This is a genomic window from Rhodoferax sp., from assembly GCF_013297935.1.
Lineage (GTDB): Bacteria > Pseudomonadota > Gammaproteobacteria > Burkholderiales > Burkholderiaceae_C > Allorhodoferax.
In genome coordinates, this window is the sequence record NZ_JAAFIX010000002.1 from 1 (window position 1) to 115,343 (window position 115,343).

Consider the following 115,343-nt stretch of genomic DNA (forward strand, 5'->3'; position numbering starts at 1 on the left):
CACGCGTGGAGTTTCCAGCGGGTGCAGCAGGTTCCAGCGGTCAGCGTCCTGGCCGTCGCGGGTCAGTTCGTTGAAGCTTGGGCAGCTCCAAACGTCGGCGCCAATGCCCCAGTCTTTTTCCAGCAGCTCTTGCGCCGCAATGCTTTCGCGCAGGATGGTGCCGGAGCCCAGCAACTGCACGCGGGGTGCCTTGGCAGTGAGTGCAGGGCCCGCCTTGCACTGGTACATGCCCTTGATGATCTGCTCTTCCGTGCCGGGCTGCAGGCCGGGCATGGGGTAGTTTTCGTTCAACAGAGTCAGGTAGTAGAAGACGTTGTCTTGCTTCTCGACCATGCGCTTCAAACCGTGGTGAAGGATCACGCCGACTTCGTGTGCGAAGGTCGGGTCGTAGCTCACGCAGTTAGGAATGGTGCCCGCCATGATGTGGCTGTGGCCGTCTTCGTGCTGCAAGCCTTCGCCGTTCAGCGTGGTGCGGCCCGATGTACCGCCCAACAAGAAGCCACGGGCTTGCATGTCGCCAGCCGCCCAGGCCAAGTCGCCAATGCGCTGGAAGCCGAACATCGAGTAGTACACGTAGAACGGCACCATGATGCGGTTGCTGGTGGAGTAGCTCGTGGCCGCTGCAATCCAGCTGCTCATGCCGCCGGCTTCGTTAATGCCTTCTTGCAGGATCTGACCCTTGGTGTCTTCCTTGTAGTACATGACCTGGTCTTTGTCGACCGGGGTGTACTGCTGGCCTGCGGGGTTGTAGATACCCACTTGGCGGAACAAGCCTTCCATACCGAAGGTACGGGCCTCGTCCACCAGAATCGGCACCACGCGTGGGCCCAAAGCCTGGTCGCGCAGCAACTGGGTCAAGAAACGCACATAGGCCTGGGTGGTGGAGATTTCACGACCTTCGGCGGTGGGCTCCATCACGGACTTGAACACTTCCAACGAGGGCACGGTAAAGCTCTCGTCCGCCTTGGTGCGGCGGTGCGGCAAGTAGCCGCCCAAGGCCTTGCGGCGCTCGTGCAGGTACTTCATTTCAGGGGTGTCGTCAGCCGGCTTGTAGAACGGAATGTCGGCCAACTGGCTGTCGGGCACCGGAATATTGAAGCGGTCGCGGAAGGCCTTGATGTCTTCGTCGGTGAGCTTTTTGGTCTGATGAACGTTGTTCTTACCTTCGCCGGCCTTGCCCATCCCGAAGCCCTTGACGGTCTTGATCAGCAACACGGTAGGCTCGCCCTTGTGGTTCACGGCCTTGTGGAAGGCGGCATACACCTTCTTGGAGTCGTGGCCGCCACGGCGCAGGTCAAAAATCTCCTCGTCGCTCATCTTGGAGACCATCTCCAGTGTGCGCGGGTCTTTGCCGAAGAAGTGCTTGCGCACATAAGCGCCGTCGTTGGCCTTCATGGCCTGGTAGTCGCCGTCCAGCGTTTCCATCATGATCTTTTTGAGGGCGCCGTCCTTATCGCGGGCCAGCAGTGGGTCCCAACCGGAGCCCCACAGCAGCTTGATCACGTTCCAGCCCGCACCGCGGAACTCGCCTTCGAGTTCTTGCACGATCTTGCCGTTGCCGCGCACCGGGCCGTCCAAGCGTTGCAGGTTGCAGTTGATGACGAACACCAGGTTATCCAGCTTCTCACGCGCGGCCAAGCCGATCGCGCCCAAGCTTTCTACCTCGTCCATTTCGCCGTCGCCGCAGAACACCCACACCTTGCGGTTTTCGGTGTTGGCAATGCCACGGGCGTGCAGGTATTTCAGGAAACGCGCTTGATAGATCGCCATCAAGGGGCCCAAGCCCATGGACACCGTGGGGAACTGCCAGAACTCAGGCATCAACTTGGGGTGCGGGTAGCTGGACAAGCCCTTGCCGTCAACTTCCTGCCGGAAGTTGAGCAACTGCTCTTCGGTCAAGCGGCCTTCCAGGTAGGCGCGGGCGTACACACCAGGAGACACGTGGCCCTGGATGTAGAGGCAGTCGCCACCGTGGTTTTCAGATTCGGCGTGCCAAAAATGGTTAAAGCCGGCACCAAACAGGCTGGCCAGCGAGGCAAAAGAACCGATGTGACCACCCAAGTCCCCACCATCTGCGGGGTTGTGGCGGTTGGCCTTCACGACCATGGCCATGGCGTTCCAGCGCATGTAAGCGCGCAGGCGCTCTTCAATTTCCAGATTTCCGGGAGCGCGCTCTTCGTCTTGCGGCTCAATGGTGTTCACATACCCGGTGGTGGCAGAGAAAGGCATGTCGATGCTCTTCTGGCGAGCGTGTTCGAGCAGCTGCTCCAGCAAAAAGTGCGCGCGTTCAGGGCCTTCGGCCTCAATGACCGCGCTGAGCGCGTCCATCCATTCGCGGGTTTCCTGGCTGTCCATATCGGACACGCCCAAGGGATTCTGGGGAACTGATGCCATCGATGTCTCCTGTTACTTTGGCGTAATTTAGTGCGGTCCGCCTAGTTTCGCATATTTCTTTCTAGATTTCAAATCATGCCTACTCGTTTCATATATTGAAATTTCTATGCTGCTTTGCAGCAGACTGTTACCTTTCTCCCGAGTGCCCCTCCCCTACACTCGGTGGATGCCTTTTTACAAAGTGATTTCATTGCCGAAACCCTTGGCGATTCCTACCGTGGACGGAGCCAAACGCTGGTGGCACCGGCTGACGCCCCATCGCCAGGACCGGGTGGCCATGCTGGCCCCGCTGGCGGCGGTGTTGCTGTTTTTTGCAGCCATCGTGGCAGCGCTCGGATACCTGCGCCTGGAAGAAATGGACCGCGAGCAGGAGGCCGTGCAACGCGATGTCGAATACACCCAACAGCGCCTGCGCTTGCGCCTGCTGGAGCGGCAGGAGCAAATTGCCCGCATTGCCCGCGAGGTCAGCAACCGCGAACTCGACACCACCGAGTTCAAACTACGCGCCGCGAACCTGCTGGACCAATATCCCGAAGTGCAAGGCATGGCCTGGGTGGACGACAAAAAGCGCACCCGTGCCAGCCAAGGCATGGGCGCTAACTCCATCGGCCCTTATCAATTGCCGGGCGACGTCCTTCTCAAAGAAGACCGCGATACCGGTTACACCCTCGCGCGCCAACTCAACCAGTTGCTTTACATCCAGCCGCCTCAAGCCAAAGACGAGGGCCCGCTGCTGCAGATGTTTGTGCCGCTGAATGCGAAAAATCGCTTCTCCGGTGTGCTCATCACGGAATATTCGATCGACGGCTTGTACCGCTATGGCGTGCCCTCCGAGGTGTCGGCCCGCTATGCCATCTCACTGCAGGATGCGGGAGGCCGTTTGTTGGCCGGCACCAGCATTCTGGGGCGCAAATTAGTGAGCCGGTTTCTGCCATGGGCCAGCCCGGGCAATGAGTACTCGATGCCGGTGTCCCCCGTGGGGTCGGGCCTGGTCATTCGGGCGCAGGCTTATCGCGCCTCGCTCGGGGTCATCGGCAGCGGGCTGTTCTGGTTAGTCAGTGCCTTGAGCGTGCTGACGGCTTGGATGTTGATTGCCAATTGGCGCCACACCCGACGCCGCTTGCAAGCGCAGCAGGCGCTGATGTCCGAAACCAATTTCCGCCGCGCTATGGAAAACTCGATGCTCACCGGCATGCGGGCCATGGACTTGCAGGGGCGTATCACCTATGTGAACGCCGCTTTTTGCCAGATGACCGGCTGGACCGAGTCCGATCTGGTCGGCCGCACCGCCCCCTTTCCCTACTGGCCAGATAGCGAACGTGAGCACGTGGCTGCACGCCTGGAAGAAGAGCTCACCGGCAATGCCACGCCAGGGGGCATACAGGTGCGGGTCAAGCGCAAAGACGGTAGTTTGTTTGACGCGCGGCTGTACGTCTCGCCCCTGATTGACGCAATGGGAACCCAGACCGGATGGGTTACCTCCATGACCGACATCACCGAGCCCAACCGGGTGCGCGAACAGCTCACCGCATCGCACCAACGCTTCACCACCGTGCTGGAGGCGCTGGACGCCTCGATCTCTGTCGCCCCGCTGGGCAGCGATGAGCTGTTGTTTGCGAACAAGCTATACCGCCAGTGGTTTGGCGTTCAGGCCGGTGGGCATTTGCAGCTGGTGGCAGAGGCCGGCATGCCAAGCAGCCCGACCAACGATGAATCAGACGACAGCGTGGATTCCTTTGCCGGCTTGCCCACTTCCACCCTGCCGGACAGCGACTCTGAAAGCGCCGAGATCTTCATTACTGCGCTGGGCAAGTGGCTGGAGGTGCGAACGCGCTACCTGAGCTGGGTAGACGGTCGCCTGGCCCAGATGGTGATTGCCACCGACATCACGACCCGGCGTCTGGCCGAGGAACAAGCCGCCACCCAAGCCGAGCGCGCCCAAAATGCCAGCCGACTCATCACCATGGGCGAGATGGCCTCCAGCGTGGCCCACGAGCTGAACCAGCCGCTGACCGCGATCAATAACTATTGCAACGGCATGGTGTCGCGCATCAAGGACAAGCAGATTTCCGAGCCTGACTTGCTCATCGCGCTGGAAAAAACAGCCAAGCAGGCCCAGCGCGCCGGTCAGATCATTCAGCGCATCCGCAGTTTTGTGAAACGCAGTGAACCCAACCGCACCCTGTCCGAAGTGCCGACCATGGTGGCTGAGGCCGTGGAGTTGGCGGAAATCGAACTGCGGCGCTTCAACGTCCGGCTGAACCACTACGTGGCAGCCCGTATGCCACTGGTCATGGTGGACCCGATTCTGATTGAGCAGGTGCTGGTCAACCTGTTGCGCAATGCGGCGGAGTCTATTGACTCCGCTCGCCGGCCCACAGCCGACCGAATTGTCGAGCTGCGGGTCGGGCCCAAACGGATCGACGGCAAACCGGTCATGGAGTTTTCGGTGCAAGACACCGGCAAAGGTTTGTCCCCGGAAGTCATGGCCCGTTTGTATGAAGCCTTCTACTCCACGAAGGCCGACGGCATGGGAATCGGCCTGTCTTTGTGCCGCTCGATTGTCGAGTCCCACCTCGGCCGGATGATCGCGGAGAACATCTACAATGGCGACGACGTTGCGGGCTGCCGGTTCTCTTTCTGGGTGCCCTTGAACGACACCGGCACACTGACCTTTTCAGAGCCGCCGCCTCTCCAACCCAACCTCGGATAACTGAATGAGCTTGATCCCCAAAAAAGGAACGGTTTACGTAGTCGATGACGACGAAGCAGTGCGCGATTCGCTGCAATGGTTGCTGGAGGGCAAGGGTTACCGGGTACGGTGTTTTGATTCCGCAGAATCTTTTCTAAGCCGCTACGACGCGCGAGAAGTGGCCTGCCTGATCGTGGACATCCGCATGGGCGGCATGACCGGCCTGGAGCTGCAAACCCGCTTGATCGAAGCCAAGTCGCCACTGCCCATCGTGTTCATCACCGGCCACGGCGACGTGCCCATGGCGGTGGACAGCATGAAAAAAGGCGCCATGGACTTTATCCAGAAGCCCTTCAAAGAAGACCAGTTGGTCAGCCTGGTGGAACGCATGCTGGACCATGCCAAAGACACCTTTGCCGACTACCAGTTGGCTGTCAACCGGGATGCCCTGTTGGCCAAACTCACCCTGCGTGAAAGCCAAGTGTTGGAGCGGATTGTGGCCGGGAGGCTCAACAAGCAGATCGCGGATGATCTTGGCATCAGCATCAAAACGGTGGAGGCCCATCGAGCCAACATCATGGAAAAACTCAGTGCCAACACCGTGGCCGACCTGCTGAAGATCGCACTCGGCCAAAACGCCCCCAAGACCTGACGCTACATTTTTTATAGCTACCTGCGCCCGCTCTGCCTACGCTGCGGGCGTTTTTACTTGAAGATCAAGAATGACAACCTCCTCCACCGCTCAGATCATCGATGGCAACGCCCTCGCAGCTCAACTCCGCTCAGACGTAGCCCGCCGCACAGAAGCGCTGAAAGCAAAAGGGCTCACACCCGGCCTGGCGGTGGTGTTGGTGGGGGACAACCCCGCGTCTCAGGTCTATGTGCGCAACAAGGTAAAGGCTTGCTCAGACGCAGGTTTGCACTCGGTGCTGGAGAAATACGAGGCCGACATGAGCGAGGCCGCATTGCTGGCACGGGTCGAGGCGCTGAACAACGACCCCAGCATCCACGGCATTCTGGTGCAGCTGCCCTTGCCTGCGCACATTGACGCCAACAAGGTCATTGAGTCCATCGCCCCGGATAAAGATGTGGACGGCTTCCACATTGCCAGCGCCGGAGCACTCATGGTGGGCCAGCCGGGTTTTTGGCCCTGCACGCCTTATGGCTGCATGAAGATGCTGGAGAGCATTGGCTATGACCTGCGTGGCAAGCATGCGGTGGTCATCGGCCGCTCTAACATTGTCGGCAAACCCATGGCCATGATGCTGCTGCAGAAAAATGCCACGATCACCATCTGCCACAGCGCCACGCCCGACCTCAAGGCCATGACCCTGCAGGCCGATGTCGTGGTGGCCGCCGTGGGCAAACAAAATGTTTTGACGGCTGACATGGTGAAGCCGGGCGCGGTGGTCATCGATGTGGGCATGAACCGCAACGCCGAAGGCAAACTCTGCGGCGATGTGGACTTTGCCGGGGTGAGCACCGTGGCCAGCCACATTACCCCGGTACCCGGCGGGGTGGGCCCGATGACCATCACCATGCTGCTGGTCAACACCATGGAGTCCGCCGAGCGGGATGCGGCTGCACGGGGGCTTGTTTAATCCGCCCTCGCCCGTATCTGACCCGTATTCACCTCACACACTCCGGCATCATGAATTCACTGCTCCAAAATGCTCCCCTGCCCCTTTTTGACCGTATCGCGCCGGCGGAAGTCGGCCCTGCGGTGGATGCGCTGCTGGCACAAGCCGATGCAGCGTTGCAGCAGGTGACTGCAGACGACTTTCCTGCCGAGTGGAAAGGCATTGCGTCGGTACTCGATGTCGCTACCGAGCGCCTGGGTTTGTCTTGGGGCGCGGTGAGCCACCTCAACAGCGTCGCTGATAGCCCTGAGCTGCGCGCAGCCTACAACGAGGCGCTGCCCAAAGTGACCGAGTTCTGGACGCGCTTGGGTGCAGACGAGCGCCTGTTTGCCAAGTACAAGGCCATTGACAAAGCCACCTTGAACCCGGAGCAACTGCAGGCCCACAAAAACGCAGTGCGCAACTTTGTACTGGGTGGTGCGGACCTGCAAGGCGCAGCGCGCGAACGTTTTGCAGAAATCCAGGAAAAGCAAGCTGAACTGGGCCAGAAGTTCAGCGAAAACACTCTCGATGCGACCGACGCCTTCAGCTACTACGCCACACTGGCCGAGCTCGAAGGAGTTCCGGCCGATGTCGTGCAAGCTGCGCGAAGCGCTGCAGAGGCAGACGGTAAAGAGGGCTACAAACTCACCCTCAAAATGCCCTGCTACTTGCCGGTCATGCAATTCGCCACCAGCAGCGCTCTGCGCGGCATGCTGTACCGCGCTTACGCCACCCGGGCATCGCAGGAGGCCGCCGAGGAGTTCCGCAAATTCGACAACACCGAGGTGATTCAGGGCATCCTGGCCTTGCGCCAAGAAGAGGCTCAGCTGTTGGGCTACCCCGACTTCGCCAGCCTGTCTGTCGTCCCCAAGATGGCAGACTCGCCCGAGACTGTGATCCGCTTTTTGCGTGACCTTGCCCGCAAAGCCCGACCATTCGCTGAGAAAGATGTAGCCGACCTCCGCACCTTTGCTGCCGAATCGCTCGGCCTGAAAGACCCTCAGCCTTGGGACTGGCCTTACATCTCCGAGAAACTCAAAGAAGCCCGATACGCTTTCAGCGAACAAGAGGTAAAGCAGTACTTCACGGCGCCTAAAGTGCTGGCGGGTCTGTTCAAAATCATTGAAACCTTGTTTGACGTCGAGATCAGCCCCGACACCGCGCCTGTCTGGAACCCGGGCGTGGCTTTTTACCGTATGGAACGGGTTTCATCGCAAGGCCGGGCCTTGATTGGCCAGTTCTACCTCGACCCGACGGCTCGCAGCGGAAAGCGCGGCGGCGCATGGATGGACGATGTGCGAACCCGCTGGTTGCGGCCGGACACGGGCGCCCTCCAGACGCCGGTCGCCCATTTGGTCTGCAATTTCGCCGATGGTGTCGAGATCAATGGCGTGAAGAAGCCGGCACTTTTGTCACACGACGATGTCACCACGCTTTTCCATGAGTTCGGCCATGGGCTGCACCATATGCTGACGCAGGTGAATGAGCGCGACGTCTCAGGTATCAGCGGCGTCGAATGGGATGCTGTGGAGCTGCCCAGTCAGTTCATGGAGAATTTCTGCTGGGAATGGAGTGTGCTGCAGCACATGACAGCGCACGTGGAGTCCGAGGAACCCCTGCCACGCGCCCTGTTCGACAAAATGCTGGCCGCCAAAAACTTCCAGAGTGGCATGCAAACCCTGCGGCAGATCGAATTCGCGCTCTTCGACATGCTGCTGCACTCGCAGCACAATCCTGGCGACGACATCATGCCTCTGTTGCAGCAGGTGCGAAACGAGGTTGCGGTGTTGCAATCTCCAGCCTGGAGCCGCTCTGCGCATACATTCAGTCACATCTTCGCGGGTGGTTACGCCGCCGGGTATTACAGTTACAAGTGGGCAGAGGTTTTGAGTGCGGATGCCTATGCAGCATTCGAAGAAACCGCCGCCGCTGACGGCACGGCCAACCGGGAAACCGGTGAACGGTACCGGAAGGCTATTTTGGAAGCCGGCGGAAGCCGCCCTGCCATGGAGTCCTTCAAGGAGTTCAGAGGCCGGGAGCCATCGATGGATGCATTGTTGCGCCACCAAGGAATGTCGCTACAGTAAACCCCGCACCAGCCTTGTTAACGCCTTACTTTTTTGAAACCACTTATGACACTGCAAACCCGTATTTCATTGGTATCCGGATTGCTGCTTGTCGCCCTCACAGGGCTGACCCATGCACAAGGCGTGTACAAAATTGTGGGGCCAGACGGCAAGGTAACTTTCTCCGACAAGCCCCCGACCGGAGCCCAGGCAGCGGGTAGCGCTAACGTGCAATCCGGAGCTGTGGGCGCAGGCGTTGGCGGCGCGGATTTGCCGTTCGAACTACGGCAAGTGAGCAACCGTTTTCCGGTGACGCTATACACCTCTGCCCAATGTGCTCCGTGTGATTCGGGGCGCAGCCTGCTGAAGTCCAGAGGCGTACCCTTCAGTGAAAAAACGATATCGACCCAGGAAGACAATGAGGCCTTGCAACGTCTTTCAGGCGAGACATCACTCCCGTTTGCCACTATTGGCGGGCAAAAACTAAAGGGCTATTCGGATACAGAATGGACCCAGTACCTGGACGCGGCAGGCTACCCGAAAAGTCCTATGCTGCCCAAGACCTATCGTTATCCGGCGCCTTCTGCGCTGGTCGCCATCCAGAAGCCAGCAGCCCCCAAAGCTGCTGAGCCCGCCAAGCCTGCAGCGGTAGAGCCTGCAGCGAGACCAAGCCCTTCAGCACCATCACCGTCCAACCCTGCCGGCATCACCTTCTGAAAAGTCAGGCTCCGCCTGATTGAGAGCTAATCCTGCCGCGTGGGGCATGCGCTTCGAAGCTGACTGCTCGAGGCTGGAATCTGCAAGGATGGCCTTCAGGAACTGAAAATAAAAAAAGCCCATGGATTCCATGGGCTTTTTCATTTTTTGGCGGAAACGGAGGGATTCGAACCCTCGATGAGGCTCTACACCCCATACTCCCTTAGCAGGGGAGCACCTTCGGCCACTCGGTCACGTTTCCTGACAGCAGGCATTATCGCATGAGTCTGGGGGCTTTTTCTCAAAGTCAGGCTGCTTCGCGATAAAAGCTTTTTCGATGACTCGTTTTCCATCGCAGTGAGCTGATGTCACTGTGGCGCGTTCGTCCACACCAAAGCCGAACCCATACGCTGGACATACCCTGACCCCACTTTTAAATGAATGCGATGGCCGCGGGTCGTGCAAGCCTGGATTTGTCGCAACAATTCAGAGAGTTGTGCGGCCTGAGGGATTTCACCGAACTGAGACTTCAACCAGTATCGGATGAGGTTACCCTGACGCGCGGCAGAAAGCCGCTGCAAAGACCGGATCATGGGCTGGCTGGTATCGTTTTGCACCACAGACGCCCAGTCCTCGGTGGCCAATTCCTCCAGGAGCGCCTGCGCCTGCCCTGCATGTTGTGCGCTGCGGCCGAAGGTATCGCGAAACTGCGGAAACACGGCGTCCAGCGCCGGCATGACGCGGGCCCTGATGTGATTGCGCGTGTATCCGATGTCGGCGTTGGTGGGGTCCTCCACATAGGACTCACCACGCTCTGCCAACCATGTCCGCAGGGACTTGCCCGATACCTGAAGCAGTGGCCGATGAAAAGTCAGGCCTGCCCTTTGCCATTGGCGAGGCATGCCGCTCAATCCGGCCATGCCTGCCCCACGGCTGAGGGCGAGCAACATAGTTTCTACTTGGTCATCCGCATGCTGGGCCAGTGCTATAGATTGAATAGCACCTTGCGCATAGGTTATGTGGCCTAGAGCATCAAATGCCTTATATCTGGCTATCCGGGCAGCATCTTCCGGACTTTGACCGGGAGCGGGTTGGGCATTGACCCGCTCGACATGCAGCGGGACATTCCAACGGGCACAGGTGTCGCGACAATGTTGCTCAAACGCCGGTGCCGCAGCTTGCAAACCATGATTGACATGCACAGCCAGCACACCACCGGGCCATCGCTCGGCACATGCTAAAAGCAACGCCGTGGAGTCAGCACCTCCGCTATAGGCCACCCCCAAAGGCAAAGCGGGCTCGAAGGCCCGCATCGCTTGGTCTAGAGACTGTGTCATCCAACACGGTCCGGCATTTACTTCCCGTTGGCTTTGGTGTCGGTAAACCGACCATAGCTTTGCAAGCGCTCGTAGCGGCGATCCAGCAGCTCTTTGACTTTCAAGTCACTGATTTGGCGATACGCATCGGCCAAGGCCCGCTTCAAAAAGGCTGCCGCCTGTTTGGTATCGCGATGCGCTCCACCGACAGGCTCGTTCACGATTTTGTCGACCAATCCCAATGCTTTGAGTCGGTGGGCGGTAATACCCAACGCATCTGCAGCTTCCTGCGCCTTGTCCGAGGTTTTCCAGAGGATAGAAGCACAACCTTCAGGGCTGATCACCGAGTACACCGAGTACTGCAACATGATCACCTGGTCTGCCACCGAAATCGCCAAAGCGCCGCCGGAGCCGCCCTCTCCGATGATGGTGGTGATGATGGGCACCTCAAGCTGTGCCATCTCGAAAATGTTGCGCCCAATCGCCTCAGACTGACCACGCTCTTCCGCATCGATGCCCGGGTAAGCACCGGGAGTGTCAACAAAGGTGAACACCGGCAGCTTGAATTTTTCGGCCAGCTTCATGAGGCGCAGCGCCTTGCGGTAGCCCTCGGGCTTGCTCATGCCGAAGTTACGCAGGCCCCGCTCTTTGGTATCCCGACCCTTTTGCTGCCCGACCACCATGCAAGGCGTGCCGTTGAACCGCGCCAAGCCACCCACGATACTGAGATCGTCAGCAAAATGGCGGTCACCATGGAGCTCCACGAAGTGAGTGAAGATTTCGCCCACATAGTCCAAGGTGTAGGGGCGCTCGGCATGGCGAGCGATTTTGGTGATCTGCCAAGGGGTCAGATCACTGTAGATGTCTTTGGTGAGCTGCTGGCTTTTCTTGCTCAGCTGGTCGATTTCCGCAGAAATATCGACCGCAGATTCGTTTTGCACGTAGCGCAACTCTTCAATCTTGCCTTCGAGCTCCGCGATGGGCTGCTCAAAATCGAGGAAAGTTTTTTTAGCCAACGTTTTTCTCCTTCTTTCGGTGCAGACGCCCACGCGCCTCACCCGTTAGTACGCGACCGGTAGAGGGTCGAGAGATCGCCAAATATACCAAGTTGCAACGCTGCAATAGGGTGCCCAAGCGGCAGCGACTTCGCGCGCATCGCTTCGGCTCACCACATCGCCCGAAAAATAGTTCTGACTGATACCGGTGATGAGACCTGGATCATCCAGAGGCAGCACGTTCGGGCGCATGAGATGAAAGATCATGAACATCTCCGCTGTCCAGCGACCGATCCCACGGATCGACACCAGTTCAGCGATGATTTCTTCGTCTTCCATGCTGTCCCAGTCTTTGACATGCAAGGCCCCGTTGTCAAAGTGCAAAGCTAAGTCGACCAGATACTCGACCTTGCGGGCACTCAAGCCTGCAGCACGCATGTCATCGACTTTGAGCTTCAAGACATTGGCGGGAGTCAGCTTTTTTGGCAACACCGCAAAACGATCCCAGACCGTTTGGGCGGCTTTCACCGAGATCTGTTGCCCGATGATGCTGCGCGCCAGCGTGACAAAAGCATCCCCCCGGGTTTGCAGGCATGCATCGCCGAATTGAGGAATCAGGCGCTTCATCACCCGATCCTTTTTCATCAGGTGTATACAGGCCTCTTCCCAGAAATACGGCGTGGTGGCTGTCTCGACAGGCGCTTTAGCAACGACGACCATCAAACTGCCGCTTCCCAAGTGGTGCCGGACGCGGAGTCCTTCAACACGATACCTTGCGCAAGAAGGTCCTTGCGAATGGCATCGGCACGTCCGAAGTCTTTGGCAGCTTTTGCCGCTGCGCGCTCAGCAATCAGGCCGGCAATCGTCGCCTCATCCAACCCTGCGCCGGATTGCAGATACGCATTGGCATCCGCCTGCAGCAAGCCAAGGCATCCGCCCAGCGCTTTGAGCAGTGATGCGTTCTGAATAGAGCGGCTGCGATTGACCTCTCCCGCCAGTTCAAAAAGCACCGCAATCGCCTCGGGGGTGCCAAAGTCCTCGTCCATAGCTTCTTTGAATCGGGCCGCAAATGGATTCGCCCAATCGATCTCCACATCCAACGGTGTCGCCACCGTAAGCGCTGTGTAGAGCCGCTTGAGTGCCTGACGGGCATCATCCAGATGGGCGTCGCTGTAATTCAGGGCGCTTCGGTAGTGCGCGCGCACGATAAAAAAGCGCACGGTTTCGGCGTCGTATTGCTTGAGCACATCGCGGATCGTGAAAAAATTGCCGAGCGACTTGCTCATTTTTTCGTTGTCTACGCGCACAAAGCCGTTATGCATCCAGAAATGCGCCAGCGCCTGACCATGCGCACCTTCACTCTGAGCGATTTCGTTTTCGTGGTGGGGAAACTGAAGATCAGCGCCACCGCCATGAATGTCGAAGGTCGTCCCCAGCGTCGCACAACTCATGGCGGAGCATTCAATATGCCAACCGGGTCGACCAGCGCCAAACGGGCTGTCCCATTTCGCTTCCGGCGGTTCATCTGGCTTGGCAGACTTCCAGAGCACAAAGTCCAAGGGGTCTTCTTTTCCATCTTGGACTGCCACCCGTTCGCCTGCCCGAAGCTCGTCCAGCGACTTGCCGGATAACTTTCCGTAGCCCTCGAACTTCCGCACGGAATAGTTCACGTCTCCATTTCCGGAGCGATAAGCCAAGCCCTTCCCCTCCAGCGCGCCGATCAGGGCAAGCATTTGCGGCACATACTCGGTCGCACGGGGTTCAACCGTGGGAGCCTCGATCCGCAAGGCACCGATGTCTGCGTGCATAGCCGCAATCATTTCATCAGTGAGTTGGCGGATGGTGATGCCCCGCTCCAAGGCACGCTTGATGATTTTGTCGTCGATGTCGGTGATGTTGCGCACATAGGTCACCTGCAGACCGCTAGCCTTGAGCCAGCGCTGAACCACATCAAAAGCCATCATCATGCGTGCATGACCGATATGACACAGGTCATAAATCGTCATTCCGCAGACGTACATGCGCACATGACCGGGCTCAATAGGGGTAAAGGGCTGCAACGAGCGCGTGAGCGTGTTGAAAATGCGCAAACTCATGGGTATCAAAAACCTGAACACAAAAACAACGAGCCCACCACATCACCAAAGGACGAAAAGGGGGCTCGCAAACAATCAAAACGGGGGGATATCCTCGGGGTGGCACGCAAACCCCTCGGCTACAATCCAACGCAGTATAAAGCCCCGCGCCGAGGGCTACACACAGAGCAAGTTTTCAAAGGCACTATGAAGCAAGCCCACTCCCCGCTTTTCTCCGCAATCCGTTGGATCGCCTTGGCTGCCACCTTGTCGTTTGGCACTGCCTACGCCGACGACTATTCCGACGTTGCACAACTGGTTCGCAATGGAAAGCTTGCAGAAGCCATGACGAAAGTCGACCAATATCTGGTTGGCAAGCCCAAAGATCCTCAAATGCGCTTTTTGAAGGGCGTCATTCAGCGGGACTCCGGCAAGAGTTCTGAAGCAATTGCGACGTTCACACGACTGACCGAAGACTATCCGGAGCTTCCTGAGCCCTACAACAACCTCGCAGTGCTTTATGCCGGCCAGAGCCAGTACGACAAGGCCCGTACCGCCCTTGAAATGGCCATTCGCACCAACCCAAGTTACACCACCGCCCATGAAAACCTGGGGGATGTGTATGCCAAGTTGGCGAGCCAGGCCTACGGCAAAGCTCTGCAACTGGACTCCGGCAATGCAGCGGTCGGCCCCAAGTTGGCGCTGATTCGAGAGTTGTTTAACCCGGCGGCGGGCAAAGGGACTCGCCCTGCAGCGACACTGAGTACGCCCACCCCAAGCACAGCCGTTGCGCCGACCACTCCCGCGACAAACGCAACCGCAAAAGCGGCACCTTCATTGCCGGCAACTACTGCAACAAAAGCACCGCCGACGCTGGGCGCAGCAGCAACCAGCACTAAGCCGGCTGCATCTGCACAAACCCCGGCTACAACTCCGGCAGCCGCACCGGAACCCGCACCTGCTGTAGCCGCTGCTCCTGCGCAAGCGCCCAAGACTGAGGCCGTAGCTGCGAACAGTAGCTCAAAAGATGTCGAGGCAGCCGTTCGCAACTGGGCCAAGGCCTGGGCCTCGCGTGACATGAAGGGCTACCTGGGTGCCTACAGTCGGGACTTTGCGACACCCGGTGGTGCCAAACGCTCGGAATGGGAAGAAGAACGACGCCAGCGCATTACCAGCAAGTCCAAAATTAGCGTCAAGTTGGAAAACCTGAACGTGAGCGTGAATGGCAACAAAGCAACCGCCAAGTTCCGCCAAGACTACAAGGCCGATGAGCTAGCCGTATCCAGCAGAAAAGTCTTGGAGTTGGTCAAAACTGGCGACCGATGGGTAATCGTCCGGGAAACTGTCGCTAAGTAATACGCACTTGCACAGTCAGAACGTGTTCAACAGCGCACAGAAGGCACTACTCAGAAGTGCCCTAAGAACTTTGCTCTCAGCGCCCCGGCATCTCTTCGTGGCCTGTGGTCTTTTGCTGGCGCAAGGGGACGTGTTTTCAAAAACCCAAGAGCCGGTCCGCATCCTTAAGGCTCAGTCCAATAAGGCGCCGCAGCCCAACACCCTCGAAGCTGGAGGCGTTGCCGAAGCGCGCTTGATAGAGATCTACACGCTCATAGGCCGCGGGGATGGTCGAGCAGCGTTCGAAAAAGCTGAACAACTGGTCTCCGACTTGCCGAATTTCCAATTGGCACAGTTGGTCTATGGCGACTTGCTAGTAGCGCGCACGCGCCCTGTGAGCACGCTAGGCGATGTGCCACCTGCCATGGCTAAGGAAGCTAGCGCTCCACTCAAGGATCTCAGAGAGGAATCTTTGCGACGCGTGAAGGCCCTGAGAGAGCGCCCCCAAAAGGGCACCATACCTTCGCAGTTTCTACAGCTATCCCCTACGACCCGGCACGCGATAGCGGTGGATGCATCGCGCTCCCGCCTATATCTCTTTGAAAACACCCCCAGTGGCCTAGAGCTCGTGGCGGACTACTATATTTCTGTGGGCAAGGCCGGCATTTCAAAGAATGTGGAAGGTGACCAACGCACCCCTTTGGGCGTGTACTACATCACCAGCAACTTAGACCCTAAGTCACTCAAAGACTTTTATGGTTCAGGCGCCCTCCCCATCAGCTACCCCAACGTTTTGGATTCCAAGCGTGGAAAAACAGGCAGTGGAATCTGGCTGCATGGAACCCCTCCGGCTCAATTCTCCAGAGCTCCGTTGGCGACCGATGGCTGTGTGGTGCTCGCCAACCCGGACTTAGAGCACATTATCCGGACGGTAGCGATACGAGCTACGCCAGTAGTTATTGCGCAGCAACTGCAATGGGTTTCGGCAAACACCGTGAAAAACACGGCCAAGGGCTTTGAGAGCGCCCTGCTGGCTTGGCGCAATGCAAAAACGGCAGGAAATGCTCAGCAGGTTTTAGACTTTTACACATCAGACTTCAATAGCAATGGCAAGTCTTTGTCGCAGTGGACGCCGGTTCTCCGCGGTGAGCTCGAAAAGACCAAGGGCAGAACGATTCAACTCAAAGATGTGTCATTCCTCCAATGGATCGATCACAACGAGACGATGGTCGCCACCTTCGGTGAAGTGGCAGAGGGATCGCGCATCGGGTGGACCAAGCGTCAATACTGGACGCATGTGAACGGTCAATGGAAGATTTTTTATGAAGGGCTACTGTGATGTTGCTTGATTCACTGCGAGGTCTAAAGACCCTGGCTATATGGGCCTCCATGGTGGTGGCGGTGCCTGCCGGTGCGCAAGCCGTTGCACCCAAGGTTCAGTTCCAGACCACACAAGGAAACTTCACTGTGGAGGTGTACCCGGACAAAGCTCCGAAAACGGTTGAAAACTTTCTGCAGTACGTGAAAGACAAACATTACAACGGCACCGTATTCCATCGGGTGATCCCAAGCTTCATGATCCAAGGCGGCGGCTTCACCCCTTCGATGCAGCAAAAGCCTACGCGTAGCCCCATTCCTCTGGAGGCGAGAAACGGCCTCAAAAACGGCAGGGGTACGATTGCCATGGCACGCACAGCGGATCCGCAGAGTGCCACGGCTCAGTTCTTCGTCAATGTGGTGGACAATCAGAATCTTGACGCGCCTCGCCCTGATGGGCACGGCTATGCCGTCTTCGGCAAAGTCACCCAGGGAATGGACGTCATCGACAAGATCCGTGGTGTCCCCACCACCAACGCTGGCATGTACCAAGACGTGCCGCAAACCCCTGTTGTTATTAACTCGGCCACTTTGGTCCCATAAATCATGAGCAATCCTCAAGTCGAACTCCACATCACTGGCTACGGTGTCATCACCATTGAGCTTGATCAGGAAAAAGCACCTAAATCCAGCGCCAACTTCTTGGCCTATGTGAACAAAGGGCACTACAACAACACGATTTTTCATCGTGTTATTCCGGGTTTCATGATCCAAGGCGGAGGCATGGAGCCTGGCATGGCACAAAAATCTACGGATGCCCCCATCGAAAATGAAGCCAACAACGGTCTGAAAAATGGCGTTTACACCTTGGCCATGGCGCGCACTGGTGACCCACACTCCGCGACAGCTCAGTTCTTCATCAACGTTGCAGACAACGGTTTTCTGAACCACACCGCACCTAGCATGCAAGGTTGGGGTTACGCAGTGTTCGGCAAAGTGGTTGCCGGCACAGACGTGGTAGATAAGATCAAGGCTGTGAAAACCGGTAAAAAAGGCTTTCATGACGACGTGCCGAAAGAAGACGTCGTGATCGAGAAGGCTGTAGCGCTGTAACCAGGCATCTGCCAGTGGAAGTCATTGCGCAGGGCCACTGGCGGCGGGTGGATTTCATTTCTGACCTTCACCTGCACCCCGGCGAGCCCGACACCCACACAGCGTGGGCTCGCTATATGCAAAAAACAAATACCGATGCGCTGTTCATCCTTGGCGACTTGTTTGAAGTCTGGGTGGGCGATGACCTACTGGACAACCCTTTAGGTTTTGAGTCTGAATGCGTGCGCATCATCCGGGAAACCGCAATGCGCCTGCCGGTGTATTACATGGTGGGCAATCGCGACTTCTTGATGGGTATGCGGTTTGCAGATGAAAGCCACTCCATTCCGCTCGCTGACCCTGCAACCCTCGACTTTTTCGGTAATCGCATAGTACTTAGCCACGGTGATGCGTGGTGTCTCGACGACGTGGCATATCAGTCGTTCAGAACGACCGTGCGCTCCCAGGAATGGCAGTCCGCTTTCTTAGCCAAGCCTCTGCCCGAGCGTCTCGACATTGCACGACACATACGCTCACAAAGTGAGGCAAAGAAACCACTGGGTAGCTACGCGGATGTCGACATCGCAAGCGCTGAAGCTGCACTCTCAGCCGCTAAAGCCCGCACGCTCATTCATGGCCACACGCATCTACCTGCAACTCATGGCCTCCCCTCCGGTGCAGAGCGATGGGTGCTCAGCGACTGGCATATCAAGCCCCCGCATACGCCGAGACTTGAAGTGCTGAGGCTGCAGAATCAGGCGGCAAAGGGGGATTTCTCCCTTTCACGACTTCACCCGGAGCTCTGCGATACCGGCTTGAATTAAGCCAATCCTCCAACCTCGTCGATTTGCCAAGGGTCGAGAAACTGCTCGGCATAGCGCAAATAGACTTGTTCAGAGACAAACACATCGAACAAGTCGGGGTCGATATGCCCGCTGCTGCGAAGTTTGGACATGATTTCCATGGCCTGTGAGAGCTTCATGCCGGGCTTGTAAGGCCGGTCTTTAGCAGTCAAAGCCTCAAAAATGTCAGCGATGCCCATGATCCGCGCCTGAACTGACATCTGATCCCTCGTCAGCCCTTTGGGATACCCCTTGCCATCCATCCGCTCATGGTGACCGCCTGCAAACTCCGGAACATTTTTGAGATGCTTTGGCCAAGGCAGTTGCTCCAGCATCTTGATGGTTGCAACGATGTGGTAGTTGATGATGTCCCGCTCGGCTCCTGTCAGGGTGCCCCCACGGATTGACAAATTCTCCATCTCGTCGGCCGTCAGGAAATCCGTTTCAACACCATCTGCATTCCGCCAAGAGTTAGTGGTTCCGATATCACGCACTCGGCGGACCGCCTCATCACTCAGAAACTCAGCACCGCGATTCGTGTTGCGCAAAAACTCCCTATCCTCATCCCAGGTGACCATATCGGAGCGGGCGCGTGCCATGACCGCCGCCTCCCCGGCTGGGTCCACCACAGGGCGCAACGCGAGTTGGGATCGCAAGGCTTCAAGCTCACGATCGCGCTTCAAAACCTCAAAGCGAGTGTCCACTAGCGCCATCCGATCGAACAAGGTTTGCAACTTGGTAGCCTTGTCTACAACGTGAACTGGCGTGGTCACTTTGCCGCAGTCATGCAGCAGACCGGCAATTTTCAGCTCATAGTGATCTCGCTCCGACATTGCGAAGGACGCCAGTGGCCCGGTCGACGCTGCACTTGCTGCTGCAGCCAACATCATGGTCAGCGCAGGGACCCGCGCACAATGTCCTCCCGTGTAGTGGGACTTCTCGTCAATGGCCACGTTGATCAGGCTGATAAAGGACTCAAACAAGGCCTCCAGTTGGGACATGAGTCCGCGGTTGGTAATGGCAATCGCCGCTTGCGAGGCCAATGACTCCGCCAAACTTTGGTCAGAGCTACTGAAGCTGCGCACGAGGCCGCTCACTGGGTCGGTGGCATTGATCAATTGCAAGACACCGATGACATCGCCCTCGTGGTCTTTCATGGGTACGGTCAAAAATGACTGGGAACGATAGCCCGTGCGGGCATCGAATTGCCGGGTGCCTGAAAAATCGAATGCCTCTGCCGTGTAGGCATCGGCAATATTCACGGTTTGATTGTGGAGCGCCGAATATGCGGCAACCAAAGAGTCATTGGGCTGCCCTTGCGCGTCCTTGAGGGGTAAGTCAGGAAAATCAATCGACTTCCCTGAGACTCCGCCCATGGCAATTCCGAGGGAGGCGGTGCGTATGATTTCAAAACGCAGCGCGGAGCCGTCGTCCGTCACCCTGTAGAGGGTGCCGGCATCAGCATGGGTAATGCTTTTTGCCGCGAGAAGAATGCTGTCCAGCAGTCGGGCAATGTCCCGCTCACGGGACAAGGCAGTGCCTATGTCGTTAAGCTGCTCCAAACGGCGCAGCAAGTCATCCACAGAGTCCACAAAGCCCCCCCAGATTGAGCGCCCCTCATTAAGGCAAGCCGATTGTTTCAACAACCGGCCTGTTTGTCCAACCCGCTTTTCTAGCGCTTGAGCAATGCCTTGAGTACGTTCTGCAAACGTCGCGCCTGACCTGCCTCGTAGGCGGCGGCCAACACCTGCGCCGTGTCCTCGGCCCAGGTCTGCGCGGGGGCGGGGTCATTGCGTCGAGTCAAGAGTTGCAACTGCATGGCGCGCCGCGCATTGAGATGCTCAACGGGTGTCGGCAACTCGGCTGCCATTTCCAAGCGCAAAAGATGTTGCGCAGCAACATCAGGCTGCACGGCTACGGAGGCACTCACCACCTTCACCCAAGCGCTTCGTGCTTGGCAGGCAGTGCGCCCGCCGAGCTCTTGGGCCGTGGGCAGCAGCGCTGCGTCCCGCTTCTCCCAAGCGGAGAGCAGCTGAACCAGCGCCTCTCCATGGGCCTGTGCAGCCAGCTTTTTAAGTGCTTGCTGCGCATTTTCAAGCGCTTCGCGCTGAGCACGGAAGGCAGTGTCGCCCAGTCGCGGCGCATTGAAAGCGGGGGCGCGATCACCCGACCCAGCTCGCTCATCCCGACGGGGGCCACGATCACCAAACCCTGGCTTGCCGCCATCGCGTCCACCGCGGCCGGCATCCTTGCGGTCGCCGAATTTGGAAGCTCGCGGATCCACCGGAGTTTCTTTTTTCATCCCCGGACGGTCATCGCCACGAACCGCAACCACAGGCTTTGGCTGGGCCTTTGGCACCACCACAGGAGCCGACTCCGCCGGAGCAGCCTCTTCGCCGGAGGTCGACTCAGATGCTACAGTTTCTATAGCACCTTGCGCAGCATCCACCTGGGCTAGAGGCACATTTTCTTGTTGAACCAGCCCTTGGGCGGCCTGCTCACCGGCACCCGCCGCAGCGACTTCGGCCTGAGCTTGGGCTTGTCCGTTCAATGCCGCGTCCAGCGCTGTCATGGCCGCACGAATGGCTTGCGCATCGCCAGAGGCGTTGGCAGCTTCCAGGGCTTTGGCAGCTTCCAGCACGGTTCGGTCACGCGCACCCAGTGCGGCTTCCGCCTTCTCGCGCTCGGCACTCTTACGATTGAATGCGTCATCAATAGGCTTGCGGAACGCGTCCCAGAGCTTCTGCTCCTGACGGCGATCCACAGGAATCGCATGCGCCTGCGCTTGCCAACGTTGCTGCAGGGCTTTCACAGCATCAATCCGCAGCATGGGCATGGCGCCCAGCTGCTTGGCTTCTTCAATCATGGCGTGGCGAGCTGCCAAGCTCGCCGCCTGGATAGCCTCTAAGGGCGCAGCGGCTTCAGCAAACACAGTTTTCCAAATGGGTTGGAGCTCGGCAAACATCTTTTCACCCACATGCCCCGCCTCGCGCCAGCGATCGGAGAACTGGTGCAGGATCCGGTTGAATCCTTTCCAGTCATCATCCAATGCGGTGCGATTGGCAGCGGCCCAAGCCTTGAGTTCTTCAATCAGGGCCAATCGCTGGGCCCGGTGTTCAGCCGACTCGGCTTTGACCTTTTCCAGCCACCCTTCAACGACCTTGTAAGCCTCGTTGCAGGCTTCGTCAAAACGCTTCCACAGGGCATGGTTTGGCACACCGCCCTGATCCGTTTGCTTCCACTGGTCGCGTAGGCTGCGCAAGGTTTCTTGCATTTTCCGCCCGCCGATCGCCTGACCTTCAGGACGCTGAAGCAGACCTTCCGCCTTGACGACCAACTCTTCACGAATCTGGTCCGCGCGCCAGCGCTGCCAGCCTTCCAACTCACCCGCTGCGGACAACGCCGCATGGGCCTGGTTTTCCAGCTTGCCATCAATCAACTTACCGAATTCTTTGAGTGCATTGCGCAAGCCTGCAGCAGCGCCCGCGCTGGCTTTACCGTGCCCCTCGCCAACTTCTTGCTCTACCGTGGCCAATGCAGCCTTCACAGCTGCCTGTGCGCGGCTACGCAACTCAGGGTCCACCTTGGGTTTAGAGGCCTTAGGCGCCACCTCGGCGGGCACGCCGCGCAAACCACGAATTTCGTCTGCCCACACAGGAACAGGCGGCAAAGGAGCCGCGGGGTCTTCGGCAGCGGCTGTAGCCAGGGCCAATGCACCTTGAAACGCATCCCAAACGACAAGCAACTGCCCCTTGGAGGCGTCCAGCAGCACCGGGAACTTGGCGTCCACACTCACCCAATTGGAGCTAGATACCAGTGCATCCGCCTGGTTTTGCCAGTGCTGCACATCGGTGCGCAAGGCTTCAACAGCGGCTTGGGCGTCAGCCAATGTTTTGGTCGACAAAACTTCAATCCGCTGGGCGAGCAGCACGGCAGCTTCGCGCTGCACTTGAACTTGGTGCTGCAGATCTTCGATGCCCTTAACGCGCTCAGAAAGCTTTCCCTTGAGGGTTAACAACGGCTCTTTGCTGAGCGGAGCACCTGCTTTGGCCGCATCACGCTGCCAAGCCAGAGCATCGGCGATATTGAGCTTCGCTGTGTCAATCAAGGCCTGTGCCTTGGCTGCCCACTCTGCCCCCAGCGCCTCTTGCCCCTTGGCGCGCCGAGCCTCATCCAGCTTTTCGCGAACCAACTTGGCAGCACCTTTGTCTTTGACGCTGAGCTCTTTAAATACATCCGCTAGCTGCTCGTGGGTCGGCTGGGAGAGTAACCAGTCGCGAACGCGGGACGCACGCTCTCCCGCTGTGGCAGCGGTAAAAGCACCGCCTGTCAGGCGGTCCAGGGTAGCGATATCATTGTTTTTGGAAGATTGGTTCGACGTCACAGCGAGCTCGGAAAATAGTAGGGTGTTAAATATGCAACCGCGTATTTTCGCCGTGTTTTCAACAGAAACCAGATTGTTTTTGCCCTCTTAGGCCGAAATGAGGAATTCATGCCGGGGGGCGAGCACGCGGACGCTGTGCGCAAGGCTTGTGTCTTCGCGAAGACAACTGTTCCGCTGCAACCCAGCTGCACCAAAAAAATGAAGGCCCGGTGAAGGTTCGTTAGCACCTTCGCCGGGCCCGACGACGGGCTGCTCGCCCGAGTCGCCTCCTATGCCCGCAGGTGAGTGAGATGTCACCCTAGAGGCCAAGGGCAACAGATTGCCCTGAGACATGCCGGGATCGCTTTATCACGCTTACTTGCGGACTGGCTACTGCCGACTAAATGCCTGTAAGAACAGGCACACTCATATTAGGAAGCGTAGTGGAGTATTACAAGGAGTTTTTTCGGCTCGATGCGCTTGCCGAGCACCCCAGAGTGGGATTCGCTCGGCATGAGCAGACCCTAAAAAAGCAGCGGAAACTTGCTTTTTAGAACATGTCAAGTATATAGAATCGATTTCATATGGTTGACTCGACATATAAAGCCCCCCTAGAATCCGCCCCATCCAATCCCGCCTAGGGATTACCCGCCCCGCTGCCGAACCCGGCATATTCAAATCGCTGCACATGTCGAATCGACGACGCAGGATATTGACAGCGTACCAACCCAAACGAGGGGACCTGCCGACCACGTCACAAGCGACGGGACAAGCAGGCCACCCCCGCCTAAGAAGGAAGAGCTATGACAGCGACCACCCGTATCACCAAAGGCCTTCGCACTGTAGCGAACGATATCGCCCAAGGTTTCTTTGAAATTACCCACAACGGCTTTGCCCTGTTGGGACTGGCTGTGATGTTTGCCACCATCACACTGATGACACACCCCGAGATCCGCACAGAGGGCGAAGTTCGCTTGATGGGCTGGCTTCAGGATCGCCACATCCAAACAACAGGCCTCGAAGTAGAGGCTGCCGCCGTGGAACGCGCCACTGCGACTAATCCGCAAGATCTGCCCAAACAGCAGGCTGCGGTTGCGTACTGGCTGAGCAAGAAATACAACATTGCGCCTGAACCGCTCAGTGCATTGGTTTCAGAGGCCTACGAAACAGGCCAACGCTCCAAAATAGACCCGACACTCATCTTGGCCGTAATGGCTGTGGAGTCAGGCTTCAACCCCTTCGCGCAGAGTCATGTAGGGGCACAAGGTCTGATGCAAGTGATGACCAAGGTCCATAGCGACAAATATGAGGGCTTCGGCGGCCGCATGGCTGCGTTCGACCCGGTGTCCAATCTGCGGGTGGGCGCAAAGGTACTCAAGGAGTGCATTGCGCGCGCAGGCTCCATCGAAGGTGGACTCAAATACTATGTGGGCGCAGCCAACATGGAAGCAGATGGTGGTTACACGGCCAAGGTGTTGGCTGAACATTCCCGTCTGCAGAGCGTAGCTGCCGGCAAGCCTGTTCCAGTGATGGCCCCCATACCCGTCAAAGCAACTCCAGTGCCCTCCCCTGAGGCTGCTCCGCCCGTGGAGAATGTGGCGAGTCTGATTCATTCTTCCTGATGACCCGCCGAGCTGCACCCGGCTCGGTTAAACTCTCACCCGCACGCGACTGGCGATAGGCGCTGACTTCCTCAGGAAGCCGGTTGCTGACGTGGGACACCACTGGGAAGCGTGCCGCATGACCTGCACGGTTTGTGCGATCAGCCGTTCGCCTGGGCAGCCCTGTTGTCACCATTGACCCACAGGCCCGATCTCCTCAAAGGACTGCCATGTACGACCGCAACATTCTTGTTGAACAAGCCGACCCCGAACTCTGGACCGCCATCCTGGCCGAAAACGCGCGCCAAGAGCACCACATCGAGCTGATTGCCAGCGAAAACTACGCCTCGCCTGCCGTCATGGCCGCCCAAGGCAGCCAGCTGACCAACAAATACGCCGAAGGTTACCCCGGCCGTCGCTACTACGGTGGCTGCGAGCATGTGGATGTGGCCGAGCAACTGGCCATCGACCGCATCAAACAAATTTTTGGCGCTGAAGCCGCTAACGTACAGCCCCATTGCGGTGCGTCGGCCAACGAAGCAGTGTTCCTGGCTTTCCTGAAGCCTGGCGACACCATCATGGGCATGAGCTTGGCTGAGGGCGGTCACTTGACCCACGGGATGCCCCTGAACATGAGCGGTAAATGGTTCAACGTAGTGTCTTACGGATTGGATGCCAATGAAGCAATCGATTACGAAGCCATGGAGCGCAAGGCCCACGAAACGAAGCCTAAGCTGATCATTGCCGGCGCATCCGCCTACTCCCTAGCCATTGACTTCGCCCGTTTCGCCAAAGTGGCAAAAGACATTGGCGCCATCTTCATGGTCGACATGGCCCACTACGCAGGCCTGATTGCGGCAGGCGTGTACCCCAACCCTGTGCCCCACGCAGACGTGGTGACCTCCACCACTCACAAGAGCCTGCGCGGGCCTCGCGGCGGCATCATCTTGATGAAGGCTGAGCACGAGAAGGCTATCAACAGCGCCATCTTCCCCGGACTGCAAGGCGGCCCTTTGATGCACGTGATTGCTGCCAAGGCAGTGGCGTTTAAAGAAGCCCTCACCCCAGAGTTCAAGACCTACCAAGCGCAAGTGGTGCGCAACGCCAAGATCGTGGCTGAAACCCTGACAGCACGCGGCCTGCGTATCGTCAGCGGCGGTACCGAGAGCCACGTGATGCTGGTGGACCTGCGGTCCAAGGGCATTACCGGCAAAGAAGCTGAAGCAGTCCTGGGCGCAGCCCACATGACGATCAACAAGAACGCTATCCCCAACGACCCTGAAAAGCCTATGGTGACCAGCGGCATCCGGGTGGGCACCCCAGCTATGACCACACGCGGATTCAAAGACGAAGAGGCGCGCGCCACGGCAAACCTGATTGCCGACGTGCTGGACAACCCGCGCGACGAAGCCAACATTGCTGCCGTTCGCGCCAAGGTCCATGCCCTGACCTCACGCTTCCCGGTTTACAAGTAAGCAAGGTCGACACACGATGAAGTGCCCCTTCTGCAGTCATTCTGAAACCCAAGTAGTGGAAACACGGATTTCTGAAGATGGGGACTTCATCCGCCGCAGGCGCCAGTGCGGCGCTTGCGACAAACGGTTTACCACCTACGAGCGCCCGGACGTCAACTTTCCAGCCATCGTAAAAAAAGACGGACGTCGCATCGAGTTCGAGCGCGCCAAGCTGCTAGCCTCCATGAACCTGGCCCTGCGCAAAAGGCCGGTGAGCACTGAGCAGATCGACAGCGCCATTGAGCGCATCGAAGAAAAACTATTGAACCTGGGCCTGCGCGAAGTCCAGAGCACCCGCATCGGAGAGCTCGTCATGCGCGAACTCAAAAAACTGGACAAGGTTGCCTACGTGCGCTTTGCCAGCGTGTACCGCAGCTTTGAAGACATTGATGAATTCAAAACTTTGGTGGATGAGGTAAGCCGGTAAACCGATTCGCCCACACAGCCCGCAAGTTTCCGCCTTAAAAGCATGGGGCTGTGTCCACGAGACCACCCACAGCCCAAGGCTACCGCTCAGCCAACAGGTCTGCCCGCTAAGCGGACAGGCCCTTTTCAGAGGGCCGCCAGTTCACGACACTAGTGGCATTGCTTAATCGGAATCATGAAAAACCGACAACTACCCAACACGCTACGGGGTGTTACCTTAATAGAACTTGTCGTAAGCTTGGCTATTTTGGTGATTCTACTCAACATAGCAATACCGAGTTTTCGCTCCGCGATTGCCAGCTCGGCGTTAAAAAGCGCAACTAATGACCTAGTTACGTCAATAGCCCAAACGCGCTCCACAGCTATCAGAGTGGGCAGACGCGCAACGATGTGTAGGAGCGAAAATGCCACTCAATGTGCGGTCGCAGGGGATTGGCAAGTCGGATGGATCATATTTTCAGACCTCACAAGGGCAGGAGCAACTGCGAACATTGACACAGGGGACACAATTAACTTTGTGTATCCCGCGGTGGCTTCCGATATCAAAATCATGGGCGCTGCTGGATTTACACAATATATTTCCTTTTCACCCGATGGCCAAGGAAAAACAAATACAGGCGCTAGTTTGCTCGGCAAAATCAGGGTCTGCAGCACGTCAAGCGCACTCACGGATGCAACGCGAGCCCGAGATCTAGTCGTTAATTTTTCGGGGCGCGTTGTCCTCGAAACCCCTTCCGTTGCGAGTAATTGCCCAGCACCCTCTTGACTGTGAATATGCGCTCACTCAACAAATTTAAAAACTCAAAACCTCGACAAACTGGGGCTACGCTAATTGAAATACTTATTGCCGTATTAATATTAAGTTTGGGTACGCTAGGAATGGCGGCTATGCAAGCACGTGCACTCAAAGGTAACGTTAGCAGTTTTCAAAGGAGTCAGGCCGTAGTACTGGCTACCTATATGATGGATGCGATGAGAGTAGATAAAAATAGTGCGAAGGCACTAAACTACAACACAGGAACGCTTACAGGTACAGGCACGATAAATGGATCAATCTGTACCCCAGCTTCGATCACAGGAACTACATTAGCGGATGTTAATAAGAAGCACTGGCTAGAGACAACTAAAGCGGCGATTGGAACATCCACCGACACAACTACTTGCGGAGCAGTGTACTGCGACGCAAATGGCAGCTGCAGAGTGCAAGTGATTTGGGATGATAGTTTATCAGGGGGTCTGGGTGTGCAGAAGCTCGAAATCCAGACACTTATTTAATATGCATTTCAAACCGACGTACAAGCGCTCAATCTCAACTCAGCGTGGATTTACGCTTGTTGAGCTTATGGTCTCTTTGATCTTAGGCCTAATTCTAATCTCAGGGGTTCTTAGTGTTTTTATTTCAAACCGAGATAACTACAAGGTATCTGAAAATATTGCAAGAATTCAAGAGAACTCTAGAACCGCTTACGACCTCATTTCCAGGGACATACGAGAAGCAGGGGAAACACCTTGTGGGTCTAAATTGATGGCGAACCTAATTCGCTCCGGTGGCACTATACCCTGGTGGGCAGATTGGAATTCCGGGACTATTCGAGGGTTCGCTGGAGGAACTGATACCACTGGCATTGTGGGGTTTGGCACCACTACCAATGCCCGAGTAAATGGAACAGAGGCACTGCTGATCATGCAAGCATCTGACAACGAAACCAACATTACCTCACACGATACCGGCACCTATGACATGGTGCTGAATTCCGTTACAGGGTTAAATGAAGACGATATTGTGGTGGCCTGTGATTTGCAGAGTGCAGCGATATTTCAAATCGATAGTCCTACTCAGAGCTCAAAGTCAATTAACTATGATCCATTTTTTTCTACACTTAATTGCGGCAACGGGCTAGCATACCCAACCACTACAGCTTGCGCTAGTACTACCCTGAAGAGCTTTGACACGACCAGTGCACAAGTTGCAAAGTTAAAGACGTCATTTTGGTATATTGGTGTAGGTAGTAATGGAAAGAACTCATTATACCGAACACGTATCAGCAAGAAAAATGGACAGGTAAGCTTCGATAAAGACGAAGTTGTGTCCAACGTAGGCACGTTAATTATTAGATACCTGACTAAAGATATTTCAACTGACACACTAAATACTAGTTGGGTAGCCGCCGATGATGCCATTTTTTCTATAGCCAATGGCGAATGGAGTGAAAACAACACAAATCAAGTAGTTGCAGTCCGGCTGTCTATTGCCCTGCTAAGCGAAGACGCAATATCAAGCACCAACACGAATATTGTTAAGACGCTAACCTATGTTATCAGCCTCCGAAATAGAGACACTCTCTTCCAAGTAACACCATGAAAACATTCAGACACATGGAAAGAACTCCGGCTACAGATCAACTTGGCGTCGCGCTGATTATAAGCCTTATTATTTTGGTGATTATGACCCTTTTAGGAATGTCTGCTATTCGGTTAATAACCTCCGAGGAGCGCATGGCAACGAACTCCTATGACCGCAATCTGGCATTCCAAGCGACTGAAGCGACATTGAAAGAGGTTGAATCGTTGATCGAGACGGAAGTGCCAACACCTGCGGCAGGATCCGGGTGTGCAAAGGTGGGAAGCGTTATGGTATGTGGCCTCGCAGCGGCAGGAAGTACTTCACGCTGGCTTGATGATACTTTTACCAGCTGGGAATCCGCCACTACAGTCGGATCAGGGACACTTGCAATCACACCCAAGTACTTCGTTGAGTATCTAGGTAACACATTTGCTTGCAGGCCAGGAGATTCCAGCGACCCCATTAACTGCAAGCGCTACAGAGTTACCGCTCAAACGCAGGGATCTGATGGACGCGCATCTGTAACTTTGCAATCCATCTACGCCACCGAATAATCCTGGCTTGAACCGAAGGAGTTTTATATGAAAAAATCATTTTTTTTCCAAGCAATAAATATACTTGCCTCAGGCCTCGTATTTTTTTCTCATTCTGGAGCCGGCGCAGTCACCATTCCGAACACGCCATTACTCACCCAGGTTACAGCAAAACCTATGGTTATGCTGATCGCAGGCAAAGATCACAAGCTATTTTATGAGTCCTATAACGACACAGCGGATATAGATGGAGATGGCGCTATTGATATTCGCTTCAAGCCAAGCATCACCTACTATGGCCTATTTGATTCTGGTTTGTGCTACACCCACAACATAAAATCAGATAGCACAGGGCTATTCACCCCCTCCGTAAAATCAACTAGTGGAAAATGCTCAAGCAAGTGGTCCGGTAATTGGCTCAACTACCAAACTACCGCTCGTATAGATGCGCTACGAAAAGTACTATATGGGGGCTATCGTGAGACCGATACCAAGACTACAACCATTCTACGGAGATCCTATATACCCCAAGATGCTCACTCATGGGCCAAAGAGTACACCAGCGTTTCCGTAGATGGGTACGATATCAGCGACTATACCCCCCTAGCTCTGCCAGCTAATGGAAAGCGCCACCTCTTTGGAAATTTAACTCAAAATGCTGGTAAGAGCTGCAAAACACTTGAGGATTGCAGCAACTTGCCTCCGCACTTATCGGTCGTAACGAATACGGCAAAGCGAGTTTGGGAATGGGCATCAAAAGAGCGCCCTGTGCTAGACAATTCACATGGTGGCACTCGTACCGACTATACGATTCGCGTAGAGGTGTGCACCACCTCATTTCACGATGGATGCAAGCAATATGGAAGTATCTACAAGCCAACTGGCTTGCTGCATGACTATGGCGAAAATGATGCTATGTTGTTTGGCCTTCTTACAGGGAGTTATGACTTAAATCTGTCCGGGGGCTTATTGCGCAAGGTAGTCTCTAAATTTTCGAGCGAAATTGATACAAATACGGGAATATTTGCATCATCAGCCCCCATTGTTGACACGTTCAACAAGCTGCGAATTCGAGACTTCAACAACAATAGAACAGATAATGCTTATGCCGGAGGATGGCAATCTGACTCCACAATGACAGAGACTACTTTCCCCGACTGGGGAAATCCGATTGCCGAAATGATGTACGAGGGCATGCGCTATTTCGTAGGTAAAAAGGGGGCCACCCCTGCTTATGAAAGCAAAACTAGCACGATTGATACCGCTATGGGACTCAGCCGAGCAACTTGGGATGACCCATATTCGTCAGACAGTTCCGCAAATGCGCCTTGGTGTGCAAAGGCTAATTTTTTGACTATTTCTGACATCAACCCTTCTTACGATTCAGATCAACTGCCTGGAAGTTACTTTAAAACAAAAGATAATAAGTATTTTACTGGCGATGTGTCCGGGCTAAATGTCTCCACTGAATCTGAGACTATTACGAATAATGAAACATCCGTGACAGGAATGCATTTCATTGGGGAGTCCAATGGGGTTTCTGACTCTGCACCGTCTGCCAAGAATATTGTTTCTTTAAAAAGCATTCGTGGTCTTGCCCCAGAGGAACCAACAAAACAAGGTAGCTATTATTCTGCCGCTATTGCAAGCTTTGCGAAAAGAAACGACTTGCGATCAGACAAAACTGGCACCCAATCCATTGACACCTTTAGCGTTGCCCTTGCTTCACCACTACCGCGCATCGAAATACCAGCTGGGACAGATAAGAGCTTCACCCTAGTACCTTTTGCCAAGTCGATGTCGAATAGTGGAACAAAGGGTAAATTTCAACCGACAAACCAGATCGTTGATTTTTATGTAATGAGTATTGCAAACTCTGGCACAGCAGATAAAAATAACAGCGTGAATGGCGGTCGCTATTATGCAAAGTTTCAGATTAATTTTGAAGATGTGGAGCAAGGCGCAGACCATGACATGGATGCAATTGCGGAGTACGAGATTTTCTTAAACGCAAACAACACGTTAACCGTGAACGTCAAACCAACTTATCAAGCAGGTGGTGCATATCAGAATATGGGGTATATCCTCTCAGGATCAACCAAAGACGGTGTTTATCTGGTGGTACAAGACGAAACAAAAGATATAGGCTACTTTTTAAATGTACCCAAAGATAAGGACCCAGGCTTTTGCGACGCATCTCCTCAAGATGCGACATGCAAACAATTGCCAACCATCGGCAGCACCGGTGATACTCGCACGTTCACTGCGAGCAGCAACCCAGCTGCAACCCTCTTAAAAGACCCCTTATGGTATGCAGCAAAATGGGGTGGATTCAATGATAAAAATGGAAACAACAAACCAGATTTAATCACCGAATGGGATTCGGATGGAGACGGAAAGCCAGACACCTACTTTCTAGTCCAAAATCCACTGGAGTTAAAGGAGACAATTAAAAAAGCTTTTGACTCTATTTTCAAAGCCAACTCCAGCGCGAGCAACGTCATTGCCAACAGCTCTAGCCTGAGCACGAGTGCACGCGTCTTCCAAGCAAGATTTGATGCCAATTATTGGTCTGGGGATTTACTTGCTTTCCCAATATCTTCCTCTGGCGTTAGTGCCAATACGGAATGGGAAGCCTCCACCAAAATACCTGAGGCCACCTTGCGCAATATATTTGTGCGTGCTGCAGCGCCCAACACATATGGCACCGGCAACGCAGAGATATTTAAATGGGTGAGCGGCACAAGCACCTTGAATACCAACTTAGGAACAGACCGCACATTGATTGACTATTTCCGTGGCGTGCGCACGAGCGAAGTTAAGAACGGCGGCACACTTCGCGACCGTACAACTCATGTACTGGGAGACATTATTCATTCATCGCCCATTTACTCAAAAGATACTAACACTATTTTTGTGGGCGCAAATGATGGTATGCTGCACGCTTTTAATGCTCAGGATGGCACTGAACACTTTGCGCACATACCGCAAAGCTCGCTGGTTAAACTGAAGGCACTTAGTACCACTGCATATAGTCACGACTACTACGTGGATGGTGAAATAGAACTTACATCACGCGGCGCGGATACCGGATCCAGGAACTATCTTTTTGCAACTCTTGGCAGAGGTGGAAAGGGTTTGTTTGCTTTGGATGTTACGAGTACTACCAGCTTTGACAGAACCAAGCACTTATGGGAATACACGCCTGCAGCAAGTACTACCGCTAGTGCAGACAATGATCTCGGCTTTCTTCTTGGTCGACCTTCATTCGTAAAGCTGAACAATGGTAAGTCTGCAGTTATTCTTGGTAACGGGTATAACAGTACGAATGGTGTTGCCGTTCTCTATATTTTCATACTCAATACAGACGGAAGCATCAGTTCCATAAAAAAAATCTCTACTCTTGCCGCTAGTGATAATGGCTTGAGCACTCCCGGTACAGTGGACACTACAGGCGACGGCGTTGTTGACTTCATCTATGCCGGCGATCTGAAGGGTAATGTTTGGAAGTTCGACGTCAGTTCTTCCGACGACACACGCTGGGGACTGGCAAATAGTGGCTCACCATTTTTTGTCGCGATGAACTCGTCCGGGCAACGGCAGCCCATTACCTCCCGGATAACTTCTGCTGTGAATGATATTGCTGCTGATTCAAACTTCGGCAAGCGCTTTGTCTTTTTTGCTACGGGGTCTTACTTTGCCTCAACCGATCCTGCGGATACCAACACACAGTCGTGGTACGGCTTAATTGACCAAGGATCTGTGATTGGCGACCGAAGTAACCTCAAAGAACGCACGGTGAGCTCTGCGAGTACTTTTGGCGGTTATTCTGTGCGTGTTTTCTCGGCCGCTACCGCTGGTGATACCAAGAACAAAGATGGCTGGTTTATAGATATGACGTCCTCGGTTGGGGAGCGATTCATTACCGAGTCTGTGGTCTATAAACTTGCGTTACCCACATTAGTAGCCAGTTCGCTCATTCCTATCACGAACGATGCCTGCGTAGCAGGGGGCAAAGGATATCTTAATTTTATTTCTCCCTACACAGGCGGAGCCCTCACCATCGGCATCGTGGACGTGGATCGAAATGGGAGTTTTACCAATGATAAAGTAGGGACCACTTTCATTGGTTCGGTTGACTTAGGCATTGGTATCGTGAGTCAAGGAACAAAGATTGGAAATCAAATTGCTGTAGGCGGCTCTAGTGGCAGCGATGGCGCTAGTGGGTCTGGCGGTTCTGGCGGTTCTGGCGGTTCTGGCGGTTCCAAAAAACGAGTGGATAGCCTAACCCTGAACTCAGGCGTTACTCCGGTGAGGGGACGTATCTCTTGGCGCGAAATCATCAAGGACTGATGCACATGAAAAAGCACAAAGGATTTACCCTGATAGAGCTCATGATAGTGATAGCCATTATTGGAATACTCTCCACCATTGCATTTCCGAGTTATCAACAACACGTTATCAAAACTCGCAGGTCTCTGGCGAAGGGGTGCCTAGTGGAGTTGGGGCAATTCATGGACCGCTCCTACACCACTTCTATGAGTTATGCGGGCGTTGCGATACCAAGCACAACGTGTACTCAGGACCTAGCATCAGACTACACGTTTGCGTTCGCTTTGAATCAACCTACCGCGAGTACCTACACTATTACTGCGACCCCGACAGGGGTGCAGACTTCAGATAGTGCATGCGGAACCTTGGGACTCACGCAGGCTGGTGTACGCTCCGTCTCGGGATCCGGTTCTGCAACTGTTTGCTGGAAGTGATGCGTTGAGCAGTTCAAGCACACCGGAGGCTCTAAGGCAGTTAGGTTGTGCGATCACGCTGGCCAAATTGGGTCTGCAAATTACCAACCCGAACCCCAGCATTGGCTGCCTCTTTGCTGATGATTCAGGTGACATTGTCGGCCAAGGCCACACCCAACGCGCCGGCGGCCCGCACGCCGAAGTTATGGCCTTACGGGATGCTGCTGAAAAAGGTCACTCCGTCGTCGGCGCCACGGCCTATGTCACCTTGGAGCCCTGCTCTCACCACGGTCGCACCGGGCCGTGTTGCGACGCGCTGATCCAAGCGGGTATTAAAAAAGTCGTGGCTACCAACCTGGACCCTAACCCACTGGTGGCGGGTAATGGCTTTGCCAAGCTGCGCGCTGCAGGTGTGGAGGTGGAGGTGCTGCCGCCTGACCACCCACTGGCGATTCAATCGCGCGAACTCAACATCGGGTTCTTTAGCCGCATGATCCGCAAGACTCCGTGGGTGCGCATGAAAGTGGCGGCCTCGTTGGATGGAACCACCGCACTCGACAACGGTGCCAGCCAGTGGATTACCGGGCCCGAGGCACGCGCGGATGGTCATGCTTGGCGCGCGCGGTCGTGCGCCATTCTCACCGGCATTGGCACCGTGCTGGCCGACCGGCCCCGCTTAGATGTGCGCCTGGTTGACACACCGCGGCAACCCCACCTGGTGGTGGTAGACAGCAAGCTGGAAACCCCGCTAGATGCTCCTTTTTTCGTAGCAGGTCGCGCAGTATTTATATACGCCGCAGCCCGAAACGACACTAAACAAGCTGCCCTGGAGGCACTGGGTGCTACCGTGATTTTGATGCCTGCGCGCAACGCAGCAGGCCAGCCCACCGGCAAAGTAGACCTGCGCGCCATGTTGGCGGACCTCGGCCGCCGCGAGATCAATGAGCTGCATGTGGAGGCTGGCTTCAAGCTCAATGGTTCGCTGGTGCGCGAGGGTCTGGTAGATGAGTTTGTGGTGTACCTCGCCCCCAAGCTATTGGGTCAGGGCGCGGGCATGTTTCACATCGGCCCCTTTACCGAGCTTCGCCAAGGAACCGCGTTGGACTTCAAATCCACCGAGATGGTGGGCCCGGACCTGCGCGTGGTCGCTCGCGTGCTGGGGCGCGACCAGTTCTAGGGTTTTGCGGGGGAGGCTCGTTCTGCCCTGCCCTTTCCCTGCGAAAATGCGCCCATGTTTACAGGCATCATCACCGGCGTTGGCCGCATTTCCGCCGCCCAGGCTCTGGGCGAAACCACAACCCACGGCAAGCGCCTGACCATCGAGGCGCCGGTCGGCTATTTAGATGATGTGGGCTTGGGCGACAGCATTGCGCTCAATGGTGCCTGCATGACGGTCACCACCTTCAACGTGGCCACACAGCAATTCACCATCGACATTTCGGCGGAGTCCCTGGATAAGACTGCCGGGCTGGATGCCTTGGGCCCCATCAATCTTGAAAAGGCCTTGCGCGCCCATGACCGCTTGGGCGGGCACTTGGTGTCCGGCCATGTGGATGGCATGGGGTTAGTGAGCCACTTTGCCCAAGTGGGCGAGAGCTGGGAGCTGAGGATTGTGGCGCCCAAAAGTCTGGGCAAATATCTGGCCTACAAAGGCTCTATCACCGTGAACGGTGTGAGTTTGACCGTGAACCGGATTGCCGACATTGCAGAAGGCTGCGAAGTAAGCATCAACCTGATTCCCCACACCGTGGACAACACGGCCTTGCACACCTTGGTAGCCGGAAAAAAGGTCAACCTGGAGATTGACCTGATCGCGCGCTATGTGGAGCGCATGATGACCGCTCCCGCGGCCACCTGACACCGCTGAATCAGAACTCCAGCGTTTTGACACCGCTGGCAGTGCCCAACAAGCACACTTGGGCACGCTGGTAGGCGAACACACCCACGGTAACCACACCGGGCCACTGACTCACTTCGGCCTCAAAGGCCAGCGGGTCGGTAATTTGCAGGCCGGTCACATCCACAATCCATTGGCCGTTGTCGGTCACCAGCGGCTTGCCGTCCTTCTGGCGCACCTTGCCAACGCCGCCCTTGGCGGCAAACTGGGCGATCACGCGCTGCGTTGCCATGGGAATGACCTCGACCGGCAGCGGGAACTTGCCCAGCGTTTGCACCAGCTTGGACTCATCCGCAATGCACACAAACTTGGCGCTTTGGGCGGCCACAATCTTCTCGCGGGTCAGCGCGGCACCGCCGCCTTTGACCATATTGCCGGCGCCGTCAATCTCATCTGCACCGTCGATGTAGACCGAGAGCTTGTCGACTTCGTTGCTGTCAAACACCGTAATACCCAGCGCCTGCAAGCGCTCGGTGCTGGCCACCGAGCTGGACACCGCGCCTTTGATCTGGTCTTTCATGGTGGCCAGTGCGTCAATGAACTTGTTGACGGTAGAGCCGGTGCCCACGCCCACAATCTCGCCGGGCACCACATATTGCAGGGCGGCCTGGCCGACCAGGGTTTTGAGTTCGTCTTGGCTGAGGGTGGGTGTGGTCATGGGGGACAATCCGAGGGTTTGAAATCTGAAAGCAGGAATTATCCGATGTCTCTGGTGCCCTACGCCCTCGCCCGCCGCGTTTTGTTCAATCTGGACCCTGAAGTCGCCCACGACATCACCATGGCCGGCCTGGCTGCCAGCCAAGGCAACCCGCTCAAACTGGCCTACTGCAACAGCCGGGTGGACGACCCGGTCACCATCGCAGGCCTGAAGTTTCCCAACCGCGTAGGCATGGCCGCCGGCCTGGACAAAAACGCCCGCTGCATTGACGGCTTGGGTGCCATGGGATTTGGCTTTGTGGAGGTCGGCACCGTCACCCCCTTGGCCCAGCCCGGCAACCCTAAACCGCGCATGTTTCGCCTGCCCGACGCCAACGCCCTGATTAACCGCCTCGGGTTCAACAACCACGGGCTGGATGCCTTTCTTGCCAATGTGCAGCGCTCCGCTCTGCGCCAGAGCAAAAACCCGTCACTGCTGCTGGGCCTGAACATCGGCAAAAACGCGGCGACCCCCATCGAAAAAGCCACCGACGATTACCTGATCTGCCTGGACGGCGTGTACCCGCATGCGGACTACATCACCGTCAACATCTCCAGCCCGAACACCAAAAACCTGCGTAGCCTGCAAAGCGATGAGGCGCTGGACGCCTTGCTGGGCGCCATTGCCGAGCGCCGTGAACAGCTGGCGCAGAAACATGGCCAGCGCAAACCCATCTTTTTAAAAATTGCCCCTGATCTCGAAGCCGACCAGGTCGCCGTGATTGCCGCCACCCTGCAGCGCTACGGCACCGACAGTGCCGGCAAAGTGAACAACGCCTGGGGCGTGATCGGAACCAACACCACCTTGTCGCGCGAAGCCGTGAAGGGCATGCCCCACTGCGACGAGGCGGGCGGGCTATCGGGCGCGCCGGTGCTGGCCAAAAGCAATGCCGTCATTGGCCAGCTGCGCGCGGCGCTGGGGAAAGACTTTCCCATCATCGGCGTGGGCGGCATCATGAGTGCGGCCGATGCGGTGAGCAAAATCCAAGCGGGTGCGGATGCGGTGCAGATCTACACCGGCCTGATTTATGCAGGGCCCCAGCTGGTCAAAGATGCAGCCACCGCCATCAAAAACATGAAGAATTAAGCTCTAGCCCCCGCAGAATATGCGGGGAGCGCTATCTTTTATATAGCGGCTTACGGCTCTATCGCCAGACCCAAGACCTTGGCACCATCGCCAATGGTGCCCAGGAAAGTGCCTTTGCCGGTTTGCAAATCGAGGCTGTACAAGCGGGTGGTCGCATGCGATTTCAGCCGCACTGCCGCGTAGGCCGCGCCGCTCACGTCGGCAATGTCCATGCTGGCGTCCGTCATGTCCGCCACGCCGATCGCCCCCACGCTGAACAACTGGCCGGTGTTGAACGACACCACCGGCTGCACGCCTTCGGCAGAACCCATGGTCACCAAGTAGCCGCCGTTGCGGTCGATGGCGAAGTTGGTGGTGAGTTTGTCGTCTTTCTTGTTGTAGGTGTAGGCCGCAGCCACAACCTCCGGCTTTACCCCCACGCGGCGGTCACCCGTGGCGTAAAAAGGCGCTGGATCGGTAGCGGCGAGCGCGCCGGTGTCCGGGTGCAATCGAACGTTTTGGCCACTGCTGCTCATGACCCGGATACGGTCCGCAACCGGGTTGAAATCCACCCCCAAAGCGTCGCCCAAGAGCGAAACCGCAGGGCTGGCCCCCACCGGTTTGAGTACTCCGGTGCCGGTATCCACGGTGTAGAGCCGGCCGGACTTGGCCAAAGCAAACAGCACCCCTTTGGCAATGCGGTAGTCAATACCCACCAGAGTGTCCCCGGCAGCCAATCCACTGAGCTGCACGCGGGTGAGCACTTTGGTGGGCTGGCCCGCATTGAGCGTTAGCAGCTCCAGTTTGTCGGTCACCACCTGCAAGGTTTCTTTGCGCGCTGTGCCGGGAGCATCTTGCCCTGTGGCACAACCGGCCAACATGGCGATGGCGGCGGTCACACCGCTGAGGGCCAGAAGGCGGCGGGATTGAGAGTGGTTCATCAGACTTTTCCTTTCAAGATCACAAGTTTTCTTCGGCCAACAGAGCCACATGGTCAGCGATAGCGAGGGCACTGGTCAAGCCGGGCGACTCGATACCGAACAAGTTAATCCATCCGCGCACACCGTGCTCAGCTGCGGTTTGAATCACAAAGTCGGCCGCCGGTTCCGTGGGGCCGGATATTTTGGGTCGCATACCGGCATAGGCCGGCTGCAGCGCTCCGTCCGGCAGAGCCGGCCAATAGCGGCGAATAGCGTCATAAAACGCGTCACCGCGCGCAGGGTCAACGGCCAGGTCAGCCGCGTGCGCGACCCACTCCACGTCGGGACCGAATCGGGCCCGCCCTCCTAGATCGAGGGTGAGGTGCACGCCCAGTCCGGCAGCCTCAGGCATCGGGTACACGAGGTGGCTGAAAGGGCTGCGCCCGGCCAAGGTGAAATAGCTGCCCTTGGCGTAGCGAGCGACCGGAATGGCCTCTGCGCGCATGCCAGCGCACTTGCGCGCCACATCGCATGCGTGCAAACCAGCCGCGTTGACCACCGTTTTGGCGTGGAGTTGCGTGCCATCATTTGCTACTAAATATATAGCGCCTTGCGCATATTCTGCTTGGGCTAATGGCGAATTTAGTGCCAAAACACCGCCTCGGGCCTCCATGTCCCCCAAGAGCGAAACCATTAAGGCGTGGCTATCCAAAATGCCTGTGCTGGGAGACCACAGCGCCCCCACGCAGCGCAGTTCGGGCTCCATGGCAGCCACCTGCTCCGCACTCAACAAGGTCAGGTCATGCACACCATTGGCGTTGGCCTGCTCGCGCAAGTGCAGCAAAGAGGCCATTTGCTCGATGCGTGTTGCCACGATCAGCTTGCCGCAACGCGTGAAGGGCAAGTGCCGCTCTTCGAGATAGGCATACAACTGCTGTTTACCTTGAACGCACAGCTTGGCTTTCAAGGAGTTCGGAGGGTAGTAAATCCCCGCGTGAATCACCTCGCTGTTGCGGGCACTGGTTTCGGTTCCAAACGCTTCGCAGGCTTCCAGCACCAGCACATCGCGCCCGGCAAGCGCCAGTCGCCGGGCGACTGCCAGCCCGACCACACCCGCACCCACCACCACGCAATCGACACGCTCCATCGCTTTAAGGGCTCACAGGTGTATTGGCCCGCGCCAGGTAGGCACTGGACTCCGGGGCGTCCATACCAAAGGTCAGTGCCACCGTCCCTTCGCCGTTCTGACCGAAGGCATAGCCTTTCACTTCATTGACCATGACAAACTGCATGCCGAACACTGCACCATCGCTGCAGCGCATGTCCATGGCGCCGGCATTCATGCGAGTGAACCGCAAGGCGCCAGCACAGCGTGCGGGGTTTCCAGTGCCAGAAAAGTTCAAGTCGCCGGTGCGATCAGGGCGCAGCCTTACCGAGCCCTCCAGCCGTTGACCGGACACCTGCATTTGCCCCTGCAAGGTCGAGGAGGCCAGCGTCCAGCCCACGTTTTCTACCGCCGCGCACCCTGAGAGCAACAACGCTGCGCCCAACAGCTTTACCGGGGTCCACATCGCGCTGTGTATAAAGACTGGATTCATTCAACATTCCCCGGAGCTGGCGCATAAAGGGCCGATGTACTATCTTAGCGACGCGGGTCACACGTTTGCAGGAGATTAGCAGCCGACTGACAGCGCATTTCCTCTACTGCAACACGGAGGCCTTGCCTCAGGAGCGATACGTTTGAGCCATGACAACCCCTTCTCCGCCGCTGCAGCCACGGCACTGGCACCATCCATCGCCCGACGTGGGTGGTTCAAGGCCTTCACCGGGCTTTTGGCCCTGGCAGCGGCGCTGGTAGCACTGTATTTCGCGGGTCCGCGCAACGAGTTCGGCCCCGCATCAGCCACTCCCCGGGCGCAGGCTCCGCAAGACTTGGCAGCACTGGACGCATGGCTCGCAGCCCAAGAGGCCCAAGTTCCCGACATCCGGCCCGGCAATGCTAAAGGCATCGTGTGGGCCCAGGCTCCCGGGCAGCGCACCCCGTGGGCGGTCGTGTACCTGCATGGCTTTTCAGCAAGCCGCCTAGAGACAGCCCCACTCACCGATCAAGTGGCCCGGGCCTTGGGTGCCAATGTGTACTACGCCCGACTCACCGGACACGGCCAGAACAGCGCCGCCATGGGGGACGCCCGGGTACAAGACTGGCTGGCAGACGCCCAAGAGGCGCTTTCTATCGGGCGGCAATTGGGAGAGAAAGTGCTCGTAATCAGCTGCTCCACAGGTGCCACATTAGCCACTTGGCTGGAGACCAATGGCGCGGCCACAGGGGTGGCTGGGCATGTTTTTGTGTCGCCGAATTTCGGCCCTAAAGATGAACGGGCAGACCTGATCAACGGGCCCTGGGGGCACCGCATTGCGTATGCCATATTGGGCGATGAGCGTCGCTGGACGCCGGATAGCGAGGCTGAGAAGCAGGCCTGGACATCCAGCTACCCTACCCGCAGCTTGTTTCCCATGATGGCGCTGGTGAAGGCAACCCGGGAGAGTGCGCTAGAGCGGTTCGCGGTTCCGGTCATGGTTTTGTACAGCCCCAAGGACCAGACGGTGGAGCCCCGCTTGACGAAGGACGCCGTGTCGCGCTTCAGCTCCACCAACAAGCAACTCGTGCAAGTGGACTACAGTGAATCAAAGGGGCAGCATGTGCTCGCGGGCGCCATCAAGGCCCCCACGGCTACAGCGCCCATGGCCCAAAGTATTGTGAACTGGACTCGAACCCTCGGACCATGACGACCTCAAGCACCACCGACACCCCTCAAGATAGCCAAGATGTTTTGCGCCTTCCCTTGCGCAAGCTGGGCCTGCGCTCCGGCATGGCACTACAAACGCGGCGCCTGGTAGAAGGGACCAGCAAAACAGAGGCCCAGTTCTTCGGGGCCATTGAGGGCAAGGGCGTCATGGTGGGACCTGCCAGCTCGGAGGCCGTGCAAACCGGCCTCAGTACCGGCGAGGTCTGCGTCGTGCGGGGCTTCACCGGACAGTATGAGTTTTCATTTGTGAGCCGGGTGCTTCAGACCTTTGAAGCGCCTTTTGCCTATGCCTTGCTAGCCTACCCAGCCCAAGTGGATGCCAAACAGGTGCGCCAGTCCATGCGGACCAAGGTCGCCTGGCCGGCGGAGCTCGGCACGGCGCAAGGGAGTAACTACGAAGTGGTCGCCCTGGCAGATCTGAGCCCTCAAGGTGCCATGGTCCGGGCCGACAAGCCTCTGGGAAATGTGGGGGACGCTGTCACCCTGCGTTTGCGAGCCGAGACAGAGGCGGCACTCGTGCAATTGGAGCTCGAAGCCAAGTTATGCCATCACAGCTGCCCGCCGGGGGGCAACCAATATGTCGCCGGCATGTCTTTTCAAAGAATTGCGGCCGATGACCTGGTGAAACTGCACTACCTGGTGAGTTTGGCGTCGTAATACTTATTTAACGGCTGGGCAATGGAAATAAAAAAGCCCACAAAGAGTGGGCTTTGATTCGTGCAGGACAGGCGTCATGCAATAAGGTAATCTGCCTTATTCTTGCCCGCAAGCCACTTAGGTGCAAGGCCACGCCCGCTCCATGTGTTGCCAGTAACCGGGTCGCGGTATTTGGCTGCAACCTTGTTAGTTACTTTTTCGGCGGTCTTTACACGGCGTGCAACACCGCCAAATACATCTTCAACGGTCAGCCCATGCTCTTGCACAAGTGCTTTAACTTGTGCAATGGCTGCAGCAAGCTCAGTGTGGCGCAGTTGAGTGATCTGATTTTCAAGCGCTTCTTTTTGCGCAATAAGGTCTTTGAGGGTAGTCACAGTTTGTGGGTCCAGTATTTAGTACAACTGAATTATAGTTTCTCTGCTTAAAAAAATCACCCCAAGTTTGTAAGCAACGTATTTATTCGAGCCTATGCGTCGTTAGTATCGCCAAATACTCTACCCATTACTCATAAGCAGGTCGCACCGAAGAAAATCACCTATCCCGCTATGTAATGCCATAGAGGTTTACACCACTCAGTAAACAAATATGAAGTGTTCGCCCGCCATGCGGTAGCGCCACCGTCAACATTTCTCCCATGCCACTTTCAAGGCTGGTTGCTGGTGCTGTGGCAGCAATGCCATACCGCATGGTGTAAGTCACTGTGCCGTAAAAATTTTAGTAATCGCAATCGCCTAGTGCTGGCTTTTGGACCTTGTGCGTCAAGCGCGACAAATTTGCGTCAAAAAGTCTTCTCAAGACACACACAAACATTGCATTTGTGGACAAGCCAAAGAAAAAGCCTTCTAAATCAACGATTTAGAAGGCTTTTAATTGGTGGGCGATGCAAGTTTCGAACTTGCGACCCCTGCAGTGTGAATGCAGTTTAGCCCAAACCCACCTCAACTCCCCAGAGGGGGAACCTCCACCCACACCCCCTCCAAACCACCCCAATCCCACCCAAATTACACTGGGAATTACACCGGACCATCGCGCATTTGCACTGGAAGATCGAGTGACCGTCGCGCATGCGCTGCACTGCGTCTTTGTCCCGGGAAACACCCCGGACCGGGAAACGATCAAGGTCCTTGACTGGATTTTTCGGCGCTATGGCATGAAAAAAATGTCCCAGGCGACCCGGAAAATACCGGCCGGTATTTGGCGCGCGATGTACTCAATTTTTGGTAATGACCTGCGAAAAAGCAGCGACAGGCGGCTGCATGCGCTACTTGATCGCTTTGATGCGGAAAATTCCGCAAATTCAGCAGCTGCCGCAATCACGGCTGTACTGTCCGACGAACCGAAAACGTCTTAAAACCATGCACTTTCACGAGTACGACTTATGGGCCCGCCTGGTCCAGGCCAACGCCGCCTGGAAGCGGCTTCCGGGCTTCACGGCTGATGAAAAAAGTGAGCTTGAATATTGGCTCAGCACGCTTTATGGTCACATTTGCGTGTACCACGGCGACCCACTCCGACGCGGTCACCCAAAACACACATATGTCGAAGACGCGCTTCAAGAGCCCGTCTCTGCACTCAAGCCCACCATTCTCGACATCGGACTTGGATACATCGACGCCGTTTTAATCGGACCCGTTGATCTCGTAATCGAAATTCTCGCCGCTGACCCGAGGCTCATGGCTGCAGCACGAAGTCGAGCATTTTGCGGTTCCGTGGGGGATGCGTGGATTGGCCACGTCGGCCAGGTCGTATCCCTTGTAGATGCGCACTCTGCGCGGCGGGCGATGGAGGGCGTGCTGTGACCACCGACCACATCCCCTTATCCCTGGCGCATCGCTGCGTGCGCCGCGTTCTGGAATTCCGCGACATCGACGAATGGGCGGAACTGTGTCTGGATGCGGTTCTTCGGGAGGGCGCAGGCCCAATGATCGAAGCCGCCAGGCTGTACATGCCGCTTGGGCACCACCCAGAAGTCCGCACAGTGATGCGACGCGCCGCGGACAGCCGAATTGAGTGCCTAAAGCTCTTGCGCAGAATTTAGAGTCCAAACTCCAATTTCACTTGAAAAACATCGAAGACGTGCTTTGAATTCGCGTCTTCGCATTTCGCTCGCCTTCAGGATACAGGTGTCAAGTATTTTGAAAAAATGTTGAAAAAATACAACCCAAAAGTTTTTAGATGACATACATTTCATTCATCGGCATCAGCTGATACCAATGCAAAACACTTGAATCATCCACATACACCGGAGAACTGAAATGACCACCACAAACACCGCAACCATCAAGTCCTTGACCGAAGCCCTGCAAAACGCCTTTGAGCTGCAAGGCAGTGACTGGAATGGAGCCGAGGAAAAGAGCATCGACTTCTCGTCCGCAGACAGCATTGAGAACCTTGGCGATGCAAGTGCTTTTCAGCAGTGGAAAGACGGCTTGAAGAATGCGAAGTCCGCCCTGGCCAAGGCCATCCCGCACATCGTCAGCGCAGCAGAAAAATCCGGGAATGATGGATACATTTTTTTCAATATCCCAAAGCACGAATCCGATGATGAGACTGCTGCACAGGATGTCAGTGATGCACTGATGGCTCTGATCCGCGCCTGTGACCAGTCAGACGCGGAATTGGCCGAAGAAATCTGCCAGTTCATCGACGAGATCGAGCAAAGTGCTGCCGGCGGCCACACCATCGCCAGCGGCTGGAATCATGGAACTAAGCCCGAAGACATTGAGCTGGCCGACGTGGTCAACGCACTTGATCTGGGGCTGGAAGCCTGCAGCGACGAATCGAACAGCCGTACTGATCTGCAGCACGAAAAAGCAGCCTTTTACCTGGGAATCTTTCGTACCAAGTCCAGCATTGCCGAGCTGGTGGCCGAGAATTTTGCGGCAGACATGAAGGAGTCTTTGCCCAAAACCGAGGCATACCGGTACTTCTCTGAGGTCACCGCCCTGAGCGCAGTCGAAGGCCAGATGCTGCTGGAAAAGAATGCCAATTCGATTTTCGAGGACTACGAAAACGGCCGCACCGTGTACATCTTTGACGATGAATCATGCGCATCAGTTAAAGATGGCGTGATCTCGGAGATGTCCAAAGAAGACGCTGAAGCTTACGTTTGAGTCTTCCATGTATAAGCACATACAAGGAAATACCACAACATAGTGCAAAACCCTTCGGGACTCATAGAAAGAGCGCCACGACAACAAGGAGCACCGAGAATTTCTGGCGGAGCACGAGACCATGGTGCAAGTAAAGCGTGGGCGCTTCCTGCCGCTCAATGGCCACCCCCGCTTCGCCCGCGCTTGGTTGCATGACTTCGGGATCCGCAACCCAGACATCCTTTGTGACCACCTTAACGCCCTGGCCAACTCCGCGGTGGAGGGCCATCAAAAGACCATAGCACTGCGACATGACGAAGTTTTTCGCAAGCTTTTTGACCTCACGCAAGAGAGAGACGGAGATCACACATGAACTCGAGTATTGAATCCCCCTGGCAAGAATTTAAAGTGGTGCGCATGACTCGTCACATGCTGCAGAGGTCCGCCCCCCCGGAACATCAAGCCCAGCTCGACCGCCGTTGAACACACCAAGCGCTTGATCCAAGCCCTGGGGGCCAAATGAAGAAGTCCAGCTCGGATAAGACCTGGTCGGTTTTCCGGACATCACCATACTGTTGTCGCCGACCGAAATTTGACAGCGTCAAGATTCCATTGGCGCCAACAACATGTCGTCAGCGACCCCGGAAGCTTCCTCAATAGGGACACCGCATGTCTGACCCACTCAGGCACCACCCATTTTCAGTTGCTCAAAGAACAGAGCAGGGAAGCAAACTTCTGGAGTGAAGCGTTTCTGAGGATTGGTGTGCCCAGCTGACCATGGAATCGCGGTGGCAGGTCCAGACAAAAAAATTCGTGGCATGTCAGTCAGTTTTATTTATAACTACCAGACAACTTTGTCCCCGACGGCATACAGCCGGCAAACCGACTTGGATTTTTCTTGGCAAAAATTAATTGCCCTTTGTACATGATTGCCTGCCTCGTTGGTACCTGATGCCCACCCAAATCCGCCACCACTTGCGGATTCACTGATTGCAAATGCGCGTCCATGACTCACAGGCCGTTCAAGAAACTTTTGGTAATGACTTAAAAGCACTTCGGGATTAGCGTGAGACGGAATCGCTTTCGTGTCATTGATGTCGGCAAAGCCTGTGGGCTTTGGATCTCCGAAACCTTTTGGGATGTCTATCTGAACACGCTCTTGGCTGGTAACAAAACCCATGGACAAAGCTGTCACGCCCACATAGGTCTTGCATCCCTTTTCAGGGCTTCTGTCTTCGCAGAACCTGACATCACCTTCAGCCGGAATTTCCAGTCCGCCGTTCCATCCCCCTTTTGTAAGTCCCTCAACCATGACTTCCTTAAAGGAACCAATATTTGGGATGTTCCGTTGATAGACCGCTAACTGCGTATCCGGAAACCGTGTCTCTAACTTTTGTGTCCTGTAGTCCACAGGAACTTGTATATCGATAAAGCTTTTTTGTACTGGGAGTTCCTGGGCGAACTGACGTTGCACACCACCTGAAAAGTATCTACTGCAAAAAAGATCGCAGCGCCCCATAACTACGGTGTCGATCTTCAGCGTGCGCATACGTTCACTGATGTATATCTCGCCCCCTGCTACTTCTGGTCGAAGGCTCGTGGTGTGAAAGAACACGACTCTCTCAACTTTGAGAGTTGGGTCATTCGTGTATTTTTTCCATGGTGCCTCCATCAAAGGATTCGGTAGTGCGTTGCGTAAATCTGACGCCCATTCTTGCAAAGGGCCGGACACGAAGATCGTCGTACCAACGCGAGTGAAATATGGATTAACGGCCGGTGGTGGGGCGTCGTTCATCTGAGCAAAAACGTTACCGACGATGAAGATCGCCGTGAAAGTTGCCACGTTCTTTAAGGCTTGAATTTTCATATTGTTACTCCCTAGAAGAAAGTAATTCTCTACCATTCGGCAGATCCCGAAGATTGGAAACACATGATTTCTGGATTTGCGGAGCACCCCACCAGCTCCACGCATCAAAGGTCTAGATTCGTTCAGAAATTGAACTTGAGGAGCTTCTTTCACACGGGTCATTACTGACATGATTCAGTCAATAGACTCGTGGGGAGAGATGTGGCTCCCACCTCCCAGACGTCGTGGTACATGTGGGCGCGAGCTGCACCTTGAACCTTACCCACTTGGCTCTTGAAGTTGCTGTAGTCCAAGTCGTTCACCATCGTGGCCATTGCCAACGCCACTTCGGCCTTGGGGGCTACCGCGCGGAAGCGGTAGTCATTGGATTTGCTCTCAGTGATCTCGCCCATACCGGGCAGGAACTTGTCACGTAAAGCCTCTAAGTCCGAACGAACTCGTGCACGTACTGTCAACGTGTTGCTGCCAACATCGCTGGATTTCTGCACCACACTAAAGAAACCTACTGGGGTGATGAGCCACATCGCTACCTCTCCTTATGATTTGAAGACCGTTTGACTGCGGTCTGTAGATCCGTTTGTCTTTGGATTGCCGGCGTATCTATCGTGGGGTCTGCCTCAGACCCGCAGCTTCAGAAAATTCCAGATGACGGGCGTAGACACCGTCGAATACAGCCTCCAGGCGCGCATGCGTCCCCCGAAGCTGTTGGACAACCTGTGCAGCCCAGTTGAAATACTCTTTCTTGCGCTCTGGTGACCAATCCGCAGGCGGCGAGGCCAAGATGTCTCTCAGATTGCAGATCTTGTCGGCCAGCTTGACCAACTTGGCACATCCACTAATGTGAGCCGCATGCTCTACCTGCAGGCGTTTGCGTTCTGCTTTGGGCAGTGCTTTGTCATCCGTGACTTCCATCACCACAGAAGCAATCTCGGGTCCAAACTGACGAATCAGCTCTTCCTGGGTGGTGTCGGTGTCTTCGATGGTGTCGTGCAGCAAGGCCGCACAGATGACCACTGGGTCTTGAACACATCCCTCATTACTCAGCACATTGGCCAGCGCCAATGGATGGTTGATGTAGGGTGAAGACGAGGCGTCTTTGCGACGCTGGTTCTTGTGTTTGGTAGCCGCAAAGGCAGCTGCCGCCATGGCCAAGCCTAACGGATGTCTGGTGTTTGTCATATTCTTTCCTCCTTGAAATCAATATTACATTATCATCATTTTGATCGCAACACAATTATTTAATTGATTGCAACATCTGCAAAGAAGGCTAGAAAGGCGGCACAATCGTTATCCAAGTCAGAAAGTACCTTTTTTCACCATGTCACACCCCAAGCTATCGGACTTCAGTCACGCCCAGCGCGACCGCTTGGCGTTCATCGAACTGCGCTTGTGGTTCGTGGGTGAGTTCCAGCGTCAGGATTTGGTGAGCCGCTTTGGCATCCAGTCCGCCGCAGCTACCCGAGACATGGCGCTGTACAAAGAGCTGGCCCCCGACAACATTGACTACGACACACGCAGCAAACGCTATGTATTGGCTCCGGGCTTTGTGCCGGTGTTCGATTACCCAGCAGCCCGTGTACTGACCTGGTTGACCCAAGGGTTCGGAGATGGAGAACCTGCCCCATTGAGGTCATGGGTGGCGTGTGAAACACCCTCTGGGATTACCCAACCTTCGTTGGCTACTTTGGCTGCAGTTACCCGAGCCATCCATCACAAGGTCGCACTGCGGATTGCTTACTACTCAGTGAGTAGTGGCAGAAGCATCCGGGAGATCGTGCCCTTTGCCCTCATCGACACAGGACTGCGTTGGCATGTTCGAGCCTTCGACCGTAAGTCCCAGGAGTTTCGAGACTTTGTGATCACGCGTATCGAGACTCCTGAGTTCCTGGTATCAGACATCGTGCAAGACCACGAGCGTTCAGAGCAGGACATTCAATGGACTCGGATTGTGGAGCTGGAACTGGTACCTCACCCGGATCGTCCATATCCAGAGATCACGCTTATGGATTATGGAATGACGAACGGAGTTCTGAAGTTGCGTACCCGTGCAGCGACGGCTGGCTACATGCTTCGCAAGTGGAGTGTGGATTGCTCAGCAGACCACCGATTGGACGGCCCGGAATACCGGCTTTGGTTGAAGGACCATCTCACCTTGTATGGGGTGGGGAATGCGATGTTGGCGCCTGGGTATTCCAACGCGGGATCAATACAAGCAGGCATAGCGAAGGCTGCTGGCTTGCAGCCTTGAATAAAGATCGGATAGTGGAAAAACGCAGAATGAAGACGAGTTATGCGAGCCATCATGCCAACGACTAAACAGAGGTAGCCGTAGCCACAATCTCCGCGCTCAGCACTTTTGCCACGTTTGGCCATTTTTTCTCGCAGTTTTTGCGGGCTATCAAGCTAGGCCTGCTTGAAACATTTAGTGAACAAAAGAAACGACGATGTCAGACAGACAATTTTCACCTATCCCCGGTACAGTGTTATCAGCGGAGCAGCAACAAAAATTAAGGCTCGAACTCGCGAGTAGCGGAAAATTCTCCGAATTCATAGACATGGCTCAACCGCTCGAACATGCTTTATTCTCCTCGGCAAGTTCCCTGTACGAGTTCTTTCACGCCAACGGTTACATGATATTGCGAACCGATTGGGAGCAGACGCATGTACCCAATGTGCCTCGTAGCTACTTAGGTTGGGTGTATGCGTTCTATACCATTGAAGACTTCCCACTTTATATCGGCGAAACTGGACGAACCTTTGCTGCTCGTTTTGACGAGCATGAAAAAGATGGCCAACCGTGGTGGCCCGATTGGCACGCAGTGAAAGTGCTGCCTTGTCCCACTCAGTCCATAAGGAAAATATTTGAGTCCCTCATCGGTCTCGCCGGCGGCTACGCAGCTAACAAGATGCAGCCTGTAGGTGTTGACAATCTTCTAGATGAGGTTGTTTATTCTTTGTTACTGCTAGGAAACAAAGAGAAATGCCCTCCGATTTTTCCTACTATTTCTCCACCGCTGATTTAAAGTGAATGCCACAGCCCTGCTCAGTGCTGAAGTTTGCTCCAGCCATTCGTTGGGCTGCAAAAGCTGCAACTAGGCTGGCCATCGACCTGCACTGCCATTAAATAGCGGGGTGAATCTTACTGACAGGTATGGGGCGAGGATAGGTCCCAAAAGCGGTCATGCGCTATGGGCAGCAACTTGCCTAACGCTGCGCCTGCACTCCCCTTGTACTTTGGAATACTGTAAGTACCGAGATTCAAGATTTAACCCGGTCCAAGTTTTTCGCGGTATCCCCCGTTATCAAACTTGGACACGTTAAGTTACCCATAGGATCCGTGGTCAAGGCTGTGAATAAGTCACACAACGAGTACGAAAAACCACGCCCAGCCTAGCATCCCAGACGGTGCTCATTTTTTGGGCATACAGCATGCCAATGCCCTGTGCTACCAAAACAGGGCGGACGTCGATCACCGCGACGCCCCCTCCCACTCTCCTGAGCACTGATTGTTTGGTTACGCTGGAATTCAGAGTTCTAACTGAAGGCTAGAAAAAAAGCGGACTCCTAATCGACCGCCTGCGCCTCCAAAAGGCCTAATTTGGGACGAGTCCACCAGACCCGCTCAAAATTTTTCGGAAGCCAAAAATACAGTTTCCCGACGCCGCCAAACCACCCCACAAACCCGTCCAAATGCACCTAGGACGCGAAAACGTGAAGGGGTTCACGGCACCAGGAAGGTGGCCCCAAAAAATGGCTGAGTTTAGAGCTGGTCTGGCAGAACAGCTCAAAATCCAATGCGCCTTTTCTGTGATGCCGCGGTCGGGATTTCGGGCCAATCGGACACCCTGATCCGCTTCCTGCCGTCTGCCACTGCGGTGGCGATGGCGCACTCCATACGCACCCGCGCTTCTCGTGGGCTCAGCCCTTCGGCAAGGTAGACCACTTCTTCGGACACCGTCTTTGGCAGGCCAAGCCCGATCTCCCGGGCAAGGGCCGCGTAGATGCTGCGCACGACGTCGCGGTGCTGGTCGGTGTCAGGGGCTGGGATGTGAAAAACTGTCATGTGTGACAGCAGGGGCTCAGGAATTTTTGTGGCGTCATTGGCTGTCAGAAAGAACCGGACGCGGCTGACATCCATCAGCGCATCTGGAACGGACTGATCTTGGAATCTCGAGGTGAAGCCCCCTTGAAAACCTGAGCCAGTTGGGAGTAGAGAGTTCCAACCAATGGAGTCTCTACGTGAAGAAATCAAAGTTCAGCGAAAGCCAAATCGTCGGCATCTTGAAAGAGGTCGAAATGGGAGCCCGGGTCGGTGAGACGTGCAGGAAGCCCGGAGTCAGCGAGCCCACCTATTACAAGTGGAAAAGCCAATACTCAAGCATGACGATGCCGCACCTGTCACAACTGCGTGAACTGCAGGACGAGAATGCCCGTCTCAAACGCATGTACGCAGATCTGGCCTTGATGCACAACGCATTGAAGGATGTTGTTGACCGAAAGCTCTGACCCCGCAGCGTCGCGAAACGGTTGTGCAATCGTTGATAGCCGACCATGGCATGAGCCAGCGCCAAGCCTGCATTGCCAGTGGCGTTGCCCGCTCGACACTGCGCTATCTGCCTGTGCCACGCGACGACTCCGGGGTAATCGCCTTCATTCAAAACCACATGGCACTGAACCCACGCCATGGATTTGACCTACTCTATGACAGCGCGCGTCACCAAAAGCGGCCATGGGGCAAGACAGTGCTGTGGCGTGTGTATTGCCAACTGCGGCTGAACCGCCCCGGCGCGGCAAGAAACGGCTCCCTGACCGAATCAAGCAGCCATTGCAGGCAGCGAGCCAACCTAACCAGGGCTGGAGCTGCGACTTCATGTCCGACGCGCTGTGGTCAGGACGACGATTCAGGACGTTCAACGTCATCGATGAATACAACCGGGAGGGTCTGCGTATTGAAATCGACACAAGCTTGCCAGCAGCGAGAGTGATACGTGCATTGAGTGAATTGGTCGAAGTACGTGGAGCGCCGCTGTCCATTCGCCTAGACGCCGGCCCCGAGTTCATTGCCCACGCGTTGGCCGAATGGGCCAAGACCAAGGGCATTGCACTGAACCACATCCAACCAGGAAAACCGACCCAGAATGCCTACGTCGAAAGATTCAACAAGACCTATCGAACCGAGGTGCTGGACTGCTACGTCTTCGATTCACTGCACGAAGTCAGGCAGATGACCGCGGACTGGCTGCATCGATACAACCACCACCGACCACACGAATCGCTGGGCCGTATTCCGCCGGTCTAGTACCGTGTGAAACAATTCTCAAACCTCTACTTCTAATTGGTTCAGGAATTCGAGGGGGCTTCAAGCAGCGATCGGGCCGCCAGACGCACTTTCGCTACTTAGCCTCCCTCCCCAGAAATCTTGTTTTGTGGGGCAATCATAGAGGCGAAAAGCGACGGTGAAGAAATTTACCGCCCAGACAATTGGCATGACAGACATGGCGAAACAACCCCAACTCAGTTCACTTCTAACAGGGCAGAGTGCAAGTCCGCTTTGAGAGGACCGCTGACTGAAAGCTTCAACGCATAACCAGTCGTATCGAAGATCGCGTTTTGAATAAGACTCAAATCCAGCTCTGGAGTGTTGGCCGTGAAACCGTCATGCTGCAACAGGAGAATGTTTTCTGAAAAAACATTGTGAGCCGCCTCCAAAGCGACTGATTCAACGCCCTGGAGGAGATGTGCCAGCCTATGCCGCGCCTTCTTGCCGGCAGTACGCATGACCAAACCGCAAGCATTGCGCAGACCGCCCCGGAACGGCCGATGCGTTTTGAGAATAACTGAGCTCGCCTTGGCGACATCCCCAGCCAACGCTTTGAAAAAATGGTGTTGATACAGGGCTCTCGCGGCTTCGACTCCACCAAGCATCTCTGGAATTGCGGCGTCCGGATCTTCCGATAGCCCCGCACCATAAACCAACGCAAGCAGCGCCTTTTTTACCTGCCGAGGTGTGAGACCCAAATTGACCGCCAAATCCGCGCGAATGGTGGCCTTGTTATTCAAATACTCTTCAATCACTGCGCATTGAAGCCCAGCTTTGGCTGCCATTTGCATGAGTATTGCGTAATGACAATTTTCGATGTCATAGTCCCACATTCCGTGCAGTGCGGAGTACCGCACCTGTCGATTGACGGCCTGTAAATTGATGCCCTGCGCGTACATACGTCCGCTATTTGATTGCTGGTACTTGTGAATTACGCAGCCAGGCGCTACTGAGTTGTTCGCGTGATGCAAGACAGTGCGAATTGCGTCGAGGACAAAGCCCGCATTTTTTTTGTCCACCGGCCAGTGTGAACTTTCGTCAGCGTGGGTTTTGGCAAGTTCAGCTTGGATTTCCAATTCAAACTGGCTCAACTGCTTCACGTTAACGGGCACTTCCGAAAGAACCAGGTTCGCGTTCCACCCGCACCTTGTTGCTTCTTTGCCGTGGTCAGTAGTCCGTTTTGCCATCAACCCATTTCTGGGTGACTTGTGTCGAACTTCGCCATTGCCGGATAGCAATTTAGTGGGACTCTCTGGAGTGTTCGCAAAAAAATCTTTTCGCAAAACCTCAACATTCGCGGTCAGTTTGAAAGGTTTGGTTCGACCCTCGATCTTTGACCAATCGTCAACAACCTCAAAAATGCGCAGCTTTGCGTTGAGTCGATTGAATTTATCTCGACCGAAATTTCTTTCCAGTTCAACGTAAGAAAATGAAGCCCAATCACTAAAGTGCGAATGCTGTCGGTATCTTGATGCCGACTGGAGAATCATGCTGGCAAGTTGTGTTTGGGTGCTCAACTCAAGCGCGGAATATCCAAACAAGTTCGCTGCGAGGTGATTTCTAAAGGCGTCTGAAATATAAGCATCTCTAATCATGTGAAATCGACCGTGTTTTGCAGCAGCGACCAACGGACCGTGTCCCGGAAGTACAAATTTTTTCGTTGACTTGAATGGATGTCTTGATGGTATTTCAGTGTCTTTGCTTTTGTGTGCAAATTGGCATGCATCCAGCCAGTTTGGTTTGAGCTGATTTTTCCGACAAAAAAGAACGTGGAAGAGATTTCCGTGCGCCGCAATTGATTCAGATCCGACTAACAGTGGCCTTCAATGCACAAAACACCACAAATGCACAGGAACAGGAACATCAACGGAGACACACAGACAACGCACAACACACAACACACTGCTTTAACTCACAAGGACTGCTCGGAGAAGTGCATTAAAAGCACCGCGACAGTAGAAATGAGTTGGTAACGAAGGGGTTTAATTTTTTTCGGAAACTGCCACGCATTGCATCTTGGTTGGGCTGAGTCGTCACAGATTCAGGCCAATCACCTGAGGTCCAGCGCTTCCTGCTCGGCGATAAATCCTGCATCGCGCACAGATCGACCAAGATCGGACCACCCCGCAGCGCAAGCGAAATGGTGGGCTGCTGCCGGTTTCAAAGACACTTTGTTAAGGTTGTCGATGAAACAGGAGATTGCAAATGGCAACGGGAAGGCAATTCAGCCGGGAGTTCAAGGTTGAAGCTGTAAAGCTTGTAACTGAACGCGGGGTTGGCGTGAGCCAAGCCGCACGGGATTTGGATCTGGGGGAAACGGTTCTACGCCGTTGGATGCGAGAGCTGACGCAAGACCCGCAGCAGGCATTTCCTGGCAAGGGTGTCATGAAGCCCGAACAAGCCGAGATTGGTACGTAAGTCCGATACAGTTTGAGGAAGCTTTAAGAGCTTAGGTCGGTGTCCACGGAACCGGCAGCAGCCCAGGGATTCACGGTACCGGGAAGGTGGACCCAAAAAATGGCTGAGTTTAGAGCTGGTCTGACAGAACTGCTCAAAATCCGATGCGCCTTTTCTGCGATGCCGCGGTGGGGATTTCGGGCCAGTCGGACACCCGGATTCGCTTCCTACCGTCGGCTACTGCGGTCGCGATGGCGCACTCCATGCGCACCCTGGCTTCGCGTGGGCTCAGCCCTTCGGCCAGGTCAATAACCTCTTCGGGGACTGTCTTTGGCAGGCCAAGGCCGATCTCCTTTGCCAGGCTGGCGTAGATGCTGCGCGCGACTCCGCGGAGCTGTTCTTGGTCCGGGGCTGGGATGTGAAAAACGGTGAGCCGCGACAGCAAGGGCTCAGGGATTTTTGTGGCGTCATTGGCAGTCAGAAAGAACCGGACGCGGCTGACGTCCATCACCACATCGGGCACAGACTGGTCTTGGAATCGCGAGGCGGTATCCGACTCCAGGATGCCATACAGCGCGGCAAGGGGGCTGTAAGCGGCCGCGGGATTAGTTTTGTCGATTTCATCCAGCAGTACCAAAGGGTTTGCAATCGGCCTTTCGTGGCCGCTACCCCATGCCAAGAAGTCAAAAAGCTTTCCGGGGCTGGAATTGGCCCAAAAAGTGGATGAGCCACCCAATGCACTGCCGTTCGTTTCCGCGCTGAAATCGATGAAAAGCGGCGCCCCGCCTCCCATCACCTTGGCCACGGCATGCGCGAAAAATGTCTTGCCGATTCCTGGATCGCCGACCAGCAGAACCGGGCTCATGCGATGGCGGCCGCCGGCATGAATGATGCCCAGGTGCGGGGAAATCACGGTATCGATAACCTGCGCAAAATTCGGAAAATCTTTCCGCAGCGCGTCGGCTTTTTGCCGCCAGCCGGCCGGTGGAAGAGCCATCTCCCGGTGCGCGCCAGACTTCGAAAGCCTGTCCATGGCGCCCCTGATTCGGCGGGACGTTTCATCATCGCGGCCGGTGCCTGTGCCAGTGTGGCGCCTTTCCAAGTCAAAAACCTTGTATGACGGGCGACCCTCAGGGGCTGGGTCTTGGAGGTGCTTTTTGCTCGGCCTCAGAACCCAGTGCGTTAGCCGGCCGATGGCCTGGATCGCCGCCACCAGGACGCCATCAAAATCGTCCGAATGAGAAAAACCGACGTCACCATCAATCGAAAATCGCACCTCAAGCCAGTCGAATTTTTTTCCGATCAGCAGTCCTGCAAGCGCGTAGCGGTAAGCAAGTAAGGCCTCATTTTCTTCCCGCGACACGCAGGCGTTGCTGTTAACAGTCACCCACTCCGGCAGTTCCGGTGGCTCGACATATCCTTTTTCCATGAAAATCCCTTTTCCAAGGCGCGCGGCTCCGCTTGGAACCGCTCAAAGCGCTTGTAAAAAGGTCGCCTGATGGCGTGAAAAGAGGAAAGCTCCATGGTATCAGCGCGAAAGGCAATTGGGGGCTGGCCTGCCAGACCAGCTTAGAAAACCGATGGTGCTTGGTAGCCGTTTTGAGCAATTGCCCGCTCCACGGCGATCTGGTCCTGCACCGCCATGCGCAGGTCCCGCGCTGCCTTCTCGCGTACCTGCAGCTTGGCCAAGGCCTTTTTCAGCATCTCCGTGTGCTGCAGCACCTCGGCCTCGGCAGCAGCTGCCCTGGCCTCCCTTGCGCGCAGCTTGTCCAGCGCAAGCTGAATCTGCTCCGCCTGTGCCACGATCTCCGACCGCTTCCTGGACTGCTCCAGTTCCGCGGCCTCGATTTGCTCCTGACGCTCACGCAGTGCCACCGACCGCGCCTGGCGCTTGCGGGGGCTGGGGCTTTTCTCATGGCCAAAAGGCGTGCCCGCCCACCGGGCGTACCAAGACTGCATTAAGGCGCAGCCGCTTTTGTACGCGGCAGCCATCTCCCGGCGCGTGGCGGCTGGCTTTTCATCCAGCAGGTCCAGCACACTCCCGTGCCCGGCGTGCAAGTCCTTGACGCTCTTGCCTCCCCTGTCCACCCAAATGTGAAGATGAAAAAAGGCCTCATCCACATGGGCGACCACCGAAATCAGGTCTTTGCGAAATCGATGCTTGCAAAGCCTTATCACCCGATTCACCCATCGATCGCGTGCAGGCGATGGCGCCATGGTCGGCTCGGGCCAACTCGCGACCCCGATCAGCAAAATCGGCGTCGTGTTTTTCTGCAATCGCGAGTGCGTTTTCCCACGTCGGGTGTAAACCTCATATTGCTTTTTTGCGGCATCGACAATGAATTTTTCACGATCCCGAAGTTTCTCGGGTTCGAGTCCGTAAATTCTCACTGTGGGCTGCGGGTTGTCGATGTGACCGTCATGCCCAGCTTCGCGGATCATTTCGCCCACCGTCCATCGCAACGTCGGCGTCTGAGGAGCGTCACCGCGGGCGTGAATCGGTATCGTGGATGCCACTTGGGCAAAAGCTTTTTCAGACCAAAAGGGTGCGCGTGTGCTCATTTTCTCGATACCGTGTTGGATACATGCCGCTATCTCCTCTAAGCCGATTAGAGGAAGTGACGCCCCCCGGTCTCGGTAGCACTTGGGTTTGGATTCCGGGGTTGCTCACCGAACTGTGCAACCGGGGCATGCAGGGCAACTTCAACGCCTGCGACGTCGGTCTCAAGGGGTACCTCAATGCGATGCCGGTCAGTGCAACATCTTGGCTCTTCGAAATACATGCTCCAAGTGCTTCGCGAGCGATGCCATGAATTGCTCGTCATGTGTTGGCACACGGCCGACGGAAAAATCAAAGCAACCGGAGTGCTTAACTGCGCGGGCAATATGAACTGGCTTGGCATCTTTTAGTACAGCAAATGACTGAAGGACGCTTCCCTCGCCTTTTACGACTATGAGCCTGGAGGCCTCAGAAAACATAAAGTCTTTGCGGCAGTTGCCCGCAATATCAAACAGCTTTTCGCGACTTACCGAGTCATCGAAAAACACTGTCGCAGCAAGTTCGAGGTCCATATCGAATGTGCGGTAACTTGCTAATGGACCAATTGCCTCGGCAATCATGTCCATCAAGTGGAGAACCCGTTCGTAGGAGTCACGCTTGCCAGCTGAGAATTTCAGTGTCTGGCGAAAAGTCTTTGCTTGGTTTGCGATCCTAGATACGATCAATGCGGTGGCTGAGCATTGAGGGGCTGTCTGGCGCACATCAAAATCGCGATCTGTGATGAGCATTGCATAAGCACTTTCGACCCTGGTGATGTCAAATACGCACTTGTTGGATTGGTCAATGTAAACCACACCAGTTCGTACCAAAGAGTCAAAAAGCACTTTTCCAACATCCGAAATTTTCCTGCGCATTCGGCTTGAGGTAGATGCTGGAAATGGCAGAGTACATGCGTTGAAGCTAACTTGATCAATCGGTGGATGATCTGCATGCATGACATCAAAGAAGTTTCCGTTAGTGGTTTTCTTGGGTTCCATATAGGCCTTGAGCTGTTGATTTCAATCGAGCAAGTGACGTTCACTAGCTTGTTTTCATTTTCACAACCTCAATGCTTTTTGGGTGGGCAAACCAGACGAATTGGCCATTTCACTTTTGACAAAATGGCCAATTCGAGGGGTTATCGATGACAAGCGATGTTGATCTGTTTAGTTGAGTTACCAATGATGGAAATTGAACATACCTTGAAATGCAGATGACTCAATTATTGTGTGCTCGCAGCAACGACGTACACCGAATCATGATCCCAAATCAAGCCTCGCTATATGTCTGAAGACTGACTGTTTTGGTGCAAGCCCACTATCCGTGAACTCGGAACCAAAACTCACTCATCGTCATTGTTCGTTGTCACATCAGGTGTTTACCTGAGCATTCTTAAAGTGCGCTTCAGTACCCTTCAGTAAACAATGATTGATGGAACCAGAAGTGAATTGGTAACGAAGAGCTGGGAGGTATCCCAGCTCCCAATCAATTCCTACTGGTTAAATGCCAACCTTCACCGTGAGGACACTCATACACCCGTAGCCGGGTGCCACGCTCCTGCTCCAAGATTTGAGCACGGCGCACTGCAGCATGTTCTGATTCGTACGCTTGTTTGGAACATTCTGATGAGTAGAAACTCGGCGTATAGCGCTCTGCTGGGCTCAAATGCCAAGCACTGCAACGACTGCAGCGGTAGGGAACCATTCGATTGCCGTGGGCTGCAAGGACATGCGCCGCCCCCGCCTCAGCAGCAGATCGGTCAGGATAGGCGCGGCGAGGCTTGCCGCGGGAATTGACGCAGATCGAAGAATGAATATTGAACATGGAGTCATACCTCCAAGTCCATTACCACGCGAAAGCTGACCTTCGCGTTCTTGTAGGCTCCCCACGAGGTAGACCCGATTTGTCCTTCCCAAAATCGTCCACTGATCCACTCCCATTCCTGACACCACTCGTAGGCGTCCCAAGCATCAATGAATGTCAGTCCTTGGTACTGTGCCCATGGCAGCGGATTCTTCCAAGTAGCACGAGGCGGAAAGTCATCAATCCATCGCTTACGCGACTTAGAAGTTACTCCACTCTGCGGCGGTAGCTCTGGCACGTCTACACTTGGTTCAATGAAACGTGGCTCAGACCAGATCACCGCAGATGGCACTTCACGGCCTTCCTCTTCACGTTGATCTGTTGCAAGTGGACGGGGTGGATATTCCTCCCAGGGAAAGCCCCTTTTCGCCAATGAATCGTAATGATGCGAATAGGCTGATCGAAGCGACCTAAGCTCCCCTCGGGTCGGAAGCCTCAGCGCGACACCAAGCTGACGCTCAAACCAAGCACAGAAAGCTTGTGAATCGACCCATGTAGCCCCAGCCGGCGAGTCATCTGGCTCACCATCATTCGCCCGCTCCCATGGCTCTTGGTTATCGGATCGGCGCTCAGCGTACCCGGTCTCAATAAGCATCCTGCGAAACGAGCCGACAGTGATGAGCTCGCTCATGGCAACTTTACGCCCCTCAACCAGTGTGACTCTAAAACCCGGGGGAATGTCTCCAGACCACCGCACCCGCTCCAGAACAGGCAGCGTTCCCTGCTCGCGCAGCCAAGCACCTCGAACATCTACTGAACTGTTCAGTTGACGGGCCTGAATGTTTCCACCACGGTCGTAGAAGGCCTGTTCAGCCTCGTGTGCCTCGTGCTCCTCCCAAACTCCTTGGCGGAAATGTATCCGCCTATGAAGGTCGTTTTGGGTCATCAACCGCGAAGGTAAATCCTCAATCGCGAGATGATACGAATGCCCAAGGGAACTCGGTTGAGGTGGCTCTTTCTCGCGGTAATTGCGCCAAAGAATATCCCAGCCGCCATCATGGCCGCGAAGAATCATCAAGCGGTCGCTGTAACGAAGAATATCGACCCATCCCTCCGGTTGAGGATCGAAAACAGCGCGAAAAGCAACCACTGCTGCCGTCGTACTTGCATAGTGCGTCTTACGCTCCTCTGGGTCGAAACCAGGCGCCCAGTAGGTCTTGTCAACGATATGACGCACAGGACCATCAATGAGCTTGTCGTCGAGAAACCCCCACTGCCCCATCAATTGATGTCTCTGCGTAAAGAGGTTCTCTGCACGCTGGCGCGCGCTTTCCGCACCGACAGTGAGCGAAGCGATTGCGGCTGCAGGCGTGTCATAGCCATTACCCTGATCCCAAGCTGCCCAGTTCACGCCATAACCGAGGAATACGCGTTGAGGCGCCGGAAGTTGAGCTTCGAAAAGGCGATCCGCCAGATCTCTCGGACTTGGCCCTGTACCTCCACTGAAATACAGATCTGTACAGCCACCGTTGTCAACCGGAAATACTTGGACTCGGTGGGTGCATCGGTTCCGCTTCAGGAAATCTTGAAAATCTGGCCACCCTTTCGATAGAAATGAGCCAAAGTCACCTTTAAAACCCAAGCAATTCACTATCGCGTTGAGAGTCAGTCGGTGCTGAATAGGCTCTTTTTCTGGATGTAGTACACGGCGCTTGGCACCTGCTTTGATCTCGTCGGGGGAGATGCCAGACAACGGAATGGCGTGTCCATCTCGCAGCAGCAGGTAACCAGGTCTGGGGGAGGCTTTGTTGAGGCCAATAGACATATTCTTCTCCAATGGCTATCCTTTACCTTCCCCAAAGCCGCCAGAGGGAAGAGAGATAGCACTGAATAAGACACATGTCAAAATCACGCCGATGCGGCGTAAATGAAAAGTCCATTTTGAGTGGACACATTGACGTAGCGAGAGAACTTGCTATCGGCGCTGGCGGCACCGACGATCCTGCTGGGCGTCTCAAAGCCCGATAAAATTCTAACCCAACATTGAACTTGGTTTCAAGCTCGCACAATCACTTTATGTGACGCTTGAGCGATTGACATGCACCCTCTCAGCCACAAGAGCCTGCGTTTAATGAACTTCGTCAACCAACCGGTTAGTGGCGAATTTGAAGAAAAGAGGCTCAAATCATTTGTTTCCTTGGTCAGGCTGAGCCGGGCCTTTACACCCTTGCGCCTTGCCTCAACGTTGATTTCAGTGAAGTCATATTCCAGAAACGGCAAGCGAATTCCACGATGTTTTCATTAAAAGACTCGAAGCACCGAGCTGACCAGCGTCAGCTTTACGCCCCTCTTCACGTTGATCCGAACTTTATTGGCTTCAAATGAAACTCTGAGGCAATGAGTCAATTGAAAATGAAGTGTGAAACTGGAATGATTGAAGGCTGATATGACAGTAAAGATAAATTCAAAGTTGGCCATCACTCCGTCTATTGAAGGGGTCGACCTTTTTTGCGGTGCGGGTGGACTTTCTTGCGGACTGGCAGCGCAAGGTATAAAGGTGGTCGCAGGTATCGATGTGGACCCAGCTTGTGAGTTCCCCTACGAAGCGAACCACAAGGGCGCCAAATTCTTATTGCGTGATGTCACAACAATCAGCGGCAAAGAACTAAACGATCTTTGGTCCCCGGGCGCTCTACGTTTGTTAGCAGGCTGCGCTCCATGTCAGCCTTTTTCAAGCTACGCAAACACGGCAACCGTCGACCAGGCTAAGTGGCGGCTGCTTGAAGAATTCGCCCGACTTGTTGATGAAAGTCAGCCAGATCTGGTCACCATGGAGAACGTGCCTCGGTTGCAAAGAGAGCAGCCATTTCAAGATTTTTTGAAGGCATTGGAGCGCGGCGGATACCAAGTGGCCTATGCTGTCCTAAATGCCGCTGACTTTGGTGCGCCGCAAAAACGAAAGCGCTTGGTATTGGTGGCATCGCGCCTTGGCCCAGTCTCAGTTCCAGAACCGACACACAAAGGGACAAAAAACTGGGTGACTGTGCGCCAAGCCATCGGACACCTTAACAAGCTCAACGATGGCCAGACCTGCAAAACCGATCCTTTGCACACAGCTTCAAGCCTTTCGGAGCTAAATCGTGCACGGATAAAAGCCAGTAAGCCTGGCGGCACTTGGCGAGACTGGCCTCCTGAACTTGTGGCAGCTTGTCATAAGCGCGAAAGCGGCAAGCACTCCGCCGGCGTTTACGGACGTATGGAATGGGACAAACCAGCGCCAACGATGACGACATTGTGCAACGGCTTCGGCAACGGACGCTTTGGACATCCAGAGCAACATCGCGGCATCTCGCTGCGTGAGGCTGCAATCTTCCAGTCTTTTCCAGAGACTTATCAATTCACTCCAAAAGGTGAAAGCGTAGTCATCAAAACTGTTGGTCGTTTGATTGGAAATGCAGTTCCGCCAAAGCTTGGGGAAGCTGTGGCTAAGGCACTCTATGCATCACTGCCTGCTTCGGCCGCCACTTCATTGGCCGGGACAAGAGCCAAGTAGCGCCGGTTTTGAAGGTAGTTGTCGACCTCCATTGAAATTTTTCGCAAGGTCTCAAACACTGCGATAGAGTCAGCCTCCAGAGCAGGAACCGCGAGATCTCGACCTAAATCAGTGAAGCTCTTTTCGCCATGAGCCAACTCATTTCGATTGTTCTTCACTTTTTGAAGGGCTTGGTCTGTCAAATGGGCTGGTGGACGGTCATCGGGGGTTGGAGATACCACTCCAAATTTCTTCAACTGCTCGTAAATAACAAGGCTATCAACGCTGCCTGAAATTCCGTCAACGCGCTTGTCCTTGCCTGAAGTTCGACTTTTCCAGTCATCCATCCAATACCTGAATAGGCTTGTATGAAGGGGCGCAGCGGACGAAAGCACTTTAGCTTTAGCGTCTTTTTTAACAGTTCGCAACACCAACCGAAGCAACTGCGCGTTCAGATCGTCCGCACTGGAGCAGTTGGCACCAATAACATCGTGCATTTCATCCAGAAGTTGAATCAACGTCGCCTCCATTGCGCTGTAAAGCAAAAGCAACAGATTTGCCTTAAGCGTGTGCGTGAGCTCCAAACCCAACGGGAACTGCACTTCACCATCTCTCGCGCTTAAGACCGCACGCCGCTCGACCGCGACTTTCAGAAACGCTACGTATGCACTTGCCTCATGCGCTCTCTGCCTAAGGAGGTCATCCGTAAGGGGCACATGGCTCATGAAAAGAGCCCAGGTTGTACTTCGCCCCCCTCATCCTCAGGAGTGTCCGGTGGTGAGTCAGCGTTGGCACTGTTTTCGACCACAGCGGTATCTTTATCCTCCACAAACGTCTTACCCAATAAATTGTCACGCACATAGTGAATGCGATTTATCAACTTTGGTCGGGAGTTGCTTGCGTCAGAGCGGGTGTGTTTGATGAATTCCTTGCTGTCAAGCCACAAGTCCAAGTTCCCTGGGACAAGGTCGGGCTTTTCCCTTAGCGCAAGTGAAAGACCAACGGCGATGACTTCAAAGCGGATACGTGGAACAGTTGTGTAGCCCACTCGCTTGAATCCGTTGGGGAAATATTCAGACACAAGGTTTAGCATTTGGACAAATTCGCCAAGCATTGCAGCCTTGTCCACCTCATGAAAACTCTGGTTCTTACTACGCAGATAATCTGTGAGGAAGTCATCGACACTTTTCTGGAAAGCTTGGTAATTGTTGAGGTAGGCGAAATACCGCAAAACGAACTCTTCGTATTCCTTTCGTTTTGCATTTCGTTCATTCAGTGGAACAAGTTTTTTGAAATCTTCATTGGCGGCACACTCTGTGATAAACGTCATAAAAGGTCCGTCAACTACGCCTCGCCGAACTTCCATAGTCGTAAGCCTTGTCCCGCCAGAGTTCAATCGATCAAACATTTCTCGACGTGCATCTTCATCGGCTTTTTCAGTAAGCTCAATGACCCGCACAGTTGTTCGCTTGAATCGCATTTGGCGTGGCTTACTGAAGTCCGAGAACCTCATGCCGATCGCATCAGTTAACTTTTTCAGGCCAACCAGTTCGAGCTTGTTTGAAAGAAAGTTATCTAGAGTCCTTATGCGTTGGGATCCATCAATGATTTCCAAGGCACCCTCACGATCACCCTGTCCCACGTCGGCTGCAAAAATGAAAGGAATTGGTAACTTGATGAGAATCGACTCAATGAAGCGAGACTGCTGTCGGGGCGTCCAGACCATGTCACGCTGGTAGTCAGGAATAAACAGTTCAGACTCGTCCAAGTCTCGCCCGTTTGTAAACTTTTCAACCAAGACACCGATAGGCCACTCCTTTATTTCGTAGTCTGTGATCTTCTGCAACTCTTCGATTTGCTTATCCACTGAAATCGCACGTTCGCCATCGGCCGGCAACAGTTGAACTTGTTCTTCCATATTCCGCTCCTCCCATATATTTTCCAACAAGGCAGACTCAGAGTTCATGCTTACGCTTCCGAGATTGATGTAGGTTACCCGAAAGCAGGCCTCTGGCATCCACTAGTAGCAAGCCAAAGCAGCGGCTTTATCAAGTCGCTTTTCTACGAGTTGCGTGGGATTTCTTCGGTGTAGATTTGATGCATTACTTGGTATGGCTCCACATCTGATCGCCTCAACGGCGTAGCTTTGGCCAAGCTCATCCAAACATCAAATGGCAGGTGGTTGAACTGCCTCTTGGGCGCCATCCGCAAAATTTCTAGTCGCTCCTGAACCAGCTGGATGACGCCGCATTCGGCAGGAATCTCTTCTGGTTCAGCGATGGGTCTGTCTTTGGCATCCCGCCCCAACACATACCAGCACTGCCCTCCCAGCTCCAGATAAGCAGCTCGTTTCTCCGGTCGTTTGAGGTCGCCCAGCAAGTCCGCTCTGTTTACTTTGATCTCATGTACCACTGGCTCGAGGTAGGCCTGGACTGAGGAATTGCGGATAGAGAACACATCCGGCATGCAGTAGCGCCAACTCCCCTGCTCTTCTTCCTGCAAAGTGACCTTTGCTCTAAGGCTCAGATTGGTCCATACAAGTCGTCCCTCTTTGAGCATGTCTTGGGCGACCTTTTCGACGAGGGCTTCATGGGGATCTTTGGCTTGTCGGTTGGAGTTAGCTGCTTGTGCCAAGAACTGAATACCAGTGTCTGTGACCCGCACGCGTTCATGACCGCCTTCCTCTTGCAGTCGCTCAAGGAGACCTGCCGCCAGGAGTTCGATCTCCACGACATCCAGACAGGGCCATCCTGCGGACCGGTACATATCTCTTAGACGTTTGGCATGCACCTTCTTGAGTCCAATGCCATTGACGACCGCAATGTGCGTTGCACTTCGCAGTTTGTTGGAGTCTTTGCTGGTTTCTGTTTTGGATTCCGTCATATCTCACGCCCTTGCTACTGGCATGTCATCCCACCGGGTGGTGTACGCCGGGGTTCTCCGCAGTTGCTTCATGGACCATTCCCTCCTCACTCCATCGAGTCCCGCACTGGCAGTGAGAACTGTGCCTTTGCCGAAGCGATGGTTCAGGGTGTCCATGGCAACCATGAGCCGGGTTCGGTCTTCTTGTGAGTCACCGTCTTCCAGATCGAGCTCTGTCTGCTGATTGGTATCGGGTTGCAGGTCCAGCAGCATCACCCCCGCTTTGGCGTAGTTGAATCCTGGCTTGAAGATATGGTTTAGGCCCTGGAGAGCTGCTTTGATGATTTGAGCGGTGTCTGCAGTAGGGCGTCTCAATGGCGTGACCATAGAGCGGCTGTACTGCTGGTCTTTGCGGAATGGACTGGTACGGATGTAGACATAGACCTGTCCTGCAAGGCTGTGTTGCTTCCGGACTTTTTCAGCTGCTCGGGAGGCAAACTCTGTCACCGCTTCAGCTATGTGATGCTGTTCGGTGATGGGGCGACCGAAGGATCGGGTGCATGCGATTTCCCTCTTGGCTGCTGGGCTGTGATCCAGATCAATACAAGGCGTGCCCTGAAGCTCCCGGACGGTTCTCTCCAGCACTACAGACCACTTGCCTCGTACGGTGGCTGGGTCCAGCTTCATCAAGTCCAACACGGTGTGTATGCCACCCGCTTGGAGTTGCTTGCTGATCTGTCGGCCCACACCCCAGACTTCATTCACTGCGGTTGCTGCGTACACGGCGTCACGCTCTGCTTGATCTAGTGCAGCCAGATTACAGACTTGGGAGAGCTTGTCGGGGTAGACACCAGGCTTGCGTTCGGCTGTCTTTGCGATGTGATTGGCGAGCTTGGCAAGGGTCTTGGTAGGACCTATGCCAATGCCGCAGGGAATTCCCACCCACTGCAGGATGCGGGACCGGATCTTGTGGCTGCGCTCTACCAGGTCACCTTTGACGCCATCAAGATCAATGAAGGATTCATCGATGCTGTAGATCTCTTGGGCAGGACCTAGGCCTGCTGCCAAACTCATCATGCGATCGGACATGTCGCCGTAAAGCGCGAAATTGGCAGATAGGGCTACCAAGCCGGCATCCTCGGCCAAGTGCTTGATCTGGAACCAGGGGGCACCCATGGCGATACCCAGCGCTTTGGCTTCGTTGCTGCGGGCAATGGCGCATCCGTCGTTGTTGGACAGGACAACTACCGGCAAGCCGTTCAGGCTAGGTCTGAACACCCGCTCACAGGACACATAGAAGTTGTTGCCGTCTACCAGGGCGTACATAGGAGAACTGATGGACGTGATCAGGCAGAGGGAAACTGCTTGATGCAGCTAGTGACCACGCCCCAAATCTCTATGATCTGACCTTCCTTGGGCACTATGTCCGGATAAGTGGGATTTGCAGCCTGGAGCTTGACCCGTCCGGCACGCTGGTAGAGCTGCTTGACCGTGAACTCACCATCCACCACAGCGACCACGATCATCTTGTGCCGTGGCTTGATGGCGCGGTCAATGACCAGTATGTCGTTATCGAAGATGCCGGCATCCTTCATGGAGTGACCGGAGACACGCTGCAGGAACGTGGCCTGCGGGTGGGTGATCAGGACTTTGGACAGGTCAATGCGTTCAGCTCCCATATCCTCTGCCGGGCTAGGGAAGCCTGCACAGATGCGCGTTGGGACGAGGTCCAGCAGGCAGGAGGAAGCAGTGATGGGAACTGGAGGATGGCTAACGCAATTACTGTACATTTATACAGTTTAACGATCTGGCCAGCCAAACGCAAACCCAAGGGTTTTGTGTAGGCTCAATCGAAAGCAATGACTGCTCCCAAGACTATCCATGCGCCGTATCCTGAAAACACTGCTCCAGCGCAACTCGCGTTGACTTGTACGACCGTCATTGAAGAGATTGAAATACCTATGAATACTGTTGAAACACTATTGATGGGTACGGGTTGTATCCATTTCGCAGGAGAGAAATCACGCCTCACCGCTTAAAGACTCACTTCCACGCCCAGAACGACGGCTCAGTGATTGCGCTGATTTGAATAACCGGAGAAGCCCGGCGCATTGATAGCGGACTTACCAATGGTTAAAAAATTCAGGGTGGAGAGATAACATTCATTTCGATGAGTGCACGTAAGTGCTCTTCCAAACGCTTTGGAATGTCCCCTCCGGAAATCAAAACGCCTGCCTCCATATTTCGCTCCATCGCATGGCCAGTCAAATTTGCGCTAGTGATAAAGCAGACCCTCCCATCGGCAACAGCGACTTTCGAGTGGACACTTCCGTCGGTGAACACTTCTGCTTTTTCCCGCCATGCGAAAAGCTTTGCGGATGGAACCGACATCCTCATTTTTCCGATCGCATCGAATGAGATGCTGCCGCCATGACCCTGGGACAACTCGAGCAGCATTGAGATTGCAACTCCGCGATCAATTGCGGCGTTCAGCGCCTTGACGACGTTGGACACGTCGTAGGCCACGAAGCTGGTGATAAATAAAGACTGTTCTGCGGAGTTGATGACCTGCAGTAGCGCCTGCTCTGTTCGACGCGCCGATACGAAAGGCGTCGTCGGGCCAGTCCAAACGAGTTCGGTGGATTGCTCAGAAGCGGCTTTGGCGTAAACGTGGCTGGCAGCGATAAGCATTGATGCCAGTTCATCTGAACCGACCTTGGTGTTTTGCCAGGCTGCCGCAAGCTGCTCGACCACGCTGCTGGCTACTGGGGTTCCGACCACACTCGGCAACGCCGTCGCAGCCTTGCTGGCATCAGTTCGACGAACGCGGGCGGCAACGGCCTGCACCTTCTCGGGCGAAACCAGAGAGACCAAGGCTGCAATGGCATCCAAGAGTTCATCCATGTCAGAAACCCTTGAAGAAAGCAGCGTCAGCGCGTTCGAGTGTTGGTATGAGCAGCGATCGATCCAGATACCGATTGCCCCGCTCGCAAGATGTCTCCGCCACTAAAGAGCACGCATGGCAAGCAGCCCCATGCAATGAGCGATCTTTTTCGGGGTCATGTTCCGAGCAGAGCGGATCTGAAGAGCAGATCTTCGAACGATTCAGTGCTTGCTCCAGCAGGCGACCAAGGTTTTCTGGCTTCCCGAGGTCGACAAGGCCACCCAGCGTGCCGTCAGAATCTGCTGCTGCGGTATAGATTAGGATGCCCGCCTGCGGGGTGTCGCCAGAAGTGTCGGCATAGATGCGTTCACGAATGCTCGCAGCGTTGTACCCGCATTCCAGCGCCAACTCCCGAATCAGTAGATGAGAGAGCGTGTGCAGCATCGCATAACGAATGCCGGGGTATCCCTCGTTCGGGTCGAGATGACGTGAATTGCGCCATCCCCTATGACCACCACGGAGCATCTGGTCGACTTTCTTTACGCCATCTAGAGCCTCCCACTTGACGAGCGCGGCTTCGTCGAACTGGATGAAGATCCCTTCACCATGAACCTGGTTTGCTGGCACCCAATCCGGCTCGCTGCGTGACAGGCTGGCCATCTGCGGACGTTCATTGGGGTCACCAGACTCTTCGGGGGCTTCGACACGAGTGAAACCCAGCAGCGCATTCACCTCGCGCAAACGCTCGAGGAGCAAGACTCGACTGATATGGCCTCCGAGGCCCTGTGGCGTGCCGACCTTCTTGCTCATGAAGTGCGGGTAGTCCGTGGGCGGGTTGGCCTCCGTCAGCACATCCCACTCGGGCCCTTTGATGTCGGCCTCACCCACAGCCTCCTGTCCGCCGCCTTTGCGGTGTGCTTCAATGCCCGACCAGATCAATGCCGCAGGATATTTGTCGATTCCTGGCAGCGCCCCGGTCTTTTTCAACGTCTTCACCGTCACCGAAACCTCGGCTTCGGATTCAAGTTCGTCGAAAAACTCCCAGCCATCCTGGATCAGTTGACTGAGCGGGTCCTTGGTCTGGGGGATTGCAAGTGCGGATAGCGTGATCGGAAACCAGCTGTTCGTGGCTCCCAATAGCACCGCGCGTGCTTCCTCATCGCATTCGTGGTCGAAGTGGTCTAGGTGCGGATGCCGTCCTCGGCACCCCGGCAGATTTTCTTTTCCTGCCTTGCCGAAAGCGTGCGCCATGCTTCTGGATGCCCCACAGGCATCACACTTCACCCACAGGTTTTCCGTTTGCAGCGACGCGCCGCTCTCGAAGAAGCGCAGCGTGCCCTTGCACGAGCTGTTACCTCCATGCACGAAGTAATGCCACGGAAAATCGTCAAGGTGGCCGTCGCGGCAGGCCAGCAGAAAACGTGCGGGAACGGCATCAGCATCCTTGGCAGGTTGGTCGCCTTTGGAACCACGGCAGCCTTTGTGAACGAAGCGGGTTCGCTCCGGCCTGAAGCGGTTCTCCTTGATCTCGAACAGACCGGCATCAAAGGGCGACAGCAGGCCGCATTTCACGCAGCGCATCCAGCGCGGAAATGGCCGAACAGGAACACCGATGTTGGCCTCGGCCGACCAGACATCGACGAGTTCGCTTTTCTGGAACGGTGGCATGCGAAGGTTCTCGACCTGCGCGCCTAGAACCTTCCGAACTGCAGCAAGCAGCCGCGCCTCTTGAATCGGCTGGCAGCGATCCTTTTCCCATCGGTCGATGCCGAGCGTCACGACGGACAGGCTTGGCAGGTCGATCAGCGCACCAGGCCCATAGGTCCACAGTAACTGACTAGGGCGAACTTCTCCGACTGGAGTCTTGTTGTTGATGATCATGTTCAATCCTCATCCTTCGTTGCGGGACGAGGCTTCCAATCGTGATCGTCCGTGATATGGCTCGTGTTCATGATCAGGCGCACGCCGGGCTCCACTTCCCGCATCGACATCGGTACGGTCCAGTTGTCCCAGGCCTGAAGGCCGGGCGACTTGATCAATGCAACGGTTTTGTCTTTTTCGGGGCCGCGCTTCTCATAGGCCAAGATTCGTCCGCCCTTGCTGACTTCTTTCGCCCATTCGTCTGCACGTTCTTTCAGCTCAGTCTCAGCCAACTGCTTGCGCGAGTTGTCTTCAGCGACATTGCCCGCACGAGTCGCCAATATCTTGATGGCATCCGTCATCTCGGCCTGATTGGACATGCTCAGTTGGCCCGCGCCTTCGTTCGGGCTGAACACATCGTTCTCAAGGCGCATCAGACTCAGCATCGCGCCTGTCAAGCCCCGGTCCATCGCGCGCGGTGAGAACGGCGTTACCGATTGCGCCTCGACGTGCTTATAGAACGTGGCGTGGTAGTGCTCGAAGGTTTCGTAATGCGACAGGTCTCGCGGTCGGGCCCACGTCAGCACCGTGCAGACCAAGCCCGGGAAGGACCGCCCGACACGGCTGGTGGCCTGAATGTATTCGGCCGTTCCTTTGGGTTGCCCGTTCACTGCCATCAGCCCGAGTCGATTCACGTCGACCCCCACGGACAGCATGTTGGTCGCCAGCACCACATCGATGGCACGAGTGTCGCCTTCCTGCCAGCGGGTCACATACTTGCCGGTAGCGGTGTCGAACTCGGACTTGAACTTGACCTCCAGGTTGTCGAGGTATTTGGGAATGTCCTGGCTCGACACCCGAGACGTCAGCTCGCGGATATTGCTGATGCTGCGTTGTGCCAGTGCGGGCCGCTCCACCATGCTCATCTGCACGCGGTAGGAACGCGTCTGCACGTCATCCTCTGCCAGCCGCTTCATGCCGCCCAACTCACGCAGGGAGTTGAAGTAGCCGACCATGGTCATGTACGGGTCAGCGGGTTCGCCAAAGTGGTCGAACAGTTCCTGCGCTGCCGTCAAGAACGCGGTGTAGACGCGGATCAACATCGCGGGGCGCGAACTGCCGGGTGAGCACACGCCAAGGTAACGCCGCCCCGGCTTGTCTTCGATCGGGCGTTGCACCGAAAAGAAGTTATCTTCCACATCCAGACCGTGCGGCGGAAACACCGAAACACGGCGCATGAAGACGTTGTTCACTTGCTCCTTGGCTTTGCGCACCGTCGCCGTGGAGGCAATGATCTTCGGTTTGACCGTTTTGCCATTGAGCGTCCAGCCGCACAGTTCATCCACGGCAGTCTCATATAAGCCCACCATGGTGCCCAGCGGCCCACTGATCAGGTGGAACTCATCCTGAATGATCAAATCGGGCGGGCGAATCGGGTTGATGGTCTTTACCTTCGAAGAAGGAAGCCCTTTGCCAGACTGGTGGTTGCCATTGCAATCGGCACCTTGCCAAAGCAGTCCGTGGCGCTCGCATTCCTGGCCCACGCGACCAAAGAGCGTGCGCACCTGACCACGCCACGCCATCATGGCGAACTTGTCCACGGTGGCAATCATCATCGTGGGTGGGCGGTGGTAGATCTCTTCGTCGACCACCAGCACAGGAATCCCCGGATGTGGCTGCTTGCTGGACTTGCCCTTAGAGAAGTCGCAGCGGCCCTTCTTATCGCCGCAGTAGACGAAGGTTCGGCCAGAGCCTTTGTCGACCTCAACATCCCGTCCGGGTGCCACTTCCGAGCCGCACCACGGGCAACTGGTGAGCTGCGCAGGCGATGCCGCTCCAGCGTTGTATTTGCCGGGGTTGCGAACATCCTCAATGGCGCGGTGGCTGTCCTCGGTCGTACCCGGCGTAACCTTGTTGCCAACCCAGAGGCCGATGGTGAAAGGTTCCGTGCCGAGGGACTTGTCGCCCTTTTCCAGCGCTTCACGTCGCAACACCTCCATGGCGCAAATCAATGCCGTGGCACGCTGGAACTGCTGCAGCGTCAGCAGGCGCAGCGTGTAACGCATGATCACGGCCAAACCACGCGAGCTGTCGACCCCCCCGAGATTGCCCTGCATGCGTCGAATGGCCATGGTGAAGGCGGCCACGCCCAAATAGGCTTCGGTCTTACCGCCACCGGTGGGGAACCACAGCAGATCGGCGTAGGCCTCGACAGGCTCAACGCGATCCGGGTGACTCGGATCTGCCAGAGACGGAATCGAGAGCAGCAGAAACGCCAACTGGAACGGACGCCAGCTGCGGTTCTTCAGCACATCGAACTTGTCGATGGTGACATCCTCGCCCCGGCGCATGGCCAGCGCGTATTGGCTGCGCACGCGTTGCGTCGCCATCGCTCGGTTGGCAAACCGGAATGCGGCCAGCGCTTTCTCATTGCCTTTCAGCGTGTCGATACCCTGCTGGAGGCGGGTGTGGATCTCTTGGCATCGGTCCATCGCCTGTTGCGACTGGGTGTCGTAGCCGGTCACTTGAGCCCCGACGCGAGCGCGCTGCTCATCAATCCACGCGGCGTAGTCCTTGGTCAGCATGCTCAAAGCGTCGACCAGCGGGTCAATCTCCAACGTCGCCAGGCGCTGCATATCGAGCAGGCCACTACTGACCATCTCGCGCATGGCCGGGCGATCGGATGGATCAAGCCCGGGCGTCTCTGTTACCTGCACCTCGTACTGCGGCATCACCGTGGTGCGCACCTCGGTGGCCAGTGTCACGTCCACTGCGGTTTCGGCATGAACCGCAACGCCATGGCCTACGGCGAACTCGACGCGGTTGCGGTAGATCATCTCCAGCGCTTCGCGTTCGGGGTCCATACCGTCTGCGTCCAGCACGGGCCTGCGCCGGAAGATGGCGCGCTTGGCGGCATCCTTCTCCGAACGAACGATCAGCTCGGGCTGGAACACCCACGCCGTATCGCGGTTGGTGTCTGGCTCTTCCTGTGCATTCACCAGGAACAAGGTAACCAGCCGATCGCCATTGGCATTCTTGGCTCGAATGGAACCCTGCACGCGAACTTCCGGGAATTCGTTGTCAGGTGCCTGATGCGGAATCACGCCTTCGGTCAACGGCAGCACGATCTTGCCGCCACAAGGAATGCGTTGCCAGACTTTGGCCTTGGTCTGCACTTCGGCACCGGTTTCCTTATTCTTGCGGGTGCGGAATATCTCGTGCTCGTCACTGCGTTCGTACCGACCCCAGTGTGCTTCGATCTCGATCCGATCGGCATCACCATCCACGCAGAAGGTCATGCCCAGGCTGCTGGGCACCAGCGACTGGTTGCTTGCGGCATCGATTTCATCGGATGAGTCCGACTCCGGCTCCACACGCCCGGTGGCGGTTCCAAACTCCGCGCCAGGTTCGTGACGTCCGGGAGCCTTGGCCTCTGTAGGCACTTCGGCGTCGTCATTGGCCAGTGGCCCGTCCAGCCCCTCAATGCCGCCCTGTGCGGCCTCACGCGGGGCCAGTTTGCCAACCAGGTAGCGGTCGCGCACACCCATGTCGACGATGCGTTCATTGGGGCCGCCAGCGGGGCCTAGCAGGTCGTCCATCACGGCCAGTTGCAGCAGTTCGCGGATATAGGCCTGATCCTCAATGGCCGGCACTTCGGCGATGGTCTTGTGCAATGCTTTGGGGAGCGACTCTAGGAAGTCCGTCCATTGAATGCGGCCAATACTGCCGGTTGATGGCGGGGTAAGTGAGGTAAGACCAATCGAGACCGCCGGATCGACCAACAGCATGCGGTCGAAGTAGATCGTGGTGGTTTCCAGATCAGAACGAACCCGCAGCACCCGCCCGACCCGCGTGATGTGCCCAGTGGTGTTCAAAATCAACACCCAATCGTCATCGGCGATGGCTTGGTACAGCGAACGCTCGCCCTTCAGCCGCAGTGTGTACGGTGCCAGCGTGAGATCGGTAGCAAGGCCATGATCAATGGCTATCCATGCGTTCGGAGATTTGGTCGATTGGTCAGTTGTCATTATTTTTCCTCCACACCCTTGTCGCTTTCGGCTTTCCGCGCCGCATTCCAGAACGTGTTGAAGACCAGCCTCAACCCCATCCACCACGCGTAAATCGCGTGAATTGACTGAAATGAATCATCGTCCAAGAGGCCGTGAGCCAGTTCGTTACGCAAGTTAGGCCCCAAGGCATCGCAGAACAGCGCCTTGATCTCAAAGGACAAGTCTTTCCCGAAAACCGTTTCCGTTTCTAGCAAGCCCATCAGGGTGCTCAAGCCGTTTTCGTTCTCAATGCCATCAATGTCGAGATTGGTGGTTTTCACCCCAGCATTCTTCAGGTGGAACCGAACCATGTGCTCTATCTGAGGCGCCAGCAGATGCATTGCTACGGTGAAATCGCGGTCATAGCCAGCATGGAGCGCCTTGCCGAATAGGCGCTCTCGGCCGCGTGGAACGATTGGGGACTGACTTGCGAGACCAATGAAGTCGTCCTCACGCAAGCGATGCTCTTGCAGCAGCACTTCGTGCGCAGGCCATATGTCGCCATGCACGACGATGTTGATCAGAATCTGATAGTCGTGAACCATCTGCGCCCACAACGCCGGATCGTCACTGGCAGGAGCATTATCGAACCCGGCTGCTGGCTGCTTGGCAATGACCCGACCATCACGCGACAGATGCGTGCTTCCGGCCAAACGACGGAAAATGCTTTGCTGCAGGATCTTTTCTGCCGCTGTGCGAACTTGATCTACCCGAGCCCCTTGGTAGATGTTCGCAAACGAAAACAAGGCATCCTGTACTGACTTTCCTGCAACCGACTTGCGCGCGTTTTCAACAAGTTCAGAGATGTCTACCCCAGGGGTTTTGACAGAACCAAGTTCATCCAGTGACTTTTCTCCGGCATCATTCATGTGCCGATGCAGTTCGGCAATGCGTTCATCACCTCGATGTATCGATCTCTGACTGCGTGGAATGCTGCGGTATATCTGGATGGCCTTTTCATAAAAACTTGCAGCGACCATATGGCTGGGTTGGTCGGATGAAGCCCGGGCGATCGCTTCTTTCACCCATCCTTCAGCCACTGCGACGGTCATTTCTGCTGATTTGGCTTCGTCACCAGACCGATCAAACCATCGGCTTGCCGCATCGAAAAACTCGCGCGAGCGATGAATGTCGCCATCTCCCTCAAAGTCAACAGCCAGCGTATTCAGCTTCTGCGCAATGACTGACGAATGTGTTCGACCAAAGCCATTGGAATCCAATAGATCAGCCAGCCACAGCCCAAGAAAACCACTTTCCTTAGTTGCAGTATTGAAGGCGTCAAAAACGGCTGCTTCCATCTCGGTCAAGCGTGTTCCTGAGCCAGCTCTCAACATGCGCGCCAAGCTGATAGCGCGCTCCCAGCACTCGTGGCCACCACGAACCCACGTTTCAGTATCCAATGGGATCTGCCGGTACGCGTCGATCGCCGCAAGCGCAAACTGGACGTTTCGTGGACGCTGCTTCAGCCAAACGAGGTCAGCTATTCGTGCCTTCAACCATGCATCATCGATTGCATCGACAATCTCGGCATAAAACGCGATGTCTGATTCTGATAGATCGTCAGGAATCACCGAACGCCGCCCCTCCATCACCATGAATGGCTTAAAGGGCTCATTGAGGCTTTTCGGCGACAACATCATGGAGCAGGCATCCGCAAGCAACCACAGTGCCTTTCCGTGTGAAAGGCGATTGTCTTCCGATGCTTTGCGAGCGGCGCTGGAGAACGCCTGCCACATTGCGGAATAGCCCTCGCGCTCTATTTCGGCCAGTGAGCTTTTCCAGTCGCACTCTACGAAATCTTGCGCCGTGACGATGAGGTCGATGGCATAACGGCGGTCGGTCATGCATTCGCTCCGTCAAATAGGTCGCTGATAGGCACTGACGAAGTACGCCTTCCTTTGCGCTCTGGTTTTTTACCACCTCTAGCGGAATCGCTTGCTAGGGAGCTTTGAGCAGCCTCTTCTTTGTGGCGTTGAAGATTCAAGTCGGCAAGGCGATGAAGAATCTCAATGCGCGCGGGCTCGGATATTGTGTAACGAAGGTTCCGACCGGCAGGAAGATAATCAACATGGTGAAAGCCGTGATTGAGTTCAATATCGGACCAACCATAGGCGTCCAATACGCACATATCCAGATCAGCAATGCAAGAGCGCAACCCCTGAATATCAGAGTCATTGCAATCTGAATCGTGAAGTGCATTGGAAAGACGAGTTAAACCCCAATCACGCTTAGTGAGGATACTTTTCCGTCTCTCATTGAAGGAACGCCCAGCAAATCGTAGCCGCTCAAAATCATCGGGCTTCGGGAAAGGAAATGTCGCCAGACACATCGTTGGGCTGTAGCGGAGGTCGGATTTCATTTTCCCCCCGTGCTGCCACGCAAATGCGAAATGAATGCTGCTCTGAAGTACCGCAAAAATGCCAAAATCATCTGACGCGATAACAATAAGCGCGCAGTCAAAAACTTGATTCGGATTCACGAATGTGAATGCATTTGTGCTACTAACCCTCGCGATGACCAGAACCTCCTTTAGCGCAGTCTTCGTCGCTCCACCCCGAAAGTTCTCACTCCTTCCAATTGCATCATGCAATCCTTTTGGATTGGCCTCGTAAATCCACCATTTCGCAGCAAGCTTTGGCTTCGTGTTTTGCAGTGTCGCTCGATACGGTTTTACCCGGTCAGCCACAATTTGGAAGGCATCGCTGTATTTTGAAGCGACATCTTCATTCCAGTCCCAAAAGTTAATTGCAAAGCGGCTCGCGGATTGCGAGGGATTGGAGTTGAGATCTTTTCCCGTTAGAAATGGATAAAGAACTTTATAGTGATCTGGAGATTTTGTTAATAAGCTCTCAGCTTCGGCTCTTGAAATAAAGAATCCATCTCCGTTGGGAATGGCCCCATAAAATGCGACGCCCTGATTCTCTAGCAGGGATACTGGTTGCCAGTTCGTATCTGGCGTCAGAAATGATGAGATGCCATTAACGTACTTCCCATCAAGAATGAATGCACCTTCCCACTTTCGCTTCGAGAGTGACACGCGGCAAATAAAAACATTCGCAGCGCCAGGCCACTTTGATTTTGATGTGGCCGAAAAAATACACCCCCCAGCAGAACTGATGCTTTCTAGGGCGGCAAGTCTGGTCTCACCCTCAGCAATAGAGGATGTTGCAAGCATCCCCAGCGCCCCATTGCTATTCAGAAGAGTAAAAGCACAATGGAAAAAATGGGAGCAAATATCGACGTTTTTTGTGGCGGCAGGATTGGTTAAAACCAAGAATGAGTTGTAGGAAGTGCCACAACTTGTGCTTACGTTTTTCCCAAAGGCAAATGGGGGATTGCCAATAAAGGCGTCGAACCCCCAGTTGATTCCAGAAAAAACTTCTGGAAACTCGAGTGGCCAATGAAACGGCTTCCGTATTGGCTTTCCTTCTGGCAGATCAAAAGCAAGCCTAGCGCTTGCTCGAATTGCTATTGTTCGGAATGCCGCTTCATCGCCGCTGATCGCTTGCCCTGCATGAATGGCAAGTGACGAAAGTCCATTTTCCAAGGCGTAGCCATTGCCGACAGCTGCAAGTACCTCGCCGATCAGCGCATCAGCTATCCGTTCTGCTATTTCTAGCTTCTGTCTCGCACTTGCGTCCAATTGCGCCATGGCCTCGACATCATGAATATCGCGAATGGGCATGGCACGCAGCTGCTGCCGCAACATGATCGCTTCTTGCACCGCGCGCTCAATGTTCTGCCCGAACAAACGTTGCTGACCTTTTCCGGTGGGCATCATCGAAAGCTCAGTGAGCTGATTTAACCGGTGAATGCCCAGCAGGCTGTCACCACAACGCAGGTTGTGGTCGAGAAAGCCAAATGGGCGTCCCTTGGCCAGCGTCACCAGCCAGATCGAGAGCTTGGCGAGTTCGACGGCCAACGGGTTTAAGTCGACGCCGTACAGACAACGCTCAGCAATCAGACGGCGCGCAATCACCGTGCGGGCTTCGCTGTCGCGGGGCAGCGGTTCCTTGGCAACTCCTGCTTCCAAAACCTCACCATCCACGCTCACGGTTTTACCCATGGCTTCGACTTGCGACCATGCCTCGACGAGGCGATCCGACAGCCAGCGGCAGGCTTGCACTAGGAAGGCACCCGAGCCCATGGCCGGGTCGCAAATCTTGAGGTCGAGCAGTTCAGCGGGAGATTTCAGTGCCCATTGTTCGCGCGGCGTTCCCTCTGCCGGGCCGACATAGGCCACCGACGTGAGCGTCTCGGCCACGATCGCTTCGGTCAGGGATTTCGGGGTGTAGTGGGTGCCGGTTTCGCGCCGGTCAGAACCGGTGGTAACGATGAAGGCTCCGGCGGGATAGACCAACGGATAGCCCCATGGATCGGTGCGCAGCAGATGGGCATAGGGTTTGACGCGGTCGCGCAGCTTGGTGTCGCCTTGGCAAGCCGTCAGCAGGCGGTCGACCAATGTGTCGTCGACAGGTTTGGCCAGATCATTGCGCACCCGGCTTGCAGAACTGCCGGAGCGTTCTTGCAGCAACTCGGCCAGTCGTACAGCACCATCCAAGCGCGCCGAATCCAGCTCGGCCAATTTGATCCATGGCGTCTTGGCGCTCTTGGTGGCATCCAGTTCCAACGTGACTTCGTCGGTGCGCTTGACGGTACGTTCGAGCAGACCCTCGTACACATAACCGATCTGTTCGACGTCCAGCGCGCGATAGGACAGCGTGCGGCCTTGGAATTGCTGGATGGCCTCAAGTAACAGCAGCACGGTGCGGTTGTCGATGGGCAGCGGCTTGGCTGCATTGATGCGCCAGTTGGAGCCCTTGGTCCGACCTTCGAGGAAGGGGAAGCGGTCCGGATCAAACAGCGAGCCGCCCAAGGCGGGCAGTCGCAAATTTTCGTGCTCAATGCCACCGAACACGGCGCGGAAGATCGCCAGCAGGCGAGACCAGGCATCCCAGCGGCGCTCCAGAATTTCCTCGGACTCCTTGCGCAACTGCATTCGCAAGGTGGAGAGCGCATAGTTAGCCTCGTAGCGTTCGTCGCCCATCAGCAGCAGGCCACGCTCTTCGGCGGAGAGCAGGAACACCAAGCGCATCATCACCGTCAGCGCGGCCTCATACAGCTCGGGTTCTTTGACGTCGTGCAGGAGCTCTCGATTGCGGTCCTGGTCGGCTTTGTCGAGTGTCTGAATCAATACTTCGACGGCGCGGCGCACTTGCTCGCCAAGGGCGTCGGTGACTTCGTCCTGGAACTTCAGGGAGCGATCGAACAAGGCGGGCAGTTGTTCGGTTTCGTCGACGAAGAAACGACGAATACCGAGCAGGTGCACGAAGGCCTGCAGCGTGATGGGTTCTTGGCTCCAGATGCGGGCATACCAACTGGCAAAGGTGGTGACTGCACCCACCGGGGCATCCACCAGCATCCAACGCTCGCCGTTGGTCACCAGCCCGAGCCGACAACCCAATGAACGGCACAATTGCACCATGCGATCGGCGGGTGTGGCGGCCCAGCCGTCTTGCTTCAGGGTGGTATCGAGATCGACATCCTGCGCATAGGTCTGGATCAGCAGCAGTGGCTTGTTGGAACGTTGCTCATCGACCACGGCAAGAGCAGGCGAAAGCGTCACACCGTGTTCGGGCAAGTTGGCCTGCAGATTGGCGATGCACCAGTCGGCGCGCTTGAGAACGTCGCCTTTGCCGTCTTCATCAAGCTCAAGGCCACGCGACAGAACTTCGTCGATCCAGGCCACGTGTAACTCGGCGAATTGCGCGTCTTCCAGCTCCAGCGCTTCGCGCCATTCCTCGTAGGCTTGGCGCAGACGTTTGCGCTTGGTGGCATCCAGCTCTTCCAGCCCTTGCGGAAAGGCTTCCTTGAGAACGGGAACTGCGAGGAAGGGGCCGGAGATCTCAATCAGCGACAGCCAATCATCATGCACGCTGGGAGCACTCATGCGGCACCTCCCTGAACGGCAGATGCAGGCACCAGAAAGATCACGGCGACCGGGAAGGTGCGGTCGTTGAGTTTGGCGTAACGGGTTTCGATGGCTTCAGCCTCCTGCTGGCGCTCGGCCGGAATGCGGGCAAGACGCGCCTCCAGTGCGGCGGTGTCGCGCCTGAGCTGTGTTCGTTCGTCTTCAGTGAACAGGGAAAGCTGCGCCGGTTGCTGGTCTTTTTTCAGTTCAAGCTGAATGGCCTTCTCAAGCTCATCAAGCACGGAGCCAATGTCGGCGACTTCCTGCAGCTTGCGGGATTGCAGGGTGTTGGTCAGGAACTTGAGCCGGTCTTTTGAACGGGCGTCTATCGCTTGCAAGATGGCGCTCTGCGCACGGTCGTAGCGGACGCGGATGGCATCAAACAGAGAGTCTGCGGCGGTCAGCGACTTGGCTTGATCCAGCCACTGCTGGACTTTGGTGACGCCTTCTTCGCGGCGGAATGCTTTGTCGCCCAGATAACCACCGGCTACAGTCAGTTCTTCGTGAAGGCGATGATGATTGCCGCCAGTGACGACCAGCCGCGAGATGACAACCACGGCAGGCCCGTCGATCAGGGCGTCTGGCACTGAACGCACGGTGACGCGATGCAACTTCTTCACATCGTCTTGCGCCCAGACCTCGGCGCGCAGCAAGCGCAGGCACATCTGCACCAGTCGGTGGTTCAGGTGAACCAGCACCACATCGTCACGCCCGGTGGCGACGGCGTGATCGAAGGTGATAGGCCGGATTTGCAGTGTGTGGGGGTGGCGCAGCCCCTCAAGGCAACGCGCCCACGAGCCCGACAGTGCAGGCATCTTGAATACGGTGCCTGCCGGGGTATCAGCCAAGGCAAAGGGCTCAAGCGGCGGACGGCCTGCCAACACAAGACCCGTCTTGACCGCCATGAGGATGTGCTCTGGCGTGAGATGGAAATCCTGCTGTGTGGTGAGAAGCCGTTCATGCAGCTTGGCGACCCTGTCTTTCAGTTCGCGCTCGGCGCGCACGAAGCGTCTGGCCTTGGCGATCTTGGCTTCAGCAAGACGGGTGTCGAGGTCTTTGAGTGAGCCTTCGATCAGCCCTGACATCTGCGGCGCAATGACTGGGTTGACGCTACCCATGTCTGCACGCATGGATTCGAGCTTTCGCAGCGCACGGATGATGTCATCGCCGTGACCGCCAATTGTTGCTTTGCCTTGTTCTCCGCCATCGACGGGGTGCCAGATCAAGACTTCCTTCTGGCGCTGGCCATGCCGGTCGATACGACCGTTGCGCTGCTCCATTACATTGGGGTTGTAAGGGATCTCCAGATGAATGAGGCAGTTACAGTGGTTCTGCAAGTCGATACCTTCGGATGCGGCATCGGTGGCCAGCAGGATTCGCACCGCTGAATCCTTGGGCGAGGTCTGGAAGGCCGCTTTGACCTTCTCGCGTTCATCCTGCGGCATGCCGCCATGAAGGATGGCCAGTCGATCGCCACCCAAATCGTGGCTGGCGAGGATCTCATGCATCCACTGGTGAGTTGTGCGGTATTCGGTGAACAAGATGACTCGGCGATCATTCCACTGACCGTCGGTTTTGAGGTTGACCTTGAGCCAATCGAGGATGGCCTTGGCTTTGGCATCGACCTGGTTCTTGGCCGTCTGTGCCCACGACCGCAGCTCGTTCAGCATTTGCTGCTGCTCTGCCGTCAGCGGCTGCGCGCGACGTGAGGCCTCTTCGACGGCCTCGGACTGGGCGTTTTCGACCTCCTGGTCGTTGGCGTAGTCCTCTTCGACCCGCAGGATGGCTTTGCGCAAAATGCGGTCGGCCATCGCATCCTTCTCTTTGCGCTGGCTACCATTGGCCAGGCTGGCAATGTGTTTCTCAAGGGTGGATGCAAACGCGGCGGGTGAAGAGAAGAGCCGCTTCTTGAGCAACTGGTTGACGAACGACGTGCCGAAGCCATTCCCGACCTTCTCAGCATCTTGCTCGCGGCTCGCGCAGTAGTCGTTCAGCTTTTCGTGAATAGCGCGCTCTTGTGGGGAGTACGAGGCCGGCAGCGCTTGCAACTTGCGTTGTGCATAGAGCGGGTTACCTTTCGCATCGACTAAGTCGCTTTTAAGGCGACGGATCATTACCTGACCCAACTGCTTTTCATCGGGCAGGATGTTTCGAGCAAAACGCTGGTCGTCCAGCAACTCTAGAAGCGAAGTGAATGATTCGGTGTAGCCGTTGTGAGGGGTGGCCGTCAGAAACAGTCGATGCTGGAAGTGTGGACTGATGGAACGGATGAAGCGTGTGCGCTGGCTCTCAAGCGCGTAGTTCGCACCGGCAGCCGGAGCGATGTTGTGTGCTTCATCGACGACCAGCATGTCGAACTTGCGCGGGTAGCTGGTGTGTGCGGGCAGGACGTCGCGCATGGCGCGCAGTCCTTCGCCGCTCTTGACCCAGTCCATGGACGCGATCAATCGTGGATGTGAAGTCCATGGGTTGGCATGGATGCCACGATCACGTCGCAACTGCTTGATGTAGGCAGTGTCAACAACCCTGAAATCAAGGCCAAACTTTTCCAGCATCTCGACACGCCACTTTTCTTGTAGCGATGCGGGACAGATAATCAGGACGGTGCGAGCACGGTGCCGCAGCATCATCTCCTGGATGACTAGACCGGCCTCAATGGTCTTGCCCAAGCCGACGTCATCGGCGATGAGCAGATTGACGCGGGCCATATCGATGGCGCGTACCAGCGGATCAAGCTGGAAGTCCTCAATGCTGACGCCGCTGCGGAAAGGAGCCTGCAGAAAACCTCGGTCGGCATTGGTGGCAGCACCCCAGCGAACCGCATCAAGAAAAGCGTCGAGGGTGTTGGAGTCATCCTGGCCAGTAATTGACGGCAGACCTGCGCGCTCAATGATTTGCGCGCCGGGCTCAATCTCCCAAATGACCTCAAGCTCCTCACCTAGGCCATCCTCGTCGATGGATGAAAGGGTCACCGCATTTTGTTGCGCAGTGGTTAATGTCAGCTTGGATGTGGAGACTTCTGCAACGACCCATTGGCGCCGCCTGACCTCGACCAACTGACCTGGCTCTGGACGAGCTCGGTAAACGTCAAATTCACTTGTTATAAAAGTATCCATGCGGATTTCCGCCCCCCAATATTTTTCTAAAGTAGCGAATTGCCATTTTGACTGACTGACTCTGCTATTGAGCCGAACTGACGAATGATTTTCGAGCTAATGGATGCATGAAAGAGAGGCATCCTCGGCCATAGAAGATCTTATGAATCAGCGATGAGCAGATTCTTCCAGGACTGAGCGATACGGTGCAATTGAGGATGGCAATAGAGGTCCATCACCGCGGCTCCGATGACACAAAAACTTACACCCGGCACACGAAGTTCGGTCGGCTTGAGAAAGATGAATTCAAAGAGTACGAGGCACAGTACGCATTGACCTCCCAGCTAAGGAATACTCACGGCGAATCGTGGTCTGGTCAATGCAAAACAGCATGACCTCGCAATTTTTGGCCGTCGCTCTGATGATGGCGGTGTGGCGCCGGTGTAAACCCGCACCTGAAGCCATTCTCCAGAGATTAGATGCACCTCACACCAAATTTGGTGACCGGTCACCAAGTCCACCTTCCCATTTTGGAGACTGCTTTCCGCACCTTTAGGTGCGGAAAGCAGTCTCCAAAAGCAGGAACCCGGGCATAAAACCGAGGAAAGAAAGCACCCATGCAACTCTCCCATAAAGCCATGCCACCCGCGCCTGCTCCTGGAAACCCTCGATTTCCCCGCGCTTGAACCGGACCCCGGCGTGCCGCCATAAAGGCGGACACCGCGGGGTCACCCAAGGGGTGCGCAAAAGGGCCTGCAGCAGTCCCAGGCGTGCCAGCGGCAGGTCGACAGCCATACGCCTCCGCCTGAGTAGCTTTTTCCCAGTGCTTCGGGGTGGGAAATCGATTCCCGAGGGATGCCCCTGCACACAGCCCAACACCCTCCCAGCGCGAGGGAGAGATGGGCGCCCAGCAAAAGGCCTTGATCGATTGATAGTTCAAATCTAAAAATGAAATCCAATAAACATCACCTATATCGATTCAATGCTGTTCTTCAGAATGTTGATCTGATCAACATTTTTTCTCCGCTCGTTAAAAAAGGTGTCAATAACACAAATATCGGCAAAATCCGTCAATTCAACAAAAATATTTCATTCCGGAATACAGTCAACTCATGCAGCAATGACGCGGCAGCAAATCGGAGATTGACATGAGCCACACCACAAAAAACATCCCCACCCCAGCCCCAGAGCCGGCACCCAGCCTGATTGAGCGCATCTGTGCTCTGAAGGTCGATGGCATCGCCAAGCCCCTGGGCGAGGCGCTACTACTGGCAACAGAGGGGAACCGCACTGCGAAAAAAGCACTGAAGCGTGATGGCATTGAAATCCTCAAGGGCGGCGGCGTGCTGATCCGCCTGGACGTAAATCCCTACATCGGCGAACAGTCCTGATACCCGGACCGACCATGATCCTCCAGCTTTTCCACCCCCCAACCCCCGCAAATAAACTGCGCTCAAAGTCCTGACATGGCCACCCGCTACATCCCGGACCTCGAGTCCCACCTCCGCCACTACATCAAAAGCCTCACCGCCGCCTACATCGTGGGCGAGCCAGGCGACCAGCGCATTGCCTTCCTCGATCTGCCATCGGCCCCCCTCCCCGGCGAAAGCGGGCCCTACACCGCTATCGTCCACCCGGCCTTCACCCGCAGCGCACACACGTCCTTCACCCAGCGGGACATCATCACGAAATTCATCGACATCCGCGATGGCGACATCGAACGCGAAGCCGCTTTCCACCTGCACCACTCGAAATCGTCCAATAACCCCGACTACGCAGCCGGAGCCCAAGCACTTTACGCCGCCGCCCCAAAGATGAACGCGATCATGATGCGGATTCGCCGCAAGTGGCACAAAGACGATTTCAATCGCGACATCGTCACTTCCCCGACTCCGACAACCTCGACACCGTAATGCCCCCTGCCCCACGTGGCCGAATGAAGAATGCGATTTATGCTTGATACCAGCAAAAATGTCGTGACACTTGAAAATATGTTGCACTACATTACATGCACAGCAATCAAAGAAAGTGCACATGGCAACAAAACCCGTACTGACAAGCGACCTCAAGATGGTGATCTACGGTCAAGGATCAACAGAAAATCGTGGTGCGACTCTGCTGCGCATGTCCGATCGACTTCGGGAGGAGCTTGCGGAAGTGGCGCAGGGTCCTTTGTACCTGCTTATCGAGGTCGCGATCAGGCGGATGATCGACGACTTGAAAAGCAAGCCGGCGGGCCAGGTGCAAATAATCGATGCGGCGACCATCGTGGCCGAGCCGTCACACGGCGCGGCGCCAAAGCGGGCAACGCGGGAACGCAAGCCAAAGGAAAAGGCCGCCAAGGCCTGAACAACACGGGGGTCGGCCGATGACTGACCTGACCCGTCAGCAGCTGTGCGCCGCACTGGGGATCAGCGAGTCCCACGTCAAGCGCCTGGAAAATTTGGGTCTGCCGTACACACCAGTGGGGGTCAGATCCAAGCGATATGACCTGGCCGAATGCAAGGCCTTCCTTCGAGGGAATCAATGTCAGTTTACACAGACAAAAACGGGCGATACCACGCCTCGATTATGCGGGACGGCAAGCGCGTACATCGCACACTCCCGGCAGGTGCGACGGCGCGCGACGCCAAGCTAGTAGAGGCCCAGCTGCTGAAAGCAGTGGCCGAAAGTCCAAAAGAATCACGCAAGGTGGGCATCCCTGGCGACCCACCCTTGACCGAGGTCATGGCTCTGTATGTGCAGCACGCCAAGGGCCTCAAAGACTCCTCCACCGCACTCCATCACGCCGCACGCTTTGGCCCTTGGGCCGAGAAATACAAGGCCAGCCAGGCCGGCCGCGCGGCACTGCACTTCACGAACGACTGCAGGGAAAAATACGCAGCTGCCACGATCAACTGGAGCCTTTCAACCCTGAAAAAAGGGCTGAAATTGGCCAAAAAGGCTGAACTCGCGAGTCACAACTACGCCGACGAAGTAGAGTTGCTCAAGGTGGCCAACATTCAGACGACCTCAATCTCCCTGGAACAGCTCGAAACACTGGCATCCCACTGCAGTGATGCAGTCAAGGCAGCAGTTTTCATAGCAATTTACACAGGATGCCGACGAGGTGAGATCGTCAAAATGCGGCCTGAGCACATCGACCGGGCGAACCAAGAGATCGAGATTCACTACACCGGCACGAAGACCAGCAAAACCCGCACGATCCCGATCGTGGCGCCCCTTGCACCCTGGCTGGACAAACTGCCTTTGGGCATCGGCGCGGAAGGGATCAAGTCGGGCTTCACGCGTGCGCGGGTAGCCGCAGGCATGCCCTGGCTGAATTTCAAGGATCTGCGACGCAGCTGTGCCAAGATCCTGATTAAAAGCGACGTTGAGCTGTATGTTGTGAGCAAACTACTGGGGCATTCGACTGTCGTCGTAACTCAGCAGCGCTATGGCCATCTGGAGACCGGCCGCATCAAAGATGGGCTGGACAAGGCCTTCAAGTGAGAAAGTTGGTGGGCGATGCAAGTTTCGAACTTGCGACCCCCACAGTGTGAATGTGGTGCTCTACCCCTGAGCTAATCGCCCAACTTCTCATTTCCCGATTACACCAAGGACTTACACCAGATGATGCAACCCATTGATTCTAAAGGATATTTACTGCAGTGTGAATGCAGTGCTCTACCCCTGAGCTAATCGCCCTTGAAACTTTGATCCCGTATCAAGGAAGCCTCAAATTATATACCATTTTTTCAGGCCGAAAGCTTCCAGACCGTTTTTCCTCCACTGGACTTGTCGAGCTGGTTCAAAACATCATCGTGGGCCGCGAGCTCTTGGGCATTGGCTTCCAAAACCGGGAGCTGTATGCCGCTCAAGTCCAACTGCTCCACCACCAGCCCCGGCTCGGGTGAGTCCGAGCTGTCCATCAGCAAGGCGTCCTGCCCCCGGGTCATGTTGATATAGACGTCCGCCAGTAGCTCGGCATCCAGCAGAGCGCCGTGCAGTGTGCGGCCGGAGTTGTCGACCTCCAGGCGATCACACAGCGCATCGAGGCTGTTGCGCTTACCGGGGAACATCTCCTTGGCCATGACCAAGGTGTCGAGCACATGGCTGACGAAGTTCTTGAATGGCTTGCGACCGGAACGCTTCAGCTCCATGTCGAGGAACGAGAGGTCAAACGGTGCGTTGTGGATGATGATTTCCGCACCATCCACATAGTCGACCAAGTCTTGCGCAATCTCTTCAAAGCGGGGCTTGTCGCTCAGAAACTGCGTGGTCAAGCCGTGCACCCGGAGCGCTCCCTCATCGCTGTCGCGACCGGGGTTCAAGTAGAAATGCAGGTTGTTGCCCGTGAGCTTGCGGTTGACCAGCTCTACGCAGCCAATTTCCACCATGCGGTCCGGATGGTCGGGATGGTTGGCATAGAAACCCGTGGTTTCAGTGTCGAGCACGATCTGGCGCATGGCTTGCCTCAGTGGTTTTCGCGAGCGTGGTTGATGGAGTACTTGGGGATCTGAACCACAATGTCTTGCTGAGCCAAATAGGCTTGACAGCTCAGGCGGGACTGAGGCTCCAGACCCCAGGCGCGGTCCAGCAGGTCTTCCTCGGTTTCCTCGGCTGCATTCAGGCTCTGCAAGCCTTCGCGCACGATCACATGGCACGTGGTGCACGCGCAGCTCATGTCGCAGGCGTGTTCAATTTGAATGCCATTTTCCAGCAAGGCTTCGCAAATCGACGTACCTGCGGCCGCTTTCAGCTCGACGCCCTCCGGGCAGTATTCGGGATGCGGCAGTATTTTGATAACGGGCATATTCAGTTCACTTCAAAGGGATTCAATGCTCTTGCCAGCCAGCGCTTGCGAAATTCCTTTGTTCATCCGCATTGCGGCAAAGGGCTCGGTCGCGGTTGCAAGACTCTTGATTGCAGCCTCAATAAGGGCGGGGTCGGTCATCAACGCGGCAGCGGCCAATGCTTCCACCGCACTATCAATCTGGGTGCGCTCAGGCGCATCGAGGAGCTCGCCATCCGCTTCGAGGGCGCTGCGAGTTGCCAGAGTCAAGCGATCAGCGTCCACCCGGGCCTCGACCAGTGCACGGGCACGCATATCGGCCTCTGCGGTCGTGAAGCTTTCTTTGAGCATCGCGGCAATTTGTTCGTCGCTCAGTCCATAAGAAGGCTTGACATCAATCCGCGCCTCTACGCCGCTGACCTGCTCTTTGGCCGCCACCATCAAAAGACCATCAGCATCCACCGTGAACGTCACGCGAATCCGGGCGGCACCAGCCGCCATAGGTGGAATTCCGCGCAGCTCAAAGCGGGCCAAGCTACGGCAATCCGCCACCAGGTCACGCTCGCCCTGCACCACATGCAAGGCCAGAGCAGTTTGACCGTCTTTGTACGTCGTGAAGTCCTGTGCCATCGCAGTCGGAATCGTCTGGTTCCGCGGCACGATGCGCTCTACCAACCCGCCCATGGTCTCCACGCCCAACGACAGCGGAATCACGTCCAGCAACAACAAGTCTCCACCGGGGTTGTTGCCAGCCAACTGGTTGGCCTGTATGGCAGCACCGAGGGCTACCACCTCATCAGGATTCAAGTTGGTCAGCGGCTCGCGCCCGAAGTACTGATGCACCGCTTGCTGTACCTGAGGCATGCGGGTGGAGCCACCCACCATCACCACGCCCTGAATCTCATCTTTGCTGAGGGAGGCATCGCGCAATGCTTTGCGCACGGCCTGCAAGGTGCGCGCAGTCAGGCCGGCAGTGGCGGTTTCAAAGTCCTCACGCCGTACACCCATGTCGATGGAGCCGGTAGAAAGATCGATCTCAACGCTGGCAATCTCTTCGTTGGAGAGCGCTTCTTTACAGGCGCGCGCGCCCGCCATCAGCACAGCCTGGTCTTCCGGCATCGGTGCCGCGAGCCCCGCGGACTCCAGCAGCCAATCGGCCAGCGCCCGATCGTAGTCATCGCCACCCAAGGCAGAATCTCCACCTGTGGCGAGCACTTCAAAGACGCCCTGCGACAGCCGCAGGATCGATATGTCAAACGTACCGCCGCCCAAGTCGTAAATGGCGTAAACACCTTCCGAGGCGTTGTCCAGGCCATAGGCAATCGCGGCAGCTGTCGGCTCATTAATCAGGCGCAGCACATTCAGGCCAGCCAGCTGGGCCGCATCTTTGGTGGCCTGACGCTGTGCATCGTCGAAATAGGCCGGGACCGTGATCACCGCGCCGTAAATGTCGTCGTTAAAGCTGTCCTCTGCGCGGAACCTCAGCGTCGCCAAGATCTCTGCACTCACCTCTACCGGACTTTTCACGCCCGCGATAGTTCGGATTTTGGCCATGCCGGGCTCGTCCACCAAGGCATAAGGCAGCTTGCTGGGATGCGCTACATCCCCCACGCCCCGCCCCATCAATCGCTTGACGGATGCAATAGTGTTGCCCGGGTCTGCCGTTTGATTCGCCAGCGCGTCAAAGCCGATCTGGCGACGGTCCGCATCGAGGTACCGCACCACACTGGGCAGCACGACGCGACCTTGCGCATCCGGAAGGCATTCTGCGACACCGCTGCGCACCGCCGCAACTAAGGAATGGGTGGTGCCCAGATCGATTCCGATGGCGATACGGCGCTCATGGGGATTGGGGGATTGGCCGGGTTCTGAAATTTGCAAAAGCGCCATGAAATCTCACACTACTCAAATTGATCTAAACGCTGGTGCAGGTCAAGTGCAAACTTGTCTATAAACATCAGAGCTCGTACGGTGCTTACCGCCGCCTGGAAGTCAACACGCTCATCCAACGCAGCCTCGCATTCCCGCAACAACTGCCGCCGGGCGCTCTGCACTTCGTCTAACAAAGACTCCACGTCACCGGCCGTGTTGGCATCATCCAGAGCCTCACGCCACTCCATTTGCTGCATCAAAAATGCGGGAGGCATCGCGGTGTTGCTGTGGGCCTGAATCGGGTGACCCGCAAGCTCACAAAGGTACGCTGCCCGCTTCAGGGGGTCTTTGAGGCGCTCGTAGGCCTCGTTGATCCTCACCGACCACTGCAAAGCCACCCGCTGAGCGGCTATGCCATGGGACGCAAACTTATCCGGGTGCGCTTCTTTCTGCAGATTTTTCCAACGCGCATCTATCGCTGCGCGGTCCTGCGAAAACCCCCTCGTTAAGCCGAAGAGGGCAAAGTCGTCATCCTGCAGGTTCACACGCGGAACGACTCACCGCAACCGCACTTGTCGCGCTCGTTGGGATTGTTGAAACGAAAGCCTTCGTTCAAACCCTCACGCACGAAGTCCAACTGGGTGCCATCGATGTAGGCAAAGCTCTTGGGGTCCACCAGGACCTTGACACCATGGCCTTCGAAGACGATGTCTTCCGGTGCCAACTCATCAACGTATTCCAACTGGTACGCCAGTCCGGAGCAGCCGGTAGTCTTTACACCCAGCCGCACGCCCACGCCCTTACCACGCTTGGTCAGGTAGCGGGTCACGTGCCGCGCAGCTGCTTCTGTCAGGGTGACGGCCATATCAGTTCAGGTGCTTTTTCTTGTAGTCGTCCACCGCGGCTTTGATGGCATCTTCCGCCAGGATAGAGCAGTGGATCTTGACAGGAGGGAGTGCCAATTCCTCAGCGATCTGGCTGTTTTTCAAAGCTGCTGCTTCGTCCAGCGTCTTGCCCTTCACCCACTCGGTGACGAGCGAGCTCGATGCAATGGCGGAGCCACAGCCGTAGGTCTTGAAACGCGCGTCTTCGATCACACCCGTTTCGGCGTTGACCTTGATCTGGAGTTTCATGACGTCACCGCAAGCGGGCGCACCCACCATGCCGGTGCCAACGGTGTCATCACCTTTGTCAAAGGAGCCCACATTGCGGGGGTTTTCGTAGTGGTCAACAACTTTGTCTGAATATGCCATTTGCTTTACCTCTTAACTTTGATCAGTGCGCCGCCCACTGGATCGTGGACAGGTCAATGCCTTCTTTGTACATGTCCCACAGCGGGCTCAAATCGCGCAGCTTGGCCACGTTTTGCTTGATCGTGTCCACGGCGTAGTCGATATCGGCTTCTGTCGTCCAGCGACCGATCGTCATGCGCAGGCTGCTGTGGGCCAACTCATCACTCCGCCCCAAGGCACGCAAGACATAGCTAGGCTCCAGAGAAGCAGACGTGCAGGCCGAACCGCTCGAAACCGCCAGGCCCTTGATACCCATGATCAAGGACTCGCCTTCCACATAGTTGAAGCTCATGTTCAGGTTATGGGGCACGCGCTTTTCTTTGTGGCCATTGATAAACACTTGCTCAATGCCTTCCAGACCCGCCAACATGCGGTCATGCAAGGCCTTGATGCGGACGTTTTCAACGTGCATTTCTTCTTTGGCAATGCGGTAGGCCTCGCCCATGCCCACGATCTGGTGGGTAGGCAATGTACCGCTGCGCATGCCACGCTCGTGCCCGCCACCGTGCATCTGCGCTTCGAGGCGGATACGGGGTTTGCGACGCACAAACAACGCGCCAATGCCCTTGGGACCATAGGTTTTGTGAGAGGTCAGGCTCATCAAATCAATCGGCAACTGGGCCATATCGATATCCACCCGGCCGGTAGCTTGCGCTGCATCCACGTGGAAGATGACGCCTTTTTCACGGCAAGCATTGCCCAGGGCCACCACATCCTGAATCACACCGATTTCATTGTTCACGAACATCACGCTGGCCAGGATGGTGTCCGGGCGGATCGCGGCCTTGAAGGTGTCGAGATTCACAAGACCATCGTCCTGCACATCCAGATACGTCACTTCAAAACCCTGGCGCTCCAACTCGCGACAGGTATCCAGCACCGCCTTGTGCTCGGTTTTCACCGTGATGATGTGCTTGCCTTTGGACTTGTAGAACTGGGCCGCACCCTTGATCGCCAGGTTGTTGGACTCGGTGGCACCGGAAGTCCAGACAATTTCGCGGGGGTCGGCGCCAATCAGCGCTGCGACCTGCTCGCGTGCTTTTTCTACAGCGGCCTCTGCCTCCCATCCCCACGCATGGCTGCGGGAAGCCGGATTGCCAAAATGGTTGCGCAACCAAGGGACCATGGCATCGACCACCCGCTCGTCGCAGGGATTGGTCGCGCTGTAGTCCATATAAATCGGGAAATGAGGTGTAGTGTCCATAGCTGGCTCAGTGCTGGCTGCAGTAAAAATCAGGATTTAGAAAAGGCATTGCCCAAGGCAAACACGGAGTTCGGAGCATTGATCCGAATCGGCTTGACCACCGGCATGGCCGAAATAGCGCGCTTGATGCTGGGCTTGTCTTCAATTTGCAAGCCCTTTGCAAGCTGGTCGTCCACCAGCTTTTGCAGGGTGACGGAATCCAGAAACTCCACCATACGGGTATTCAAAGAAGCCCACAGGTCGTGCGTCATGCAGCGGGCACCCTCGCCGAGGCAGTTTTCTTTGCCACTGCACTGGGTGGCGTCAATCGGCTCATCGACCGAGGTGATGATTTCTGCCACGGTGATGTCCGAAGCTTTGCGCGCAAGTGTGTAACCGCCGCCGGGCCCACGGGTGGACTCCACCAGGTCATGGCGGCGCAACTTTCCGAACAACTGCTCAAGGTAGGACAGAGAAATTTGCTGGCGCTGGCTGATTGCAGCCAAAGTTACCGGTCCCGAGCTTTGGCGCAAGCCCAGATCGATCATCGCGGTGACCGCAAAACGGCCTTTGGTGGTGAGACGCATCGCTTGCTCCTTCGGTAGGGTTGTTGACTAGCGGACTCAAGTATAGCACTCAACCCCGCGCGCTAGTCGGGTAAACAGACTGATTAGTCTATTTATCCGACTTGGTTTGTCAACTTTACAGAATCACGACGTTGTCCGTACCCGGCGCCCCGAAAGCCTGCTCTTTCAAAATGGTCAATTGGTCCCGCACCCGCGCTGCTTTTTCGAACTCGAGGTTGCGCGCGTGCTCCATCATCAACTTCTCCAAGCGCTTGATTTCGCGGGAAATGTCCTTCTCGCTCATGTCTTCCACTTGCGCTCGCTGGTGGGCATCCCGCTCCAGGCGCTCGGCTTCTTTACCGGCTTTCTCGCTGTACACACCATCAATCAAGTCGCGGACTTTCTTCACAATGGCCTTGGGCGTTATGCCGCGCTCCAGGTTGTGGGCAATCTGCTTCTTGCGGCGACGCTCCGTCTCCCCAATGGCCCGCGCCATCGAGTCCGTGATCTTGTCGGCATAAAGGATCGCTTTTCCTTCCAGGTTACGGGCCGCACGGCCAATGGTTTGGATCAGCGAGCGCTCCGAGCGCAAAAAGCCCTCCTTGTCCGCATCCAGAATCGCGACCAGAGACACCTCCGGAATATCCAGCCCCTCGCGTAGCAAGTTGATGCCGACCAGCACATCAAAGGTCCCCAGGCGCAAGTCCCGCAAAATTTCCACGCGCTCCACCGTGTCCACATCGCTATGCAGATAGCGCACCTTGACACCGTTGTCAGTCAGGTAGTCCGTTAACTGCTCTGCCATGCGCTTGGTCAGGGTCGTGATCAGTACACGTTCGTTTTTGTCTACGCGGATACGGATTTCCTGCAGTACATCGTCCACCTGGGTCCCTGCCGGCCGCACCTCCACCTCTGGATCGACCAATCCTGTAGGGCGCACCACCTGCTCCACCACCTGACCCGCGTGCTCGTTTTCCCACTGGGCCGGTGTGGCGGACACGAACACCACCTGCCGCATCTTGGTTTCGAACTCTTCAAATTTGAGCGGCCGGTTGTCCAATGCACTCGGCAAGCGAAAGCCGTACTCCACCAGCGTGGTCTTGCGCGCCCGGTCCCCGTTGTACATGCCACCGAACTGACCGATGAGCACATGGCTTTCATCCAAAAACATCATGGCGTCTTTGGGCAGGTAGTCGGTGAGGGTCGACGGCGGCTCGCCCGGCGCAGAGCCACTCAAATGGCGCGAATAGTTTTCAATCCCCTTGCAGTGCCCCACTTCACTCAGCATTTCAAGGTCAAAGCGGGTGCGCTGCTCCAAGCGCTGCGCCTCCACCAACTTGCCCATGCTGACAAACTCACTCAAGCGCCCTGCCAACTCCGTTTTGATCGTCTCCACGGCGGCTAAGACCTGGTCGCGCGGTGTCACGTAATGGCTGCTGGGGTAGACGGTAAAACGCGGAATCTTCTGGCGGATGCGGCCGGTCAGGGGGTCAAACAGCTGCAGGCTTTCGATCTCATCGTCAAACAGCTCGACCCGGATCGCCATTTCGCTGTGCTCTGCCGGAAAGATATCAATCGTGTCCCCCCGGACCCGGAACGCCCCCCGACTGAAATCCATGTCGTTGCGCTGGTATTGCATGCGCACCAACTGGGCAATCATGTCCCGCTGCCCCATGCGGTCTCCGGTGCGCAGCGTCATCACCATCTGGTGGTAACTCTCCGGCTTGCCGATACCGTAGATGGCAGACACCGTGGCCACAATCACCACGTCCCGCCGCTCAATGATGCTTTTGGTGCAACTCAGGCGCATCTGCTCAATGTGCTCATTGATCGCACTGTCTTTTTCAATGAACAAGTCGCGCTGCGGCACATAGGCCTCGGGCTGGTAGTAGTCGTAATAGCTCACGAAATACTCGACCGCGTTCTTGGGAAAGAACTCCCGGAACTCGCTGTACAGCTGGGCCGCCAGTGTTTTGTTGGGAGCAAACACAATGGCCGGGCGCCCAAGGCGGGCGATCACGTTGGCCATGGTGAAGGTCTTTCCCGACCCGGTCACGCCCAGCAGCGTTTGAAACACCTCGCCGTCCTCGACTCCGCTGACCAACTGATCGATTGCCTCGGGCTGGTCGCCGGCAGGCGGATAGGGTTGGTACAACTCAAAGGGTGAACCGGGATAGCTCACAAAAGTGCCGGTGCGCACTTCATCTGCGTCGTCGGACACTGCAGAGGTCGGCTGGGGGAAAGACATGGCGGAAGGCTCGATGACGTGAAATGGGGAACTGTAGACTAGACCGCAACCCTGCAGGACCCCACCATGTCAAAACCTTCATTTCTGGGCACTCCGCTGGCGCTGATTCAAGCGCCGATGGCCGGAGTGCAAGACCATCGCTTGGCCGCTGCCGTGTGCAACGCTGGCGCACTCGGCTCCATTCCCGCCGCCATGTTGAGTCCGCAAGCGCTCCGGCACGAACTCCAACAACTCGTCGCACTCACCGACAAGCCTTACAACGTTAATTTCTTCTGCCATATCCCGCCCGGCCCCGACGCGGCACGAGAAACTGCCTGGCACGAAGCTTTAAGCCCCTATTACGACGAGCTGGGTCTTTCCACTGCCGACATCACGCAGGGCCCGGGTCGGGCACCGTTCAGCGCTGAGAGTGCCGAGCTGTTGGAAGAATACAAACCTGCCGTCGTCAGCTTTCACTTCGGGCTGCCGGCCAAGGCGCTTCTGGCCCGGGTCAAAAGCTGGGGCAGCCTGGTCATCGCTTCCGCTACAACGACAGAAGAGGCAACGTGGCTGCAAGCGCACGGGGCAGATGCCATCATTGCCCAAGGTCTGGAAGCCGGAGGGCACCGAGGGCACTTTCTGACGGACGATTTGAGCGTGCAAATGGGCACCGTGGCGCTGCTCCCACAAATAGTGCGGGCGGTGAGCGTGCCTGTTATCGCAGCGGGCGGGGTTGCCGATGCCGCCGGCGTGGCCGCCGCCATGGCGCTCGGTGCCTCCGCAGTGCAAGTCGGGACCGCCTACATGTGCTGCCCCGAAGCCACCACCGCCACTCTGCACCGGGCCGCCCTGCAAAGCCCGCAAGCCCGGCACACAGCACTGACCACCCTCTTCACCGGTCGCCCTGCCCGAGGCATTGTCAACCGCTTGATGCGCGAATTGGGCCCATTGAACTCCGCCGCGCCGGCTTTTCCCATGGCAACTTCGGCCATTGCACCCCTGCGGGCCCGGGCGGAAAGCCAGGGCCGCACCGACTTCTCCCCGCTGTGGAGCGGTCAAAATGCCTCCGGCTGCTGCGACGCGCCGGCCGCCGACCTCACCCGTGCACTCGCACGGGGCCTGCCCGGTTAAACCTCGACAAAAAGGCACCAGCGCGGTGCCACGTAAAATAGGGAGAACCCGTAACGCAACCTGCGTTGTCGGGCATCCTCACGACATTCCAATCACAGGACTTATCCATGTCTCTCTTTACCGCCGTCGAAATGGCTCCCCGCGACCCTATTCTGGGTCTGAACGAACAATTCAACGCTGACACCAACCCCAGCAAAGTGAATTTGGGTGTGGGCGTTTATTTCGACGACAACGGCAAACTCCCCCTGTTGCAGTGCGTTCAAGCCGCTGAAAAGACCATGATGGACAAGCCCACCGCCCGTGGTTACCTGCCTATCGACGGTATTGCCGCTTACGACGCAGCCGTCAAAGCGCTGGTCTTCGGCGTTGACTCTGATGTGGTCAAGAGCGGCCGCGTGGCCACGGTGCAAGCCATTGGTGGCACCGGCGGACTGAAAATCGGCGCCGACTTCCTGAAGAAGCTCAGCCCCAACGCCACCGTGTTGATTTCCGACCCCAGCTGGGAAAACCACCGCGCCCTGTTTACCAACGCCGGTTTTAACGTCGACACCTACCCCTACTTCGACCAGAGCGCAAACGGCGGCTTGGGTGGCATCAACTTTGACGGCATGCTGGCCAAGCTCAACGCTGCCGCCGAAGGCACCATCGTCCTGTTGCACGCCTGCTGCCACAACCCGACCGGCTACGACATTACCGCCGCCCAGTGGGACCAGGTCATTGCCGCCGTGAAGGCCCGCAAGTTGACTGCATTCCTGGACATGGCCTACCAAGGCTTCGGCTACGGCATTGCCGAAGACGGCGCCGTGATCGCCAAGTTTGTGGCCGCTGAGCTCAACATTTTTGTGTCCACCAGCTTCTCCAAGAGCTTCAGCCTCTACGGTGAGCGCGTGGGCGCCCTGAGCGTGGTCGGCAGCAGCAAGGAAGAAACCGACCGCGTCCTGAGCCAGCTCAAGATCGCTATCCGCACTAACTACTCCAACCCGCCCACCCACGGCGGCGCCATTGTGGCTGCGGTGCTGAACAACGCTGAGCTGCGCGCCCAGTGGGAACAAGAATTGGGTGAGATGCGCGTGCGCATCAAAGCCATGCGCCAAAAGCTGGTCGACGGCCTGAAGGCAGCGGGTGTTACCAAAGACATGTCGTTCATCACCACCCAGATCGGCATGTTCAGCTACTCGGGACTCAGCAAAGACCAGATGGTCCGCCTGCGCTCCGAATTCGGCGTGTACGGCACCGACACCGGTCGCATGTGCGTGGCAGCCCTGAACAGCAAGAACATCGACTACGTCTGCCAGGCCATCGCCAAGGTCATCTAAGGAAAAACGCGGGGCGCAAGCCCCGCCCGGCTCGCTATCTTTTTGATAGCTGCTAGCGCATATTCCACGGGCGCATATGGAGACAATTGCATGAAAACAATAGCCTACGCGTTGGGAGCCCTGCTGGGGCTGGCGTCATCCGCCGCAGGTGCTTGGGGCAATCACACCCTGGCAGCCTACCGGGCCCTGGAAGCCATGCCCGAGGTGGCCAATGCGGCCACCGTCACGGTGGAGCCACTGGAAGTCTTTCTCAAGGCAGAAGAAAAAACTATTGAGGCGCTCCTGGCGAGTCACGAAGCGTGGGCAGCCGCCAATCTGCAAAGCTACCCCCCGCGCCCCGGAAAGCTGGCTTTTGTAGCCAACCCCGACCGCAGCGACGAAGCCCGCCGCCTCGCCTTCGCCCATGCGCTGCGGATCGCACCCAATAGCCGCTTTGCACTCTTTATCCAGCCGGACCCCAAGGTCAACGCCTCTCCGGCACCGCGACTGCCCTCGGAAGCGGTCACCACATTGCCCATGCTGGGCAACGCCAGCCAGAAGTTCCAACCCTTGCGCTCTGGCGAGCAAGTTGCACCCTTAGCGGTAGCGGCCAGCGCCGCCGATGAGCCGGACTACGGCCTAGACATCAATCTGTGGGAAGACAGCCCCTCGGAGTGGGGCAAGTTGTATGGCTTTGGCCCCTTGCCTTTCGGCAACCCCATACTCCCCTACTCGACCCAAGCCCCCTTCCACATGGGCTTCATGCATGAGAGCAAGGTGCTGTACACCGCAGCGCCATTCCTCAAACGGACCTTCCCCCAACTGCGGGTGTACCAATACTCCACCCTGGCGTCCCTGGCCTTCCGAACCGGCCACCCTTACTGGGGATGGCGCTTCACCGGTCTCGCACTGCATTATTTGCAAGACCTGACCCAGCCCTACCATGCGACCCTGGCGCCGGGGGATTCGACGCTGAAGCTATTGGCGATTAACGCCATGGCCATGGCTGGCCTTTCGGGCATGAAAAACAATATGGTGACCTTGCTCTCCAACCGGCACCTGGCCCTGGAGAAATACCAGTCTGAAGTGCTCCTCAACTCGGCGCTCGCCCGGCAAGACACCCCTGTCGACCAAGCTTTGCGCCAGATGGACAAAGACGCCAGCTATCCCGAATGGCACGACCTCTACGTCCGCAATGTGGTGTCGGCACAGGCAGCCGCCTATGGCAACCGCATTGCTAAAACCTTGACCGACAGCATGCCGGCAGGCTTTGTCTCCGACCCTGCTTACGACTTCGGCGCTAACGAAGACAAAGTGACCCTCGTCAAAGAGCTTGCCAGCGCGCAACCCGAGGCGCGCTCTAGTCTGGATGCTCTTGTCGCCGAGCTGCTGGGCAACTTCGGCGCCCACAGCCGCAACGCAATCCGCGGGATTCTCAAAGCGAGTAATCGCTAAAACAGACAACACTGCTATATTGCACTGCAACATTTCCCTGAAAGCGAGTCCCCCATGCTGTACCAGCTCTACGAAACCCAACGCTCCCTGATGGAGCCGTTTTCCGATCTGGCGTTGGCTGCTGCCAAGCTCTACAGCAACCCGCTGTCCATGGCCGGTCAAAGCCCGTTTGCCCAGCGCCTGTCTGCCAGTTACGACCTGATGCACCGTTTGGGCAAGGACTACGAAAAGCCCGAGTTCGGCCTGCGCACCATCGATGTAGACGGTGTGGACATCGCCATTCATGAGCGGGTGGAACTCTCCAAGCCTTTTTGCGAGCTGCGCCGCTTCAAGCGTTTTACCGATGACACCGCCACCCTGGAAAAAATCAAGGGCCAGCCGGTGGTACTGATCGTGGCGCCCTTGTCGGGCCACTACGCGACGCTGCTGCGCGACACGGTCAAAACCATGCTCAAAGACCACAAGGTCTACATCACTGACTGGAAAAATGCACGCCTGGTGCCCCTGGCCGACGGTGAATTCCACCTAGATGACTATGTGAACTACGTGCAGGAGTTCATTCGCCACGTGCAAGGCAAGTATGGAAACTGCCACGTGATGAGTGTGTGTCAGCCCACCGTGCCGGTGCTCGCTGCGGTGTCGCTGATGGCCAGCCGTGGCGAAACCACCCCGCTGTCCATGACCATGATGGGGGGGCCCATCGACGCCCGCAAGTCCCCCACCGCGGTGAACAACCTGGCCATGAACAAGAGCCACAGCTGGTTCGAGAACAACGTGATCTACCGGGTGCCCAGCAGCTTCCCGGGTGCAGGGCGTCGGGTCTACCCCGGCTTTTTGCAGCACACCGGCTTTGTGGCCATGAACCCCGACCACCATGCGAAGAGTCATTACGACTACTTCAAAGACTTGATGAAGGGCGACGATGCTTCCGCCGACGCCCACCGCAAGTTTTACGACGAGTACAACGCCGTGCTCGACATGGACGCCGACTACTACCTGGAGACCATCCGCGTAGTGTTTCAAGACTTTGCGCTGGTCAGCGGCACCTGGGATGTGCGAAGCGAAAAGGGCAAGATCGAACGGGTCAAGCCCTCAGACATCACCACCACGGCACTCTTGTCGGTGGAAGGCGAGTTGGACGATATCTCGGGCTCCGGTCAGACCCGTGCAGTGCACGACATCTGCAGTGGTGTCCCCAAGTCGCTGCAAAAGCACTATGAGGCGATGGGCGCCGGTCACTACGGCATCTTTTCCGGTCGCCGTTGGCGCGAGATGGTGTACCCGCAGGTCAAGGCATTCATCAAGAGCCACGACAAGCCCACTGGCGCACCCAAAGCTGTGAAGATCACTGCGGCACCCCCGGCAGCAGCTCCTGAAGCAAAAGTGACTCCAGCGCCCGCCAAGACTGCGCGAGCAGCTACCAAAAAAGTAGCAAGCAAGCGGGTCAGTACCGCCAAGTGAGTACTGTCCCGGAGACTGCGCCAGCGTTGGCGCATCAGCTTCTGGACGCACTGCCGCAAACGCAATGCACGCGCTGCGGTTACCCCGATTGCGCCGCTTATGCCGGCGCCATGGCACGTGGTGAAGCTCCCATCAACCAATGCCCGCCCGGCGGTGCTGAGGGCATTGCACGTCTGGCTGCCATCACCGGCAAACCCTTCATTCCGCTGAATCCGGAATTCGGGCTGGAGGCGCCACGCACCGTGGTGTTCATTGATGAAGACTGGTGCATAGGCTGCACACTGTGCATCAAGGCCTGCCCCACCGATGCCATCATCGGCAGTAACAAGCGCATGCACACGGTGATCGAGCCGCACTGCACCGGCTGTGAGCTATGCCTTCCGGTGTGCCCGGTGGATTGCATCATGGTGGAAACCGTTTCCGGTGAACGTACCGGTTGGGCAGCATGGAGCGCCGAAGAAGCCGCCAACGCTCGCCAACGTTATGAGAGCCGGCAGGTGCGGCAAGCGCGTGAAACCGAAGAACTTGCCCAAGCACTGGAGGCCAAAGCCCGCATGAAGCTGGCCGACCTGCCCGCCCATTCCCAGCACACCGATCCGGCTATCCTGGACAAAAAACGGGCGGTGATCGAGGCGGCCCTTGCCAGAGCCCGCGCCCGCAAAGCCACACCCGGCGCTGGAAATTGAGTCGGGCAGGTGAACCCTGCCCGACTCCAATCAAAGACTGCTCATCAGGCTCTTGTAGACGCCGCAGCCCACGTAGACATCGTCTACCTTCAGCACGTAAGACATCTTGGTTTGCACCCGGCCGGTGAGTGGGTTGGCAATCTCGTACTCCACCCAACCCGGATTTGCTTCCGCCTGGTGAATGATGGAGTCGATCAAGGCATTGCCATCGATGCCGGCGACATCCTGCACCCGGGTGCCGACCTTGGCCTGATTGCCCGCAAATGCGAGGTACTGCCCATTGCGGTCCAGAACGAAGACGTACATGTCACGGTCAAACAAACCGGAGTGCTGGGCCGTCACTTCGCGGATGAAACTGTCCCTGCTACCGCTACTGCGACGCAAATCCAACGCACGGCCCACCAAATCACGCGCCTCGTCCGCAGAACCCTGCTGCAGCTTGAATACCGACACCGCATCGGCCAACACACTGGCGCGGGTCTGCAGTGCGGTCGCTTGGTTCACCGCCTGCTCCACCATGGAAGCGTTTTGCTGGGTAATCTCGTCCAACTGGCGGATGGCGGTGGTGATTTCCGCCAGGCTGGCGCTCTGTTCCGCGCTGGACGCGGAGATCAAAGTCATATTGCCTGCGACCCCGCGCACTCCGTCAGCAATGGCCGTGATGTTTTTGCCGGCAGTACGGATTTGCTGCACACCTGCCGCGACCTGTGCGGTAGAGGTGGTGATGAGCTGGCGGATTTCCTTGGCTGATGCCGCTGAGCGTTGGGCCAAAGAACGCACCTCTGCCGCAACAACCGCAAAGCCCCGGCCTGACTCGCCCGCCCGGGCAGCCTCTACTGCCGCATTGAGGGCCAGGATGTTGGTCTGGAAAGCCAATCCATCAATTACGCCGACGATTTCATCCATACGGCGGGTGCTGGCTTCAATGGCCTCGATGGATTCAATCGCCTGGTTCATGCCGGCGGCGCCCTGTTCGGCTGTGGTGCGTACGCCTTGCGCCGCACGATCGGATTCCTGCGCCGCATTGGCGTTGTCCTTCACCGTGGAGGCCAGTTCCTGCACACTGGCCGAAGTTTCCTCCAGATTGGCGGCTTGCTGCTCGGTACGGTCTGACAGGCTGCGGTTGCCCTGCACCAGAACATCGCCTGAATTCGCCACCAGTGCTGAATTGCTGCGCACACTGGCCACCATCACAGACACATTGTTCACCATCACGTCCATCGCGTGGGTCATGTCAGACAACTCGTCTTTACCCAGGATTTTGACTTTATGCCTTAAGTTACCCGAAGCCGTTTGCTCCATAAACCTCAAGACTTGGCGGAGGTCCGACAAAAAGCTCATATTGAACGAAAGCATTAAATAGATCAAAAAAGCGACAGCGAAAATGCTTCCACAAATCAGTGCATACAAACCCCTGGTCAATGCTTTTTCCTGCTCTTTCAATAGTGACACCATCGTCTGATTGACTGCTTTGTGGTAGGCCCCGATCGCATCGATCGCCTGGGTGCCGGCAGCAAAGTAGGCTTCAGATTCGCCACTGGGGGCACCTGATTTGAAACGCTCCTTGGACAAGGCAACAAACTTCGCCACCGCGGATTGCGCCGCGTCGCCGCTAGCATCCTTGAATCCCACGCTGGCGAGAATTTGTTGAGAGTAAGCAACGTCTCTGGCCCAAGCAGCTAAAGCACCAGCCAACAGATTCACCCGGCCAACGGCATCTTCACTTAACTCAGGCCTGCTCAAGAAACCTGCGCCGGTTCCGCGCAAGCGGCCGATCTGCTCCCGCAAGGAAATCAACCTCGAGACGGACATATCCATCAGCAGATACGTCTGAGGGTCCGGGTCGTACAACAAGCCTGACTTGTCCGCCACTCCGTAAACAAAACGGGTCAGATCTTCCACCAGCGCGGTGTGAAAGCCGAAAGCTTGAGGGGCATCTTTGCCGTCCAGCTCCTTGACCAAGGTTTCCAAGCGGCCGCGCAGTTCTTTCCATTCGGGCGGCGCCTCCATCCCACGCTTGTCGTCCAAAAGGCGCTTGAGCTCACTGACCTCCTCTGCCAGCTTGCTGCGGGTCTGATCGCGGGCGCCGGTGGCAGCCGCGTTACCCAGGAGCACCATATTGGTTTGTCCGCGGTGGGCCTGCACGTTCCGGATCACGTCCGTGGCTTGTTCCACCACTTCCACGCCCATAACCTCTGCACGGGTAATCTGGAGCCCACTCAACGTTCGAGAAACTAGCTGCTCAACGATGAACAACAGGGGAACCAAGGCCACCAGAAACACAATGGCCAACTTGGAACCGAAGCGAATCTTGCGCATGACCCACATGCCGGGGTACAAAAACTTCACAAAGCTCATAACGGGCGTTCCTTGGAAATTTATCAACTGACTTGACTTTAGCGCTTTTCTACCGATTCAACCCACAAAATGGGGGGCCATGCCCCCCGTGTTTCCCCTCAAACTGAGGTGCCAGCGCGGCAAATCAGCCTAAAGCGGCTACCACCTCGGGCGGGGCCTGCACCAGCTCAATGAGCACACCTTCACCGGCAATCGGGAATTCGTCATTGCTCTTAGGGTGCAAAAAGGTGATGTCGTAACCCGCAGCCCCCTTGCGAATGCCACCGGGGGCAAAGCGCACGCCTTTGGCGGTGAGCCACTCCACCGCCACCGGCAGGTTGTCGATCCACAAACCCACATGGTTCAAGGGCGTGGTGTGTACAGCCGGCTTTTTGTCGGGGTCCATGGGCTGCATGAGGTCGACCTCGACCTTGTAGGGGCCGGTGCCCATGGAGCAGATGTCCTCGTCGACGTTCTCTTTCGCGCTTTGGAAAGTACCCGTAACCTCCAGCCCCAGCATGTCCACCCACAGGGTTTGCAGGCGCTTTTTGTCAGGGCCGCCGATGGCGATTTGCTGGATACCCAAGACCTTGAAGGGGCGCTTCGCTGCAGCAACGGTCATACAAACTCCACGATGGCTTGGTCGACAGACAAGCTTTCGCCTTTTGCGGCCAGCACCTTGCCCACCACGCCATCGGCGGCGGCAAACAGCACGTTTTCCATCTTCATGGCTTCGATCACGGCGACGCGCTCACCGGCCTGCACCTTCTGGCCGGGCACCACCGCCACATCCACCAGCAAGCCGGGCATCGGCGAAAGCACGTAGCGGCTCATATCGGGCGGTGCCTTGTGCGGCATGAGCTTGTGCAGCTCGGCCATGCGGGGGGACATGACCAGCGCATCAATGCGGGTGCCGTTGTGCTGCACGCGCAGGGCCAGCGGGTTCTTGGGCGTGCCGCGCTCCACCTGGGCGGTAAAGGATTTGCCGTTCACCGTGCCGGTGATGGCAATGTCGTTCAAACGCGATTTGCTACGAATAACATAGCTGCTCGCGCCCACTTTGACCTGGGCGGAGCCGGTTTCACCTTCAAACTCGTCCACATGCACCGGCGTGTAGCGGTTGTTGCCCGCGGCATCCAGCGTAACCACCACATAGTCTTTGCCTGCGTCCACGGCGTAGCCCGGTAACTGGCCGGACATGCCTGCTGCGCGCTCGCGCGACTTGCGCCGCACAAAGGCGGCCATCGCGGTCAGGAATGCTGCATCGTCATGCGGCACGTCTTCGGCAAAGAAGCCCTTGCCATAGTTCTCGGCGATGAAGCCGGTGTTGAAATCACCTGTCACAAACTTGGGGTGGGCCAACAGCGCGGCTTGGAACGGAATGTTGCTCGACACACCGCGGATCACAAAGCCGTTGAGGGCCTCGCGCATTTTGGCAATCGCGTCATTGCGGTCCCTGCCGTGCACGATGAGCTTGGCAATCATCGAGTCGTAAAACATCGGGATCTCGCCGCCGTCTTGCACTCCGGTGTCCACACGAACGCCTTGCAGGTGCGCGGTGTCGCCCTGCCACATGGACTGCTCGGGCGGCGCAAAGCGCACCAGGCGGCCGGTGGATGGCAAGAAGTTGCGGAACGGGTCTTCGGCGTTGATGCGGCACTCGATGGCCCAGCCGTCGCGCTTTACATCCGCCTGCGTGAGCGGCAGCTTTTCGCCCGCGGCCACGCGGATCATCAGCTCCACCAAGTCCAGGCCGGTGATGCACTCGGTGACCGGGTGCTCTACCTGCAGGCGGGTATTCATTTCCAGGAAGTAAAAGTCCTGATCCTTGCCGACCACAAACTCCACGGTGCCCGCGCTCTGGTACTTCACGGCCTTGGCCAGTTGCACCGCCTGCTCGCCCATGGCTTTGCGGGTGGCATCGCTGATGAAGGGGCTTGGCGCCTCTTCAATCACCTTCTGGTGGCGGCGCTGGATGGAGCACTCGCGCTCGTTCAAATAGATCACGTTGCCATGGCTGTCGCCCAGCACCTGGATCTCGATGTGGCGCGGCTCCTGCACAAACTTTTCGATGAAGATGCGGTCATCGCCAAAGCTATTGCGGGCTTCGTTCTGGCAGCTGGCAAATCCTTCAAACGCTTCCTTGTCGTTGAAGGCCACGCGCAAGCCCTTGCCACCACCTCCGGCAGACGCCTTGATCATCACAGGGTAGCCGATGCCTTTGGCAATCTCCACCGCCTGCTCAGGCCCGGCAATCGCGTCGTTGTAACCGGGGATGGTGTTGACTTTGGCCTCCAGCGCAAGCTTTTTGGAGGCGATCTTGTCGCCCATGGCGGCAATCGAAAACGCCTTAGGCCCGATGAAGGCAATACCCTCGTCCTCGCAGCGTTTGGCAAAGGCTTCGTTCTCGCTCAAGAAGCCGTAGCCGGGGTGCACGGCCTGTGCGCCGGTTTGTTTGCAGGCGGCAATGATTTTTTCAGCCTGCAGGTAGCTCTCGCGGCTGGGGGCAGGGCCGATGTGGACGGCCTCATCCGCCAGCGCTACGTGGCGGGCTTCCTTGTCGGCGTCCGAATAGACGGCAACCGTCTTGATGCCCATTTTCTTGGCGGTGGCAATGACGCGGCAGGCAATTTCGCCACGGTTGGCAATCAGGATTTTGGTGAACATATCTAGTCTCCTATTCGGGAATCAATGTATTGGCTTTGTGTAGCGGCCTGAAATAAACTGGGGTTGCAAGAGTGGCTTTAGGCCTGGGTGGGCGCCTCCGTGCGACCAAGCAGCAGGGCCTGTACAAAACGCTGTGGATCTTCCAGATCCGGAAAGTGGCCACAGGCCTCCAGCACCACCACCTCGGCGTGCGGCACATCGTGCTGGATGGCATGGGGCGAAGTGAACTTGTGCGAGCGGTCCTGCGTCCCCCACAATACGGTGCAAGGAATCCCGTGCAGGCGCGCCGCATCGGCCGGCTCGCGCAGCAGGCCCTGCACCACGCCGGCCAAACTGAAGCAACCACCACAGCGCAGCGCGTGGTGAGACACCCTGCGGAACGGCTCTGGGTCCGTAGTTTTAGGCAGCGCAATGCGGTACCAGGCAGAGGCCATCTTCTGGCGAAACACGCGGCTCAGCAGCTGCCCCACCACGGGCACTTTCAGTACCTTGGGCACCACACGGTCGGTCCAGCGGTGCATGGCCGCAAGCGATGGTGTTTGCGACAACACCAGCCGCTCCACGCGCTGCGGCGCCATCTGCGCCACGCGAATGGCGTAAAAGCCATTCGCACAACTCAGCGCCAGCGTCGCCTTGGCCACACCCAGCTGGTCCATCAGCTCCAGCATGCCCGTGGCACCGCGCTGCAGGCTATGGTCGTAAGTAGTACCGGGCGCAGAGAAGCCAAAGCCCGGCATGTCAAAACACAACACACGGTAGTGCGGCATCAGCAACGCAATCAGTTCCGCATAGTGTTCGATCACATTGGGGCCATCGGGCGACAGCACGATACACGGCTTGTCACCCCCCGAATCAAATACGCGGACGGCCGCTTGCGGGGTATCCACCCAGCGCACAGGCAAGGCGGCAGCCGGTGCCAGCCGTGCACGCCGCACGGCACCGGCACTCAGCCACGCGTCTAACCAGGCACTCCAGTTCGGCATCTCCATGCGCCTCAGAGTGGAATGTTCCCGTGCTTGCGCCACGGGTTTTCCAGCTTCTTGTCCTTGAGCATGACCAGGCTGCGGCAAATACGCTTGCGGGTCTCGCTGGGCAAGATCACATCGTCGATAAAGCCGCGCGCACCCGCCACAAAGGGGTTGGCGAAGCGGGCTTTGTATTCGGCCTCTTTGGCGGCCAGCTTGGCGGGGTCGCCCTTGTCTTCGCGGAAGATGATTTCCACCGCGCCCTTGGCACCCATCACCGCAATCTCGGCATTGGGCCAGGCCAGATTCACATCGCCGCGCAGGTGCTTGGAGGCCATCACGTCATAGGCGCCGCCGTAGGCTTTGCGGGTGATGACGGTGATTTTGGGCACCGTGCACTCGGCATACGCGTAGAGCAGCTTGGCGCCGTGCTTGATGATGCCGCCGTACTCTTGGCTGGTGCCTGGCATGAAGCCGGGCACATCGACAAACGTGACCACTGGGATATTGAAAGCATCGCAAAAGCGCACAAAGCGCGCGGCCTTAATGGAGCTCTTGATGTCTAGGCAACCGGCCAGTACCAGCGGCTGGTTGGCCACGATGCCAATGGTCTGGCCGTCCATGCGCGCGAAGCCGATGATGATGTTCTTGGCGTACTCGGGCTGGATCTCGAAGAAGTCGCCATCGTCCACGGTTTTGACGATCAGCTCCTTCATGTCGTAGGGCTTGTTGGGGTTGTCCGGGATCAGCGTGTCCAGGCTCAGGTCTTTGCGGTCGATGGGGTCGCCGCTCTTGCGCACCGGGGCCTTTTCGCGGTTGCTCAAAGGCAGGTAGTTGTAAAGGCGGCGCAGCATGAGGAGCGCTTCCACATCATTCTCAAACGCCAGGTCGGCCACGCCGCTCTTGGTGGTGTGGGTCACCGCGCCACCCAGCTCTTCGGCGGTCACTTCCTCGTGGGTCACCGTCTTCACCACTTCGGGGCCGGTCACGAACATGTAGGAGCTGTCTTTCACCATGAAGATGAAGTCGGTCATGGCGGGGCTGTACACCGCGCCACCCGCCGATGGCCCCATGATCATGCTGATCTGCGGGATCACACCGCTGGCCATCACATTGCGCTGAAACACGTCGGCATAGCCGCCCAAAGAGGCCACGCCTTCCTGAATGCGGGCGCCGCCCGAATCGTTCAGGCCAATCACAGGCGCACCGACTTTCATGGCTTGGTCCATGACCTTGCAGATTTTCTCGGCGTGCGCCTCGGAGAGCGCGCCGCCGAACACCGTGAAGTCCTGGCTGAACACAAACACCAAGCGGCCGTTGATCATGCCGTAGCCGGTGACCACGCCGTCGCCGGGAATCTTTTGCTCGTCCATGCCGAAGTCCACGCAGCGGTGTTCGACAAACATGTCCCACTCTTCAAAGGTGCCTTCGTCCAGCAGCACTTCGAGGCGCTCGCGCGCGGTGAGCTTGCCTTTTTTGTGCTGCGCGTCGATGCGCTTTTGCCCACCGCCCATGCGGGCCAGCTCGCGCTTGGCTTCCAGTTGTACGAGGATGTCTTGCATGCTTGTCTCCAAAAAATTCTCTTCAATGATTTACGACTGTTCAACAGTCAGATGATTCGTGAAAACGATGCTCGGCTTGAACTACCGATTTGATCGACGCGATGAAATCTCTAATCGCGGGATTGCCACCTTCAATGTGGGAAACTGAGGCTTCGATTTCACCCAGTCTCACAGCATGCGAGCCCGGGCCTTTGGCAGGATGGGTCAAGAATTCGTCAATAACTAGCAACTCGTCTGGCTCAGCTATCCATGTATCGCACGGGGTCGAAAATCCTAGCAAACCATCCTTGCTTTGCCACATCACTAACTCCCCGGAAGTATCAATTGGCAACTTCCCTGACCATGCTCTGGGTGTGAGGAGCAATCGAGGCGAGTACAGCGCGCGCTGTGCTTCGATCAACGATCGATCGCTGGCAGGATCGAAAACAGCGCCAGTGCGACACCACTTTTTAATGCTGGGGCGGTCTAAATTGCTATCAAGTAATCGAGCTTTCGCTATTGGAAAAGGTATCTGCTCCAGCTTGCTTAACTGACTGTGGAACCCGGACAAGTAGGGTTTTGCTGCAGCTTTTTCATCATCCCAGTGCTGATAAAGCATTCCAGACAAAGCAAGCCCGTGCTCATGCCGCGTATCGCCAAACCAAGATGTACCCAACAAATAATGCTTGCGCCTCCACGTAGCATGAAAAACCACATCCCCCGTCGATGTGATCTGAATTTCGGAAACATCTCCCGATGCAGTTGTAGGCATACCCAATACCTGAACCAAATTCTTATGTCCTTGACGAATGGTCTCCAAATGCCCTGCGGTAGGGTCAAGAGGGAGTTGGTACCAAACCTGTTCAATGGGACGGCCAGCGGCGAAGCAGTGAGCCTCCACGTATCCATACGGCAAACCAAAAATGTCACCAGAAACATCGATCACTGCGTTGCGCTTCGGCAATAAGTGACGCTCTATTGCAATGCCTCTCGCCTCTACATCCAAGAGAGTTGAGCCAAAAGGCAGCCAGTCCTTTCCCATGGCAAATTCTTTCAAAGGCAAGCTAGCCCCTACCCTATCGCCTCCGAACTTCCACGACTTCAAAAAAATCATCTGATTTTCGCTATCTATTTAGGAGCTGCTTGCGCAGTGAATTCGAGGGCTGAGAGCAGATTTCGTGCTGCAGTGCTGGCCGCCAGCTGACCAGCCTGCACCGCAGCGGTCAGGCGCGGCAACTGCTCGCGCACCGTGGGGTTGTGCTTGAAGGCCTGCTTCAGGCCCGCGTCGATGCGCTCCCACATCCACGCCAGCGACTGGTTCTGGCGGCGCTGGCTGAACAGGCCGTTGGCGGTTTGCAGGGTCTGGAATTCGGTCACGGCCGCCCAAAAGGTATCCACACCTTGGCCCAATAACGCACTCAGGCGGATGACCTGCGGTTGCCAGTGTTTGTCGCTGTGCGGGTCGTTCGGATTACCGTGCATGCCCAGCAGGCGCAGGCTGGAAGTGATCTGGGCTTGTGCGCGAGTGGCAGCATCGGCATCAATGTCGGCCTTGTTAATCACCACCAAGTCCGCCAGCTCCATTACGCCTTTTTTGATGGCCTGCAGATCGTCGCCCGCGTTGGGCAACTGCATCAGCACGAACATGTCGGTCATGCCCTGCACCGCTGTCTCAGACTGACCCACGCCCACGGTTTCCACAATCACGATGTCGTAACCCGCTGCCTCGCAGACCAGCATGGCCTCGCGCGTTTTCTCAGCCACGCCGCCCAGCGTGCCGCTGCTTGGGCTGGGGCGGATGAAGGCTTTCTCGTGCATGGAGAGGTGCTCCATGCGCGTCTTGTCACCCAAGATGGAGCCACCGGACACCGAGCTGGAAGGGTCAATCGTCAACACCGCCACGCGGTGGCCTTGGCCAATCAGATACAAGCCCAGCGCTTCAATGAACGTGCTTTTGCCCACCCCCGGCACCCCGCTGATGCCCAAGCGCAGCGACTTGCCGGTGTGCGGCAACAGCGCGGTCAGCAGCGCATCGCCCTGCGCGCGGTGGTCCACGCGGGTGGACTCCAGCAGGGTGATGGCTTTGGCAATTGACCTGCGCTGCAGGAGGGACTCGCCCCCCAGCAGACCGGCCTGCACGGCTTCAGGGGTCACCCGAGGGCCTTTTCAATCTGGCTCAGCACGTCGCGCGCACTCACCGGAATCGGTGTGCCCGGGCCGTAAATGCCCTTGACTCCAGCCGAATACAGGAAGTCATAGTCCTGGCGCGGAATCACACCGCCGACGAAGACGATGATGTCGTCGGCGCCTTGCTTTTTGAGCTCGGCAATGATGGCGGGCACCAGGGTTTTGTGGCCTGCGGCCAGCGTAGACACGCCCACCGCGTGCACGTCGTTTTCAATCGCCTGGCGGGCGCATTCTTCGGGCGTCTGGAACAGCGGGCCCATGTCCACGTCAAAGCCCAGGTCGGCAAAGGCGGTGGCCACCACTTTGGCGCCGCGGTCGTGGCCGTCCTGGCCCAGCTTGCTGATCATCACGCGGGGGCGGCGGCCTTGTTTTTCGGCAAAGCCGGCAATGTCGGCCTTCAGCGCGTTCCAGTACTCCATGGTGTCTCCTTGGGCCGAATCGTAGGCGGCTGCATACACGCCGCTCACCTTGTTGGTATCGGCGCGGTGGCGGCCAAAAGCTTTCTCCATGGCGTCAGACACTTCGCCCACCGTGGCGCGCAGGCGGATGGCCTTGATGCTCAGGTCCAACAGGTTGCCATCGCCGCTCTCTGCTGCAGAAGTGATAGCAGCCAGCGCAGCATCCACGAGGGCTGTATCGCGTTCTGACTTGATTTGTTTGAGCTTGGCAATCTGCGATTCGCGCACCGCCACGTTGTCAATGTCACGCGCCTCAATCACGTCTTCGGTCTTGAGCTTGTACTTGTTGACGCCCACGATCACGTCCTGCCCGCTGTCGATGCGCGCCTGCTTGTCGGCAGCGGCGGCTTCGATCTTGAGCTTGGCCCAGCCACTGTCCACGGCCTTGGTCATGCCGCCCATGGCTTCCACTTCTTCAATGATTTTCCACGCGGCATCGGCCATGTCTTGCGTCAGCTTCTCCATCATGTAGCTGCCGGCCCACGGGTCGATCACATTGGTGATGTGGGTCTCTTCCTGAATGATGAGCTGGGTGTTGCGGGCAATGCGCGCTGAAAATTCGGTGGGCAGCGCGATGGCTTCGTCAAAGCTGTTGGTGTGCAGGCTCTGCGTGCCGCCAAACACGGCGGCCATCGCCTCGATAGTGGTGCGCACCACGTTGTTGTACGGGTCCTGCTCGGTCAGGCTCCAGCCGCTGGTCTGGCAGTGCGTGCGCAGCATCAGGCTCTTAGGATTCTTGGCGTCAAAACCCTTCATGATGCGGCACCACAGCAGCCGCGCCGCGCGCATCTTGGCAACCTCCAGATAGAAGTTCATGCCAATCGCCCAGAAGAAGCTCAGGCGCCCGGCAAACTCGTCCACATCCAGCCCGGTGGCAATCGCCGTCTTCACATACTCCTTGCCGTCCGCCAGCGTGAAGGCCAGCTCCAGCGCCTGGTTCGCGCCCGCCTCTTGCATGTGGTAACCCGAGATCGAGATCGAGTTGAATTTGGGCATGTTCTTGGCCGTGTAGCCAATGATGTCGCCGATGATGCGCATGCTGGGCGCGGGCGGGTAGATGTAGGTGTTGCGCACCATGAACTCTTTCAGAATATCGTTCTGAATCGTTCCGCTGAGCTTGTCCTGGCTCACGCCCTGCTCTTCAGCGGCCACCACGTAGCCCGCCAGCACCGGCAGCACCGCACCGTTCATGGTCATGGAGACAGAAACCTTGTCCAGCGGAATTTCGTTGAACAGGATCTTCATGTCCTCCACCGAATCAATCGCCACACCGGCCTTGCCCACATCGCCGGTTACGCGCGGGTGGTCAGAGTCGTAGCCACGGTGGGTGGCTAGGTCAAACGCGACCGATACGCCCTGCCCGCCCGCGGCGAGCGCCTTGCGGTAGAAGGCGTTGGATTCTTCGGCGGTGGAGAAGCCGGCGTATTGGCGGATGGTCCAGGGGCGCACGGCGTACATGGTGGACTGCGGGCCGCGCAGGTAGGGCTCAAAGCCGGGCAGCGTGTCTGCGTGCTTCAAGTCCGCAGTGTCGGCTGCGGTGTAGAGCGGCTTGACGGCGATGCCATCGGGCGTAATCCAGTTCAGCGCGTCCACATTGCCGCCGGGCGCAGACTTGGCGGCAGCCTTGGCCCATTGCTCCAAGGTGGCGGATTGGAATTCAGGCGTCTTGTCGGTCATGGCGGGGTCGCAATCAAAGGCAATCAAGAGGGGAAACCGGTGGCGGTGTCAGCGCTGCAAGTTTACATTATTCATAATTATTGATTCAAAATATTCACTGGGGCTTACAATCCACCCACTTTTTGACCTGGCTCATTTTTTCGCTTTTCTACCCCACGCCACCGCATGTCCGCTTTGTTGTCCGATGCCCGCCCCGCTGTCTCTCTGGCGCCCCGCCCGCTCTATGAAGAGGTGGCCGAGTTGCTGCGCCAGCGCATCTTCAAGCGCGAGCTGGAGCCCGGCAGCTGGATTGATGAGCTGAAGATCGCCGAAGAATTCGGCATCAGCCGCACTCCCCTCCGCGAGGCCCTGAAGGTGCTGGCCGCCGAAGGCCTGGTGACCATGAAGGTGCGCCGCGGCGCCTATGTGACCGAGGTGTCGCGCCAAGACCTGGCCGACGTGTACCACCTGCTGAGCCTGTTAGAGAGCGACGCTGCCGGCGTGGTGGCCACGAAAGCCACCGACACCGAGCTGAAAGAACTGCAAGCCCTGCACAAGGCGCTGGAGACTGCGGCCAAACCCGGCAAAGACAAGGCGGCCAACACAGAGCAGTTTTTTGCGGTGAACGAGCAGTTCCACATGCGCCTGCTGGAGATCGCCAACAACCGCTGGCGCGACCAGATGGTGGCCGACCTGCGCAAGGTCATGAAGCTCAACCGCCACAACTCCCTGCTCAAGACCGGGCGGATTGCCGAGTCACTGGCGGAGCATCAGGCCATCATGCAAGCCCTGACAGCGCGCGATGCGCCCCTCACCGCGCAGCGCATGCGGGAGCATTTTGTGAATGGGTTGGAAGCGGCGAACTGAACTCCTAGAATGCGGCATGCCCAACAGCGCACCGCACACTTCTATGGACCAGCAGACCTTGCTGGAATACCGGGCCATTCTGGAAAATGCCTCTGTAGGAATATTGTTTACCCGTGACCGCAAGGTGCTGCATTGCAACCCTAAATTCAATGAAATTTTCGGTTACGACGACGGTGAATTGATAGACCAGCCCGGGCGAGTCTTCTACCTCAGCGATGAAGACTACTCAAAAATGGGACAAGTCGCCGGCCCCCATTTGTCACTTGGTAAACCCGTGACGATGGAATTCACGATGCGTCGCAAGAGCGGTGAACCCATCGAGTGCCAGATGCGCATCAAGCCTGTGAACCCCAAGAACTCGGCGGAAGGCACCATCTGGATTTTCGAGGACGTTACCGACCGCAAGCGCGCCGAGAGCGCGCTGCAGGAATTGATGCAAAGGCAAGAGGCGATTCTGGAGAATGCGTCTGTGGGCATCATGTTCACCCGCAACGGCTCGATCGAACTGGCGAATTCCCGCATCGAAGAAATCCTGGGTTGGCCGCATGGCAAATTGCTGGGGCAGCCCACGCAAGTAGCCTTTAGCACCAATCAGGACTATGCGGCTTTCGGTCAGATGACCGGCCCCCGCTTGACCGCTGGCGAGCTGATGGAAGTGGAATGGCGCCTTTCCAGGCAGGACCGCACGGCGGTGTGGTGCAGACTATTGGCTAAGCCCTTCAGCACCTCCCCCGACAACAAAAGCACCATTTGGATCGTTGAAGACATCAGTGACAAAAAAGCTGCTGCACAGGCTTTGCTCCAGGCGCATCAAGACCTTGAGCAAAGGGTCAAGGAGCGCACGCACGAACTCCAAGATGCCCATCAACAATTGCAAGTGCTCATTGAGAGCTCGGTGCAAGCCATTTGCACCCAAGACCTGGAGGGCAGAATTCTCAGCTGGAACCCTGCTGCAGAAAAGATGTTTGGTCTGAGCAAGGCCGAAGTGCTCGGGCGGAATCCTGATGTCTTCCTGTCGGACCAAGGGGCGCGTGAAGACGACTTCTTGCGGCGGGCAATGGCGGGGGAAAAAATAGTTAATGTTGAAGTGTCACGCGCCTTGCGCACAGGTCAACTTTTGGAGCTGAGTCTCAACATTGTTCCCCTGTACAACGAAAGCGGGGCCATCTACGGCGTCTACACGATGGCATCGGACATCAGCGAGCGCAAGGCAAATGCCCGAAGAATGGAGTTTCTGGCCTACCACGATGCCTTGACAGGTCTTCCCAACCGGTTGCTGTTGGAAGACCGCTTAAAAGTTGCCATGGCGCAAGCCGACAGATCGCGGGACAAGCTGTCGCTGTTGTTTATGGACTTGGACAACTTCAAACGCATCAATGACACGCTCGGCCATGCAATGGGCGACCAATTGCTGCAAGAGGTCGCTAAGCGTTTGCGTGAG

92 protein-coding genes, 3 tRNA genes, 2 pseudogenes and 1 riboswitch (1 of these 98 running past the window's edge) are annotated in these 115,343 nt (G+C 56.5%); of the genes and pseudogenes, 43 read left to right on the forward strand and 54 right to left on the reverse strand.

The window, feature by feature from the left end; genetic code table 11:
* A partial coding sequence (aceE, locus tag QZW03_RS03320; protein WP_296508329.1) for a pyruvate dehydrogenase (acetyl-transferring), homodimeric type occupies window positions 1–2,394 on the reverse strand: 2,394 nt, incomplete at its 3' end.
* Window positions 2,395–2,560: 166 nt separating this feature from the next.
* Between aceE and QZW03_RS03325 the strand changes: the two genes are divergently transcribed.
* From QZW03_RS03325 to QZW03_RS03345, 5 genes are all read left to right on the forward strand, one after another.
* Window positions 2,561–5,107, forward strand: a complete 2,547-nt coding sequence (locus QZW03_RS03325) for a PAS domain-containing sensor histidine kinase (protein ID WP_296508331.1) — start codon at window positions 2,561–2,563, stop codon at window positions 5,105–5,107.
* A gap of 4 nt (window positions 5,108–5,111) precedes the next feature.
* Entirely contained in the window at window positions 5,112–5,738 is a 627-nt protein-coding gene (locus QZW03_RS03330; RefSeq protein ID WP_296508333.1) for a response regulator transcription factor, read from the forward strand.
* Between the two features lie 70 nt (window positions 5,739–5,808).
* Window positions 5,809–6,687, forward strand: coding sequence for a bifunctional methylenetetrahydrofolate dehydrogenase/methenyltetrahydrofolate cyclohydrolase FolD (gene folD / locus QZW03_RS03335; protein WP_296508334.1), 879 nt, complete (start codon window positions 5,809–5,811; stop codon window positions 6,685–6,687).
* A gap of 47 nt (window positions 6,688–6,734) precedes the next feature.
* Window positions 6,735–8,795 carry a M3 family metallopeptidase gene (locus QZW03_RS03340; RefSeq protein ID WP_296508960.1) on the forward strand — a complete coding sequence of 687 codons (2,061 nt, stop codon included), beginning with the start codon at window positions 6,735–6,737 and terminating at the stop codon, window positions 8,793–8,795.
* A 45-nt stretch (window positions 8,796–8,840) separates the two neighbouring features.
* Window positions 8,841–9,491, forward strand: a complete 651-nt coding sequence (locus QZW03_RS03345) for a glutaredoxin family protein (protein ID WP_296508335.1) — start codon at window positions 8,841–8,843, stop codon at window positions 9,489–9,491.
* Between the two features lie 148 nt (window positions 9,492–9,639).
* Here the strand turns inward: QZW03_RS03345 and QZW03_RS03350 are convergent.
* The 5 genes from QZW03_RS03350 to cysS form a co-directional block, all read right to left on the reverse strand.
* A tRNA-Ser gene (locus tag QZW03_RS03350) sits at window positions 9,640–9,732 on the reverse strand.
* 106 nt (window positions 9,733–9,838) lie between these two features.
* Entirely contained in the window at window positions 9,839–10,807 is a 969-nt protein-coding gene (tilS, locus tag QZW03_RS03355) for a tRNA lysidine(34) synthetase TilS (protein ID WP_296508338.1), read from the reverse strand.
* A gap of 17 nt (window positions 10,808–10,824) precedes the next feature.
* Complete coding sequence (locus QZW03_RS03360) at window positions 10,825–11,802, reverse strand: acetyl-CoA carboxylase carboxyltransferase subunit alpha (RefSeq protein ID WP_296508339.1); 978 nt, start codon at window positions 11,800–11,802, stop codon at window positions 10,825–10,827.
* 45 nt (window positions 11,803–11,847) lie between these two features.
* Entirely contained in the window at window positions 11,848–12,501 is a 654-nt protein-coding gene (locus QZW03_RS03365) for a DNA-3-methyladenine glycosylase 2 family protein (RefSeq protein WP_296508342.1), read from the reverse strand.
* Window positions 12,501–13,877 carry a cysteine--tRNA ligase gene (cysS, locus tag QZW03_RS03370; RefSeq protein WP_296508344.1) on the reverse strand — a complete coding sequence of 459 codons (1,377 nt, stop codon included), beginning with the start codon at window positions 13,875–13,877 and terminating at the stop codon, window positions 12,501–12,503. Before cysS ends, QZW03_RS03365 begins: the two co-directional genes overlap by 1 nt.
* A gap of 186 nt (window positions 13,878–14,063) precedes the next feature.
* On the opposite strand from cysS, the gene QZW03_RS03375 reads away from it, so the two are divergent.
* From QZW03_RS03375 to QZW03_RS03395, 5 genes are all read left to right on the forward strand, one after another.
* Complete coding sequence (locus QZW03_RS03375; RefSeq protein WP_296508346.1) at window positions 14,064–15,212, forward strand: tetratricopeptide repeat protein; 1,149 nt, start codon at window positions 14,064–14,066, stop codon at window positions 15,210–15,212.
* 97 nt (window positions 15,213–15,309) lie between these two features.
* The gene (locus QZW03_RS03380; RefSeq protein ID WP_296508348.1) at window positions 15,310–16,530 is read left to right on the forward strand and encodes a L,D-transpeptidase family protein; all 1,221 of its coding nucleotides are present in this window, start codon (window positions 15,310–15,312) and stop codon (window positions 16,528–16,530) included.
* A gap of 50 nt (window positions 16,531–16,580) precedes the next feature.
* Window positions 16,581–17,111: a peptidylprolyl isomerase gene (locus QZW03_RS03385; protein WP_296508961.1), complete on the forward strand. Its 531-nt coding sequence runs from the start codon at window positions 16,581–16,583 to the stop codon at window positions 17,109–17,111.
* A gap of 3 nt (window positions 17,112–17,114) precedes the next feature.
* Window positions 17,115–17,621: a peptidylprolyl isomerase gene (locus tag QZW03_RS03390; RefSeq protein WP_296508352.1), complete on the forward strand. Its 507-nt coding sequence runs from the start codon at window positions 17,115–17,117 to the stop codon at window positions 17,619–17,621.
* Between the two features lie 14 nt (window positions 17,622–17,635).
* Window positions 17,636–18,424, forward strand: coding sequence for a UDP-2,3-diacylglucosamine diphosphatase (locus QZW03_RS03395; protein ID WP_296508354.1), 789 nt, complete (start codon window positions 17,636–17,638; stop codon window positions 18,422–18,424).
* Here QZW03_RS03395 and QZW03_RS03400 read toward each other — a convergent pair.
* Both QZW03_RS03400 and QZW03_RS03405 read right to left on the reverse strand, forming a co-directional pair.
* The gene (locus QZW03_RS03400; protein ID WP_296508355.1) at window positions 18,421–20,034 is read right to left on the reverse strand and encodes an HD family phosphohydrolase; all 1,614 of its coding nucleotides are present in this window, start codon (window positions 20,032–20,034) and stop codon (window positions 18,421–18,423) included. The genes QZW03_RS03395 and QZW03_RS03400 overlap by 4 nt on opposite strands.
* Before the next feature lie 80 nt (window positions 20,035–20,114).
* Entirely contained in the window at window positions 20,115–22,826 is a 2,712-nt protein-coding gene (locus QZW03_RS03405; protein ID WP_296508357.1) for a DUF349 domain-containing protein, read from the reverse strand.
* A 782-nt stretch (window positions 22,827–23,608) separates the two neighbouring features.
* On the opposite strand from QZW03_RS03405, the gene QZW03_RS03410 reads away from it, so the two are divergent.
* From QZW03_RS03410 to QZW03_RS03450, 11 genes are all read left to right on the forward strand, one after another.
* On the forward strand, window positions 23,609–24,427 hold the full coding sequence (locus QZW03_RS03410; protein WP_296508359.1) for a lytic transglycosylase domain-containing protein: 819 nt from the start codon (window positions 23,609–23,611) through the stop codon (window positions 24,425–24,427).
* 35 nt (window positions 24,428–24,462) lie between these two features.
* Window positions 24,463–24,592, forward strand: a riboswitch (ZMP/ZTP riboswitch).
* A 44-nt stretch (window positions 24,593–24,636) separates the two neighbouring features.
* On the forward strand, window positions 24,637–25,881 hold the full coding sequence (gene glyA / locus QZW03_RS03415) for a serine hydroxymethyltransferase (RefSeq protein ID WP_296508361.1): 1,245 nt from the start codon (window positions 24,637–24,639) through the stop codon (window positions 25,879–25,881).
* Between the two features lie 16 nt (window positions 25,882–25,897).
* Window positions 25,898–26,347, forward strand: a complete 450-nt coding sequence (nrdR, locus tag QZW03_RS03420; protein WP_296508362.1) for a transcriptional regulator NrdR — start codon at window positions 25,898–25,900, stop codon at window positions 26,345–26,347.
* Between the two features lie 174 nt (window positions 26,348–26,521).
* Entirely contained in the window at window positions 26,522–27,112 is a 591-nt protein-coding gene (locus tag QZW03_RS17420; RefSeq protein ID WP_366481310.1) for a GspH/FimT family pseudopilin, read from the forward strand.
* A gap of 8 nt (window positions 27,113–27,120) precedes the next feature.
* The gene (pilV, locus tag QZW03_RS03425; RefSeq protein ID WP_296508364.1) at window positions 27,121–27,621 is read left to right on the forward strand and encodes a type IV pilus modification protein PilV; all 501 of its coding nucleotides are present in this window, start codon (window positions 27,121–27,123) and stop codon (window positions 27,619–27,621) included.
* Window position 27,622: 1 nt separating this feature from the next.
* Window positions 27,623–28,708, forward strand: a complete 1,086-nt coding sequence (locus QZW03_RS03430; RefSeq protein WP_296508366.1) for a prepilin-type N-terminal cleavage/methylation domain-containing protein — start codon at window positions 27,623–27,625, stop codon at window positions 28,706–28,708.
* Entirely contained in the window at window positions 28,705–29,244 is a 540-nt protein-coding gene (locus QZW03_RS03435; RefSeq protein WP_296508369.1) for a PilX N-terminal domain-containing pilus assembly protein, read from the forward strand. Before QZW03_RS03430 ends, QZW03_RS03435 begins: the two co-directional genes overlap by 4 nt.
* 27 nt (window positions 29,245–29,271) lie before the next feature.
* On the forward strand, window positions 29,272–33,576 hold the full coding sequence (locus tag QZW03_RS03440; protein ID WP_296508372.1) for a PilC/PilY family type IV pilus protein: 4,305 nt from the start codon (window positions 29,272–29,274) through the stop codon (window positions 33,574–33,576).
* 5 nt (window positions 33,577–33,581) lie between these two features.
* Entirely contained in the window at window positions 33,582–33,989 is a 408-nt protein-coding gene (locus QZW03_RS17425) for a type IV pilin protein (RefSeq protein ID WP_366481311.1), read from the forward strand.
* 52 nt (window positions 33,990–34,041) lie between these two features.
* On the forward strand, window positions 34,042–35,145 hold the full coding sequence (ribD, locus tag QZW03_RS03445; RefSeq protein WP_296508962.1) for a bifunctional diaminohydroxyphosphoribosylaminopyrimidine deaminase/5-amino-6-(5-phosphoribosylamino)uracil reductase RibD: 1,104 nt from the start codon (window positions 34,042–34,044) through the stop codon (window positions 35,143–35,145).
* A 54-nt stretch (window positions 35,146–35,199) separates the two neighbouring features.
* Complete coding sequence (locus tag QZW03_RS03450; protein WP_296508374.1) at window positions 35,200–35,826, forward strand: riboflavin synthase; 627 nt, start codon at window positions 35,200–35,202, stop codon at window positions 35,824–35,826.
* A gap of 10 nt (window positions 35,827–35,836) precedes the next feature.
* Here the strand turns inward: QZW03_RS03450 and rpiA are convergent, their stop codons facing one another.
* Window positions 35,837–36,523: a ribose-5-phosphate isomerase RpiA gene (gene rpiA / locus QZW03_RS03455; RefSeq protein WP_296508376.1), complete on the reverse strand. Its 687-nt coding sequence runs from the start codon at window positions 36,521–36,523 to the stop codon at window positions 35,837–35,839.
* A 45-nt stretch (window positions 36,524–36,568) separates the two neighbouring features.
* Here rpiA and QZW03_RS03460 point away from each other — a divergent pair, with 45 nt between their 5' ends.
* Window positions 36,569–37,648: a quinone-dependent dihydroorotate dehydrogenase gene (locus QZW03_RS03460; protein ID WP_296508379.1), complete on the forward strand. Its 1,080-nt coding sequence runs from the start codon at window positions 36,569–36,571 to the stop codon at window positions 37,646–37,648.
* Between the two features lie 50 nt (window positions 37,649–37,698).
* Here QZW03_RS03460 and QZW03_RS03465 read toward each other — a convergent pair whose 3' ends face one another.
* Genes QZW03_RS03465 through QZW03_RS03475 form a run of 3 tightly spaced genes read right to left on the reverse strand, consistent with a single transcriptional unit; the run spans window position 37,699 to window position 40,145 of the window.
* Complete coding sequence (locus tag QZW03_RS03465; protein WP_296508380.1) at window positions 37,699–38,568, reverse strand: DUF4394 domain-containing protein; 870 nt, start codon at window positions 38,566–38,568, stop codon at window positions 37,699–37,701.
* A gap of 19 nt (window positions 38,569–38,587) precedes the next feature.
* The gene (locus tag QZW03_RS03470) at window positions 38,588–39,694 is read right to left on the reverse strand and encodes an NAD(P)/FAD-dependent oxidoreductase (protein WP_296508381.1); all 1,107 of its coding nucleotides are present in this window, start codon (window positions 39,692–39,694) and stop codon (window positions 38,588–38,590) included.
* A gap of 4 nt (window positions 39,695–39,698) precedes the next feature.
* On the reverse strand, window positions 39,699–40,145 hold the full coding sequence (locus QZW03_RS03475; RefSeq protein WP_296508383.1) for a hypothetical protein: 447 nt from the start codon (window positions 40,143–40,145) through the stop codon (window positions 39,699–39,701).
* Window positions 40,146–40,287: 142 nt separating this feature from the next.
* Here QZW03_RS03475 and QZW03_RS03480 point away from each other — a divergent pair, with 142 nt between their 5' ends.
* Both QZW03_RS03480 and QZW03_RS03485 read left to right on the forward strand, forming a co-directional pair.
* Entirely contained in the window at window positions 40,288–41,334 is a 1,047-nt protein-coding gene (locus tag QZW03_RS03480) for an alpha/beta hydrolase (RefSeq protein WP_296508385.1), read from the forward strand.
* Window positions 41,331–42,011 (forward strand): PilZ domain-containing protein, encoded by a 681-nt coding sequence (locus tag QZW03_RS03485; RefSeq protein WP_296508387.1) that lies wholly within the window; start codon window positions 41,331–41,333, stop codon window positions 42,009–42,011. The genes QZW03_RS03480 and QZW03_RS03485 overlap by 4 nt, the downstream gene beginning before the upstream one ends.
* A 74-nt stretch (window positions 42,012–42,085) precedes the next feature.
* On the opposite strand, the gene QZW03_RS03490 is transcribed toward QZW03_RS03485, so the two are convergent.
* Both QZW03_RS03490 and QZW03_RS03495 read right to left on the reverse strand, forming a co-directional pair.
* Window positions 42,086–42,385 carry an H-NS histone family protein gene (locus QZW03_RS03490; RefSeq protein WP_296508389.1) on the reverse strand — a complete coding sequence of 100 codons (300 nt, stop codon included), beginning with the start codon at window positions 42,383–42,385 and terminating at the stop codon, window positions 42,086–42,088.
* A 497-nt stretch (window positions 42,386–42,882) separates the two neighbouring features.
* Window positions 42,883–42,959: transfer RNA gene (locus QZW03_RS03495), tRNA-Ser, on the reverse strand.
* 275 nt (window positions 42,960–43,234) lie between these two features.
* Here QZW03_RS03495 and QZW03_RS03500 point away from each other — a divergent pair.
* From QZW03_RS03500 to QZW03_RS03510, 3 genes are all read left to right on the forward strand, one after another.
* On the forward strand, window positions 43,235–43,810 hold the full coding sequence (locus tag QZW03_RS03500) for a hypothetical protein (RefSeq protein WP_296508392.1): 576 nt from the start codon (window positions 43,235–43,237) through the stop codon (window positions 43,808–43,810).
* On the forward strand, window positions 43,807–44,049 hold the full coding sequence (locus QZW03_RS03505) for a hypothetical protein (RefSeq protein WP_296508393.1): 243 nt from the start codon (window positions 43,807–43,809) through the stop codon (window positions 44,047–44,049). Before QZW03_RS03500 ends, QZW03_RS03505 begins: the two co-directional genes overlap by 4 nt.
* Window positions 44,050–44,266: 217 nt before the next feature.
* Window positions 44,267–45,124, forward strand: a complete 858-nt coding sequence (locus tag QZW03_RS03510; RefSeq protein ID WP_296508395.1) for a hypothetical protein — start codon at window positions 44,267–44,269, stop codon at window positions 45,122–45,124.
* Between the two features lie 61 nt (window positions 45,125–45,185).
* On the opposite strand, the gene QZW03_RS03515 is transcribed toward QZW03_RS03510, so the two are convergent.
* The 4 genes from QZW03_RS03515 to QZW03_RS03530 all read right to left on the reverse strand — a co-directional run bounded on the left by QZW03_RS03515 (window position 45,186) and on the right by QZW03_RS03530 (window position 48,149).
* Window positions 45,186–45,470 carry a hypothetical protein gene (locus QZW03_RS03515; protein ID WP_296508397.1) on the reverse strand — a complete coding sequence of 95 codons (285 nt, stop codon included), beginning with the start codon at window positions 45,468–45,470 and terminating at the stop codon, window positions 45,186–45,188.
* Window positions 45,471–45,944: 474 nt separating this feature from the next.
* Window positions 45,945–47,141 (reverse strand): hypothetical protein, encoded by a 1,197-nt coding sequence (locus tag QZW03_RS03520; protein WP_296508399.1) that lies wholly within the window; start codon window positions 47,139–47,141, stop codon window positions 45,945–45,947.
* Window positions 47,132–47,425 carry a hypothetical protein gene (locus QZW03_RS03525; protein WP_296508401.1) on the reverse strand — a complete coding sequence of 98 codons (294 nt, stop codon included), beginning with the start codon at window positions 47,423–47,425 and terminating at the stop codon, window positions 47,132–47,134. The genes QZW03_RS03520 and QZW03_RS03525 overlap by 10 nt, the downstream gene beginning before the upstream one ends.
* Window positions 47,426–47,570: 145 nt before the next feature.
* On the reverse strand, window positions 47,571–48,149 hold the full coding sequence (locus tag QZW03_RS03530; RefSeq protein WP_296508403.1) for an HD domain-containing protein: 579 nt from the start codon (window positions 48,147–48,149) through the stop codon (window positions 47,571–47,573).
* 139 nt (window positions 48,150–48,288) lie between these two features.
* Here QZW03_RS03530 and QZW03_RS03535 point away from each other — a divergent pair, with 139 nt between their 5' ends.
* Together QZW03_RS03535 and QZW03_RS03540 are read left to right on the forward strand one after the other, a co-directional pair.
* Window positions 48,289–49,218 carry a WYL domain-containing protein gene (locus QZW03_RS03535; protein WP_296508405.1) on the forward strand — a complete coding sequence of 310 codons (930 nt, stop codon included), beginning with the start codon at window positions 48,289–48,291 and terminating at the stop codon, window positions 49,216–49,218.
* Between the two features lie 196 nt (window positions 49,219–49,414).
* Window positions 49,415–49,993, forward strand: a complete 579-nt coding sequence (locus tag QZW03_RS03540) for a hypothetical protein (protein WP_296508408.1) — start codon at window positions 49,415–49,417, stop codon at window positions 49,991–49,993.
* Window positions 49,994–50,754: 761 nt separating this feature from the next.
* Here QZW03_RS03540 and QZW03_RS03545 read toward each other — a convergent pair.
* Window positions 50,755–51,108, reverse strand: coding sequence for a hypothetical protein (locus tag QZW03_RS03545; protein WP_296508409.1), 354 nt, complete (start codon window positions 51,106–51,108; stop codon window positions 50,755–50,757).
* 101 nt (window positions 51,109–51,209) lie between these two features.
* Between QZW03_RS03545 and QZW03_RS03550 the strand changes: the two are divergent.
* Window positions 51,210–52,269 (forward strand): annotated as a pseudogene (locus QZW03_RS03550) (IS3 family transposase).
* 215 nt (window positions 52,270–52,484) lie between these two features.
* Here the strand turns inward: QZW03_RS03550 and QZW03_RS03555 are convergent.
* Window positions 52,485–53,885: a hypothetical protein gene (locus QZW03_RS03555; protein ID WP_296508411.1), complete on the reverse strand. Its 1,401-nt coding sequence runs from the start codon at window positions 53,883–53,885 to the stop codon at window positions 52,485–52,487.
* 610 nt (window positions 53,886–54,495) lie between these two features.
* Here QZW03_RS03555 and QZW03_RS03560 point away from each other — a divergent pair.
* A pseudogene (locus QZW03_RS03560) lies at window positions 54,496–54,699 on the forward strand (transposase); the annotation flags it as partial.
* A gap of 142 nt (window positions 54,700–54,841) precedes the next feature.
* Here the strand turns inward: QZW03_RS03560 and QZW03_RS03565 are convergent.
* The 4 genes from QZW03_RS03565 to QZW03_RS03580 all read right to left on the reverse strand — a co-directional run bounded on the left by QZW03_RS03565 (window position 54,842) and on the right by QZW03_RS03580 (window position 60,854).
* Window positions 54,842–56,116, reverse strand: coding sequence for an AAA family ATPase (locus QZW03_RS03565; RefSeq protein ID WP_296508413.1), 1,275 nt, complete (start codon window positions 56,114–56,116; stop codon window positions 54,842–54,844).
* A gap of 140 nt (window positions 56,117–56,256) precedes the next feature.
* Window positions 56,257–57,249, reverse strand: a complete 993-nt coding sequence (locus QZW03_RS03570) for a hypothetical protein (RefSeq protein WP_296508415.1) — start codon at window positions 57,247–57,249, stop codon at window positions 56,257–56,259.
* Between the two features lie 189 nt (window positions 57,250–57,438).
* Window positions 57,439–58,224, reverse strand: coding sequence for a hypothetical protein (locus QZW03_RS03575; RefSeq protein ID WP_296508417.1), 786 nt, complete (start codon window positions 58,222–58,224; stop codon window positions 57,439–57,441).
* 830 nt (window positions 58,225–59,054) lie between these two features.
* On the reverse strand, window positions 59,055–60,854 hold the full coding sequence (locus QZW03_RS03580; protein ID WP_296508419.1) for a hypothetical protein: 1,800 nt from the start codon (window positions 60,852–60,854) through the stop codon (window positions 59,055–59,057).
* A gap of 621 nt (window positions 60,855–61,475) precedes the next feature.
* Here QZW03_RS03580 and QZW03_RS03585 point away from each other — a divergent pair.
* The gene (locus QZW03_RS03585) at window positions 61,476–62,582 is read left to right on the forward strand and encodes a DNA cytosine methyltransferase (RefSeq protein ID WP_296508422.1); all 1,107 of its coding nucleotides are present in this window, start codon (window positions 61,476–61,478) and stop codon (window positions 62,580–62,582) included.
* Here QZW03_RS03585 and QZW03_RS03590 read toward each other — a convergent pair.
* From QZW03_RS03590 to QZW03_RS03645, 12 genes are all read right to left on the reverse strand, one after another.
* Entirely contained in the window at window positions 62,525–63,286 is a 762-nt protein-coding gene (locus QZW03_RS03590) for an MAE_28990/MAE_18760 family HEPN-like nuclease (RefSeq protein WP_296508424.1), read from the reverse strand. The two genes, QZW03_RS03585 and QZW03_RS03590, sit on opposite strands and share 58 nt — an antisense overlap.
* Window positions 63,283–64,479: a DUF262 domain-containing protein gene (locus QZW03_RS03595; protein WP_296508426.1), complete on the reverse strand. Its 1,197-nt coding sequence runs from the start codon at window positions 64,477–64,479 to the stop codon at window positions 63,283–63,285. Before QZW03_RS03595 ends, QZW03_RS03590 begins: the two co-directional genes overlap by 4 nt.
* A gap of 143 nt (window positions 64,480–64,622) precedes the next feature.
* Window positions 64,623–65,444, reverse strand: coding sequence for a hypothetical protein (locus QZW03_RS03600; protein ID WP_296508428.1), 822 nt, complete (start codon window positions 65,442–65,444; stop codon window positions 64,623–64,625).
* Between the two features lie 3 nt (window positions 65,445–65,447).
* Window positions 65,448–66,749, reverse strand: a complete 1,302-nt coding sequence (locus QZW03_RS03605; RefSeq protein WP_296508430.1) for a Y-family DNA polymerase — start codon at window positions 66,747–66,749, stop codon at window positions 65,448–65,450.
* Between the two features lie 20 nt (window positions 66,750–66,769).
* Window positions 66,770–67,213 carry a translesion error-prone DNA polymerase V autoproteolytic subunit gene (gene umuD / locus QZW03_RS03610; RefSeq protein ID WP_296508432.1) on the reverse strand — a complete coding sequence of 148 codons (444 nt, stop codon included), beginning with the start codon at window positions 67,211–67,213 and terminating at the stop codon, window positions 66,770–66,772.
* Window positions 67,214–67,565: 352 nt separating this feature from the next.
* The gene (gene drmC, locus QZW03_RS03615) at window positions 67,566–68,327 is read right to left on the reverse strand and encodes a DISARM system phospholipase D-like protein DrmC (RefSeq protein WP_296508434.1); all 762 of its coding nucleotides are present in this window, start codon (window positions 68,325–68,327) and stop codon (window positions 67,566–67,568) included.
* Between the two features lies 1 nt (window position 68,328).
* The gene (locus QZW03_RS03620) at window positions 68,329–70,188 is read right to left on the reverse strand and encodes a DUF1998 domain-containing protein (protein WP_296508436.1); all 1,860 of its coding nucleotides are present in this window, start codon (window positions 70,186–70,188) and stop codon (window positions 68,329–68,331) included.
* A 2-nt stretch (window positions 70,189–70,190) separates the two neighbouring features.
* Window positions 70,191–74,195 carry a DISARM system helicase DrmA gene (gene drmA / locus QZW03_RS03625; RefSeq protein ID WP_296508438.1) on the reverse strand — a complete coding sequence of 1,335 codons (4,005 nt, stop codon included), beginning with the start codon at window positions 74,193–74,195 and terminating at the stop codon, window positions 70,191–70,193.
* Entirely contained in the window at window positions 74,195–76,060 is a 1,866-nt protein-coding gene (locus tag QZW03_RS03630; protein ID WP_296508440.1) for a DUF4209 domain-containing protein, read from the reverse strand. Before QZW03_RS03630 ends, drmA begins: the two co-directional genes overlap by 1 nt.
* Entirely contained in the window at window positions 76,057–80,166 is a 4,110-nt protein-coding gene (locus QZW03_RS03635; RefSeq protein ID WP_296508441.1) for a type IIL restriction-modification enzyme MmeI, read from the reverse strand. Before QZW03_RS03635 ends, QZW03_RS03630 begins: the two co-directional genes overlap by 4 nt.
* Entirely contained in the window at window positions 80,163–83,303 is a 3,141-nt protein-coding gene (drmD, locus tag QZW03_RS03640; RefSeq protein WP_296508442.1) for a DISARM system SNF2-like helicase DrmD, read from the reverse strand. The genes QZW03_RS03635 and drmD overlap by 4 nt, the downstream gene beginning before the upstream one ends.
* A gap of 531 nt (window positions 83,304–83,834) precedes the next feature.
* Window positions 83,835–84,077 (reverse strand): hypothetical protein, encoded by a 243-nt coding sequence (locus tag QZW03_RS03645; protein ID WP_296508444.1) that lies wholly within the window; start codon window positions 84,075–84,077, stop codon window positions 83,835–83,837.
* Between the two features lie 353 nt (window positions 84,078–84,430).
* Here QZW03_RS03645 and QZW03_RS03650 point away from each other — a divergent pair, with 353 nt between their 5' ends.
* The 4 genes from QZW03_RS03650 (at window position 84,431) to QZW03_RS03665 (ending at window position 86,774) form a co-directional block, all read left to right on the forward strand.
* Entirely contained in the window at window positions 84,431–84,673 is a 243-nt protein-coding gene (locus tag QZW03_RS03650; protein WP_296508445.1) for a hypothetical protein, read from the forward strand.
* 75 nt (window positions 84,674–84,748) lie between these two features.
* The gene (locus QZW03_RS03655; RefSeq protein WP_296508446.1) at window positions 84,749–85,195 is read left to right on the forward strand and encodes a hypothetical protein; all 447 of its coding nucleotides are present in this window, start codon (window positions 84,749–84,751) and stop codon (window positions 85,193–85,195) included.
* A 121-nt stretch (window positions 85,196–85,316) separates the two neighbouring features.
* Window positions 85,317–85,631, forward strand: coding sequence for a hypothetical protein (locus tag QZW03_RS03660; RefSeq protein WP_296508448.1), 315 nt, complete (start codon window positions 85,317–85,319; stop codon window positions 85,629–85,631).
* A gap of 177 nt (window positions 85,632–85,808) precedes the next feature.
* Window positions 85,809–86,774 carry a site-specific integrase gene (locus QZW03_RS03665; protein WP_296508450.1) on the forward strand — a complete coding sequence of 322 codons (966 nt, stop codon included), beginning with the start codon at window positions 85,809–85,811 and terminating at the stop codon, window positions 86,772–86,774.
* A gap of 6 nt (window positions 86,775–86,780) precedes the next feature.
* On the opposite strand, the gene QZW03_RS03670 is transcribed toward QZW03_RS03665, so the two are convergent.
* The 10 genes from QZW03_RS03670 to uvrB all read right to left on the reverse strand — a co-directional run bounded on the left by QZW03_RS03670 (window position 86,781) and on the right by uvrB (window position 95,217).
* A tRNA-Val gene (locus tag QZW03_RS03670) sits at window positions 86,781–86,855 on the reverse strand.
* Between the two features lie 164 nt (window positions 86,856–87,019).
* Window positions 87,020–87,730, reverse strand: coding sequence for a DNA polymerase III subunit epsilon (gene dnaQ / locus QZW03_RS03675; RefSeq protein ID WP_296508451.1), 711 nt, complete (start codon window positions 87,728–87,730; stop codon window positions 87,020–87,022).
* Window positions 87,731–87,738: 8 nt separating this feature from the next.
* Window positions 87,739–88,077: an ISC system 2Fe-2S type ferredoxin gene (fdx, locus tag QZW03_RS03680; RefSeq protein WP_296508452.1), complete on the reverse strand. Its 339-nt coding sequence runs from the start codon at window positions 88,075–88,077 to the stop codon at window positions 87,739–87,741.
* A 12-nt stretch (window positions 88,078–88,089) separates the two neighbouring features.
* The gene (gene hscA / locus QZW03_RS03685) at window positions 88,090–89,946 is read right to left on the reverse strand and encodes a Fe-S protein assembly chaperone HscA (protein WP_296508454.1); all 1,857 of its coding nucleotides are present in this window, start codon (window positions 89,944–89,946) and stop codon (window positions 88,090–88,092) included.
* An 11-nt stretch (window positions 89,947–89,957) separates the two neighbouring features.
* Window positions 89,958–90,473 carry a Fe-S protein assembly co-chaperone HscB gene (gene hscB, locus QZW03_RS03690; protein WP_296508456.1) on the reverse strand — a complete coding sequence of 172 codons (516 nt, stop codon included), beginning with the start codon at window positions 90,471–90,473 and terminating at the stop codon, window positions 89,958–89,960.
* Window positions 90,470–90,793: an iron-sulfur cluster assembly protein IscA gene (iscA, locus tag QZW03_RS03695; protein WP_296508458.1), complete on the reverse strand. Its 324-nt coding sequence runs from the start codon at window positions 90,791–90,793 to the stop codon at window positions 90,470–90,472. Before iscA ends, hscB begins: the two co-directional genes overlap by 4 nt.
* Before the next feature lies 1 nt (window position 90,794).
* Entirely contained in the window at window positions 90,795–91,181 is a 387-nt protein-coding gene (gene iscU, locus QZW03_RS03700) for a Fe-S cluster assembly scaffold IscU (protein ID WP_296508460.1), read from the reverse strand.
* Between the two features lie 22 nt (window positions 91,182–91,203).
* Window positions 91,204–92,424, reverse strand: coding sequence for an IscS subfamily cysteine desulfurase (locus QZW03_RS03705; RefSeq protein ID WP_296508461.1), 1,221 nt, complete (start codon window positions 92,422–92,424; stop codon window positions 91,204–91,206).
* Between the two features lie 29 nt (window positions 92,425–92,453).
* Window positions 92,454–92,990, reverse strand: coding sequence for a Fe-S cluster assembly transcriptional regulator IscR (gene iscR, locus QZW03_RS03710; RefSeq protein ID WP_296508462.1), 537 nt, complete (start codon window positions 92,988–92,990; stop codon window positions 92,454–92,456).
* Window positions 92,991–93,105: 115 nt separating this feature from the next.
* On the reverse strand, window positions 93,106–95,217 hold the full coding sequence (gene uvrB / locus QZW03_RS03715; RefSeq protein WP_296508463.1) for an excinuclease ABC subunit UvrB: 2,112 nt from the start codon (window positions 95,215–95,217) through the stop codon (window positions 93,106–93,108).
* Between the two features lie 66 nt (window positions 95,218–95,283).
* Here uvrB and QZW03_RS03720 point away from each other — a divergent pair, with 66 nt between their 5' ends.
* The 5 genes from QZW03_RS03720 to rsxB all read left to right on the forward strand — a co-directional run bounded on the left by QZW03_RS03720 (window position 95,284) and on the right by rsxB (window position 101,224).
* Entirely contained in the window at window positions 95,284–96,327 is a 1,044-nt protein-coding gene (locus tag QZW03_RS03720; protein WP_296508464.1) for a nitronate monooxygenase, read from the forward strand.
* A 107-nt stretch (window positions 96,328–96,434) separates the two neighbouring features.
* Window positions 96,435–97,643: an amino acid aminotransferase gene (locus tag QZW03_RS03725; RefSeq protein WP_296508466.1), complete on the forward strand. Its 1,209-nt coding sequence runs from the start codon at window positions 96,435–96,437 to the stop codon at window positions 97,641–97,643.
* Between the two features lie 90 nt (window positions 97,644–97,733).
* Complete coding sequence (locus QZW03_RS03730; protein WP_296508468.1) at window positions 97,734–99,077, forward strand: hypothetical protein; 1,344 nt, start codon at window positions 97,734–97,736, stop codon at window positions 99,075–99,077.
* A 54-nt stretch (window positions 99,078–99,131) separates the two neighbouring features.
* Window positions 99,132–100,538 carry a polyhydroxyalkanoate depolymerase gene (gene phaZ, locus QZW03_RS03735; RefSeq protein WP_296508470.1) on the forward strand — a complete coding sequence of 469 codons (1,407 nt, stop codon included), beginning with the start codon at window positions 99,132–99,134 and terminating at the stop codon, window positions 100,536–100,538.
* Window positions 100,535–101,224: an electron transport complex subunit RsxB gene (gene rsxB, locus QZW03_RS03740; RefSeq protein WP_296508472.1), complete on the forward strand. Its 690-nt coding sequence runs from the start codon at window positions 100,535–100,537 to the stop codon at window positions 101,222–101,224. The genes phaZ and rsxB overlap by 4 nt, the downstream gene beginning before the upstream one ends.
* 30 nt (window positions 101,225–101,254) lie before the next feature.
* Here the strand turns inward: rsxB and QZW03_RS03745 are convergent, their stop codons facing one another.
* The 8 genes from QZW03_RS03745 to scpA form a co-directional block, all read right to left on the reverse strand.
* Complete coding sequence (locus QZW03_RS03745; RefSeq protein WP_296508474.1) at window positions 101,255–103,582, reverse strand: methyl-accepting chemotaxis protein; 2,328 nt, start codon at window positions 103,580–103,582, stop codon at window positions 101,255–101,257.
* A 124-nt stretch (window positions 103,583–103,706) separates the two neighbouring features.
* Window positions 103,707–104,183, reverse strand: a complete 477-nt coding sequence (locus tag QZW03_RS03750) for a VOC family protein (RefSeq protein ID WP_296508476.1) — start codon at window positions 104,181–104,183, stop codon at window positions 103,707–103,709.
* Window positions 104,180–106,228, reverse strand: a complete 2,049-nt coding sequence (locus QZW03_RS03755; RefSeq protein ID WP_296508477.1) for an acetyl/propionyl/methylcrotonyl-CoA carboxylase subunit alpha — start codon at window positions 106,226–106,228, stop codon at window positions 104,180–104,182. The genes QZW03_RS03750 and QZW03_RS03755 overlap by 4 nt, the downstream gene beginning before the upstream one ends.
* Window positions 106,229–106,305: 77 nt before the next feature.
* Window positions 106,306–107,217: an alpha/beta hydrolase gene (locus tag QZW03_RS03760; protein WP_296508479.1), complete on the reverse strand. Its 912-nt coding sequence runs from the start codon at window positions 107,215–107,217 to the stop codon at window positions 106,306–106,308.
* A gap of 5 nt (window positions 107,218–107,222) precedes the next feature.
* Complete coding sequence (locus QZW03_RS03765; RefSeq protein WP_296508481.1) at window positions 107,223–108,755, reverse strand: acyl-CoA carboxylase subunit beta; 1,533 nt, start codon at window positions 108,753–108,755, stop codon at window positions 107,223–107,225.
* 40 nt (window positions 108,756–108,795) lie between these two features.
* A complete protein-coding gene (locus QZW03_RS03770; RefSeq protein ID WP_296508483.1) occupies window positions 108,796–109,797 on the reverse strand; it encodes a hypothetical protein in 1,002 nt (333 codons plus the stop codon).
* Between the two features lie 65 nt (window positions 109,798–109,862).
* Window positions 109,863–110,888: a methylmalonyl Co-A mutase-associated GTPase MeaB gene (gene meaB, locus QZW03_RS03775; RefSeq protein ID WP_296508485.1), complete on the reverse strand. Its 1,026-nt coding sequence runs from the start codon at window positions 110,886–110,888 to the stop codon at window positions 109,863–109,865.
* Complete coding sequence (gene scpA / locus QZW03_RS03780; RefSeq protein WP_296508963.1) at window positions 110,885–113,056, reverse strand: methylmalonyl-CoA mutase; 2,172 nt, start codon at window positions 113,054–113,056, stop codon at window positions 110,885–110,887. Before scpA ends, meaB begins: the two co-directional genes overlap by 4 nt.
* A gap of 165 nt (window positions 113,057–113,221) precedes the next feature.
* Here scpA and QZW03_RS03785 point away from each other — a divergent pair, with 165 nt between their 5' ends.
* Window positions 113,222–113,902 carry a GntR family transcriptional regulator gene (locus QZW03_RS03785; protein WP_296508487.1) on the forward strand — a complete coding sequence of 227 codons (681 nt, stop codon included), beginning with the start codon at window positions 113,222–113,224 and terminating at the stop codon, window positions 113,900–113,902.
* Between the two features lie 16 nt (window positions 113,903–113,918).
* Window positions 113,919–115,343, forward strand: the 5' portion of a protein-coding gene (locus QZW03_RS03790) for an EAL domain-containing protein (RefSeq protein ID WP_296508489.1). 1,134 nt of this gene lie beyond the right edge of the window; 1,425 of the gene's 2,559 nt are visible here — the first part of the coding sequence; it begins with the start codon at window positions 113,919–113,921; the stop codon falls past the right edge of the window.

What these genes read in the sequence shown, in the direction of transcription:
- QZW03_RS03430 (WP_296508366.1), top strand. Translation starts at nt 27,623, where the DNA reads ATGCATTTCAAACCGACGTACAAGCGCTCAATCTCAACTCAGCGTGGA.
- QZW03_RS03460 (WP_296508379.1), top strand. Translation starts at nt 36,569, where the DNA reads ATGTCTCTGGTGCCCTACGCCCTCGCCCGCCGCGTTTTGTTCAATCTG.
- QZW03_RS03345 (WP_296508335.1), top strand. Translation starts at nt 8,841, where the DNA reads ATGACACTGCAAACCCGTATTTCATTGGTATCCGGATTGCTGCTTGTC.
- hscA (WP_296508454.1), bottom strand. Translation starts at nt 89,946, where the DNA reads ATGGCGCTTTTGCAAATTTCAGAACCCGGCCAATCCCCCAATCCCCAT.
- QZW03_RS03645 (WP_296508444.1), bottom strand. Translation starts at nt 84,077, where the DNA reads ATGGCTGTCGACCTGCCGCTGGCACGCCTGGGACTGCTGCAGGCCCTT.
- QZW03_RS03720 (WP_296508464.1), top strand. Translation starts at nt 95,284, where the DNA reads ATGTCAAAACCTTCATTTCTGGGCACTCCGCTGGCGCTGATTCAAGCG.
- iscA (WP_296508458.1), bottom strand. Translation starts at nt 90,793, where the DNA reads ATGGCCGTCACCCTGACAGAAGCAGCTGCGCGGCACGTGACCCGCTAC.
- QZW03_RS03410 (WP_296508359.1), top strand. Translation starts at nt 23,609, where the DNA reads ATGACAGCGACCACCCGTATCACCAAAGGCCTTCGCACTGTAGCGAAC.
- QZW03_RS03600 (WP_296508428.1), bottom strand. Translation starts at nt 65,444, where the DNA reads ATGACGGAATCCAAAACAGAAACCAGCAAAGACTCCAACAAACTGCGA.
- QZW03_RS03545 (WP_296508409.1), bottom strand. Translation starts at nt 51,108, where the DNA reads ATGGATGTCAGCCGCGTCCGGTTCTTTCTGACAGCCAATGACGCCACA.
- QZW03_RS03765 (WP_296508481.1), bottom strand. Translation starts at nt 108,755, where the DNA reads ATGCAAGACATCCTCGTACAACTGGAAGCCAAGCGCGAGCTGGCCCGC.
- QZW03_RS03570 (WP_296508415.1), bottom strand. Translation starts at nt 57,249, where the DNA reads ATGAGCACACGCGCACCCTTTTGGTCTGAAAAAGCTTTTGCCCAAGTG.
- umuD (WP_296508432.1), bottom strand. Translation starts at nt 67,213, where the DNA reads ATGTACAGTAATTGCGTTAGCCATCCTCCAGTTCCCATCACTGCTTCC.
- QZW03_RS03605 (WP_296508430.1), bottom strand. Translation starts at nt 66,749, where the DNA reads ATGTACGCCCTGGTAGACGGCAACAACTTCTATGTGTCCTGTGAGCGG.
- iscU (WP_296508460.1), bottom strand. Translation starts at nt 91,181, where the DNA reads ATGGCATATTCAGACAAAGTTGTTGACCACTACGAAAACCCCCGCAAT.
- QZW03_RS03465 (WP_296508380.1), bottom strand. Translation starts at nt 38,568, where the DNA reads ATGAACCACTCTCAATCCCGCCGCCTTCTGGCCCTCAGCGGTGTGACC.
- QZW03_RS03650 (WP_296508445.1), top strand. Translation starts at nt 84,431, where the DNA reads ATGAGCCACACCACAAAAAACATCCCCACCCCAGCCCCAGAGCCGGCA.
- scpA (WP_296508963.1), bottom strand. Translation starts at nt 113,056, where the DNA reads ATGACCGACAAGACGCCTGAATTCCAATCCGCCACCTTGGAGCAATGG.
- QZW03_RS03385 (WP_296508961.1), top strand. Translation starts at nt 16,581, where the DNA reads ATGGTGGTGGCGGTGCCTGCCGGTGCGCAAGCCGTTGCACCCAAGGTT.
- dnaQ (WP_296508451.1), bottom strand. Translation starts at nt 87,730, where the DNA reads ATGCGCCAGATCGTGCTCGACACTGAAACCACGGGTTTCTATGCCAAC.
- QZW03_RS03390 (WP_296508352.1), top strand. Translation starts at nt 17,115, where the DNA reads ATGAGCAATCCTCAAGTCGAACTCCACATCACTGGCTACGGTGTCATC.
- QZW03_RS03760 (WP_296508479.1), bottom strand. Translation starts at nt 107,217, where the DNA reads ATGGAGATGCCGAACTGGAGTGCCTGGTTAGACGCGTGGCTGAGTGCC.
- QZW03_RS03635 (WP_296508441.1), bottom strand. Translation starts at nt 80,166, where the DNA reads ATGAGTGCTCCCAGCGTGCATGATGATTGGCTGTCGCTGATTGAGATC.
- QZW03_RS03475 (WP_296508383.1), bottom strand. Translation starts at nt 40,145, where the DNA reads ATGAATCCAGTCTTTATACACAGCGCGATGTGGACCCCGGTAAAGCTG.
- QZW03_RS03535 (WP_296508405.1), top strand. Translation starts at nt 48,289, where the DNA reads ATGTCACACCCCAAGCTATCGGACTTCAGTCACGCCCAGCGCGACCGC.
- QZW03_RS03440 (WP_296508372.1), top strand. Translation starts at nt 29,272, where the DNA reads ATGAAAAAATCATTTTTTTTCCAAGCAATAAATATACTTGCCTCAGGC.
- QZW03_RS17425 (WP_366481311.1), top strand. Translation starts at nt 33,582, where the DNA reads ATGAAAAAGCACAAAGGATTTACCCTGATAGAGCTCATGATAGTGATA.
- QZW03_RS03630 (WP_296508440.1), bottom strand. Translation starts at nt 76,060, where the DNA reads ATGACCGACCGCCGTTATGCCATCGACCTCATCGTCACGGCGCAAGAT.
- QZW03_RS03755 (WP_296508477.1), bottom strand. Translation starts at nt 106,228, where the DNA reads ATGTTCACCAAAATCCTGATTGCCAACCGTGGCGAAATTGCCTGCCGC.
- QZW03_RS03745 (WP_296508474.1), bottom strand. Translation starts at nt 103,582, where the DNA reads ATGAGCTTTGTGAAGTTTTTGTACCCCGGCATGTGGGTCATGCGCAAG.
- QZW03_RS03750 (WP_296508476.1), bottom strand. Translation starts at nt 104,183, where the DNA reads ATGACCGTTGCTGCAGCGAAGCGCCCCTTCAAGGTCTTGGGTATCCAG.
- folD (WP_296508334.1), top strand. Translation starts at nt 5,809, where the DNA reads ATGACAACCTCCTCCACCGCTCAGATCATCGATGGCAACGCCCTCGCA.
- QZW03_RS03470 (WP_296508381.1), bottom strand. Translation starts at nt 39,694, where the DNA reads ATGGAGCGTGTCGATTGCGTGGTGGTGGGTGCGGGTGTGGTCGGGCTG.
- QZW03_RS03655 (WP_296508446.1), top strand. Translation starts at nt 84,749, where the DNA reads ATGGCCACCCGCTACATCCCGGACCTCGAGTCCCACCTCCGCCACTAC.
- QZW03_RS03555 (WP_296508411.1), bottom strand. Translation starts at nt 53,885, where the DNA reads ATGATTAGAGATGCTTATATTTCAGACGCCTTTAGAAATCACCTCGCA.
- drmA (WP_296508438.1), bottom strand. Translation starts at nt 74,195, where the DNA reads ATGACAACTGACCAATCGACCAAATCTCCGAACGCATGGATAGCCATT.
- QZW03_RS03565 (WP_296508413.1), bottom strand. Translation starts at nt 56,116, where the DNA reads ATGGAAAAAGGATATGTCGAGCCACCGGAACTGCCGGAGTGGGTGACT.
- uvrB (WP_296508463.1), bottom strand. Translation starts at nt 95,217, where the DNA reads ATGTCTTTCCCCCAGCCGACCTCTGCAGTGTCCGACGACGCAGATGAA.
- QZW03_RS03665 (WP_296508450.1), top strand. Translation starts at nt 85,809, where the DNA reads ATGTCAGTTTACACAGACAAAAACGGGCGATACCACGCCTCGATTATG.
- phaZ (WP_296508470.1), top strand. Translation starts at nt 99,132, where the DNA reads ATGCTGTACCAGCTCTACGAAACCCAACGCTCCCTGATGGAGCCGTTT.
- QZW03_RS03725 (WP_296508466.1), top strand. Translation starts at nt 96,435, where the DNA reads ATGTCTCTCTTTACCGCCGTCGAAATGGCTCCCCGCGACCCTATTCTG.
- nrdR (WP_296508362.1), top strand. Translation starts at nt 25,898, where the DNA reads ATGAAGTGCCCCTTCTGCAGTCATTCTGAAACCCAAGTAGTGGAAACA.
- QZW03_RS03530 (WP_296508403.1), bottom strand. Translation starts at nt 48,149, where the DNA reads ATGACAAACACCAGACATCCGTTAGGCTTGGCCATGGCGGCAGCTGCC.
- QZW03_RS03620 (WP_296508436.1), bottom strand. Translation starts at nt 70,188, where the DNA reads ATGATCATCAACAACAAGACTCCAGTCGGAGAAGTTCGCCCTAGTCAG.
- QZW03_RS03500 (WP_296508392.1), top strand. Translation starts at nt 43,235, where the DNA reads ATGACCTGCGAAAAAGCAGCGACAGGCGGCTGCATGCGCTACTTGATC.
- QZW03_RS03330 (WP_296508333.1), top strand. Translation starts at nt 5,112, where the DNA reads ATGAGCTTGATCCCCAAAAAAGGAACGGTTTACGTAGTCGATGACGAC.
- QZW03_RS03785 (WP_296508487.1), top strand. Translation starts at nt 113,222, where the DNA reads ATGTCCGCTTTGTTGTCCGATGCCCGCCCCGCTGTCTCTCTGGCGCCC.
- QZW03_RS03510 (WP_296508395.1), top strand. Translation starts at nt 44,267, where the DNA reads ATGACCACCACAAACACCGCAACCATCAAGTCCTTGACCGAAGCCCTG.
- glyA (WP_296508361.1), top strand. Translation starts at nt 24,637, where the DNA reads ATGTACGACCGCAACATTCTTGTTGAACAAGCCGACCCCGAACTCTGG.
- QZW03_RS03365 (WP_296508342.1), bottom strand. Translation starts at nt 12,501, where the DNA reads ATGGTCGTCGTTGCTAAAGCGCCTGTCGAGACAGCCACCACGCCGTAT.
- QZW03_RS03435 (WP_296508369.1), top strand. Translation starts at nt 28,705, where the DNA reads ATGAAAACATTCAGACACATGGAAAGAACTCCGGCTACAGATCAACTT.
- tilS (WP_296508338.1), bottom strand. Translation starts at nt 10,807, where the DNA reads ATGACACAGTCTCTAGACCAAGCGATGCGGGCCTTCGAGCCCGCTTTG.
- QZW03_RS17420 (WP_366481310.1), top strand. Translation starts at nt 26,522, where the DNA reads ATGAAAAACCGACAACTACCCAACACGCTACGGGGTGTTACCTTAATA.
- QZW03_RS03595 (WP_296508426.1), bottom strand. Translation starts at nt 64,479, where the DNA reads ATGGAAGAACAAGTTCAACTGTTGCCGGCCGATGGCGAACGTGCGATT.
- drmC (WP_296508434.1), bottom strand. Translation starts at nt 68,327, where the DNA reads ATGGATGAACTCTTGGATGCCATTGCAGCCTTGGTCTCTCTGGTTTCG.
- QZW03_RS03375 (WP_296508346.1), top strand. Translation starts at nt 14,064, where the DNA reads ATGAAGCAAGCCCACTCCCCGCTTTTCTCCGCAATCCGTTGGATCGCC.
- QZW03_RS03580 (WP_296508419.1), bottom strand. Translation starts at nt 60,854, where the DNA reads ATGTCTATTGGCCTCAACAAAGCCTCCCCCAGACCTGGTTACCTGCTG.
- QZW03_RS03325 (WP_296508331.1), top strand. Translation starts at nt 2,561, where the DNA reads ATGCCTTTTTACAAAGTGATTTCATTGCCGAAACCCTTGGCGATTCCT.
- QZW03_RS03485 (WP_296508387.1), top strand. Translation starts at nt 41,331, where the DNA reads ATGACGACCTCAAGCACCACCGACACCCCTCAAGATAGCCAAGATGTT.
- QZW03_RS03660 (WP_296508448.1), top strand. Translation starts at nt 85,317, where the DNA reads ATGGCAACAAAACCCGTACTGACAAGCGACCTCAAGATGGTGATCTAC.
- QZW03_RS03540 (WP_296508408.1), top strand. Translation starts at nt 49,415, where the DNA reads ATGTCAGACAGACAATTTTCACCTATCCCCGGTACAGTGTTATCAGCG.
- QZW03_RS03450 (WP_296508374.1), top strand. Translation starts at nt 35,200, where the DNA reads ATGTTTACAGGCATCATCACCGGCGTTGGCCGCATTTCCGCCGCCCAG.
- QZW03_RS03705 (WP_296508461.1), bottom strand. Translation starts at nt 92,424, where the DNA reads ATGGACACTACACCTCATTTCCCGATTTATATGGACTACAGCGCGACC.
- fdx (WP_296508452.1), bottom strand. Translation starts at nt 88,077, where the DNA reads ATGCCCGTTATCAAAATACTGCCGCATCCCGAATACTGCCCGGAGGGC.
- pilV (WP_296508364.1), top strand. Translation starts at nt 27,121, where the DNA reads ATGCGCTCACTCAACAAATTTAAAAACTCAAAACCTCGACAAACTGGG.
- QZW03_RS03575 (WP_296508417.1), bottom strand. Translation starts at nt 58,224, where the DNA reads ATGGAACCCAAGAAAACCACTAACGGAAACTTCTTTGATGTCATGCAT.
- QZW03_RS03590 (WP_296508424.1), bottom strand. Translation starts at nt 63,286, where the DNA reads ATGAGCCATGTGCCCCTTACGGATGACCTCCTTAGGCAGAGAGCGCAT.
- rpiA (WP_296508376.1), bottom strand. Translation starts at nt 36,523, where the DNA reads ATGACCACACCCACCCTCAGCCAAGACGAACTCAAAACCCTGGTCGGC.
- cysS (WP_296508344.1), bottom strand. Translation starts at nt 13,877, where the DNA reads ATGAGTTTGCGCATTTTCAACACGCTCACGCGCTCGTTGCAGCCCTTT.
- drmD (WP_296508442.1), bottom strand. Translation starts at nt 83,303, where the DNA reads ATGGATACTTTTATAACAAGTGAATTTGACGTTTACCGAGCTCGTCCA.
- QZW03_RS03520 (WP_296508399.1), bottom strand. Translation starts at nt 47,141, where the DNA reads ATGTCAGTAATGACCCGTGTGAAAGAAGCTCCTCAAGTTCAATTTCTG.
- QZW03_RS03585 (WP_296508422.1), top strand. Translation starts at nt 61,476, where the DNA reads ATGACAGTAAAGATAAATTCAAAGTTGGCCATCACTCCGTCTATTGAA.
- iscR (WP_296508462.1), bottom strand. Translation starts at nt 92,990, where the DNA reads ATGCGTCTCACCACCAAAGGCCGTTTTGCGGTCACCGCGATGATCGAT.
- QZW03_RS03730 (WP_296508468.1), top strand. Translation starts at nt 97,734, where the DNA reads ATGAAAACAATAGCCTACGCGTTGGGAGCCCTGCTGGGGCTGGCGTCA.